Genomic DNA, 89,642 nt, shown 5'->3' with positions numbered 1-89,642 from the left:
GCTTCCTGCTCCCGTAGGATGCCGATGATCTGTTCCTCAGTGAACTTCAATCTCTTCATGGTCCGGTCCTCTTCGTGGGCCAGACTCTAGCATCAGATGGAGGAGTTATCGGGGGTCAGAGCACGACCGATAGGCCAAAAAAAAACCCGCCGAAGCGGGGTCAGATACCTTAGGTTGTCGCGTCTCAGGCAATCAACAGTTCTTCCTTTGTCTTGCCTGCTTCCAACGCCTCTTTGAACCAGTTCGGCGCGCGTCCCTTGCCCGTCCAAGTGTTCATGGGATCGTTCGGATCGATGTATTTCGGCGCGCTCTTTGTGCCGGTGTCGCGGCGCTTCTTCGTCGTCGAAACGGTGCCAACGAGTTCGTCGACCGTAAGTCCCGCTTCCTTAGCGAGTTCGTGAATACGCTTCATCGCCTCGGCGCGCTTTTCCTCTTTGAGTTCCGTCATGCGTTTTTGAACATCGTTTGCGAGTGCGCCAAGTTCATCCATGTTCAGTTTGCTCAGATCGATCTTTGCCATTTCAGTCTCCATTGTTTCTGTGAGACCGAATGTAAAAAGTCTGGCCCATTAAGCAACCACAAAAGAGCCGTCATTCTTCGTCTTCTTCGCTTTTTTCTCTTTTCTTCGTTCGATACTCGTCCATCGAATGTATCTGTAAGTTCTCAATCAGGTCGTCCGAAAGTTCCATGTTCTTGAGATAGAACCGCTGCAACATCGCCACAGACGTTCCCGCGTTCTTTGCCAGACTGTGTATGTTTACCAGACCTTTAGACGAACGAAGACGCGCTTGGAGTGCGTAGTGTCTGAACGAGTAGGGGGTTCTAGGCTGACCATACTGATCCAACTTTAAGCCACATGTCTCTGCGGTGTGATTGAACACATGGCCCGTTCGTTTGACCAAATTCGATCTGTCTTTGATCTGCGGAAAGAACACGAAATCTTCCGATGATGCGTCAGGATACAACAGTTGTTGTGAGGTGTAGAGAACGACCGCCAACGGCATCGACACCGCGACACGCGCCCCAGTCTTACCTTTGATATACAGTCGCAAGTGATTGTTCGGCGTCTCGTGTAGTTCCACGTTCTTGTGCCGCAACCCATAGAGTTCCGATTCAGTCGGTCGCAGAAACGTATGAACCATAAACTGTAACATGCGCACAAACTCAGGTGTAACCACCGTGCCTTCTGCGGTCTCTCTATCTCGTCCTTGTTGTTTGATCGTCGTGATAAACTTCTTGTATTCGGCGTCCGAGAACGAAGGTCGCGGTTTGTCTTTGAGTTCGAGTTTCGGCACGGCGGGCACAGACGTTATCAAACCGTCTTCCATCGCCAAGTGCAGCACCTGACGCGCCATCAAGATTTGCTTCTGTTTGGTGCCGTTCGCGAGAGGTTTGTCCCGTCGTTTGTCTAGATGAATGAGATATTCGCGAAAGTGGCCTGTGTTGATCGCTCGAACGTCCCAGTTGCCGAAATATGCAACCAGACCGTCTTCTGGACGGTGAAGGATCTTGTTCCGATCTTTGATCGTGTTTGCCTTACCTTCCAAGACCGCTTGGTCATACAACATCTTGGCATAGTGTTCGAACGAATGTTCTTTCTTGAGTTCTGGCTGCGCGATGGCACCAGATTTCAACTCAGTTAGAAACTCCCACGCCTCTTGTTCCGCCTTGACGCGAGACGTCTCCTCGGTTGATCGGAAGTGATACTTTTTCGTCTTCGTATCGTAGGCACGGGCATACCAGAACGGCGAACGCCCGCGTTTGAAGATGCTCAGACCGCGCTTCAGACGACGCAAGTCTGTGTAAGATTCTTTGCTCGTAACAGTCACACCGGACCTCTTCCGAAGTGTAAAACTGTGTAAAGGTTTCGAACATGGTTTGGGAAAGTCAACCAGCGTTGAGAAAACCGTTTGTTTTCAGGTGGTTGAGTGGTGGGCGACCCTGGAATCGAACCAGGCGTGCGTCTCCGCGAGGGAGTTACAGTCCCCTGCCACACCTTGCGGCCTGTCGCCCACCGGACCGGATAGACCCGGCGTGAGCGCGGGATTACCGCCGCCCGAAACCGGCGTCAACAGGAAATTCCCTTGCATGCGGGCGGTCGTGCGGGCAAGCAACCGGGCATCGGAACGGGGGATGCGGCATGGCGATGAAACCGAAATGGGTGGTCGAGAAGGAACAGGCGAAAAAGGCCGCGGCCAGCGAGACCGTCTGGCTGTTCGGCCTGCACGCGGTGCGCGATGCGCTGCTCAATCCCCGGCGCGACCGCGTGCGCCTGGTCCTGACGCCCAACGCCGCCGACAAGCTGGCCGATGCCGTCGCCACCAGCGGCATGACCCCGGAGATCAGCGATCCGCGCAAGTTCGCCGCCCCCCTCGATCCGCAATCGGTGCACCAGGGCGCCGCGCTGGAGGTCAGGCCGCTGGATTGGGGCTCGCTCGAGGATGTGGCGATGGCCGAGGGCACGGGCCCCGCGCGGCTCGTCCTGCTGGACCGGGTCAGCGATCCGCATAACGTGGGCGCGATCCTGCGCTCGGCCGAGGTCTTCGGCGCGCGGGCGGTGATCGGCACCCGCCACCATTCCGCGCCCGAAACCGGCGCGCTGGCCAAGACCGCCTCGGGCGCGCTGGAACGCCAGCCGTATCTGCGTGTGACGAATCTCGCCGAGGCGATCCGTGACCTGCAGGAGATGGGGGTCCTGGTGCTGGGTCTCGACGGCGAGGCCGAGCACACCGTCGAACAGGCGCTGGAGGGCCGCCGCGACCACGCGGTGGCGCTGGTGCTGGGGGCCGAGGGGCCGGGCCTGCGCAAAAAGACGCGCGAGACGGTGGACGCGCTGGTGCGCATCCCCTTCGCCGGCGGGTTCGGGTCGCTGAACGTGTCCAACGCGGCGGCGGTCGCGCTTTACGCCAGCCTGCCACGTTGACCCGGGCGGGCCGGGTGCCTACCTGCCCCAGACAGGAGAGACCCATGCCCCAGCCCAAGATCGCCACATGCAGCTATTGTGGCACCCGCGCCGCGCTGATCCTCGACCGGGGGCGGCATGAACTGGCCTGCGCCAGTTGCGGCGCGCCGCTGCACGACCTCAAGATGCTGAAGACCGAGGCGGTCGACCATGCGCCGCACCGCCCGAAACCGGGCCGCGGCCCCCGGCCCGGCGGGCCCGAAGCAGCGATGGCGCCCTGGATGGCGAGCCCCGAGGGCCGCAAGGTGAAGAAGAAAAAGAAGCGCAAGGGACTGGCCGCGCGCTTTTTCGACGAAGCCTTCGACGCCATCGAGGACCTGTTCGACTGACGCCCATGCCCTTGCGGCGCAACGCGGGAAGCCTCTGGCCTTCGCGCGGGGCTTGGCGTATCTGCGACGCAAGCGAAGGAGGCCCCATGACGGATTTCGAGACCCCCGGCCCGGTCGAGGAAAACTGGCGCGACGCGATCTCTTCGGTCGAGGAGATCATCGAGGACGCGCGCAACGGTCGGATGTTCGTCCTGGTCGACCACGAGGACCGTGAGAACGAGGGCGACCTGGTGATTCCCGCGCAATGGGCGACGCCGGACGCGGTGAACTTCATGGCGCTCTACGGGCGCGGGTTGATCTGCCTGGCGATGACGTCCCGCCGGATCGACGCGTTGGGCCTGCAATTGATGTCGACCAACAATTCCTCGCGGCACGAGACGGCGTTTACCGTCTCGATCGAGGCGCGCGAAGGTGTGACCACCGGCATTTCGGCGGCCGACCGGGCGCGCACGATCCAGGTGGCGATCGACTCGGGCAAGGGCGCGCAGGACATCGCGACGCCGGGGCACGTGTTCCCGCTGCGGGCTCGGGATGGCGGCGTGCTGGTGCGCGCCGGTCACACCGAGGCCGCGGTCGACGTGGCGCGGCTGGCTGGGCTGAACCCCGCCGGCGTGATCTGCGAGATCATGAACGAGGACGGCACGATGGCGCGCCTGCCCGAGTTGGTGGGTTTCGCCCAGCGTCATGGTCTCAAGATCGGCACGATCAGCGACCTGATCGCCTATCGCCGCCGCAACGACAACCTGGTGCGCGTCCGCAAGGAAGAGACGATCCGCAGCGAGTTCGGCGGCGACTGGACGATGCGGATCTACACCGACCAGACCCATGGCGACGAGCATATCGCGCTGGTCAAGGGCGACGTGTCCGGCCCCGAGCCGGTACTGGTGCGGATGCATGCGCTGGACCCGATGCTGGACATCGTCGGCACCGGCCCAAAGGGCCGCGCGCATGAATTCCAGCACGCGATGCAGGCGGTGGCCGCCGAGGGGCGTGGCGTGGTCGTTCTGTTGCGCGACACGTCGATGAAGCTGGACGTGCATGACGAGGTTTCGCCCAAGACGCTGCGGCAATATGGGCTTGGGGCGCAGATCCTGTCCTCGCTGGGCCTGTCGCGGCTTGTCCTGCTGACCAACTCTCCCACGCCCAAGGTGGTCGGTCTCGACGCCTACGGGCTCGAGATCGTCGGAACCCGCAAGATATCGGAGCTTGGCTGATGGCATCGAACACCGAACACTACACGCTGGCACATGCGCAGTTCGACAAGCCGGTGAAGATCCTGATCGTGGTCGCACCCTATTACAAGGACATCGCCGACCAACTGGTGGCCGGCGCCAAGGACGAGATCGAGGCCTGTGGCGGCACCTGGGAGATCGTCGAGGTGCCGGGCGCGCTTGAGGTGCCCACCGCGATCGGCATCGCCGGGCGGATGAGCAATTACGACGGCTACGTGGCGCTTGGTTGCGTGATCCGGGGCGAGACCACGCATTACGAGACGGTCTGCAACGACAGTTCGCGCGGGCTGACGCTGCTGGGGCTCCAGGGGCTGTGCATCGGTAACGGCATCCTGACAGTGGAAAACCATGAACAGGCGCGGGTGCGGGCCGAGATGACCGGCCAGAACAAGGGCGGTGGTGCCGCGGCGGCCGCGCTGCACCTGGTGGCGCTGTCGCGCAGATGGGGCGGCGGCCGCAAGGGCGTCGGCTTTGTCCCCGCGCGTGACGAATACCGCGTGGCCAGCAAGACGGATACCGCATGATGCGCAAGCGTGAACCCAGCGCGGCGACGCTCAAGGCCCGCCAGATGAAAAGCGCGGCACGGCTATACGCCGTGCAGGCACTGTTCCAGATGGAGGCCTCGGGCCAGCCGCTGGACAAGGTGCGGCGGGAATTCCTCGACCACCGTTTCGGCGCCGAGATCGACGAGGGCGAGGCGATGGTCGATGGCGATATCGACCATTTCTCGGCCGTGATGGAGCAGGCGGTCAGCTGGCAGGCAAGGATCGACCAGATGACCGACCGCGCGCTGGTCGAGAAATGGCCGATCGCGCGCATCGATCCGGTGCTGCGCGCGCTGTTCCGTGCCGCCGGCGCCGAACTGGTGGCGATGGATACGCCGCCCAAGGTGGTGATCGTGGAATTCTGCGACGTGGCCCGCGCCTTCTTTCCTGAAGGCAAGGAGGCCTCCTTCGTCAACGCGGTGCTCGATCACATGGCGCGCGAGGCGAAACCCGAGGCGTTCTGACGCGGCGGCGGGGTTCAACCTGCCCAACCCCTTGCATCGCGGGGTCAACGTCATATTTCCTGCATGGAATGTCAGGAGTTGCGCCATGCCCAGGTTGATCCGTCTCTACATCGTCCAGGTGATGGTGGGCTTCGGCCTGTCGGCAATCTTCGTCGCGGCGCTGCTGTGGTTCGACGTGGCGCGGCTGTGGTCGCTTGTCATCAACAACGATGCGGGGCCGCTGGCGGTCTTCCTGCTGTGGCTGTTTAACGGGATCGTCTTTGCCGGCGTGCAGTTCGGCATCGCGATCATGCGGATGGGGCGGGACGAGGACGGTTCAGGCGGCAAGCGTGATGCGCTGCCGCTGGTGCCCGCGCCGGCGGCGGCCGAGGCCGGAGTGCCGAGGGACGCGCTGCGCCGCCGCTGATCCGGGCGCTGGACGCAATGCCGCGGGATGCTCCCTGAAACGGGGCCAGTTTCCGCGCGGCCGCGCCATGCCCCGATTGATCCGCCTCGACATCCATCAAGGCTGCATCGGGTTCGTCGTGCCGGCGGTCTTCGTTGGGCCGCTCTTGTGGCTGCACTATATCCAGCTGTGGCAAATGGTGAGGCATACTGCGGCTGGACGCTTTACGGCTATCCTGCTCTAGCGCATTTCGGGGTCATCCTGTCCGGGGCCCAGTTCTGGCCGAGGAATGTGCCCGCGTGACACGAGTCTATCCGCGCCGATTTCGGATGATCGCGATTCCGGGGGAATGGGCGGCGGGAACCACCAGACAACCGTATGGGTGAACGCATTCCCGAGGACCTGTTCATACAGGTGGGCGCCAGGTAGTCAGGCCACGGCCAGACCAGAGCCAGCTCCCTCGGATTTGCTTAAGGCCACCGGAATGTACCCGTCTTACGAGAAGGGCAGAACCCGCCTGCGGTGGAGATATGCCTGTGGCGGGGGCGCGGCAAGGGGGCGTCGGGGTTTCTTTTTCGGGCGGGGGGGGCTCCCGTGCCATGAGACCCCCAAGGAATTTTTCGGTCCAAGAAAACCGGTGTCAGCCCTCGGGGAGAAAGCCGTAGCGGCGCAGTTCCTCCGGCAGAAGGATATAGATCTCGTCGGCGGGGGTGGAGAGGGCGTGGGACATGACCATCGGGTCGATACCCATGTCGTCGAGATAGACCATCACCTCGCCCTGGCCGCGCTGGATGTCCTCCACGGCGAGGAAGGCAGGCAGGAAGGTGTTTTCGCCGAAACTATGCTGGTGCACACCAATGGCGGCGTCGGAGTCGATCTGGCGGGGCGTGCCGCCGGCGAGGATGTAGGGGCAGGCCGACAGGCAGATCTCGCCCGCCAGGACGGTCGTGCCGATGCCGCGGTCGCGCAGGAAGCGGCCAAGGATCAGCGCCTCGTGCACCGCGCCGCCGGGGGATTGCAGGATCAGGGTCTCGGGGGCCTGTCCGCCGATCTGCGTAATGATGCGTCCGGCATCGCCGGGGGCGATCGTCCCCTCCAGCCGCCATTGGCCGTCTTCCTGCGTCAGGGTCAGGCGGTCGGGCAACTCTCCGGCGTCACGCAGGGGCTGGACGGCGGGACGGTCGCGCTCTGGCGTGTAGAGGCGGCGCTGGTCGCCGGGGCGCACCGGTTCTGTCAGGCGCGGCGCGTCCGGTGCCGAGAAGGGCAGGCGCGGGGCCGCAAGGTTGATGTCGGCGATGACGAGGAATGCGCCGATCCCCAGCTGGAAGATCAGCACCGCGGCCATGACCCGGGCGATGCTGCCGGCCTTCATGCGGACTTGCCCTTGAAGCCAGTGACCGAGGCCGCGTCGGCCTGTGGCGACTCGGGCGGTTTCGGCTGCATCGGGCGGGCGCGCTCGATCTCATCGAAGGCGGCCATCGCGGCGCGCAGCTCGGCCAGGGTCAGCGTATCCTCGACGCCCGCACCCTCGCGGCCCTGGCGGATGGCGGATTGCGTCACGGCGAGGATGAAGACCAGCACGCCGGGCAGCAGGTCGATGGCGATGGCACCGGCCCAACTGGGCACGAAGTTGCGGGCATAGAGGATGACCGCGTCGGCGGAGGAGAGCGGCGTGTAATTGACCTCGGGGGCCGGGGCCATGTCCTGCACCGCCTGGGCGGCGCGTTCCAGCGTGGTGGCGCGGGTGGCCAGCACCGCCAGCACCGAGTCGATGGTGATGGACTGGTTGGCGCGGCTTTCCTCGGTGCTGGCATCGAGTTCCGGCAGCACGACCGAGGCAGACAGGTCTTGCGCGGCGCGTTCGACCAGCGTGCCGACCGAGAGTTGCCGCAGCCGGGTGATAAGGCCCTGGAGGCGGACGGCGGCCTCGGAGAACTCGACCGAGCGGGCCTCGACATTGCCGGGCTCGACCGTCAGCGCGCGCATCCGCGACAGGATGGCGTTGCCCTCGGCAAAGGCCTGTTCGACCAGCGGGGTCTGGGTTGCGATCTGGGATTCGAGCGCCGTCAGCTCCTCGGATTTCTGCCGCAGCACGCGGAACACCGCGCCCCGGCCCGCCAGGCCCGACAGGCCGCCCTCGGCTTCCTGCGCGGCGAGATCCTCGAAGCTCTGGCGGACGCGGGCCACGTCGCGTTCCAGCGCCTGGCCCGACAGCGCGACCTCGTGGGCGCGTTCCAGGCTGGTCTGGTAGCGTTGCACGGTCTCGGCCAGGTGCTGTTCCACCGCCGCCGAGCCAGCCAGCGCGGCGGCGTTCAGCCACGACGACATGGCAACGATGGCGAGGCTGCCCAGCCCCATCGCCGCCAGCAGCCCGGTGCGGGCGCGGGCGGTGCGCACGGCGGGAAACAGCCGCATCATGTAGGACCAGAAGACGAAAATGCCCACCGACACGGCGACCGAATAGGCGATGGCGGCAAACACCGACATGGCGCCATTTTCATCCAGAAGCGAGGAGACACCCAGATAGGTGTAGATGCCCGAGGCCACCGCGAGAACGCCCAGCGCCGTGCCGGAGAAGGTTTCCAGCCAGTGCACATGGGCTTCGAGTTCGCGGGCGGCGCGAACACCGCGGGCTTCGGCCCGGGTCAGGTGGGAGTCGGTCATGGATGCGCGTCCTTTGTCACTTGGTCCAAGGTAGGGGCTGAACCCAGCGCCGAGAAGGTGGCTTGCGCTTTGTTTACGTTTCGTTCACAATTTGGTCTATGCGAGACGAGATGCAACCCGGTCAGCTTCTGGCGCGTGGCGTTTGCCGCCACCTGGCGGCGCATGGGTTCGCCGTGGTCGAGGAATTCGTGCCCGAACGCGGCAAGCGGGTCGATGTCATGGCGCTGGGGCCCAAGGGTGCGCTTTGGGTGGTCGAGTGCAAGTCGAGCCGCGCCGATTTCCGCTCGGATGGCAAGTGGCCGGGATATCTGGAATGGTGCGACCGCTATTTCTGGGCTGTGGATCAGGATTTCCCGACCGCGCTCTTGCCCGACGAGACCGGGCTGATCGTGGCCGATGCCTATGACGCGGAAATCCTGCGCATGGGGCCGGAGGTGAAACTGGCGGGCGCGCGGCGCAACGCGGTGATCCGCAAGTTCGCCTTGCACGCGGCGCGGCGTCTGCACGGGTTGCGCGACCCCGAGGCGCGGCTGGGCTGAGGGACGGCCGCCGGCGCCAATGCACCGGCGGCACGCAGGGCGGCCTAGAGTTCGGCCAGGTCCCGTTCCAGATCCTTGATCTCGGCGCCGCCGGCCATCAGGCGGCGGATATCCTCGCCCTCGAGTTCCTTGTGGGTGCCCGCACCGATCACCTGCCCCAGCGCGAGGAAGGTGAAGCGGTCGGCGACCAGCTTGGAGTGGATCTCGTTGTGGGTGATGAAGATGATCGCGATGTCGCCGCGGGCGCGGACGCGCATCATCGTCTTCAGCACTTCCATCTGCTGCTTCTGACCCAGGGCCGAGGTGGGTTCGTCCAGGATCAGCACCTTGGCGCCGAAATAGATCGCCCGCGCAATGGCCAGCGTCTGCCGCTGGCCGCCCGACATGGTGCCCACCGCCTGCTGCGGATCGGAGATATCGATCCCGATCTTCAGCATCTCGTCATGGGTGATGCGGTCCATCTCGTCCATCTTGAGCAGGCCGAAGGGGCGCGGCCCCGACGTCAGTTCCCGGCCCATGAAGAAGTTGCGCGTGACGCTCATCAGCGGGTTCACGGCGAGGTCCTGGTAGACCGTGCCGATGCCTGCGTTCGACGCGTCGCGGGGCGAGCGGAAGTTGACCGGCTTGCCCTCGATATGGATCTGCCCCGAGGTCGGGGCGTGAACGCCCGACAGGACCTTGATCAGCGTCGACTTGCCCGCGCCGTTGTCGCCCAGCAGCGCGTGCACCTCTCCCGGGTAGACATCCAGGCTGACCCCGTTCAGCGCCGTGAACGGGCCGAACTTCTTCACGATGCTCTCGACCTTGAGATACGGTTGCTTGGCCATGGCTCAGATCCCCCCGGTGATGCGCTTGCGGATGCGTTCGTTGGCAAAGACGGCGGCCAGAAGCACCACGCCGACGAAGACACGATACCACGACCCGTCGATCCACGGGATGTAGAACACCGCGTTGGCCACGAGCCCGAATGTGACGGCGCCGAACACCACCCCGATGACCGAACCGAAGCCCCCCGTCATCAGCGTGCCGCCTACGACCGCGATGGCGATGGCCTCGAGTTCCTTGAGGTTGCCCTTGGCGGCGTCGGCGGTGTTGGTGTCGAAGACCTGGCAGGCGGCAAAGATCGTGGCGCAGAAGGCGGTGAACATGAACAGGCCGATCTTGACCTTGTTCACCGGCACGCCGTTCGCGCGGGCGCTTTCCTTGTTGTCGCCGGTGGCGAAGATCCAGTTGCCCATCTGCGTGCGGTTCAGCACGATATAGGCCAGCAGGACGATCAGGATCCACCAGACAACGCGGACATCGAGGCCCGTCACCCATTGTTCGTCGCGACGGTTCAGGTTGCCGCCCAGCGCGAACCACAGGTCGTAGAACCAGCCGAAACTCTCGCCGCCGAAGATGCGGGCGAAGAAGTATTCCTGCTTGAAATCCGGCAGGCCGGAAATCTGTGTCGACTGGTTGATCAGGCGGAATGCCACCTCTGTCGTGCCGCGCAGTCCGAAGAGGAAGGCCAGCGTGACGATGAAGCTGGACAGGCCCGACCGCACCACGATGGTGCCGATCAGCCAGCCGAGGGACAGCGTCATCGCCAGCGTGATGAAGAAGGCCGAGGCGGGCGTCGCCTCACCGAGGCCAAAGGGCAGGCCCCATTTCAGCATCATCGCCATCGACATGCCCGCAAAGCCGATCATCGAGCCGATGGACAGGTCGAATTCGCCCGCGATCATCAACAGCGCCGCGCCCGTGGCGATGATGCCAAACTGCGCGATGATGGCGAGGTTGTTTTTAATTCCCAACGGATTGATGGCATTTCCGTTCGAGGCGATGGTGACCAGAACGATCACGACCACCATGACAAAGAACGCGCCGGCCTCGGGCCGGCGGACCAGCCGCATCAGCAAGCTTTCCTGCTTCAGGCGATCGGATTCGGATCGTCCGCTCATACCTGTCCCTCCCTGTCGCTTTGCTAGAATAAAGGGCCGGCCCCGTCTTGGCCGACCCCCCGTTCATGTGCCGCTGGTCAGCGGTTGACGCCCGCCTGCGCCTCGACCGACTCGGCGTTCGAGGCATCGACAAAGCCCGGGCCCGACGGAATGTTCGCGCCCGGCAGCATGCCAGCATAGCTGTTGTAGAGGTGCAGCGTGATGACCGGGATATAGCCCTGGAGATACTGCTGCTGGTCGATGGTGAAGGCCGCGTCGCCCGCCTTGATCATGTTGATCACGCCGGGGCTCATGTCGAAGCAGGCCAGGTGCACGTCGGCGCCCACTTCCTTGATGGCCTCGTTACCGGCTTCGCAGACATGCGGGCCGACGGCGAGGATCCCGTCGATCTCGGGATCGGCCTGAAGCGCGGCGGCGGTGCGGGTCTTGATCTGCGTCACGTCGTTCGACACGTCGATCTGGTTCAGGGGCACGCCGAACGCGTCGAAATACCCGGTGCAACGGTCGACCAGGGCGGTGTTGAACGCTTCCTGGTTCAGGCAGAGGCCCTTGGTCACGCCTTCGGCCTTGGCGCGTTCGCCGGCGGCCTTGCCCGCGTCGTATTCCGGCTGGCCGACATGCATCAGCGCACCAACGCCCTTGGACGCCTCGAGGCCCGAGTTGATGGTGATGACGGGAATGCCGGCATCGGACGCGGCCTTGATTGCCCCGCCCAGCGCGTCGGCGTCGGGCAGCGAGACGATGATGCCGTCAGGCTGGGTCGCGGCGGCGGATTCGATCAGCTTCGCCATGCCGGCCATGTCGCCGGAAGGGTCGAAGTTGTATTCGATATCCGCGCCCACGGCAGCGCCGGCGTCCTTGGCGCCTTTCTCGACCACCGGCCAGAACGGGTCGGTGCCCTGGCTGTGAGTGATGACGACATAGCGCTCCGCAAAAGCGGAGCCTGCGAGCATGGCAAGACCTGCTGCCAGCGTCAAAGCTCTTTTCATTTGGTTCTCCTCCCAGAGAGCTGTTGGCGGTAACAGGGGGGAGTCAAACTGTATGCGCGACTGTTTGGCAAGCTTCTTTCATGATTGCCTGCTTTCAGGAAAGAAATGAAAAGATGGAGCGATGGCGAAAATGATGGTTTTTCGTCATGGCGGGCGGGCGGAGTTGCGTTTTTCCCTCTCGCGGCGCCGGTCTGGGCGGTCTCTTGGACCCGTGCGTGGCGCAACATCCGGCTCTGGAAGGCGTCTTGCATACCCGTTCCAGAATCGGGGCAAGGGTCTGCGGGCCGACCGGATTTCCCAGAATCGTTGACAGGTCGACCTGTTTGGCCCGATCGTCTGGGCTTTGCTGACAAGTCTATCGTGCAAGTGCTTTCAGGTTCGCGCCTCCTGCCATGAAGGAGAGGTTGCCATGATTGAAAGACGCGGTGAAGCGGTTTCATCAGGGGCTGAAGACGCCTCTCAGGTATCCTATGCCATCCTCGACCAATCGCTGTGGGTCCGCTTCCAGCAGGCGGAAACGATTACCGCCTTTCTGGACTCCTGGCTGGGCCTGGTCGCGCGGCAGGTCGACGGCATGGCCACCGCCCTTCTGGTGACCGGAGAGACGCCCGATGCCGGGCCTTTCGCCGCCGCTGCGCGCTGGCCCGCAGGGACCGAGGCCGCCCCCGACCTGGCCGAGGCCGCGGCGCAGGCGGTGTCCGACCGCCAGAGCGTCGTCTTCGGCGAGGGCACCGAGCGGCGGGTGCTGGCCTTTCCGCTGATCGTCTTCGGCGGGCTGTTCGGCGCGGTCGCGGTCAGTGCGCCGGCCTCGGCCCCGCCCACGCCGGCGCTGTTCCGGCGCCTGCACTGGGGTGCGGCCTGGATCGAGTTGCTGCTGCGCCGCGAGCAGGAGGAAAAGGACGGCGAACTGCGCGAACGCGTGACCGTATCCTTCGACATGCTGGCCTGCCTGCTGGAACACGACCGGCTGCGTGACGCGGCGAACGCGCTGGTCACCGAACTGGCCCGGCGGATGGATTGCGAGACGGTCAGCCTCGGGCTGCGGCGTGGCGGTCGGGTGCGGGTGCAGGCGGTGTCCTCGGCCGCCAGCTTTGGCCGCCGCGCCAGCCTGATCCGCGAGGTGGGCCTGGCCATGGACGAGGCGGTGGACCAGGAGGCGGTGATCCTGTGGCCCGCGCCCGAGAACTGGGATTTCCGCGTCAGCCGCGCGGCGGCGGACCTTGCCGCCTCGCACGGGGTGGGATCGGTGCTCAGCATCCCGCTGATGGCGGGTGACGAGATCATCGGCGCGCTGACGGCCGAGCGCCGGGCCGACCGTCCCTTTACCCCGCTCGATGTCGAGGTGCTGGACGCCGTCGCCGCCATCGCCGGGCCGATTGTCGAGGACCGGCGCAAGGACAGCCGATGGCTTCCGGTCAAGATCGGCGTCAGCCTGCGCCGTGGGCTGGCGGCGCTGGTCGGGCCGCGGCATTTCGCGGCCAAGCTGGCGACGCTGGCCGTCGCCGCGTTGGCCGCCTGGCTGTGGTATACGCCCGCGCAATACGCCGTCTCGGCCCCGGCCCGGCTGGAGGGCGAGGTGCAGCGCAGCGTGATCGCGCCCTTCAACGGCTATCTCGCCTCGCAAAGCGCCCGCGCGGGCGATCTGGTCACGGAGGGCGACATCCTTGCCGTCCTCGATGAAAAGGACCTCACGCTGGAACAGTTGCGGCTGGCGACCGCGCGGCAGCAACGCACGCGCGAACTGGACCGCGCCATCGCCCAGCGCGAGGTGGCTGAGGCCAGCATCATCCGCGCCCAGCTGGAACAGACCGACGCGCAACTGCGCCTCGTCGAGGAACAGCTGGCCCGCACACGCATCCGCGCGCCTTTCTCCGGCTACGTGGTCGAGGGCGATCTCAGCCAGCAGGTCGGCGGCGCGCTGGAGCGCGGGCAGACCCTGTTCCGCATCGCGCCGCTTGACGGCTTCCGCGTCATGCTCGAGATCGACGAACGCGACATCGCCGAGATCACCCCCGGACAGGAGGGGTCGCTGCGCCTGTCGGCCTTTCCCGAGACGCCCTATACCTACCGCGTGACCCGGATCACGCCGCTGGCACGGCAGGCCGAGGGGCGCAACTTCTTCCTGGTCGAGGCCGCGCTGACAGGCAAGACCGGCCGCGCCCGGCCCGGCATGGAGGGCGTCTCGCGTACCGAGATCGGCGAACGGCGGATGGCCTGGGTCGTGTTCCACGACATGGTCGACTGGCTGCGCCTGACCGCTTGGCGATGGCAGCCATGAAGACCCGCAGCTGGAGCAGCGCGTCCTGGTATCGCGTCTCGGAAATGCGGCCGCGCCTGCGCGCCCATGTGCGAATCCACCGCCATCTTTACCGTGGCAAGGTCTGGTTCGTGCTCCAGGACCGCGCCTCCGGGCGGTTCCACCGCTTCACGCCGGAAACCTACCGGCTGATCGCGATGATGGACGGCCACCGCACGATGGAACAGATCTGGACCGAGGCCGTCGCCTCGATGGAGATCGACGCCGTCACGCAGGACGAACTCGTGCGCCTCGTGGGGCAGCTCTATTCCGCCGACGTGCTGGCCGGCGACGTGCCGTCAGACATCGTGGAAATCTCGGACCGTGGCCGCCAGCGGGCGCGCCAGACCCTGGTCCGCAGCGTGCTGAATCCGCTGGCGCTGCGCCTGCCACTGTTCGACCCGGACGATTTCCTGGCGGCGACGATGCCGCTGGTGCGGCCCTTGCTGTCGTGGTTCGGCGTTCTGATGTTCGTCCTGGTCGTGGCCTATGGCGGATTTCTTGCCGTGTCGCACTGGGGCCCGCTGACGGAAAACTTGCTGGACCGGACGCTGACGCGGGACAACCTGATGCTGCTGCTGGTCGCCTATCCGGTCATCAAGGCGTTTCACGAACTGGGCCACGCCTATTTCATCAAGCGTTGGGGCGGCGCGGTGCACGAGATCGGCGTCATGTTCCTGGTCTTCATGCCCGTTCCTTATGTCGACGCCTCCGACAGCATCGCCTTTCCGGACAAGTGGCGGCGGGCGCTGGTCGGTGCGGCCGGCATCCTGACCGAGGTCTTTCTCGCCGCCATCGCGATGATCGTCTGGGTCGGCGCCGAAGAAGGGATCGTCCGCGCCTTCGCCTTCAACGTCATGCTGATCGGCGGCGTCTCGACGCTGCTGTTCAACGGCAACCCGCTGTTGCGTTTCGATGGCTATTACGTGCTGTGCGACCTGCTGGAAATCCCGAACCTGGGCCAGCGGGCCAACCGCTATCTTGGCTACCTGGTGCAGCGCCGCGCCTTTGGCATGGACTGGGTCGAGAATCCCGTGACCGCCCCGCACGAACCCTTCTGGTTCGTGACATACGCAGTCGCGGCCTATGTCTACCGGCTGTTCATCATGCTGGCGATCCTGGGGTTGGTGGCGACGCGGTTCTTCGTGATCGGCGTGGTGCTGGCGGTCTGGGCGCTGTTCCTGATGCTGATCCTGCCGCTGCTCAAGGGCGTCTGGTGGCTGTTCACCGCGCCGGTGCTGCGTCGTCACCGGGGCCGCGCCTTTGCGGTGACGGGCGGGTTGGTCGCGGCGGTCCTGGCCGTGCTGCTGTTCGTGCCGGTGCCGCACAACACCATGGCCGAGGGCATCGTCATCCCGCGCCCCGAGGCCTTTGCCAACGCCACCTGGGAAGGCAAGGTCAGCGAGGTCTTCGTCGAGACCGGGTCAGAGGTTCAGGCTGGCGCGGCCCTGCTGCGGATCGAGGATCCGCTGACCGAGGCGCGGCGCGTGGTGCTGGCTGCCCGCATCGCCGAGATCCAGCGGCGCATGGCCGCCGAGACGCCCTTCGACCAGATCGCCCTGCGCATCCTCGAAGAGGAACTGGCCGCGGCGAAGGGCGACCTCGCCCTGACCGAAGACCGCATCGCCGGGCAGACCCTGCTGGCGGCGACCTCGGGCCGGGTGATCCTGCCCAAGGGCCAGGACCTGCGCGACAGCTTTGCCCGGCGTGGCGACATGCTGGCCGTGGTCGAGGATTTCTCCGATCCCACGATCCGCGTCGTCGTCTCCGAGGATCAGTCGAGCCTTGTCCGCAACGAGACCCGCACGACCGAAATCCGTTTTGCCTATGATGCGGACACGGTGCATCCCGCGCAACTGGTCCGGGCGGCGCCGGGACTCAGCCGGACGCTGCCCTCGCTGGCGCTGGCCACGCAGGGCGGTGGCGAGCAGGTGCTGGACCCGTCGCAACCGATGGAGCGGCTGCAAAGCTTCGACCCGGTCTATCAGCTTGACCTGAGGTTGCAGGACGGTGTCGCGGTTCCGGTCTATGGCGCGCGGGTGCATGTGCGCTTTGCCCACGACCCCGCTCCGCTGGCCGGACGTATCTGGCGAGCGGGCACCCGCGTGTTCCTCAAGTACTTCGTATCCAAGGATAATTCTGCCTGACCGGAAACCGGAAATGGCAACCACAAAGGGAAGGAAGACCACGATGGCGACGCAACTGCTGATCTACGAGAACGCCCAGCCGGTGACGGCCAAGGCGCATGGCACCCTCTCGGTTCGGGGCGACGGCACCTTCGGTTTTGCCCGCAAGGTCAACTCGGTGCCACTGACCGCGATCGAGTTCGCCGCCGCCGCCGGTCATTACCCGATCGTCTTTGCCGGGACAAAGGACCGGGTCATGCCCGCCGTGATCCTGGGCGTCACCGAGAACCAGAACCTGTTCGTGGCCGAGGACGGCAAGTGGCGCGCGGGTGCCTATGTGCCGGCCTTCGTGCGGCGCTATCCCTTCGTCTTTTCGACCGACCGGGAGGGCAAGAACTTCATCCTGAACATCGACGAAAGCTATGCCGGCTGCAACCGCGACGGACGCGGCGAGCGGCTGTTCGACGCCGACGGCAACCGCACCGTCTACCTGCAGAACATCCTGCGCTTCCTGCAGGAATACCAGGGCCAGTTCCGCCGCACCGAGGCCTATTGCGACCGGCTGAAGAAGCTCGACCTGCTCAAGCCGATGCAGGCGCAGTTCAGCCTGCCGGGCGGCGCACAGCGGTCGCTATCGGGCTTCATGGCGGTGGACCGGGACGCGCTCAAGGCGATCCCTGACGCAGAGCTGCGGCAGATGTTCGACACGGATGAGCTGGAATGCACCTTCCTGCATCTCTTCTCGATGCGGCATTTCCAGACCATGCTGAACACCTTCGGCGGCGACCTGGACGGCGGCACCGCGCCCGAATCGCCGCCGCAACCCGCCACTGAAGACGCCTGAGGGGCGGGCGCGTGACCGCGGCCCCCGACTTTCCGGCCCCGTCCGTCCGCTTCTATCCCGAGCGGGCGGACCACGACCCGGGCTGGCTGGACGAAACCGGGGCCGCCGTGCTTGGCGCGCTGGCCAACGGCGCGGCGCGTCTGGCCGGGCCACTGGGGGACCGCGCGTTGCTGTGGCGGATCGAACGGGCGTCGCGCCGGCTGGCCTTGCTGGATGACGCCGCCTTCGACGCCGAGGCGTTGCGGCTGCGCCAGCAGGTGCGCCGCGCGGGGCTTTGCCGCCGCAGCTTTGTTCCCGGCGTGGCGCTGGCCCGCGAGGCCAGCTTTCGCGAGTTGGGAATGCGGCAGTATCGGGTGCAGGTGCGCGGCGCGCTGGCCATGCTGCGCGGCCGCCTGATCGAGATGGACACCGGCGAGGGCAAGACGATCACCGCGGGCCTTGCCGCCGCGACTGCCGCGATGGCCGGGGTGCCGGTGCATGTGATCACCGTCAACACCTACCTGGCCGAGCGCGACGCGGCCACGCTGGAACCGGTCTATCGCCGGCTTGGCCTGCGCACGGGCGTGATCCTGCCCGACATGAAGCCGGACGACCGGCGCGAGGCCTATCGCGCCGACATCGTCTATGGCTCGAATTCCGAGATGGCCTTCGACTACCTGCGCGACCGGATCGGCTTTGGCGGCGAGGGCCCGCGCGGCGTGCGTCAGCGCCTGCGCCGTATTGCCAGCGATCCTGGCGCCACGTCGGAACCGGTGATGCGGGGGCTGCATTTCGCCATCGTCGACGAGGCCGACAGCGTTCTGGTGGACGAGGCGCGCACCCCGCTCATCATCTCGCGCATGACCGACCCCGAGGAAGAGGCCGCATGGGCCGGTCGCGCGCTCGACTTGGCGGGGCGGTTGGAAAAGGGGCGCGATTACAAGGTCATCAGCGACGAGCGGCGCGTCACCCTGACCGAGGCGGGGCGCAGGCGCATCGGCACCCTGGTCGTCGGCGACGACGGCATCTGGCAAAGCGCCATCCGCCGCGAAGAGGTGGTGACTCAGGCGCTGAGCGTGCTGCACATCTTCCGCAGGGGCGACCAATACCTGGTGCGCGAGGGCAAGGTTCAGATCGTCGACGAGTACACCGGCCACCTGCAACCGGACCGGTCCTGGTCGGACGGTCTGCACCAGCTGGTCGAGGCGCGCGAGGGCGTCGCCGTCACCGGCCAGAACCTCGCCGTGGCGCGGATGACCTACCAGCGGCTCTATCGCCGTTACGTGCACCTGTCCGGAATGACGGGCACGGCACGCGAAGTGGCGGGCGAATTGCGGGCCGTCTATTGCCTCGTGACCGAACGCATCCCGCCGCGCAAACGCTCGCGCCTGCGGTTCCGGCGCCCGCGTGTCTTTGTGCGGGCCGATGCCCGCTGGCAGGCGGTGGCCGATACCGCCGCGGCCGAGATCGCCCGCGGTCGCGCCGTGCTGATCGGCACGCGCTCGGTCGCCGCCTCGCTGACCGTGTCCGAGGCGCTGACGCGGGCCGGGCTGGAGCATCGGGTGCTGAACGCCGAGAACGATTTCGAGGCCGCCGAGGTCATCGCCGAGGCCGGCCAGCCCCGCCGCATCACGGTGGCGACGAACATGGCGGGGCGTGGCGTCGACATCGCCCTTGCCCCCGAGGTCGTGGCGGCGGGCGGCCTGCATGTCATCCTGACCGAACGGCACGACGCCGGCCGGATCGACCGCCAGCTGGCGGGCCGCGCCGGGCGGCGGGGCGAGCCGGGCAGCGTCTCGGTGCTGCTGTCGCTGGACGATCACCTGCTCAAGGTGCTGGATGCGCCCGTGCTCAAGGCGCTTGCGCGGCTTCCCCTGCTGGGGCTCGGGCCGCGCTTGCGGCTGTTCGATCGTGCCCAGCGCCGGGCCGAGCGCAGCCATGCCCGCGCCCGCCGCGACCTGGTCCGCCAGGACCGCCGCCTGAACAAGCTTTTGTCCTTTACCGGAGGTGTCGAATGATGCGCCCCGCCCTTGTCCTTTCCCTACTGCTGGCCGCCCCGCCTGTCTTTGCGCAGGGCTATGATTGCCTCATGGACCCGTTCGAGACGGTCGAACTGGCCAGCCCCGTGGCCGGTCTTCTGGACGAGGTGCTGGTCGAACGCGGCGATGTCGTGACGGAGGGTCAGCTGATCGCGCGGCTGTCCTCCGAGATCGAGGAAAGCACCGTCGACCTGCTGGCCATCCGGGCGAACTCGACTGCGGTGATCGACGCGCAGGCCCAGCAGGTCGAGATGATCCGCAAGCGGCACGACCGCATCGTGCAGTTGCAGGATCGCGGCATCGCCACGCAGGAAACGCTCGACCAGGTGGAAACCGAACTGATCGCGGCGCAGAGCCTGCTGCTTCAGGCCGAACTGAACCGCGACCTGGCGCTCAAGGAACTGGCCCGCGCCAAGATCGCGCTGGGCCAGCGGACGATCCTCAGCCCGGTGGACGGGATCGTCCGCGCCCGCGTCATGGGCGCTGGCGAATACGTCGATGCCGACGATCACATCGTGGAAATCGTCCAGCTCGATCCTCTGCGGGTCGAGGCCTTCGTGCCCGTTTCCCTGTTCGGAAAGCTGAATGTCGGCCAGAGCGGCACGGTCCGCCCGGCAGAGCCCATCGCAGGCGCCTACGAGGCGCGGATCGTTGCGATCGACCCGGTCTTCGACGCGGCCAGCGCGACTTTCGTCGTTGTGCTGGAACTGCCCAACCCCGAACGCAGCCTGCCCGCGGGCCATCGCTGCACGCTGGACATTGGCGGCAGCTGACGGGCTGGCCTCGGATTTTCTTGAGTCCAAGAATCAAGTTTACGCAGGGTAAACAATTCTCACGAAAAGGCGAGGAGAGTGCTACACTGTGTCTTGTAGGGTTCGTTCCTGTGCCCGCTCATCTGCCTTTGCAATTTGCTGCCCATTCTTGCCAGTTTTTCGGTCACAGGGCTGGATTCATGCTCAAATTTTGAACCATGGGGGGGTGAGATGGCTTTTCCATTCTCTCCGAAGGCGTTTCGAATCGGTGCTCGCAAGGTGGAGGGCGCGCCGCCCCGCCTGCAGGACAACCCCAGGCAATGGTTCGCCGGCGAGACCCGGCACCGCTTTCTCGAACGCTTCCGTGCCATGCAGGGCGGGCGGCTTCCGGTCAGCGTTTCGGCGATCAGGGTCGAGGCGCTCGAACCGCGCTACCTTCTGTCCGCCGACCTCATCCCGATGGCCGACCTGCACGGTGACGGGGCGAGCTATACGCTGGAATTCGACAGCGTGGCGCAGGCCTTCAAGGTGTTCGACGACGAGACGGGCGAACTGGTCGACCAGAAGGCGCTGGCCGACACGACCGAACTGACGATCCAGGGCACCGGGCAGGGCGACCGGCTGACGCTGAACGTGACGGGCGCGTTCCCGGCGGGCGTGTCGATCCTGTTCGATGGCGGCGCGGGCGACGACACCATTCAGGGCCCGGCCGAGGATACCGACTGGCGCATCGACGGGCAGGACGCGGGTTCGGTCAAGGGGCTGCGTTTTGTCTCGGTCGAGACGCTGCAAGGGGCGGCGGACAACCAGGACGCGTTTACCGTCACGGCGACCGGGGGGCTGGGCGGCGGCGTCCAGGGCGGCGCGGGCGGCTACGATTCCCTGCATTTCGACGGCGGCAGCTTTGACGCGGTGACATTTGCCGCGGCGGATGCGCATTCCGGCGCCGTCACGCGCGACGGCCAGACCATCGCCTATGCCGGGCTGGAGCCCGTGACCAGCAACATGGCCGTGGCCGACCTGACCATCGACCTGGCGGTGCCGGGCCTTGGCGACGAGGTCGACGACCGCGCGACGCTGTCGGCCGGCGGCAACGGCCTGCGACTGACCAGCGACATCCTGATCCCCACATTCGAAGAGCACGATGTCGCCCTTCCGACGAACAGCCTGACGATCAACCTTCAGGGCGATCTGGGCATTCCGATTCTGTCGAAGGACGTGTTGACGATCCAGACCATCAACCTGGGCGGCGCGAACCTGATCGTCGATGGCGGCGACGGCAAGGACGAGGTGCTGATCACCGGCACGCTGACCGCGGGCAACGTGACCATCACCGCCGAGAAGATCGACATCACCGGCGGTATCGACGCCAATGCCGATGGTGATTCCACGGGCACCGTGACGCTGACGGCAGCGGATTCCGACGATGGCCAGATCCTTGATCCCGGCACGCTGGGCGGCACCTTCGACGGGCTGTTCGTGGCGGTTCCCGAGGCCACGATCGACGTGACCGGCAGCATCGACGCCGAGGGCGACCTGTCGATGACGGCGACGGCCACGGTGAACAATACCGCAATCACCCGGTCCGAGTTCGGCGGCGTCATCGCCGCGAACCTCGTGGGCGTCATGCCGACCGCGCGCATCGGCCTGGACGGCGCGTCGATCACCGCGGCCAGCATCACCGGCACCAGCACGATCGACGTGGACGTGGCCTTTGTCGACGCGGCGACGGGTGGCGAGGATTCCACCACCGACGCGGCGATTTCCGCCGTGATCGTGGGCGATCTCTTTGGCGCGGGCCTGGGCCAGGGGGCGAGTGCGACCATGTCGGGCGGCTCGATCACCACCGCCGGCACGGTCACGCTGAGTGCTGCGACCGACCTGAGCGTGACCGCCAGTGCCGACGGTTCTGGCGGCGATGCGGGCGCCTCGCTGGCCGTGACCGAGGTCAACAGCGAGACCCGCGCCGAGGTGGACGGCAATGCCACCATCAACGCCACCGGCGCAGTGACGCTTCAGGCCACGCTGACCTCGGCGATCACCACGCAATCCACCTCGACCGCGGGCGGCGCCGAGGACAGCGGCGGCGGCACCGGCCGCGAATCCGAGGAGGAACTGGCCGAGAACGACGCAAGCACCGCCGAGGGCGCGGTGTCCTTCGCGGCAGCCATCGTCGTGTCCGACTACCGGCCGCAGACCTCGGCCGCGCTGAACGGCGGGTCGGTCACGTCAGGCGCGGCCTTCCTCATCAGCGCGTCGTCGACGGATTCCGTGACCGCCAATGCCGACGGCACCAATACCGGCGGCGGCAGCACCGGGGTCGGCGTCGCCGTGTCGATCGGCATCGTCAATGCCTCGACCAACGCTGCCATCGGTGGCACCTCGGTCATCGCGGCGGGTGGCGGGACGAGTCTGTCCGCCAACATGGACGCGGATTCGACCTTTGCCATCACCGCGACCTCGGGGGTGGGCGATTCCACCAAGACGGCCATTGCCGGATCGCTTGCGATCCACGTGGTCGAAACCAGCGTCACCGCGGGGGTTTCCTCGGGCGCGGTGCTGGACCTGTCGGGCGGCAGCCTGACCATCACCGCCACCTCGGCGACGAAATCGACCACCACGGCGCAGCCGCTGGAGGATGGCGTCACCGCCGAGAGCCTCGGCATCGGGGCCTCCGTGGCCTTCGCGCTGGTCGATCACCAGACCGTGGCCGAGATCGGCGACGCGGCGTCGGTCAGCAATGGCGACGACCTGACCCTGACCGCAACGGCGACCGCCGCGAACGAGACGAAGGCCGTGGGCGGCGCGAAGGCCGCCGAGGGCTCTGAATCGGCCACGGTCATCACGCCGGTCGTGGCGATCACGCTGCTGTTCTCCGACACCAGCGCTGCCATCGGCACGGGTTCCATCCTGACGCTGTCGGGCGATCTGTCGATGACTTCGGCGCATGACTCCTCGTCCGACACCGCGGCCGAGGGCGATGCCGAGGGCGGCTCGACCGCCGTGGGCGCGTCCTTTGCGCTGGCCATCGACGAGCAGGGCTCGACCGTGCGCCTGTTGCGCGACGTGGCGGCCTCGGGCGGCGCGGTCGCGATGCTGGCCACGGGGGCGATGCGCAGCAAGTCCTCCGCGACGGCGGCCGCCTCGGGCGCCGAGGAAGACGACAGCGGTTCGACCGCCGACGATGACGCGGTCAACCAGCAGGCGCAGGACCAGACCGGTTTCGCCAACGACCAGGCGACCGAACGCACCGGGTCTGGCTCCGGCACACCTGCCGCGCCTGACGCCTCGACCAGCGACGGGTCGATGTCGGTCGCGGCGGCGATCAGCATCAATGTGCAGACCGCGACGGTCGAGACCGACCTTGGGTCCGCGATCACGGTGACGGCGGACGGCCCGGCCAGCTTCCGCGCGCTTTCGAACGTGGATTCGCAGGCCGTGGCGGACGGGTCCGCCAGCAAGGGCCAGAGCGCGACCATCGGCGCGGCGGCGGCGATCAACGTCTCTGACGTCACGACGCGCGCGTTGACGAACGGGGCCGACATCACCGCCGACGGGATCACCGTCGAGGCCGGGATGCTGGAGAAGACGCTGAACCTGTCGGTCGAGACCAACGGCATCGTCGACCTGGACGATAACACGATCTTCCTGGGCGAGGACGCGGCGAAATTCTCGACCGGCGACGAGGTGACCTATTCCGCCGCGGGCGGCACCGCCATCGGCGCCGTCACCGAAGGGTCGGTCTGGGTCATCAGGAAGGACGATGGCAAGATCCAGCTGGCCGCCTCCGAGGTCGACGCGAACGCGGGCACCGCCATCGACTTCACCACGGCACCGGCGGGCAATGCCCACACGCTGACGAAAACCGGCGAGGATGCCGTCACCTTCGATTCCGAGGGCTCGCATTTCACGCTGGCCTCGACCGACAAGGACCGCCTGCGCACGGGTGATGCGCTGCGCTACAGCGATGGCGGCGGGACCGCGATTCCGGGTCTGACCGACGACACCACCTATTTCGCGATCCTCGAGGAGGATGGCGATTTCCGCCTTGCGGCCAGCTACGACGATGCGCGCGACGGCAAGGCAGTCACCGTTACCGGCACCGGTGACGGGTCGCTGATCGACGCGGTCGGACGGTCGGCCGCGGATGCGACCTCGGGCGCCTCGGATGGCGATATCGGAGTCGCAGGCGCACTGGCGATCAACGCGCATACCGCCGACACCGATGCCGGGGTCACCACCGGCTCCGTGCTGGGCGTGGTCGAGGGTTCGGACGGCGACAGCGACAAGGGCGCGGTCACGGTTCGCGCCGAGACGGCCACCTTTGCCGCCGCAGACGCGGGCGCGCAGCAGGCCGGGGCCGGGAATGTCGGCGTCGGGGCCAGCTTTGTGCTCAACCTCGCCAATCACGATACGGCGGCGACGCTGGACGCGGGCGCAAGCCTGTCCACCGTGGCAGGAGAGGAACTCGACGACCTGACGCTTGAGGCGGAGTCCGAGTATGGCCTGCACAGCAAGGCCGAAGGCGGCGCCGAGGGCGGCACGGCGGTCGCGCCGGTGGTTGCGATCTCGGTCGCCAACAACGACACCAATGCGCGGGTCGACGGGCCGGCGGCATCGGGGCTGGATATCGGCGGCGATCTGAAGATCCACGCCCGTCACGTCGCCGACACCGTCACGGTGGCCAAGGGCGACGCCGAGGGCAGCGATGCAGCTGTCGGAATCGGCATCGGCTTTACCTGGGCGGATGACGATGTCAGTGCGACGCTGACCCGCGACGTGACCTCGGGCGGCGGTGTGACCGTCCTTGCCGAGGGCGCCGCCGCCAGCACGACCAAGGCCGCCGCCTCGGCTGCCGGGTCCGAAGAGGCGGATGGCGGCGGCAACGCCGCCTCCGGCGAAAGCGTGGACGAACAGGCCGACCGCCAGGCCGAACACGCCAATTCCGAGGCCGCCAGCCGCACCGGCGAAGGCACCGGAGCGGACGAGGCACCGGATGATGCGGCCAGTTCCGACGGCTCGGTGACGGTCGCGGCGGCACTGGCCATCAATGCCGGTTTCCTTGACGTCTCGGCCACCATCGACGGGGATGCGACACTCGACGCACAGGGCGCGGTCGCCGTCTCGGCGCTGGGCAACATGGACGCGCTGGGCGAGGCGGATGGTTCTGCCTCCAAGGGCGAAAGCGCCACGGTCGGCGCGGCGGTCGTGCTGAATTTTGCCACCGGCTCCATCGTTTCGTCCATCGGTGATGCTGACGTGACGGGCGACGGCATCGCCGTCACCGCCGGCATGTTCGACAATGACGGCGACAAGACCCACAAGATCGAGTCGAAGGCCAAGTCGGGCGCCTCGGGCGGTAGCGTCTCCATCGCGGGCAGCTTTGTCCTGAGCCTGCCGCGGATCGAGACCCATGCCTTCCTGTCCGACAACGCCGTGCTGACCGCGCGTGACGGCAGCGATGGCGGCACCGATATCGGCGCGGTCGAGGTGATCGCGCTGTCCGATATCCAGAGCAAGGTTTCCGCCATCGCCGACCAGGAAGAGGGCGAAGCGGCCGCGGCCGAGGAAGGTGAGGAGGGCGGCAACGACGACAGCGACACCGTGGGCGTCGGCGCCTCCATCGCGGTCCATTATGCCGACATGGACACCATCGCCGAGATCCTCGGCGGCGCGACGATCGGCTCGACCGGCGTTCCCGGCGCGGGAGATGTCACGGTCAAGGCCGACAGCAAGCACAGGATGGACACAAAGGTCACGGGCGGCACCGAGGGCGGCACCGCCGTCGCGCCGATCGTGGCCGTCGTCGTGGCCGAAAACGACGTGCACGCCCGGATTCCGTTCGGGGTCAACGCGCTGGAAATCGCGGGCGACCTTTCGGTCGAGGCGAAACTCGACGCCTCCACCGTCACGCTGACCAAGGGCGCGGCCAAGGGCACGAACATCGGTGTCGGCGCGGCCATCGGCGTGACCGTCGCCTTTGACACCGTCCGTGCCGACATCGCGCGCGACCTCGTGACGGGCGGGGCCGTGTCCGCACTGGCCACGGGTCTCGTGCTGGCGCGCACCGATGCGCGCGCCTCGTCGGCGGGCGCCAAGAAAGAGGGCGATTCCGGCACCGGCGAGGGCGAGGACGAGAACGCCCAGACCCAGGTTGACAGCCGCGTGGGCGAGGCCAACGACCGATCCGGCCGCACCGGCACCGGTGACGAGGCCGAAAGCCCCGATGCGGCGACCTCGGACGACAGTTCCGGCAATGTCTCGGTCGCGGCGGCCATCGCGGTGAACATTTCGATCACCGATATTGCCGCCACGCTTTTGGCGTCTGGCGTCAATCCCAACCTGGCCATCGAGGCGGGCGAAGGCGTGTCGGTTGCCACAAAGGCCAATGACGACGCAAACGCCTTTGCCGACGGCTCTGCCGTGACCTTCGACGACGGCACTGCCGTGGGAGCGGCTCTGGCGATCAACGTCTCGACGCTGGACAATCTCGCCACGCTGGACCGCGCGCAAGTCACCGCCGATGGCGTCAAGGTCGAGGCGGGCCGGGCCGAGCGCAAGACCGGCCTTGAAGTCACCGAGCTCAAGACCGTCGACAAGGAAGCCAACACGATCTTCACCGGCGCGCCCGAGGATGCCTTCGAGGACGGCGAGGAGATCACCTATTCCAATGGCGGCGGCACCGATATCGAAGGGCTGACCAACGGCGATACCTACAAGGTCGTCCTGAAGGACAATGGCCTGATCCAGCTGAAGAACGGCTCGGACGAGATCGTCGATTTCGGCGACGACCAGGACCTGTCGACCATCGGCGGCGCGCATGTGCTGCAGCGCACCGGCAAGGAGAACGTGACCTTCGATCCGAACCTCTCGCGCTTCGAGGTGGCGTTCGAGGAAAGCGGCAGCCTGCTGACCGGCATGGCGGTCCAGTATTCCAAGGGCGACGCGGGCAACACCGCCATCGGCGGGCTGACCGATGGCGAGACCTATTTCGTCGTGGTCGATGGCGACGGCAAGCTGGCGCTGGCCGAGACCCGTGAAAAGGCGCTGAAGGGCGAGACCATCACGCTGACCTCCAAGGGCACGGGCGACGAGCACAAGTTGCTCGACACCACGCATGGCGCAGGGGCCGTGGCGCGCTCGGGCGCGGGTGGCGGCGACGTGGGCGTGGCCGGGTCGGTCGCGCTGAACTTCGCCTTCGAGGATACGTTTGCCACGGTTGGCTCCGACGTCGACATTACTGTGCCCGGCACCGGGGCCTCCGCCGTGACCGCCGACAGCGGCAGCTATGCGCTGGCCCGCGCGATCCCCAATGCCGACACCAGCGGCAAGAGCACGGGCGTGGGCCTGTCGGTCGCGCTGAACGTGGTCGACCGCGACGCCTTTGCGACCTTCTCGGGCGAAGCGGGCCTGACCGGGGCCGAGGACCTTGCGATCACCGCCAACGGCGATCACGCGACCGCCACGCTGGCCAAGGCCGGTGTCACCGGCAGCGGCACCAACGTGGGCGGCGTCGTGGCGCTGGCCGTCACGCTGAACGAGACAAGGGCCGAGGCCGGCGCGGGAGGTGCGGGCGCGCTGGACGTGGCGGGCGACCTGACGGTGACGGCAAGCTCGGTGCAGGACGCGATCACGCTGGGCGACGCCGACACCAAGGGCGGCGAGACCGGCGTGGGCATCGCCGTGGCGATGGGCTGGTACTATGACGACGCCGACGCGCTGCTGGGGCGTGACGTCTCGACCGGTGCCGCGACGGCGGGTGGCGTGACCGTCTCTGCCGACCTGGGCGTGACGGCGAAAACCGTGGCCTCGGCCTCGGCCACCGGCGCCAAGCAGGAAGACGAGGGCGGCAACACCGCCGACGGGGAAAGCCAGAACCAGACCGATTTCGCTTCGTCGCAATCGGGCCAGTCACTGGAAACGCCGCAACCCGGCAGCGCCGTGGGTGGCGCCAACGACACCGCCGCCGACCAGACGTCCAATCCCGGCGAGCAGGGTGGCTCGGGCCAGGCGGCGTCGCAGGAAACCAGCAGCGCCACGGTGCGCGTGGCCGCGTCCATCGGTGCCACGATCAATGTCAGCGACGTCTCGGCCACCATCGCCGATGGCGTCACGGTTGACGCTTCGGGCGATGTCGCGGTCGAGGCGACCTCGGCGGCCACGGTCGACACGCAGGCCATCGGGCTTGCCCTGACCGAGGCCGGCAGCGAGGGCGACAGCGGCAAAGGCTCGACCAATGTGGGCGCGGCCGTGGCGGTCAACGTTGCGGTAATGGATGCCGACGCGCGGATCGGTGCGGGGGCGGATGTCACCGGCGGGTCGGTGCGCGTGGCGGCGGGCACCGGCGCAAGTGACGCCGAGTCCAGCTTCCGGGCCACCGCGCTTGCGGGCGCGGGGTCGACCCAGACGGGCAGCGGCGACACGACCTCGGTCGCGGGCGCGGCGGCGGTCAACGTGATCCTGTCGGATGCCAGCGCCGAGATCGGCGACGATGCCACCGCAGAGGCGCTGTCGGGCGACGTCACCGTCGAGGCGCGCCATGTCTTCGGCGTGCAGACGCTGGCCGGCGGGGCCGCGGCCTCGATCACCTCGGGTTCCGGCTCCAAGAGCGTCGGTGCGGCGGTGGGCGTGAACGTCACCGAGACCTCGGCGCTGGCGCGGATCGGCGACGATGTGACCGTTACCGCCTCGGACGACGTCACGGTGATGGCGGAAAGCGAACTCAAGACGCTGGAAATCATCCTGCCCGAGCTGAATTCCAACATCGACAGCGAAACCGGGCTGAAGGCCACGGCACTGGTGATCGGCGCGGGCATCTCGTCGGGCGGCGATGGCGGCGCCGGGTCGGGCGTGGTCAACGTCATGCTCTCCGACACGGTGGCCGAGGTGGGCCGCGGCGCGGCCGTGACCGCGACCTTGGGCGACGTGGCGATCCTTGCGCAAGACGACACGGCGATCCGCACCTATGCTGGCGCGCTGGGCCTGTCGCTGGACGGCAAGGGCATCGGCGTCGGTCTGGACGTGACGGTGCTGATCAAGAACACCGAGGCGCGGGTGCTGGCCTCGGACGATGCGCTGAACCCGACGACGATCGTCTCGGGGGGATCGACGCGGGTCGAAGCCTCGTCGGTAGAGGATCTGGGGACGCTGGTCGTCAATATCGGCGCGGGCGATTCCACCGCCGTTGCGGGCGGCCTGGCCGTTACCGTGCTGATCACCGACACGTTGGCCTATGTCGGCGAGGATGCCGATCTGCTGGGTGACGGCGAGACCCCGGCCGCGGGCACCGCGACGGTGGATGCGGGCGGCAGCCTGCTGGTCTCCGCCGACAGCGTCACGCGGATGGACGCGCGGTCCGGTTCCGGCGCGCTGTCGCTGAACGAGGAAAGCATCGGTGCGTCGGTCGTCGTGGTGGTCGATATCGACAACACGCTGGCCTTCCTGGGCGAGGACGTGACGGCAACCGCCGATGCAGCGGGCGCTGCACTGGACGTGAATGACGGCGTCTATGTCGAGAATGCGGGCAAGCTGGAACAGGGCACGGAGGCGCGTCGCGGCGTGCTGCTGTCGGCGACCTCGCTGGCCGAGCATTTCCACCTCGCCATCGGCGCCTCGGCCTCGCTGGGGACCGTCAGCGTGGCGCTGTCGGCGGCGGTCGGCGTGCACAAGGGCAAGACGCGCGCCTACCTGGACAGCGGCGTGGACGTGAACCCGCTGAACGGCGGCGCGAATGCCGGTCAGGACCTGCTGCTGCGGGCGGTCGACCGGACCGAGGTCGAGAACATCGTCGGCGGAGTCGCGGTGAACGCAGGCGATGGCACGGCCATCGGCGGCGCCGTCTCGGTCGAGGTGGTCGACCGTGTGGTCCATGCCGAGGGTGAGGGTGGCCATGTCATCAACATCGCCGACGACATCCAGCTTGACGCACGCGCGGCCAGCAATGTCGACACCGTGACCATCGGCGTCGCTGTCGGCGTCTCGACCGGAACGGGCGAGGGTGGCAGCGACGAACAGGACGCAGGTGGCGGTATCGGCGGCAGTGGCGGCGGTGGCGGCGTGCCCGGCGGCGCACTGGATTACGGCGGCATCCTTTCGCAAGAAAGCGCGACGGAGAGCGCTGGCGGCGTCGATCAGCCTTCGGCTGGCGGTGGTGCGCGTGGCGCGTCGGGCGGCACGTCCTCGGTTTCGGGTGAATCCGACAGTTCGTCCTCCTCGGCTCTGTCCGGCGCAGGTTCGGGCATCGGCAACACGATCAAGACCAACGTTCGCGCGGTGCTGACCGACGCGGTCACGACGGCGGGCGGCGACGTGTCGCTTGCGGCCCGCGACGACAGCCACATCGAGGCGGATTCCGGCGGCGTTGCCATCGCCATCGCGGCGGGTGACGACAGCGACGCCATCGCCATCGGCGTCTCGGTGGCCGTGACGGTGATCGAGAACTCGGTTGTCGCGGGCATCCACGGGGGAAGTCTGTCCGGCGACAGCCTGACGGTGACAGCCAACAATGCCGCCGAAAGCGATGCGCTGGCCTTTGCCGGGGCGGTCGGGTTCTCGACCGACGGATACGCCCTGTCGGGCGCAGGTGCGGTGACGGTCAACCTCGTCACGTCCGAGGCGCGGGCGACGGCAGAGGACGCGACGCTGACCATCGGCGGCGCGACCAGCTTCGACGCGCGCGACAGTTCGCGCATCAACGCCGATGCCGGCGGCGTCGCGATCGCCATCTCACTGGACAGCGGCGCGGGCGCGATGGGCGCGGCGGTCGCGGTGAACGAGATCGGCTCGACCACCACGGCGGGCGTGATCGGCGGATCGCTGACGATGACCGCGCCGGGCAACCTGGATGTATTCGCAGGCTCCAGCACCGACATCGACGCGCTGACCGTGGGCCTTGCCGGCGCCGTGTCGGCCGGATCGGGCAGCAACCTGGCCGTGGGGGTAGCGGGCAGCTTCTCGTTCAACGAGATCGAGAACACGACGCTGGCGACCTTGCAGGACACCACCGTCGACGCAACGGGCGACATTTCGGTCGTGGCCGAGGACGGCGCGCATATCAGCGCGCTGTCGGGTGCGGTGGCCCTGTCGATCTCTGCCGGCGGCACGTCCGGTCTGGGCCTCGGCCTTGGCCTGTCGCTGACGCGCAACGACGTGCAGAACGTCACCCAGGCGCTGATCCAGGACAGCACCGTCGACGGAACCGGCGGCCTTCTTCTCGAGGCGACGGCGCTGCCGCAGGCGGGCCAATACGCGCTGACCGACAAGCTGGTGGTCGACCAGGTCGAGGATCGGATCTATGTCGGCACGCCCGAGACGCCGTTCCGTGACGGTGACCAGGTGATCTACGACAATGGCGGCGGCACCAGCATCGGCGGGCTGACCCAGGGCGCGATCTACACAGTCGCACAGGGCCCGACCGGCTCGATCCAACTGAAGGACGACTTGGGCGACATCATCGACTTCGCCGACGCGCAGGACCTGTCGACCCTCGGCAATGCTCACCAGTTGAAGCGCGCGCCGGTCAACCAGGCGGCCAACACGATCTTCGTCGGCAACAAGGTCGCCGATCTCGTCGCGGGCGAGGAGGTCGTCTACAACAATGGCGGCGGCACCAGCATCGCCGGCCTGGTGGATGGCGAGACCTATACCATCGCCAACATCAACCTGGCCGCCGGCACCTTCCAGCTGAACAAGGGCGGCATCGTCGATATCGGCAATGGCCAGGATCTGAGCGCGGTTGGCGCCAACCACCAGTTCAAGCGCGAGGAAGACGGCGGCATCAACTTCAACCCGACCGCGACCAATTATGCCTTCGACCCGGACGGCGCCCCGGAAAGCTCCGACGCCGCCGCCATCGAGGCGGTGACCTTCGCGGTCAGCGTGGCCTTCTCGCAGGGTTCGGGCCTGAACGGCGCGGTGGGCGTCGCGGGTGCAATCGCGCTCAACAACATCGACAACACGGTCGAGGCGGTGGTGCGCGACACCGACGCGAATGACAGCGTTGCGACCACGGTCGACGTGGCCGACACGGTCGACATCGTCGCCGTCAGCGACACCGACATCTCGGCCATCGGCGTGGCGGGCGCGGTCTCGGTGGGCATTTCCAGCGGTGGCAGCTCCATTTCCGCCTCGATCGGCGCGACGATCGCGCTGAACCGGATCGGCACGGATGACGGCGACACGCGCGACGCCAACACGGTCCTTGCCGGGATCGAGGGCGGGTCTGTCCTGACCGACGGCCACCTGAACATCACGGCGGATTCGAATTCCGCAATCGACGCGATCATCGTCACGGTCAGTGCCAGCGTCTCTGTCAGCAGCGGACTGGGCGGCGCCATCGGCGTCGGCGTGAGCTATGCGCAGAACGAGATCGCCACGGATGTCTCCAGCATCATCACCGGCTCGGCCCTGACCGAGGCCGACGACCTGACCATGACCGCGACCGACGACAGCAGCATCGACGCGGTGACGCTTGCCGTCTCGGTGGGCGTCTCGGCCGGTGGCACGGTCAACGTCGCGATGTCCATCGCCGCCGCGATCAACACGAACACGATCCGCAACCACACCGAGGCGGTGATCGAGGACTCGACCGTCATCCTCGACGGCGACCTCGTCCAGAGCGCCACGTCCAATTCCGCGATCTTCGCGCTGGGCATCGCTTTCTCTGCCTCGGTCTCGGCAGGCAGCGGTTTCAGCGTCAGCGGCGCCGGGGCGGGCGCGGATGTCGACAACATCATCGACAACCGCATCACGGCCGGCATCGTCGATGGGTCCGACGTGACCACCGGCGGCGCCACCAGCATCACCGCGCTGGACAATGCCGGGATCACCGCCATCGTTATCGCGGCCTCGGTGGGCATCGCGGTCGGCTCGACCGGCAGCTTTGCCGCGTCGATCGCCGTCTCGCTTGTCGACAACACGATCCTGACGCAGACTGCGGCGCTGATCGACGCTTCCGAACTCGACTCGGGCGGCGCGATCACGATGGACGCCCAATCCACCGCCGACATCCTCGCCGTTGGTATCGCCGCGGCGGTTTCCGTGGCTGCGGGCGGCACGCTGGCCATCTCGGCCAGCGGCGCGGGCGCGGATGCGAAGAACACCGTCGGCGGCTCGGTCGAGGCGGTGATCCGCGATGTCGACAGTGTCGGCTCGGGCGCCGCCGTGCGCGCGGGTGGTCCGGTCACGATTTCCGCCGAGCAGTCGGGCGAGATCACCGCCGTCGCGGTTGCCGCTGCGATCTCGGTCAGCGCGGGTTCGCTTGCGGGCGCGATCTCGGTCGCGGCCTCGTTGATCGACAACGACGTGTCGACCGCAGTGACCGCGGGCGTCAGCGCATCCGACATCCTGTTCGACCCGCTCGGCGCGGGCGGCATCGACATCGACGCCAAGGCCAGCGCAGACGTCCTTGCCGTCTCGGTCGCCGTGGCGATCTCGGTCGCGGCCGGTTCACTGGCCGTCGCCGTGTCGGGCGCGGGCGCCGAGGCAGAGAACAGCATCAGCGGCGTCACCACCGCGCAGCTGGACGGCGCCACGATCCGCAACGCGGACGGCACGGACATGAGCGGCGCGATCACCGTCGATGCCCAGTCGGACATGGAGATCCAGGCTGTCGTGGTCGCGGCCTCGCTGGCCATCGCCGCCGGATCGCTGGGCGCGAGCCTCGCCTTCTCGGTTACCCTGGCAGAGAACGAAATGTCCGGCGCGACGCTGGCTTCGATCGACGGCTCTGACATCGATGCAACAGGACAGGTGCGCGTCAAGGCGCTTGCGACCAACGAAATCGACTCCGTTTCCGTCGCCTTCGCAGGGGCGGTAGGCGTCGGGGCCGCGGGTCTTTCGTTGTCCTTCTCGCTGTCGAGCACGGACAACGTGCTGACCAACGCGGTCACCGCGCAGATCGTGGACTCGACCGTCGATGCGGGCGGGCCAGTGAACGTACTGGCAGAGGACAAATCCAGCATCGATTCCATAGCGGTCGCCGCCGCGGTGTCTGTCGCAGTCGGGACATTCGGTTTGTCCATCAGCGGGGCCGCTGCGCTGAGCGACAACCAGTTCGCCACCGCTGTCAGCGCGCTGGTGACGGACTCCGATGTAACGGCCGCCATCGGTGACGTGACCGTGCAGGCCCTGTCGGATGCCGAGGTGTCCTCGCTGTCCATCGGCGCAGCCATCGCCGTCTCTGGCGGTGTGGTCGCGGTCTTCGTCTCCGGGGCAGGCGCCGATGCCCTGACCACGCATGCAACCTCGGCTTCGGCCGTCGTCACGGGATCCTCTCTGACCGCCGAGAATGGCGCGGTGACGGTGCGCGCCGCCGAAGAGACAACAGTCGATACCAACGTGGTTGCCGTGTCGCTGGCCGCCGGGGGCGGGGCCGTGAGCATCGGCCTGACCATTTCCGTGGCACTGGCCGAAAACACCGTCAACGCGGCGACGCTGGCGCAGGTCGACAGTTCCAAGATCGACGCCGACACCACCGCGTCGGTTATTGCGGAGTCGCTCAACACCGGCCTTACGCCGTCGCGCGTCACCGCGTCCGGAACGGGCGTTGCGATCAAGGGTGGCGGCGGGGCCGTCGATATCGGCGGTGCCGGCGCTGGCGCCACGGCCAAGAACGTCGTCAACAGTTCGGTTCAGGCGTTTGTCACCGACTCTCCCAACAACGACACGCCCGCGCCTTCGAGCCCCGATCTGGGGATCGATGCCGCGTCGATCACCGTCCGGGCGACTGACGCCATGAAGGCCGAGGCCAAGACCACGGCGGCGGCTGTCTCGGCGGGCGGCGGAGTGGTTTCTTTCAACGCCGCGGCCGCGGTCGCACTGGCGGAAAACCAGTACAACGCCACCACGCGGGCCGGAGTGTCCAACGCCACGCTTGATGCGTCGGCGGGCAATATCCTGATCGAGGCCACATCCGCTGCGATCAGCGAAGTGAATCCCGAGGCCTTCGCCCTGGCGGTCTCCGCTGGTGTCATTTCGATGGCCGTGGCGGGCGCGGGCGGCTTCGGCGACAATACCATGAACACGACGACCGAGGCCTATGTCCGGACGGGCAGCGTCCTCGACGCATCGGGCGCGATCAGCGTCAAGGCGCTGGACATCTCCGACGCCGTGACCGAGGTCCTGGCGCTGGCCTTCGCCGGTGGCGTGTCGGGCGCGGCCTTCTCGGGTAGTGTCGCCGACAGCGTTGTGACCAACACCACGACGGCCTCGATCGAGAATTCGAGCGCAACCACCGGGTCGGGCCAGATCCGCATCGACGCGGACGGCACGCAGGATGTGCAGGCCTCGGCGACCTCGGTCTCGTCGACTGCCGGGCTGATCAGCGTCGCCGGGGCCGGGGCCTCGGGCAGTTCCGACATCGAGGCAACGGTCCAGGCCTTTGCCCGCAATGCGACTCTGCAAGCGGGCAGCGGCGTGTTCGTCGATGCCGACAGCGACCACACGGCACGCGGCGTCGCCCGCGCCGCGGCCCTGGGGACCATCGCCGTCGCCTTCTCGCTGGCCAAGGCCGAGATCGGCGGCGCGACCCGCGCCTTTGTCGATGGCACATCGACCGTGCGGGGCGGTGACTTCGACGTGACGGCGGACAGCAAGGCGCTTGCGACGCAGGTTCCCGAAGGCGGCGTGGTGGTTCCGACCATCGCCATCGGTTTCGCCGGCGGCGCGGGGTCCGAATACAAGACCCTCGTCGACCGCACGACCGAGGCCTATATCGGCGCGCGCACCGGCACGGCACCCGCGGCCAGCACCGTGGATTTCCACGCCATCGGCAACCCGGCCGCCAAGGGCGACATACTGGTCAAGGCCTTCTCCGACTTCGACGCTGTCAGCACCCCGGTCAGCATCGGCATCGGGGCTGTCGGCATCGCCGTCGCCCTGGCCAATGCCCGCGTCACCGGCCAGACACTCGCCTATGTCGGCGAGAACACGACGCTGACCGCGCGCAACCTGACCATCGACGCCTCGGCCAACGAGCGCGCGACCGCCTTCATGGCGGCGACGGGCGTCGGGGCGGGGGCCGGTGTGGCAGCCGCCGACGGCACCGCCCGGATCACCAGCTCGGTCGAGGCCTTTGTCGGCGCGCGCTACAACGACACCGGCACGGCGACGCCGACGACGATCACCCTCACCGGCGGTGGTGTCCTCGACATCGACGCGACCTCCGACCGGATCGCCAGCGCCGAGGCCGGCGGGCTAAGCGCCTCGTTCGGGCTGGCCATCACCGTGCTGCTGCCCAAGGCCGACAATTTCGGCTCGACCCGCGCCTATGTGGGATCGGGCGTCACGATGACCGGCGCCGACCTCGACATCCTCGCCGACGCGATCCAGCACAAGGCCCTGGCCTCGGCGCTGGGCGGCGGGTTCAGCTTTGCCGCCAGTGCGCAGGTGCTGACCGCAGAGGCGGATGCCGGCGGCACCGTCGAGGCCTTCATCGGCATCGGGTCGGATCATGCGCAGATCCTGCCGGCGCCCTCGATCAATGTCGGCGGTGCGGCCGTCACCGTCGAGGCCGACGCCCTGGTCGAGGCCGAGGCGGATATCAATGCGGTCGGCGCGTCGGCGGGTCTCGATCTGTCGGCCATGCTGCCCTCGGCCCGGGTCACCGCGGAAACGCGGGCCTTCGTGCGCGACGGCGTCTCGCTGGATGCGGGGGGGCTGCAGGTCAAGGCAGGCGAAAGCGACGCCGACCGCGTGGTCTACAAGGCCACGGCCGAGACCTTCTTCCTGGGCTTCGGCGGCATCGCCTCGATGGGCGTGCTCAAGGCCGATTCCGAGGTTCAGGGCGTTGTCGAGGCCTTTGTGGGCGCTCCGGTCGGGATCGCCGCGATTTCCGCCGGGCCGGTGGGCAACCGCAACGACATCAACGTGGGCGGCGGCGTGGTCGACGTGCAGGCGCTGTCCGACATGGAGGCGCAGGCGCATCTGCTGCGCGGCGCGGGCGGCGGCGTCCTGGCCGCGACCGGCATGTTCACCGATGCCGAAGTGTCGGGCACGACCCGGGCCCATGTCGGGCAGGGCGGCCGGATCACGGCGGGCAGCCTCGATGTGGATGCGGACGGCGATTACGAGGTCGCGGTTTCCAACGAGTCGATCAACATCTCGACCCTCGCGGCGATCTCGCTGATCAAGGCCAATACCGAGATTTCCGGCGTGGTCGACGCGCATCTCGGCTCTGGCGTCAAGGATGACGGCAGTTTCGAAAGCCCCGACGCCGACCGCGCCGTGGTGAACGTGGGCGGCGGGGCCGTGACCATCGACGCCACCGCACGCATGGCCTCGACCCCCGAGATCACCAGTGTCGAGGTCTCGGCGGGCCTGTCGCTGGGCCTTTCCGAGGTCATCAACACCCTGTCGGGCGCCGTGCGCGCCTATGTGGGCGAGGCAGCGGTAGTGAATGCCGGCTCGCTGGACATCAAGGCGTCGACTCCCGAAGGCCTCAGCGCCGTGACCACCGGTGTGGGCGTCTCGGTCGGTGCGATCTCCGTCTCCGGGGTCCAGTCGACGGCCATCGTCAGCGCGACGGTCGAGTCCTTCATCGGCGCGCAGGCCGCGGCGGGGGCCACTGGCCTTGCGTCGCGCTCGGCCGACGTGGCGGTGACCGGGGCCACCAACGTGACCATCGACACCACGATGACGGCCACGGCCGAAATCAACTCGCTGTCGGTGGGTCTTGGCACCGTCCAGATCCTGCTGCCCACGGCCGAGGTGACCGGCACCGCCCGCGCCTATGTGCGCGACGGGGTCGATCTGTCGTCGAACACGCTGACCGTGGCGGCCGGAACCGATGCCAAGCCGGTGCGGATCTCGGCCAACGCGATCAGCGCCTCTGGCAGCTTCTCGGCCTTTGGCGGATCGGGTCTGGTCTCGACCGCCAATGCCAACGGCACGGTCGAGTCCTTCATCGGCGCGCCGGTGGGCGTGGCGGGTGTCGCCGCCAACGGGCGCATAGTGGACATCGCCGGTGCGGTCGACCTTGACGCGGTGGGCGATTTCACCGCCGATGCCTCGCTGCTCAGCGCCGGGCTCAACCTGATCTCGATCGAGTTCTCCAAGCCGACCGCAACGGTGGGCGGAACCGTGCGCGCCTTTGTCGGCGCGGGCGGCACAGTCGAGGCGGGCTCTGTCTCGCTGCGGGCGGATGCCAAGCGGTTCCTCGCGACGGCGGAATCGCAATCCTTCAAGGCGTCGCTCGCCAATGCCGGCGGTGTGCTGCCCACGGCGCGCGTCACCGGCACGGTGGAAAGCTTCATCGGGGCGCGCTCGACCCAGGCGGCCAGCGGCGCGGTGACCACGGTCAACACCGGAACCGGCGCTGTGACGCTGTCGGCGGACGGCGATTTCGACGCGGTGGCGAACGTGATCCGGGGCGGCCTGTCGGGCATCTCGATCTCGATCATCCTGGCCGATGCCGACACCGGTGGCGTGATCCGGTCCTACGTGGGCGAAAATGCCGATATCGACGCGGGGTCGCTGTCGGTCACGGTGGACGGCAATGCGACGATGGACGCCACGACCTCGCTCGACTTCTTCGAGGTGGGCGGCATCACCGGCAACTTCTCCGAGGGCAAGTCCGTCGTCTCGGGCAAGCTCGAGGCCTTCATCGGCACCGGCACGGGTCGGGCGGCGGATGGCGCGAGGCCCTCTGATATCAATGTGGGCAGCGGCGACGTGATCGTGCAGGCGGACGGCGCGCTGACGGCCACGACGACCATCGACAGCGTCGGGGCCAGCGCCTTTGACGTGCGCGGCCTGAAACCCACCTCGATCGTCAACGGCGAGGCCCGCGCCTATGTGCGCGAGAATATCGGCATCACCGCCGGCAACCTCGACGTGCGCGTGGGCCAGGACGCCTCGAACCGGGTCAAGATGACGGCCCGGGCCGAGGCCAGTGTGCTGGCCTTCGCCGCGATCAGCGGCGCGGGCCTGATCTCGAACGCGCAGGTCAACGGCCTGTCCGAGGCCTTCATCGGTCCGGCGCTGGGCAAGGCGCCTTCGCGCGCCGCTGGCAAGTCGATAACCGTCTCGGGCGGCATCGATGTCGAGGCCTTCTCGGAATATGAGGTCGAGGCGACCTCGACGGGCGGCGCGGCGGGCCTAGTCAACGTGGCCCTGCTGACCGTGACGGCGACGGTCAACGGCACCACGCGCGCCTATATCGGCGACGGGGCGCTGGTGTCGGGCGGCTCTGTCGGCGTTCTGGCCGATGGCCTGACCGACGCGGATGCGGCGATTTCCAACACGTCCTTCGGCCTGATCGGTGGCGCGGCCGCCTCTGCCAAGGTGACGGACAACCACACGGTCGAGGCCTTCATCGGCGCACAGACCGGCCAGAGCACCGACCCGGGCGAAGAGCCCGCCGAGGTGACCGCCACCAACGGCGACATCACGGTGGACGCGAAACTCGGCAGCGACCTCTATTCCGACGGCGAAATCCTGGGCATCGCGCTGGGTGGCGCGTTCGGGATCGCGCTGACGCAGATCGACTCGGACACGACGACGCGGGCCTATCTTGGCGACGGCGCGACCGTGGTGGCGCAGGGCAATGGCGACGTGGCGGTGACGGCCTTCTCGGACGTCAAGATTAACGCGGACGGCACGGGCACCAACTTTGCCCTCGGCATCGGCTTTTCGGGTGCGTTCACGCGGGTGAACGCCGATCCCAACACAGAGGCCTTCACCGAAGGAACGGTGTCGGTGGTGGCTGACGACTTCTCGCTACTGGCGGATGCGCACACGCTGGTCGACAGCGATGTCAAGGTTGCCGCGGGCGCGCTGCTGGCGGGCATTTCCGGTGGCGTGGCGCGTTCGACCGCGACGCCGCGGGTCAAGGCGATCATGGACAGCGGCACGACGCTGGATCTGGGCGGCACCGTCACGATCCAGGGCCTGTCGTCAAACCGCGCCATCGCCACCACCTCTGCGGTGGGCGGCGGCCTGATTGGCGTGGGCGCGGCCTATGCCAATGCGGGCGCGGCCAGCGATGTCGATGTGCGGCTTGACGGCAATGTGGGCACGCAGACCGAGTCCGGCGCGGATTCCGTCCTGGTCGAGGCCAAGGCGACCGACGATGCCATCGCCAATGCCCGCGCGGTTGCTGGCGGCCTTGCGGCGCTGACCGACAACAAATCCTACGCGACGGCCGGTTCGACCGTGGCCGAGAACGGCGTCGAGACGCTGGATTATGCCGTGACGGCCGAAATCGGCTCGGCCGCTGTGGTGCACAGCGCGGGCGACATCACGGTCCGCGCCCAGATGGATCCCGAGGCCGATGCCGAAACCAAGGGCGTGACCGGTGGCCTGATCGGTGTGGGCGCGTCTCTTTCGGACAGCTACGTCAAGACCAACGTGCAGGCGCTGGTCGGCGCGGGTGCCTTCCTCAAGGCGGGCACGGGCGCGAATGACGACATCCGCATCGAGGCGATCAACAAGCCGGTCGCCGCCCAAGACGTGGTGATCCCCGATTTCGCGATCATCGGCACGAATGCCGCCAACGACAGCCTCACCGTCACGGCCCACAACCTGAACGACGGCGACTCGGTCGAATACGAGAACAACGGCAACTCGGCGATCGGTGCGCTTCAGGGAAGCAGCGTGGACGGCACAACCGGCGAGATCATCCGCCGCGAATACGATGTCATCGTGGTCGATGCGAACAACTTCCAGTTCGGATCGACGTTCTCCGGCACCGCCGTCACCCCGACGCAGGAATACGGCATCGACGATGCCGCCAACCTGCTGACCTTCGCCAACGGGCACAAGTTCGAGGATGGCGACCGGGTGATCTACGACCCGAACGGCAATACCTCGATCATCGATGACGCCAAGCCGAACCCCTATTACGTGGTGGTCGTCGACGATTACACGATCCGGCTGGTCGAGGAAGCGTCCGACGTCAATTTCCAGCGTGACTTTGACGCGGGCGACGTGGACGCCACCGCCGACACGATCACGCTGCTGAACGGCCATGACCTGGTGACCGGCGACAGCGTGGTCTACGATGCGCCCAAGCCCATCGAATTCAACATCGGGCAGGTAGACGCGACACGCGGCACCGCGAACTTCACCCAGAACGGCCAGGCGCAGAGCCAGGTGGTGTTCACCGATGTGGACGCCAACAACAACATCGTCTTTATCAACGAGGATGGCGATCCGCTGTCGCACGGCTTCTCGAACGGCGACCAGGTGGTCTATACCGCGACGAGCACGCAGGAAACGCCCGCCGTGCCGATTGCCGGGCTGCAATTCGGCGAGACCTATCGCGTCGTGGTGGGCGACAGCGACGAGATCTCGCTCAAGTTCAACGACGAGCTGGAAACCAGTGTCGATTTCGTCCGCAACGCGGGCGGTGACCGGATCTATGCCGGCATCGACTGGCTCGACAAGGGCTTCCGCCCCGGCCAGACCCTGTTCATCGAAACGCCCGGCGGCGGCGGGTCGTCGCTGAACAACGGCACCAACTACGTCATCGCGAATGTCATCAGCGACGGCGGCACCAACAACGTGCTGGTGCTGACCGCGGCGAACGCCCTGACCGCGACCCGTGTCAACAACCAGACCGCGACCTGGGCCAGCACCGCCACGCCGGACCGCTACACCGTGACGGCCACCGGCGCCTGGGCCAGCCTTCAGGCCGGATCGCCGCTGACCATCACCGGGCAGAACGCCGGAACCTACAACGTCGTGGCCAAGACAGACAACGTCCTGACGCTCGACCGTCTCAGCGGCGCGGTCACAACCGGTTCGCGTACCGGCACCTTCGACTTCGCCTCTGTCTTCAAGGCCTTCGACGGCCCGGTGATCGAGCTTGACCCGTCGAAATCGGCGGTCACCGCGGCCGTGTCGATCACCGATCCGGCCGGTCTTTACCATCACGTCACCCGGACGGATGGCGGCAACTGGGACAATTCGGTCTTCGTGGCGGGCGGGACCCTGTCCATCTCGGGGCTGGCCACCGGCATTTCCGGCAACACCGACAGTTTCGAGATCCATTCGGTCAGCGGCACCCTGATCCAGCTGGTCAAGGAAGCGGGCAAGACCATCGACACGGGTTCGGGCCTGGCGCGGCTGAACATGTCGCAACCGGTCGACGTGGTCGTGACGGTCGGCACCGACGATGACGGGCTGGGCAGCGACATCGCGGGCGACATCAATGGCAAGGTCCGGTTCGAGCGCGACGCGCTGGGCGACAAGCTGGTCCTGACCTCGGGCACCTGGGCCGGGCAGGGCCTGGCCGAGGGTTTTGCCATCCAGGTCGCCGGATCGGGCGAGAACGACGGCACCTACGAGATCAAGTCGATCTCGGGCGCGACGCTGCGGATCACCGACACGTTCACCGTCAAGGATACCCGCATCGCCGATGCCATCACCTTCACCGCGGCGCCGAACGCCAGCGAGACCGACCGCATCACGCGGGCCGGCGGCTGGTCGGACACGGCCTTCGGAACGGGCTCGACCATCGTCATCAGCGGCACGGGCGGCGTCTTTGACGGCACCTATTCCGTGGTCGAAGTGGACGGCAACGACCTGGTCCTGGCGACGGCGACCTTTGCGGGCAACGGGTTCGACGCGACGACCACCATTGCCAAGCCTGTCTTCGACGAGATCATCCTGACCCAGAAGGGCCACAACACCGGCGCCGACATCCACCAGCTGATCCTGGCCGAGGACGCGCCGATCAAGACGGCGGGCGGCGGCAGCCTGGAGATCGGGCGCAGCTATTACGTCGAGGTCAGCGGCAACGACGTCACCCTGTTCACCGACAAGGCACGGACGAACAAGGTTGACCTCGTCGCGCAAACAGGGCTGGGCAACGCCACCCACAGCTTTGAACGCGTGGTCGACCTGAACGACGTGGGCGGCGAAGAGCATGTCCTGCGCATCGACATCACCCAGAACGGCGCCCCCGCCGGCAACCACAAGATCCTCGGACCGGGCGGTTCTGACCTGGCGACCGAGCTGGCGATTTCCGGCGACGGGCGCTCGCTGGCCAAGGCCAAGGGATCGGGCGGCGGTTTCGTCGGCGTGAACACCAATGACGCGCAGGCCGACCAGATCACCGTCACCCGCGCCATTCTGGATGCCGCGGTGGTCGAGGCGGGCGGCTCCGTGTTCGTCACGGTCGACCTTGAAACCGACGGCATGGCCAACGTGCGCAACGGCACCGGCGGCTTCGTCGGTATCGGCGACGCTGACGCGCGGTCCAACCAGACCACCACCGCCGAGGCGACGATCGGCGACAACGTGCGTCTGCGCGCGGGCAAGAACCTGACCGTAGAGGCCGACACCTTCCACCGCTCCGACATCTTCTCGCAGTCGAGCGCGGGCGGGTTCGTGGGCCTGGCCGACGCCACGGCGCGGACCAACATGGATTACGACATCGATATCGGCGTCGGCGCGTCCAGCAACATCCTGGTGGGCGGCGACGTGCGCATCGCGGCCGATTTCTCGGCTGACGTGGACAGCCAGGCCAAGGCCAGCGGCCTGGGCTTTGGCGGCGACGGCCGGTCGCTGAACGACGTGAACCTGGACGGCGGCACCGCCGACGCGATCATCGGCACGACCACGATCATCGAGGGCACGACCGTCGCCATCGACATCGGCACCGGCAGCGTCAACATCAACGCCGACGGCTCGGCCAAGGGCGCGGGCTTCTACTCCGAGGGTGAGGACGACACGGACGTGTCCTACACCGCCCTGCACCGGGTGGACGTGGGCAACCTGGCGAAGATCACCGGCTTCGAGGGTGTCGATTTCGTCGCTGCCTTCGGCGATCCGCAGACCCCCGCAGAGGAAGTCTACCTGCGGGCCCGCAGCTTTGCCCGCTCGACCGGCCTGTTCGGCTGGGTCAGCGCGGACGCCAACGTGCACCGGCAGCTCGACTCCTCGGTCATCTCCGGGTCGGATGCGCTGATTACTGCGGGACCGCGCGACAACCTGGATACGCCGCTGCGCACGGATGGCGCCTCCAGCCAGATGGCCTTCCTGATCCTTGCGGGTGGCGAGGACGCGAACATCGTCCGCGATCCCCAGACCTCCAAACGGTCGCTGGCCTCTGGCGGAAGTCATGGCAGCACCACAGGTGGCCGGACCGAGACCGTCGATATCGAGAGCGACGTGCTGATCCTGTCGGGCAAGATCCCGCTGCTGGAAGTCTCGGCCGTGATCGACACGCAGGGCAACATCCTCGAGGCGACGAATATCGACATTATTGACGACGAAGGCCTGAAGAATACCGCCGGCCAGCAGATCAAGTCGGCCACCAGCACGATCAACGTTCAGGACATCGTCAACCCCGGCTCAGGCGACGTGGTGATCCGCGCCAAGGACGCCATCACCGGCACCGAGGCCAAGACCTGGGAATGGCGGGACAGCCTGCCGCAGGTGCGCATCCTGAACCAGTCCGACCTGGACCTCGTGCTTCAGGACATCAACGTGCTGGGCGACCGCGCGCCGGTGGCCTATCTCGACCCGACCACCGCGCTGCGCAACCTCGTCTTCACGATCAAGCGCGACGTGGCCCCGAGCCTCGTCACCATCGAGAACACCGGCAAGGGCGACGTGATCCTGACCGGCATCATCGAGAACCCGATCGGCACGACCTCGATCTATAACCATAACGGCGACATCCTGTCGACGGGCACCCGGGCGACCTCGCTCATCCGCACCAACATCCTGCGGCTGGAAACCGACGACCTGGCCGACGGCATCGCGCCGCTGGATCAGGGGGTGGGTACGATCGGCACCTCCTCGAACCGGATCAACGTGGATATCGTGGATGCCGCCGACCTGCCGCGCGCCACGGAATTCGAAAGCCGCCAGGTCTTTGTCGGCGACAATTCCATCGGCCTGTCCTACGAGAACACGTTCTACACCGGGCAAATGGTGACCTATCTTGCCGGGTCCGCCACCCTGGGCGGGCTGACCAGCGGCGAGAACTATTTCGTCATTGTCTCGCAAGACGGCCTGTCGGTGCAGCTGGCGCTGACACGGGCGGATGCGCTGGCGGGCAACGAGATCGACATCACCAGCGCGGGGGCGGATACAAACAGCCACAGCCTGACGCCGATCACCCGCTTCAACGTCGACTCGGCCGACAACATCTTCCTCGACGTGCTGGGTCGCCAGCGTGTGCCGGGCGGTGTGGTGCCGACCCCGCCGAACTACATGGTGACCATCGACGCCGTCGACGCGGTGGGCGACGTCGACATGATCCTGCAAACCTCGGTCCGCGAGACGAATGTCGGCCTGCGCGGCGGCGTAACCGTCAAGCACCCGGCACAGGCGGGTGGCGGCACCTATGTCGTCTATTTCGAGCCCGAACAAAATCCGATCCCGAACAAGTATATCGGCGCCTATGCCAACAACCCGTCCAAGATCGCCAGCGTCTACAGCTTCCGCGAGGCGGACCAGGCCACCGACCAGCTGACCCAGCCCGGCGTCAGCGCCGGCGGCAACATCGTCATCAAGGCGGCCGCCGCCACCGTGCAGGCCGAACCGCGCACCGACATCATCGGCATCACCGAGATCCTGTCGGGCGGCGATATCGACATCTGGACCAACGGCTATGTGACCGTCACCGAAAAGACCGGCGACCTGCGGGTGCAGCGTATCCGGTCGGAATTCGACGACGTGCTGCTCTATTCGCCGCAGGCCATCATCGACGCGCGCAGCGCGACCGAGGAACTGGGCAATGCCAACCCCGAGGCGGATGTCTCGGGCACCAACATCACGCTGGTGGCGGGCGCCGACCTGGTGGTGGGCACCGGTCCCTACTTCCTGCTGCCCGACGCGACGGCCGTGACCGCCGGGACGACGGTGGAACAGGGCCTTGGCGGCGTCGGCAAGCGCGACGCCTGGCTCGAGATCAACACCGATCTCAAGAATAGCGACGGCGTGCTGAGGGTCTTCGACACTACGTCGACCAATTCGGGCGGCGTGTGGCTGGACGAGACCGTCGGCGACATGCGCATCCATACCATCGACATGAAGGACGCCAACCCGTTCGACGGCCTGACCCGCAACGCCGCGGACAGTGACGACGTGGGCCTGCGCAGCCAGGCGGGGAGCATCATCGACGCCCGGAATGACGAGGTCTGGAACGTGCGCGCGCAGTCGATCTTCATCGACGCACATGGCGGCTCGATTGGCCAGGTCGGTAACGACCTCGATATCGACAGCCGTTACAACATCTTCGGTCTGTCGGTGGACGACGTCATGCTGGAGGCATCGGACAGCATCTACCTGACCGAGACCGCGAACCAGCTCTACCTGACCTTCGCCCACACCTATACCGGCGACATCCGCCTGACGGTGCGCGAGGATGGCATCGTCGCGGGGCAGGAGGGCACCGCCGACTTCATCCTGACCGATGTGGACGCGACCGATCCGGGTCTTGCGCAATTCGCGCAGGACGGCACGGCGGCGCCGACCCGGCATGCGGACGCGCCGCGCACCATCACCAATGCCACGATCTTTGCCGAGGCCGGCTGGATCGAGGTCCGCGCGGGCGACGACATCGACCTTGACAGCAACGCCCGCGTCCTGGCCGCCGAGGGTATCGAGTTCTACGGCGACGCGCGCGTGGTGAACGACGGGCCGTTCCTGGCCGATACCGACGCGGGCTTTGGCGCCACCATCGAGATCCGGGGCCAGCTGATCGCCGGGGCCGTCGTGGTGCCTGGCACCGATGCGGCGGGCGGCGCGCCCGTCGGCACGGCCCAACGCTCGACCCTCGCGCCCATCCATCTGCTGGAAATCTTCGGCAACGCCGACGAGGACAATATCGACTTCGGCGACATGGGCGGGATCGCAGGCACGACCCTGCTCGGCACAGCGGGCTATGTCTTCCTCGGCTCCAAGACGCGGGCCTATGGCAGCCAGTCGCGGCCCGTCTATGACGGCTTGGAAGGCCGCTTTGTCAGCGCGGGCGACGATGGCGAGGACACGTTCCGCGTCTTCTACCTGCAAGACACGCTGACCCGCACCGGGCCGCTGACCGGCTCTGTCGTGGCGGAACACACTCTGACGCTGGACGGCCAGGCCGATACCGACACGGTCGAGGTCTACACGCTGGGCTCGCAGGGGCCAGATACGCGCAACTACGTGATCAACGTGCTGGATACCGGCGCCGAGGATGACGGCGTGGACGACATGACGATCTTCGGCCGCGACTATCAGCCCCTGCCGGGCGATCCGAACGCGGGCGCCGTGGACGACATCTTCCTGACGCGCGCGGCGGCCTATCTGCCCAGCGACGAGGTGGGCGGCATCAAGGTCGAGGACACTGCCGACCGGCCCGGCTATGTGGCCATCCTGCATGGCACGCTCGACCCCTACCAGGACGTGATACCCGGCAACGAGGACAGCATCGAGGTCCAGCGGATCAACTACGACACCGCGCTGAACGGGCGGCTGACCATCGAGGGCAGGGGCGGAAACGACGCCTTCTTCTCGGACGACATGACGGTGATCGCCACCTATGACGGCGGCGCCGGCGACGACACGTTCCAGATCGGCCAGATCTTCGGCTCGAACCGCAGCGAGGCGGATGGCAACCTGCTGCCACAGGACGAATTCGTCGATCTCGTCGCCACCACGCGCGGCTGGCTGTCGCGCGGCTCGTCCGCGCCGGTCCTGGCGCAGGGCGGCACCGGCAACGACACGTTCCGCGTCTATTCCAACCAGTCCGAACTGCGGCTTGAAGGCGACGACAACAATGACCTGTTCATCGTCCGCGCCTTCGCCATCGCGGCCACGACCGACTGGAACTGGGATTTCTCGGTCGATGGCACGACGACAGGAGGCGACCCGCTTACCACGGTTCCGAATGTCGACGATCTGGATGCGGGCCGGGCGGTGCTGACCTTCCTCTACGACTGGGTCGAGGGGGATGACTTCATCTTCGGCACGGGCGACGACCAGACGCCCGCCAGCGCAATCGCGCAGCTGACGCTGTCGACGCTGATGGACCTTGGCGTGCAGGTCACGACCGAGGCGGAGGCCACCGCCTATCGCACCGCGCTGGCTGCGGCGCTGCCCAAGGATGGCGGCCCGGCCGATTACGTCTTCGACATCAACGGCGACGGCGGGATCAACTTCCTCGATCTCTACATCACCCTGGGCAACAGCACCGACGACACGATCGTGCTGGACGAGGACGGCGTGGCCAGCCCGCAGATCGGGCTCGGGTTCTCTGTCGCGCAGGCGCCGGACATTCGCGCCGGCGGCGGCCAGGACGAGGTGCGCTACAACATCAACGCGCCAGTCAGCGTCGATGGCGGTACCGGTTTCGACAAGCTGGTGATCCTCGGCACCGAATTCGCCGACGACATCGCGATCACCGACAAGGGTATCTTCGGCGCGGGCCTGAACGTGCGTTACACCACGGTCGAGGTTGTCGAGGTCGACGGCCTTGAAGGCGACGACAAGTTCTATGTCCGCTCCACCGCCTTCGGCGTGGCCTATCGCGTCATCGGCGGCTTGGGGTCGGACATCATCAACGTCGCGGGCGACGTGCAGGAAGACATCATCACCCGCGAACTCGAGGGCATCTCGGGCGCGGCCGATCACCTGGTCCAGTCCGGCGACATCTTCTATGACGGGCTGGTGGTCGACGGTCTCGATTACAACGTGACCACCGACGGCGAGGGCCTGGTGGTCATCGACGAGGGCGCCGACGGCTTTACCGCCGTGCGCGAGGGCGCGACGGACGGCCTGTCGATCGACAGCTACACCGTGCGTCTTGCCCGCAAGCTGACCGGCGACGAGGTGGTCTATGTCACCGTCTCGGCGGCCCGGTCGCCCGAGGAGGAACGCAACGACAGCTTCGCCAACCCGTCGCCGCTGCCCAATGGCGCGGGCGACACGATGTGGGTCTCGACGGCCTATCCGGCGGGCACTGCGCAGGGCAACGGCACGATCTACGGCGTCGACTACCTTGAATCCGGCACGCTGGCCGACGAGGCCTTCCTTCGGCCGGTGACCTATGAGGGCGTCGATGGCTACGTCGAGAACCGTGCTGTCACGCTGGTCTTCGACGCCAGCAACTGGGATCAGGCACAGGATGTCTATCTCTGGGCCGTGGACGATGCCCGCGCCGAGGGCGACCGCGTGGTCGTGGTGCAGCATTCGGTGATCTCGGGCACGTCGGCGGATTACGACGCCATCGACGTTCGCAACGTCGAGGTACAACTGCGCGACAACGACACGCCCGGCGTGCTGGTGACAGAGGTCGACCCGGACAGCGTCAGCATCCTGGGCGACGGCACCGTGGCCGCGGGCTTTGTCGAGGATGGCCGCAGCCTGATCGTCGAGGGCGACGCCACCGCGGGCCTGTCCGACGTGATCCTCGTCCAGCTCTCGCGCGAGATCGAGGCGGGCGACCAGGTGGTCGTCAAGGTGAATTTCGGCGACCTGACCGGCAATCTCGACCTGGCGGAACTGACCGACCAGGCCATGGTGCTGGAGAATGTCGGCGGCAGCACCCGCTTCGACGCGCTTAACCGCACGATCACCTTCGACAGCACCAACTGGGACAAACCGGTGGCCGTGCGCGTCGTGCAACTGAACGACGCGATCGAGGAGGATCCGCAGACTGCCGTCCTCAGCTTTGGCCAGAACCTCGAGACGGTTTCGGACCTGACGCTGGGCAGCTGGACCGACGCCGATGACGGCGACACCGAAAAGCTGGCGCTGACGCTGAACGGTGCGGGCTGGGTGGCCAGCGGTTTTGCCCGCGAAGGCGTGACGATCACCGGCATTCCCGGCCTGGCCGCGGCGACCATCGCAGGCTTCGCCGATGCGGGCCAGACGGCGCTGCTGGATGTGCTCGCGGCGGGCTTCACCCCTGGCGACTACGCCGCCGCCACCGCGACGCGCGTGCTGACCGCGGGTGAACAGGTCAGCGACGACAGCAACGGGATCGCGGGCGACTATGTCTTCCCGAACCTGCGCTCGGGCACCGGCCTGCTGGATGTCTCGGTGATCGACGATGACACGCCCGGATCGGTCGTGCTGGAATCGGGCCGCGACACCGTGCTGGTTCCGGCCACGGCGACGGCGGGCATCTTCGACGTCACCGGCGGCAATACGATCAAGGCGCTTGAAGACGGGTTCGACTGGCGGGCCGAGGGCTTTGACCTTGGCGACACGATCGAATTCGGCGGCTCGGGCATCTTTGCGGGCACTCGGACCATCGCGACGATTTCCGGCGACACGATCACCGTCGTGGGCGGCGGGCTGTCGAACGGAACGGGCCAGTATGCCCGCATCGTCTCGCAATCCGGCGCGCCGCAATCGGACACCTACAAGCTGCGCCTGACGCAGCAGCCGGGTGCCGACGTGACCGTATCGGTCCTGACCGACGGTCTGGCCGACGTGACCTGGATCGACGCCAATGGCGACGGCATCCGCGACGCCGGCGAAGAGATCACCGCGACCGATTACCAGACCATCGGCGGAGAGCGCCCGGTGCAGCTGTTTGCGGGCACGCTGGATTTCGGCACCGATGGCGGCCTGACCACGATCACCCGCGGCGCGGGTTCGGACCTTGGCAGCTTCCTGTCGGAAGGCTGGCAGGCGGGCGACCTGATCCAGGTCGGCAACAGCGGGCTGATCGACGGCGTCACCTACGAGGTGGCCGCGGTCACGGCGACGACGATCGCCCTGACCGTGAACACCGGCGCCGGCACGGTGGCGGGCGTCGACGACGTGCTGCTGTCGAAGATGATCGAGACCGAGGTTTGGACCGGCGAGGTGCGTTACGAAACCGCCGGGGACGGCTCTGACCAACTGATCCGCACCGAGGCCTTCGTAGACGCCACCGGCATCGACGTGAACGATCCCGACGCGCTGGCGGTGCTGGAGGGCGATCCGAACTTCACCGTGCAGGGCTTCCTTGGCGAGGGCTTTGTCGAGGGGATGCGCGTGCGCATCACCAATCTCGGCAACCCGGCCCAGTATGTCGACGCCAAGATCGCGATCATCCGCGGCTTCAATGGGTCCAAGGACCACACGCTGCAATTCACCTTCGAAACCAACGACTCCTTCGCCTCGGCCGCATGGCTGACCAGCGGTAGCCCGGTGCAGGTCGACGTCAATCGCCTTGCCGTGCAGGCGGTCTTCACCGACGCGAACTACTACGTCGCGCAGACGGTCGAACTGACCGCGGACCCCTATTACGACGTGCCGACCACCCGCGAAGGGGTCAAGATCTTCCCGGTGCAGGCGCATCTGCTGGCCAATATCCGCGGCCCACTGGCCGTCGAGGGCGGACCCTCGGGCGCCGACAGGTCGCTTCAGAACGGCGTCAAGCTGCCGGGCGAGACGGATGAATTCCTGATCGCCATCGGCACCCAGGCGCCGGAAAGCCAGCAGATCGACGTGCTGAACATCTTCAACGACGGCAGCCAGGCGGACGGTTCCGGCATCCTGACCGAGACGACGCTGAAGGGCTTCGGCATGGGGCCGGACCTGGTCTTCCCGTTCGTCGAGGGGCCGCTCTTTGGCGAAGGCAATGCCGATGCCGGGCCGGTGACGCTGACCTATCCGGGAGGCATCAGCTTCGGCAAGGTGAACTTCGGTTCGTCCGGCGTCAGCAACGACAGCCAGGTGTCCACCGTCGAGGTCGTGAACGTTATGCTTGGCGTGGGCAACGACCGGCTGGAAGTGCAGGGCACGCTGAACCCGGCGCCCTTCGTGCAGGCGACCAACGACTTCACCTTCGTTGCGAACTGGAACACCAGCACCGTCGGCGGTTTCGACGGCACCGATTACGGCTTCCTCGTGACGCAGCAGCCCGACCTTGGCGGCAAGGTGCTGATCACCCGCGACGGCTATGACTGGAAGGCGCAGGGCTTCCTCGTCGGCCAGGACGTGTTCCTTGTCGATGATGACGGCACCGAGGTCTTCCTTGGCCGCGTGCTGGCGATCGAGGATGCCATCGCCTATTTCGACGAATTCGGCGCCCCGGTCATCGACCCCGAAACCGGCACGCCCTATCGCGACCCGAACGACAACTCTCTCCTGATCCTGGACAGCACGGTTCTGCAGCCGCTGGACCTGAGCGGCGACGACACGCTGATAGCGGTCGACAAGGAGGTGTTGCAGGTTCTCGACGCCACCGTGGCCGTGTCCAATGCCGGCGCGATCACGCTGCGGCGCGACGATGGCGGTGTGTGGGCGGATGACGGCTTTCTTGCCGGGCACCTGATGCAGATCGGCATCGGCGAGGCGCGGCAGCAGGTGCGCATCGTCGAGATTCTCGCCGACGACACGCTGCTGGTCGAAGGCGCGGGCCTGAGCGATGGCCAGACCTTCACTGACACCGCCTTCTGGGTGCAGGGCAACCATGGCAGCCTGACCGTGCTGCATGGCGGCGGCAACGACTATATCGACAGCCTCGGCCAGTTCGACTTCACCAATGGTCAGACCTGGACGAACGGCGCGGGCGATCCCGTGGCGGTCGATCACCTGACCCGTCTCGACGGGCGGGGCTTTGACGAGGCCGGCTTTGCGGTCGGGCAGATCATCCTGCTGGAAGGCGAGGATTACACCCGCGAGATCCTGGCGATCCTCGATGCCGACCAACAGGCCTACTTCCCGAACCCGCTGAACCCGCCGCCCTTCGCCAACTGGGGCGAGGGTTCGATCCTTGTCCTGAGCGAGCCGCTGGGCAGCGGCACAGAGCTGGGCAACCTGAGCGACACCGAGCTGCTGATCACCGTGCCCGAGGCGCTGGAGACCTCGCATGTCCTCGATGTCCGCATCGAGGTGATCGAGCGCGGCGCGACGATCGAGACCTACCTGACCCTTGTCGGCGCCAATGCCGGCCAGACCTGGGCGGGCCTCGGCTACAACGCCGATGACGTGCTGTTCATCGAAGGCTATGCGGGCGGCTTCCGCATTGCGGCAATCGACGGGGCCGAGATGCAGCTGCTCGAGGCCGCGCTGGGCGATTGCGCCGACCCCGTAACGGGCATGGCCACCCTGCGCCTGACCACCTACGACGAGACCCGCGGCGGCGGCGCGCGCGTCGGCGGCGATACGTTCATCGTAACCGGAGGCGCCGGGCCGAACAGCCCGTTGGTCATCTACGGCGACACCAGCCAGGACGGCGTCTGGTATTCCGGCCATTCCTGGGATCGCCTGGGCCTCGAATTCGGCGAAAAGCCCTTCGACCCGTTCCCGAAACTCTCCGACCAGGAGAACGAGGACGACGAGTGGGTCTTTGCCCTGGCCAACCCGTTCGACCTGCACGGCAACGACGTGATCGACGCCTCGGCACTGTTCGCGGACGACCCCGATGCGTCGCTGACGATTTCGGTCGGCATCACCGCCTATGGCGGCATGGGCAACGACCTGATCATCGGCTCGCAGACCGGCGACCACCTGGCAGGCGGTTCCGGCAACGACACGATCATCGGCCAGCGCGGCACCGACCACATCTATGGCGACAGCGGGTTCAACGTGAACATCCTGACGCGCGCCCTGACGGTGGCGACGGTGAACGCCAGCCCGCTGCCCTCGGTCGACCCGAGTCTGCCGCGTGGCGACGGTTCCATCGATCCGGCGGCCAGCCCGGTTGCGGACCTGATGGGTAAGCAATCGACCAACCCGGCAACCCGTGCGGCGCAACTGGCGCTGTATGGTGCCGTTCCGGGCACCGGCGCCGACGTAATCGAGGGCAACGGCTCTGGCATCGCGGACGGCACGCCGGACATCGTATTTGGCGATCATGGTCAGGTCATCCAGTTCGTGCTGGATCCGAACCTGCCCGATCCGGTGGGCCAGGACTGGTTGGGCGAGACCGTCTTTGCGGGCATCCCGCAAAAGATCCAGACCACCTTCCTGTCGACGATCCTCGAGATCAACTCGGCCGAGCCGCAGACCGGCGGCGACGACATCCTGTTCGGCTCCGAGATCGACGACATCCTGATCGGCGGCGCGGGCAACGACATGATCGACGGCCGCGAGGGCGACGACCTGATCTTTGGCGACAATGTCGACCTGACGCGCCGCAACGGCATCGACGGCGGCGACATCACCAGCCTGCGCTTCCAGACGCTTGCCGGCGTGCTGATGTATTCGCGTTCCGACCGGGCGCTGTCCGACGGCTATGCCGAGGCCGGCACCACGGGCCCGAACAGCGGTGTGCTGATGGTGACGCTGGACGCGTTCGGCAACCCGGTGGCGCGCGACTACCGCGATCCGAACGGGCCGGGCTGGTGGACGGAATACGCCATCGACTACGCCCGTTACCACACGTTCGACATCAATGACGGACTGGTGGGGCAGGGCTCTTTCGGCAACGACTACATCGCTGGCGGCGCCGGGAATGACCAGATCTTCGGTCAGCTGGGTCGCGACACGATACAGGGCGATGGCGCCATCGACGACGCGGTGGCCACCCGTGGCGACGGAACCTCGGCCGGGGTGCAGTCTGACAACCCGTTGTTCGGAGGCCTGATCGTGCCGACGCGCTATGTCAGCGCGGCGCGCGAATTGCCCAGCTTCGAGAATGGCGTGGCCGACCCGATCGGCGCGCTCAAGATCGTCGCGGCGATCGAGGGCAACCCGGCGACGGACGGCAACGACTATATCGAGGGCGGCGGCGGCTGCGACGTGATCTTCGGCGGTCTTGGCCAGGACGACATCGTGGGCGGTTCGTCCGACTTCTTCGGGCTGATCCTTGCCGACCTGCGCCCGGATGGCGAGGACATGTTGTTCGGCGGCAATGGCACGGAATCGGCGCGGCTGAACGCGGCGGCTCTGACTGACGGCACGCTCGGCTTCGAGACCGGGATCGTCACCGACCCGACCGGTACCGAGAATTACGGCGACGATACGGTGATCGGTTCGGGCCGCAATGCCCGCGACGCCGACGTGATCCTGGGCGACAACGGCCGCATCATCCGGCTGGTGGGCGTGAACGACCTCGACCTGCTGGACGCGGATGGCAATGCCGCGACCCTGGGCAACATCGCCAACCCGGATTACGCCGCTCTCTACCTGGCGCGGAACGGCCTCTACCTGTCCTACACCTATGACACCAATCTCGACGGGTTCCAGACGCTGACGGGCACCACGGTCAACCCGTTTGTCCGCGACACCGGCTACAACGACGAGGGCGGCGAGCGGATCATCGTGCGTGGCGTGACCACGCTGGATTACCTGGCGGGCGGCCCGGATTACTCGGCCAATGCCGGCGCCTCCGACCTCGACACGCCTGTGACTCTGGACAAGAACGCAGCGGTGCCGGTGGGCGGCGACAAATGGCGCAAGACCTATGGCTTCTGGTCGCTGACCGATATCGGCGGCGCGGACGAGGTGCATGGCGGCGCGGGTGACGACATCGTCTATGCCGGCGGCGGCGACGACATCGTTTATGGCGATGCCGATCATGACGACATCATCGGGGGCTGGGGCAACGACTGGATCTCGGGCGGCACTGGCAATGACGGTGTGATCGGCGACGACGGCCGCATCTTCACCAGCCGCAACACCGGCCTGTCGGATGACGGCGCGGTCAGCCTAAAGGGCAACACCCGCAGCTTTGGCAATTACGGCACCGAGTTCGCAGAGGAGCTGTTCGGCGTCTGGTCGCTGCTCAACGCGGATCCCGACAGCCGCACCAGCCAGGGCGTCGTCCTGAACGAGGAAATCTACACGCCCGGCCAGGTGCAGCGCGCGCTGATCAACCGCGCGGGCGAACTGATCAAGTCGGTCGATCTCAGCCCGTTCGACGTGATCGACAGCACCATCGAGCCGGTCTCTTCGGCCAACCCGAACGCGCATGATCCGAAATTCGCCGATGACATCATCTTTGGCGGTCTCGGCGACGACTTCCTGCATGGCGGATCGGGCGACGACGCGATCGGCGGACAGGAGGCGCTGCGCGACAGCTACATGGTCTGGTTCGAGGGCGACCTGCCCGCGGGTATCGGCAATGCGCCGGACATGCCGCTGGACAGCGTGGACAACCCTGACAACCCCTATGCCAACGGCGACGGGATGGTGCTGGTGCGCACCGACTTCACCCGGCCCTGGAACCCCGGCGACATCCTGCTGTTCGGCACGGGCGAGGCGCACTGGAACGAGCCGAACCCGGTGCAGCAACGCACGGGCGAGTTCTATCTCTACGACGAATACGACCCGCGCCGCGTGATCCTGTTCCAGGACGACGGCAGTGTCTGGGAGGGCGGTGTCGATCCCGAGGACGCCAGCGATCCGCTGAACGATCCGGCGAACTTCCGGCAGTATTTCCTCAACGCCTATGACAACGAGGGCCTGCGGCTGGAAGGGATCACCGACTTTGCCCCGAACGGAACGCCGATCCTCGGCTCCGAGCGGGTGGTCGAAAGCGATGGCGACGACCGGATCTTCGGTGACATGGGCAATGACTGGATTGTCGGCGGCACCGGGCGCGACCATATCTACGGCGGCTTCGGCAACGACCTGATGAATGCCGACGACGTGCAGGGCGGTCCGGGAACCTCTTACGACAACGGCGATTTCGGCACCGATGACGACGGCGACGCCGGTCTGAACGATACGCCCGAGACGCATTACACCTGGGAGGACCGCGTCTTTGGCGGCGCCGGCCTCGACATCCTGATCGGCAATACCGGCGGCGACCGGCTGATCGACCACCTGGGCGAGTTCAACAGCTACATCGTGCCCTTCGCCCCCTTCGGCATTGCCACGGTCAGCCGCCAGGTGCCGCCGCAGCTGTGGGATTTCCTGACCGCGCAGGCGGCCAGCGACGGTGTCGACATGACGCGCACCGCCGATACCGGCAGCCTCACGGCGACGCAGGACAGCCGCTATTCGGCGGTGATCCAGCAGCAGGGCAACCCGCATGGCGAGATCGGCCTTGTCACCCAGCGCGATCACGGCTTCTGGCAGGACCAGTCCGGCCCGCCGACCGATCCGCAGGCGGGCAACATCCCCGGCGGACGGCGCGACATCCTGCGCACGGCGGACTTCAACGACCGCTCGGGCGACGGGTTTGCGGTGGATCGCGGCAAGTTCGATGCCACGGGCGGCGTGCTGAACATCGCCTCGGCCACCCAGTCGACGACGGCAGCGGCGGTCTTCCTGCTGGACGACTACAAGCCCAGCTATTTCGAGGTCCTGGCCACCTTCAACCTCGACAAGCCCATGGGCGGGTGGAAGTCGAACGGCTACGTGATCTTCGACTACTACAGCGACACCGACTTCAAGTTCGCAGGCATCAACATCTCGACCAACAAGATCGAGATGGGCTACGTCGATGACACCGGCTGGCACTATGTCCAGCAGTCGAACAAGCCGGTGCAGATCAAGCCGAACAAGAGCTATGACGTGACAGTGGCCGTGAACGGCAACAACGTCACCGTGGCGGTGGCAGGCGTGAACTGGTTCAGCTACGACTACACGCCGCGGCTGGACGTCTACGGCGCTCCGATCCCGCTGGCGCGCGGCATGGTCGGCGTCGGCATGGACGGCTCGAAGGGCCGGATCGATAACTTCAAGGTGCAGATCCTGCCGCCCGACTGGACACTGGAGGAAACCGACGACTTCGCGCCGCCGATTACCGAGTTGCCGCGCGAGATCCAGTCCAGCACCTGGGTCGAGACATCCGGCACGCTGACAGGCACGGCGAACGGCCCCGCGCCAGCGGTGCAGACGGTGAACCTGAATGTTGGCCTTCTGGCCAACTCGATCCTCGAACTCGAGGCCGATATCGCGACACAGGGCGTCGCGGGCTTCGTCTTCGACCGCTACGACGCGCTGAGCTACAAGTTTGTCGCGCTGGACACGGCGAATGACCGGATCGTAGTGGGCCACGCCACCGCCGAGGACGGGCAGGTTATCGACGCCTCCTATGCGGTGTCGCTGAACGGCTCTGCGGTGCGGCTGAAGGTCGGGATGCAAGGCGCGGGGCTGGACATCACCCTGAACGGCACGCCGGTCGCAAGCTTCGGCTTCAACTCGGCGCTGGTCGACGGCGATTTCGGTCTTGCGGTCCTGTCGGGCGAGGCGCGCTTTGCCAACTTCCGGCTGGCGACCAACGACGCCCAGTTCGCCGCGGCGCTGAAACTGTCGCAGGAGAGCCTTGGCGCCTTGCCCGCGGCGGGCACGATCAGCGCCGATGCCCTCGACCCCGCGATCGTGCAGGGCATCTACGACGCGGCCCTCCAGGACTGGATCGACGCGGGCTATGTCGATGCCCATGAGGCCGCCGCGCTGGCCGAAGTGACCATCGTGCTGGCCGACCTCGAAGGCGCGACGCTCGCCCGCGCGGTCGAACCCGACACGATCCTCATCGACATGACCGCGGCCGGGGCGGGCTGGAACCTGTCCGGCGCCACGCAAACGGAAAGCGGCGGCCTGATCGCCTCGGGCGTCGATCTGCTGACCGTGCTGCGGCACGAGATCGGGCATCTGCTGGGCCTCGAGCACGAGGACCTGCTGATCATGTCCGAAGAGCTGGACGCCGGCACCCGAGTCTCGGTGACGGCCGAGTCCAGCGCAGGCGGGGGCACGACCACCGGCGACACGTCCGGAGGCACCACCGGCGGGACGATCGATGGCGGAACGACCGGTGGCGGCAAGGGCAAGAAGTCTGCGGCACTGGTCTTCGATCCGGTCAGCGGTGCGCTGATCGACGGGGCCGAGGCACGGCAGCTCTTTGCGGCGCGCGAGGCCGAGGCCGCCGCGGCGGTGGGTGCCATCTCGCTCGCCGGGCACCAGCTGAAGGGGCGCACTCCGGAACCCGGCCAGCCCGCGCGTCCGATCGCCGCCGCGGGCAAGTCCGGCAGCCGCCTGCGTGGCCTGCGCCGCTGGTTCAGCAAGTCGGCGTAAGTCCCGACGCCGCGCGGGGCACCCTTGCGCGGCGTCTTCATGCCTGGACTGGCGCGGAATCGGCGCGTGCACGCCGCGATCCGGCGCGTTCATCCGGTCTGAATGGTCTGTGTGGGGGTGGTACCGCCTCCCCGGCTTGAACGGGGGACCTCTGGATCCACAATCCAGCGCTCTAACCAACTGAGCTAAGGCGGCTCTGGCGCGCGGGATAAATCGTCGCCCGACCGATTGCAAGACCGAATCCGTTTAGCGCGCCGGATCATGTCCGCAGATCGATGTCCCATTCCTGTTCGATCAGGTCGACGCCGAAATTGTGCACCGGTTTCGACCGCACCAGCCGCCAGCCCGCGCTGGCATAAAGCACGCAGGCGGCGCGGTGGCTTTCATGCGTCCACAGTGTCATGCGCCGGTAGCCCGCATCGCGCGCGAACCCCATGCACTCGGCCAGCAGGCGCTTGCCCAGCCCCTTGCCGCGCGCCTCAGGCGTCAGGAAGAACAACCGCAGCTTTGCGGTCTCGTCGTCCAGCCGCACGCAGAAGATGCTGCCCAGCCGCTGCCCGCCGTCCCAGGCGATGAAGGCGCGCTCGCAGGTGGGATCGTGGTCGGCGTCAAAGGCCAGCAGGATGTCGTGCACCAGTGCGCCAAAGCTGGGATCAAAGCCCTCTTCACGCGCGTAGTGGGTGCCATGCTGTTCGACCAGCCAGTCGATGTCGCCCGGGGCGAGGTGCCTGATCTCGATGCTCATGGTGGCAGGAAACCCCGCCCGCGCTTGCATTGCAAGCGGCGTGGCGGTATGCGCGGGAAGACCGTCACAGGGACTGCGGCCATGGGCATCAACGACGAAAGCGACTTCGAGGCGAACCTCCAGATCGGACCGACCGACAAGGGCATGGTGCGCCTGTTCATCTTTGCCGATGGCCTTGAGATCCCAATGGATTTCGAGCCCGAGGAGGCCGAGGAGATCGCCGACGAGTTGCGCGCAGCCGCAGCCTCGGCCCGCCAGGTCAAGCCGAAGAAGCCGCAAAAACCGCGCCGCTGAGGCCCGCCTTACTCGGCCTTCAGGTCGATGGTCCGGCGCAGCTTGCCTGTCGCCCGGTCGAAGATCAGGATTTCATCCGCCGCCGTCACCACGGCATACCAGTCAGTGCCCTGGGTATAGGCCATGGCCCGCGTGCCGTCGGGCAGGGCGATCACCTCTGGCAGCGGGGCTTGTGCGTTGCTATAGCGATGCCAGATCAAGCCCAGGATGCCCAGGATCCCGGCAATCATCACCGCGGTCAGCACCGTCACCAGCACCTGCAACAGCCGCAGCCCGGGGGGCTGGGGTACATGGTCGGGGTCCGGAGAAGCCATGAGCCAGATCCTTTACGTCATCATCGCGGCCAATCCGCCGCCGCGCCTTGATAAGGCCTTGGCCCGCGACGTGCCAGAGGAGGCGGCGCTGTCACGCACCCGTCTTGCCCGGCTGATCGCCGAGGGCGCGGTCAGCCGCGACGGCGCGGCGCTGACCGACCCCAAGGCGAAGGTCTCGGAGGGCGACGAGATCGCCATCGTCGTGCCAGAGGCCGAGGACTATGACGTCGTCGCGCAGGATATCCCGCTGGCGATCCTCTTCGAGGATGACGACCTGATCGTGATCGACAAGCCCGCCGGCATGGTGGTGCATCCCGCTCCCGGCAGCCCGGACGGTACGCTGGTCAACGCGCTGCTGCACCATTTCGGCGGCAACCTGTCCGGGGTCGGCGGCGAGAAACGTCCCGGTATCGTGCATCGTATCGACAAGGACACCTCGGGCCTGCTGGTGGTGGCCAAGTCCGATCGCGCGCATCACGGCCTTGCCGCCCAGTTCGAGAAACACACCGCCCGCCGTGCCTACCTTGCGGTCTGCTTTGGCGTGCCCGATCCGGGCGATCCGCGCCTGATGGGCACCCGCGGCGTCAGCGCCGAGCCCGGCGGCGGCATCGTGATCACCAGCGGCCTGGCCCGGCACAAGACCGACCGGCAGCGGCAGGCGGTCTATTTCGACGGCCACGGCCGGCACGCGATCACCCGCGCCAAGGTGCTGGAGCGCTTCGGCACCCCGCCCTGCGCCGCGCTGCTGGAATGCCGGCTGGAGACCGGGCGCACGCACCAGATCCGGGTGCACCTGGCCCATGCGGGCCACGCACTGATCGGCGATCCGGTCTATGGCGGGCGGCGGAAACTGGCGCCTTCAGCGCTGAGCACGCAGGGGCTGGCGGTGGCGCAGGCTTTCGACCGGCAGGCGCTGCACGCGGCGGAACTGGGCTTCGACCACCCGGTGACGGGCGAGGCGCTGCTGTTCGCGTCGCCCCTGCCGCAGGACATGGCCGAGTTGATCGCCGCGCTGCGCGGCTGACCTGCGCTCATGCGCAAGGTTCCGTGAAATGCGGATCACCTGTGCGTGAGCGCGCAGTCACAAATCTTCATGCGACGGAAAGAAGTGCTAACCTCGTTTTAACAATTAGACGTTAAACGCGCTTGAAAGGCGCTAACATCGAGACTATCTGGATGTTAATCCGAGTAACATCGGGCCCTGCAAGGAGGGACACCATGAGCAACATGAGCCGTTACGCCAATCTGCCGGCCCCCACGCCGGAAGCCGGCCTCAGCCGCTACCTGTCCGAGATCCGCAAGTTTCCGCTGCTGGAGCCGGAAGAGGAATACATGCTGGCCAAGCGCTGGGTCGAGGATGGCGATACCGAGGCGGCGCACAAGATGGTCACGTCGCACCTGCGGCTCGCCGCCAAGATCGCCATGGGCTATCGCGGCTACGGCCTGCCGCAGGCCGAGGTGATTTCCGAGGCGAATGTCGGCCTGATGCAGGCGGTCAAGCGCTTCGATCCCGAAAAGGGCTTCCGCCTGGCGACCTACGCCATGTGGTGGATCCGCGCCTCGATCCAGGAATACATCCTGCGGTCCTGGAGCCTGGTGAAGCTGGGCACGACCAGCGCGCAGAAGAAACTGTTCTTCAACCTGCGCAAGGCAAAGTCGCGTATCGGCGCGCTCGAGGATGGCGACCTGCGCCCCGAGCACGTGCAGAAGATCGCGCACGACCTGGGCGTATCCGAGGACGAGGTCATCAGCATGAACCGCCGCCTGTCGGGGGGCGATGCCTCGCTGAATGCGACGGTGGGCAGCGACGATGATGGGTCGATGCAGTGGCAGGACTGGCTGGAGGATGAGGATGCCGACCAGGCCGAGGCCTATGCCGAGAAGGACGAACTCCAGGCGCGGCGCGCCCTGCTGGTGCAGGCGATGGACGTGCTGAACGACCGCGAGAAGGACATCCTGACCCAGCGCCGCCTGTCGGAAGAAACGGTGACGCTGGAGGACCTGTCCTCGCAATACGATGTCAGCCGGGAACGCATCCGCCAGATCGAGGTGCGCGCCTTCGAGAAGTTGCAGAAGCGCATGCGCGACCTGGCCCGCGAACAGGGGATGAGCGTGGGCGCGCCCGCCTGATCCCTTCTCATCCGACGACTGGACGCCCGCCCTGCAAGGCGGGCGTCTTTCGTTTGTGGAGGACGATTGCGTCCTTGTCCCCGTGCGCTAGGATGGTGGCGCTATCGCGAGGGAGGGGAGCATGGCCGAACACGTTCGCTGGGGCATCCTGGGGGCCGCGAAATTCGCCCGCGAGCACATGGGGCCCGCGATTCACATGGCACGGCGCGGGCGCCTTGCGGCGCTAGCGACCTCGGACGCTGCTCGCGCGGCACCCTTTGTCGCGCTGACGCCCGGCCTGAGGATTCACGCGGGCTATGACGCGCTTCTGGCCGATCCCGAGATCGACGCTGTCTACATTCCGCTGCCCAACCACCTGCACGTGGATTGGGCTCTGAGGGCGCTGGATTCGGGCAAGCACGTGCTGGTGGAAAAGCCGCTGGCCATGGCGGCGACGGAATTCGACGCGGTGATCGCAAAGCGCGACGAGACCGGGCTGCTTGCCTCGGAGGCCTACATGATCGTGCATCACCCGCAATGGCACAAGGCCCACGCGCTGCTGGCCGAAGGGGCGATCGGGCGGCTGGTGCGCGTGTCGGGCGCGTTTTCCTATGACAATCGCAAGGATGCCGCGAACATCCGCAACCGGGCCGATACCGGCGGCGGCGCGATCCCGGATATCGGCGTCTACATCTACGGCGCGACCCGTTTCGTGACGGGTGAGGAACCCGAGGCGATCCTCTCGGCAGAGATCCGGCGCGAGAACGGTGTGGATGTCTGGAGCCACATAACCGCTCGGTTCCCGACCTTTCATTATACCGGCGTCGTCTCGATGCGGATGGCGCCCTGGCAAGACATGACCTTTCACGGCAATGCCGGGCTGATGCGGTTGACGGCGCCGTTCAACCCGCAGGTCTACGGCCCGGCGCGGATCGAACTGCACAAGCCCGACATGACTGTGACGGAATTCCGCTTTCCGGCCGACAATCACTATGTGCGGCAGGTCGAGGCGTTCAACGCGTCGGTCCTCGACGGCACGCATTGGCCATGCCCGCTGGAGTTCAGCCGCGGCACGCAGGCGATGATCGACATGGTCTGGGACAGGGAGCGCGCCTCCGGCCGCCCCGGCTGAGGCCTTGCGGCCTCAGCGGCCCACCCTCCAGCCCGCTCCCGTCAGTCGATGGTGATCACGACCTTGCCGGTGGACTTGCGCGTGCGCATCAGTTCCATCCCCTCGGTCGCACGATCCAGTGGCAGGACGTGGCTGACATGGGGCTTGAGCAAGCCCTCGGCATGCCAGTCGAGCAGCGTCCGGAGCGAGCCTGTCAGCACCTCGGGGCGGAAGGCCAGGTAGCCGCCCCAGTAGAGGCCCAGGACCGACAGGTTCTTGACCAGCAGGTGGTTGGCCTTGATTTGCGGCACGGCGCCGCTGGCAAAGCCGATGGTCAGGATGCGCCCCTCGGGGCGGCAGGAGCGGAAGGCCGCCTCGAACTGCTCGCCGCCCACAGGGTCATAGACGACGTCGGCGCCGCCCAGCGTCTTCATCTCGGTCCGGATGTCCTGTGTGGCGGCGTCGATCAGGTGATCGGCGCCGGCGGCGCGCGCGGCCTCAAGCTTGTCGGCGCCGCGGGCGCAGGCGACGACGCGCGCGCCCATCCGCTTGCCGATCTCGACCGCGGTCAGGCCGACGCCGCCCGCTGCGCCCAGCACCAGCAGCGTCTCGCCCGGTTGCAGGCGTGCGCGGTGGTCCAGCGCCACGTGGCTGGTGCCGTAGGCGATCTGGAAAGCGGCGGCAGTGACGAAATCCATGCCATCGGGCAGGGCCACCGCACGATCGGCCGCAAAGCAGCCGTTTTGCGCCAGCCCGCCACGCCCGCCGAACACCGCGACGCGCTGGCCCGGTTCGAAGCCCGAGACGCCCGCGCCGACCGCATCGACGGTGCCCGCGACCTCCATGCCCAGCACGAAGGGCGGCTCTGGCGTGTCCTGGTACTGCCCCTTGAGCATCAGCAGATCGGCAAAGTTCAACCCGCAGGCGGCAATGCGCAGACGAATCTCCCCTGCGCCGGGATCGGGCACGGGCAAGTCGCTCAGGGTGGGCGGCGACTGGAAGTCGGTCAGGACAAGAGCGCGCATTTCTGCCTCCGGATGGTTCGGGCGCACTGTGCTCAAATCACGCACAGACTGTCAAACGCTTGCCGGCTGCCCCTAAACCGTTTCCGCAACATGAACATTTCTTCCCGAAAGGCATTTTTGCCCTCAACTTTTGGGCGAATTGTCCTTATCTTTGCCCGCGTTAATGGTTTCTTTTTCTTGATTTTATCAACCGGTCTAAGCTAGTTAGAGATGCGTAGTAAGCGCCTGCGGCCCAGATCGCATCGACACCGCCAGAGCAGCGAGCGCCAGAGAACAGGAAACAAGAATGGCACATCCCGTTGACGTCCATGTGGGCAAGCGTATCCGCCATCGCCGCTGGCTGGTGGGCATGACCCAGCAGCAGCTGGCTGAGAAGGTCGGCATCAAGTTCCAGCAGATCCAGAAATACGAGACGGGCGCAAACCGTGTCAGTGCCTCGCGCCTCTGGGACATCGCAGATTCTCTCGAGGTGCCGGTCAGCTTCTTCTTCGAGGGTATCGAGGCAGAGAGCGCCGAAACCACCAAGTCTGAGAACGTCCCTGCCGACATCATGGGCGACAAGGAAGCACTGGACCTTGTCCGGTCCTACTACGCGATCCCGGAAAATCAGCGCCGCCGTCTGTTCGAACTGGCCCGCGTCCTGTCCGACGTGGCTTGAGCCGGGCGCGTCCCTGCGCTAGCCCGGTGCCAGCACAGGAGACGCGATGACCCGAACCGATCCCGACTTGGCGCAGGATCTGCGCGCGACCGCCGATGCGTTGGCCGATGCGGCCAGTTCGGCGATTCTTCCCCATTTCCGCATGGTCGGACTCACCGCGGACAACAAGAAGACCGACGGGTTCGACCCGGTCACCGTCGCCGACCGTGCCGCCGAAAAGGCGATGCGTGCCGTGCTGGCGCAGCGCCGGCCCGACGATGCGATTCTCGGCGAGGAATTCGGTGTGACCGAGGGGCGCTCGGGCCTGACCTGGGTGCTCGACCCGATCGACGGAACGCGCGGCTTTCTGGCGGGAACGCCCACTTGGGGCGTGCTGATCGCGGTGTCGGATGCGCAGGGGCCGATCCTGGGCGTCATCGACCAGCCCTATACCGGCGAGCGGTTCACCGGTGGTCTCGGCCTTGCGGAATGGTCGGGGCCGATGGGGCGGCGGGCCTTGGGTGTGCGTGGCACCACCAGCCTGTCCGACGCCATCCTGTTCACCACCTTTCCCGAGGTCGGTACACCCGCGGAAAAGGCCGGTTTCGACCGGGTCTCTGCCGCCGCTATGCTGACGCGCTACGGGATGGATTGCTACGCCTATGCGCTGGTCGCGGCGGGGCAGGTCGACCTGGTGATCGAAGCGGGACTGAACGCCTATGACATCCAGGCGCCCATCGCGGTGATCGAGGCCGCGGGCGGGATCGTCACCGACTGGCAGGGGCGGCCCGTGCACGACGGCGGGCAGGTGCTGGCCGCGGCCAACCGCGCCATTCACGCCGCCGCGCTGGACCTGCTGAACGCCGGCAGCTAGGCTCGGGCGGCGGCGCGACTTTCCCTTTTCCGGCGCCCGATTTCGCACAGAAAAGCGCCGATGTGAGGGGCCGATGCATCGAACCGAGATCCTGATCCGCAACGCCCGGACCATCCTGACGATGGACGATGCGGGCAGCGAACAGGTCGGCCATGACATCCTGATCCGCGACGGGGTAATCGCGGCGATGGGTCCGGGCCTGGCCACCACGGGCGAGATCGTCGATGCCGCGACCTGCGTCGTGACACCCGGCCTCGTGAACACCCATCATCATCTCTACCAGACGTTGACCCGCGCGGTGCCCGGCGGCCAGGACGCGCTGCTGTTCGGCTGGCTCAAGACGCTTTACCCGATCTGGGCACGCTTCGGCCCCGAGGAAATGGTGGTTTCGGCCCGGATCGGCCTGGCCGAACTGGCGCTGTCGGGCTGCACGCTGTCTTCGGACCATCTCTATCTCTACCCCAATGGCGCGCGGCTCGACGACACGATCCATGCCGCGGCCGAGGTGGGCCTGCGCTTTCACCCTACCCGCGGCGCGATGAGCATCGGCGAAAGCGCGGGCGGCCTGCCGCCGGACAGCCTGGTGGAACGCGAAGAGACGATTCTGAACGACTGCATCCGCGTGATCGACGCCTTCCACGACCCGCGCCCCGGCGCCATGGTGCGGGTGGGCATCGCGCCCTGTTCGCCCTTTTCCGTCAGCCGGGACCTCATGCGCGACGCGGCGCTGCTGGCGCGCGACAAGGGCGTGATGCTGCACACCCACCTGGCCGAGAATGACGAGGACATCGCCTATTCCCTGGCGCAGTTCGGGTGCCGCCCGGGCCAGTATGCCGAGGATCTGGGCTGGACCGGCGCCGATGTCTGGCATGCCCATTGCGTCAAGCTCGACACGGCCGAGATCGGGCTGTTCGCGCGGTCGGGCACTGGCGTCGCCCATTGCCCCTGCTCCAATTGCCGGCTGGGCAGCGGCATCGCGCCAGTGCGCGCGATGCGCGATGCGGGCGTCAAGGTGGGGCTGGGCGTGGACGGCTCTGCAAGCAACGACGCGGGCAACCTGGTGGCCGAGGCGCGCCAGGCGATGCTGTTGCAGCGCGTGTCTCGGGGCGCCGACGCTATGAGCGCGCGCGAGGCGCTGCGCCTTGCCACCCGCGGAGGGGCTGAGGTGCTGGGCCGCGATGACCTGGGGCAGGTCGCCGTGGGCCTGCGCGCCGACCTGGCGCTGTGGGACGTGTCTGGCATCGAAAGCGCGGGCAGCTGGGATCCCGCCGCCATGCTGCTTGCCGGGCCAACCCGGGTGCGGCATCTTCTGGTCGAGGGGCGGCAGATCGTGCGGGATTGGCGGGTTGTCTCTTTCGATCTCGAGAAGGCTATCGTTAACCAGAATCGGTTAGCCCGGCGTCTTGCAGAACGCTTTTGACGCCGGGGGACACCGACCTTGACCCGTATCCTGCCGCTTCTCATGCTGCTTGTGCTGCCCGTCCTGCCGCAAGGCGCGGCGGCGCAACAGGCGCGCCAGTTGCTGAACGGTTTGCGGGCAGAACAGGGACTGGGGCCGGTCGCGCCCTCGGACCGCCTGGAGGAGGCCGCGATGGTCCATGCGATGGACATGGCCGAGTCGCGCTTCTTCGGGCACGAGGGGAGCGACGGCAGCGATGTGGGCGCGCGGGTGACGCGCACCGGCTATGGCTGGTGCGCCGTGGCCGAGAACATCGCCCAGGGCCAGGGCAGCGTGGCCGAGGTGCTGGGCGCCTGGGCGCGGTCCGAACCGCACCGGCGCAACCTGCTGAATGCCGAAATCGTGGAATACGGCCTCGTGCGCGCGCCGGGCGATATCTGGGTGCTGGTGCTGGGTCGCGACGGCTGCTGAGCCTGCCGGCCCGCCGGGGTCATGCCCCGGGCGTCTTCATCGCCTTGCCCGCCACGTAGGTCGCCGCCACCGCGCGGTCGTCGCCCATCATGATCGTCGGGAACAGCGCCTCCCAAAGGTCGTGCGCCCGCGCCGCGCGCTGCGCGATGGCGGGGGTCGAGGCCAGATCGATCACGATGAAATCGGCCTCGCGTCCCACCTCCAGCCCACCCACCCGGTCCGCCATGCGCATCGCGCGGGCCGAGCCCTCGGTCGCCAGCCACCACAACTGTGCCGGGTGCAGCGGTATGCCCCGAAGCTGTCCGATCTCGTAGGCCGCCGCCATCGTGCGCAGCATCGAAAAGGATGACCCACCCCCCGTATCGGTCGCCAGCCCGACGCGCGCTCCGGACGTCGCCAGCCCCATGTCGAACAGGCCCGACCCGATAAAGGTGTTCGAAGTCGGGCAATGGATCAACGAGGCGCCGACCTCTGCCAGCCGGTCGCGCTCGCGCGGTTCCAGGTGGATCGCGTGGCCGTAGAGGCCGCGTTCGCCCAGCAGGCCATACGCCTCGTAGGTGTCCAGATAGTCCCGCGCCTGCGGGAACAGCGACCGGACCCAGGCGATCTCGTCCAGCTGTTCCGACAGGTGTGTCTGCATCAGGCAGCCGGAGTTCTCGGCCCAGAGCGCCCCCAGCGCCTCCAGCTGTTCGGGCGTCGAGGTGGGCGAGAAGCGCGGCGTGATGACATATTCGGCCCGGCCCCGCCCATGCCAGCGCTCGAGCAGCGCCTTCGACTGGTCATGGGCGGTCTGTGCGGTGTCCCGCAGCCCCTCGGGCGCGTTGCGGTCCATGCAGGTCTTGCCCGCCGCGACGCGCATCCCCCGCGCCTCTGCCGCCGCAAAGAACGCATCGACCGAAGCCGGGTGGATCGTGCAGTAGGAACAGACGGTCGTGGTGCCGTTGGCCAGCAGCAGGTCAAGGTAGCGTCCGGCCACCTCGGCCGCGTAAGCCGGGTCATCGAAGCGCATTTCCTCGGGGAAGGTATAGGTGTTCAGCCAGTCGATCAGCCGCTTGCCCCAGCTGGCGATGATGCCGGTCTGCGGGTAATGCGCATGCGCGTCCACGAACCCGGCAGAGATCAGCCGCGCGCCGTGGTCGACGATCCCGGCTCCCGGATGCGCCGCGCGCAGATCGTCCGCCGTGCCGATCGCCGCGATGCGGCGGTCCTGCACCAGGACCCCGCCCCGGCTGTCGTGCCGCGCGGCTTCGGGCCCGTCGACAAGGGGATCGCCATAAAATCGGATCGTCTGTCCAAGATGCAGTTGCGCCATGATCCCTCCTGTCGTCGGGCGCAGCCTATGCGCGGCGCGGGCGCAGGACAATCCGGCCTTGCCCCCCGGTATGGGGAATGGCATCCCAAGTGGAGCGACAGGAGGGCGCCCATGCTGGACGAAACCGAACTGACGACCGCCGAGGCCGACGACTCCTACGCGCTGGATCGCAAGGCTGTCGCGCGCATCCTGCATGCCGTGGACATCGGCGACCGTGATCAGCTGGTCGACCTGATGGAGCCGCTGCACGCCGCCGACATCGCCGACCTGCTGGAACAGATCAACGCCTTCGACCGGATCCGGCTGATCAAGCTCTACGACAAGGAATTCGACGGCGAGATCCTGTCGGAACTCGACGAGACGATCCGCGAGGAAGTCATCGGTATCCTCACGCCGCAGGTTCTCGCCGACGCCGTGCGCGAGATGGAAAGCGACGATGTCGTCGACCTGCTCGAGGATCTCGAGGACGAGCAGAAGGAGGCGATTCTCGGCGCGCTCGAAGACAGCGACCGTGTCGCCGTCCAGCAATCGCTGACCTATCCGGAATACTCCGCCGGCCGCCTGATGCAGCGCGAGGTGGTGATGGCCCCCGAGCACTGGAACGTCGGCGAGGCCATCGACTACCTGCGCAACACCGAGGACCTGCCGGCGCAGTTCTACCACGTCACGCTGGTCGACCCGAAACTGCGCCCGGTGGGCAACGTGACGCTGGGCCGGCTGATGGCGTCGCGGCGCGAGGTGCTGTTGAAATCGCTGGTCGAGGACACGTTCCACATCATCAACGTCCTGCAATACGAAGGCGATGTGGCCTATGCCTTCAACCAGTATCACCTGATCTCGGCCCCGGTGGTGGACGAGAACGACCGGCTGGTGGGCGTCATCACCATCGACGACGCCATGGCCGTGCTGGACGAGGAACACGAGGAGGACATCCTGCGCCTCGCCGGCGTGGACGAGGAAAGCCGCATCTCGGACAGTGTGTTCGAGACGACCAAGCGGCGTTTCCCGTGGCTGGCGGTGAACCTGCTGACGGCGGTGCTGGCCAGCCTCGTGATCGCCCAGTTCGAGGCCGCGATCACGCAGGTCGTGGCGCTGGCGGTGCTGATGCCCATCGTCGCCTCGATGGGTGGCAATGCCGGCACGCAAAGTCTGACCGTGGCGGTGCGCGCGCTGGCGACCAAGGATCTGACCGGGTCGAACCTGTGGCGCGTCATCCGCCGCGAGGTGCTGGTTGGCGCGGTTAACGGCATCGCCTTTGCCGTCATCATGGGGATCGTGGGGCTGGTCTGGTTCGGTTCGCCGGCGCTGGGCGGGGTGATTGCCACGGCGATGGTGGTCAACCTGGTCGTTGCGGGCCTGGCGGGCATCGTGATTCCGGTCGTGCTGGAAAAGGCCGGGGTCGACCCGGCGCTGGCCTCGGGCGCCTTCGTGACCACGGTGACGGACGTGGTGGGCTTCTTCGCGTTCCTCGGCCTCGCGGTGGTGGTCCTGCTGTGAGCGATCTGGCAGCGCGCAAGAAAGCCGCCCGCGAGGCAGCGTTCCAGCGCCGAAAGGCGGCGTATGAAGCACGACGCGGTGGCGAGGCAGGGTATTTGAGCACGATACTCGCCGGGTATCGCGGTGTGCCGCTGTCGGGCTTCCTGCCGATCCGGACAGAGATCGACCCGCGCCCGGCGATGGTCGAGGCCGCAGCCCACGGCCCCGTGGCCGTGCCGGTGATCGACGGCCCCGGCCTGCCGCTGCGCTTTGCCCGGTGGGAGCCGGACATGCCGCTGGTGCCCGGCCCCTTCGGTGCGGCCATCCCTGCCGCGCCCGAGTTCCTCGAGCCCGAGATCCTCATCGTGCCGCTGCTGGCCTTCAATCGGGCAGGCGGGCGGCTGGGTTATGGTGGCGGGTTCTATGACCGGACGCTGGAGCGGTTGCGCGCGGCGCGGCCAACGCTGGCGCTGGGCTTTGCCTTTGCCGCGCAGGAGGATCCGAACCTGCCGCTGGAGCCGACCGACCAGCCGCTGGACCTGATCGTGACCGAACAGGGCATCATCGAGCCACTACGCCGCAGTTGACGGCGGACAGTGTCGGGCTCAGGCTGAAAGCTCTCGGAGAGGAGCCGCCGATATGCCCAGACTCGCCCTTGCCTGCCTGTTCCTGCCGCTGGCCCTTGCCGCCTGCGCGACCCTGAACCAGGATCAATGCGTCTCGGGCGACTGGCGCGAGATCGGCCAGCGAGACGGGCAAAACGGTCGCACGGCCGACTACATCGCCCAGCACGTCAAGGCCTGCGCCGAATATGGCGTCACCCCGGACCGCACCGCATGGGAACAGGGCCGCAAGACCGGCCTGACCGCCTATTGCACCCCCGCCCGCGCCTATGACGAGGGCCGCGATGGCCGTTCGCTGTCGCCGGTCTGTCCGGCCTCCAGCCTGCCCGCGCTGACGGCGGCACATGCCAAGGGGCGCGAATACCTGTCCCTGACGAACCAGATCCGCGAGTTGCGGGACGAAATTTCCGACCTCAACCGCGAGATGGCCACGGCCGATCCGGCGCAGCGCGCGCGGATCTTCGCCCGGATCAACATGCTGAACGCGCGGCTGATGACCGTCGAAGCACGGCGTCAGGCCTATACCTGGCCCTGACCAGCTACAGCGCCCGCCAGCCGATATCGCGGCGGAAGAACCCCTGCGGCCAGTCCACCGCCTCGGCCAGCGCATAGGCGCGGTCGCGGGCCTCTTGCAGCGTCGCGCCGCGCGCCGTGGCGTTCAGCACACGACCGCCCGTCGCCACCACCGCGCCGTCGCGTTCTGCGGTGCCAGCGTGGAACATCTGGTGAGAGCTGTCCTCGGGCAGCCCGTCCAGGCCACCGATCACGGTACCCTTTTCGTAGCTGCCCGGATAGCCCTGCGCCGCCAGCACCACCGTCATCGCGTGGTCGTCGGCCCAGTTCACCGAGCACCCGGCCAGCCGACCGTCGGCGCAGGCATGGATCAGGTCGAAGGCCTGCGCGCCAAGACGCATCATCAGCACCTGGCATTCCGGGTCGCCGAAGCGGACATTGTATTCCACCAGCCGGGGCTGGCCGTCCAGAATCATCAGCCCGACATAAAGAACGCCTTGGTAAGGCATGCCGCGCCGGGCCATTTCCGCCATGGTGGGCTTCACGATCTCGTCCAGCGCCTTGCGCGTGACCTCGTCATCCATGATCGGCGCGGGCGAATAGGCGCCCATGCCGCCGGTATTGGGGCCTGTGTCGCCGTCGCCCACGCGCTTGTGGTCCTGCGCGGTGCCGATGGGCAGCACCGTCTCTCCATCGACGAGGACGAAAAAGGACGCTTCTTCGCCCTGCATGAACTCCTCGATCACCACCTCGGCGCCCGCACCGCCAAAGGCGCCGCCGAACATGTCGTCGATGGCGGAGCAGGCCTCGTCGACCGTCTGGGCGATGATGACTCCCTTGCCGGCGGCCAGACCGTCGGCCTTGACCACGATCGGCACGCCCTGCGCCCTGACATGGGCCTTGGCGGCCTCGGCGTCGGAAAAATGGCCGTAGGCGGCGGTTGGCGCGCCCGCCGCGTCGCAGATTGCCTTGGTGAAGGCCTTGGACGCCTCGAGCTGCGCCGCTGCCTTGCTGGGACCGAAGACCAGGAACCCGGCCTCGCGCAGGCGGTCGCTGACGCCCGCCGCCAGCGGCGCCTCGGGGCCGACGATCACCAGGTCGATGGCGTTCTCGTTCGCGAACTCGGCCACCACGCCGCCATCCTCGATATCGAGCGCCGCGCATTCGGCGATCAGGGCGATGCCGGCGTTGCCGGGGGCGACGATCAGCTTGTCGCATTTCGGGTTCTGCATGGTGGCCCAGGCCAGCGCATGTTCGCGTCCGCCGCCGCCCAGGATGAGGATGTTCATGGAGCGCCCTTCTCAAGATGACTCGGCGCACTTCTAGACGTGGATGCGGCGAAGGGGAACCTTGCCCTGCGCGCTTGCCCGCGACAGGCTGGCGCAAACGGGGAGGATCGGGCATGCATCACGGCGACACTCTGCGCGAGGGCGAGACTGCACTGGTGGAATTGCCGCCCGAGGATGTCGGCCTGCGCTTCATCGGGGTGATCCGCACGCCCTTCCTGACGCGGGACGACTGTCCTCGGCAGGGGTGCGACGACGGGCCCGAATGCCGGCTGGAACTGGACCCGCGATTCGCCCCGGCGCTGGACGGGATCGAGACCTTTCCCCGGATCGAGGTGCTGTATTGGCTGCACGAGGCGCGGCGCGACCTGCTGACGCAAAGCCCGAAATCGGACGGCGCGGTCCGCGGCACGTTTTCCCTGCGCTCGCCGCTGCGGCCCAATCCCATCGGCACCTCCAGCGTGCGGCTGATCCGGCGCGAGGGGCCGGTGCTGGTGGTGCGAGGGCTCGACTGCCTGGACGGCACGCCCTTGCTGGACATCAAACCCGACCGCTGCGCCTGGACGCCCGAAGCGCCGCCAAAGCCCGCAGGGTGATTTCCGAAATGCCTGAAAATTGGGCGAAAACCGATTGATCGCTCACCGTTTGTGCGGAATGCCCGGTTTGCGGGCAGTCTTTGCCTGCTGCCGGAGGGCAGCCTTGCGACTCTGACGCCGCTGCCCCGTGATTGGATCAAAAGACGGCGGAGGACGGACCCATTCCCTACGACACGGCACAGACGGCGCGGCCCGCCATCGCCCCCCAGCGGGCGAAGGGCAAGGCGTACCTGGCCGTCAAGCGGCGCGGGGACAAGTCGGTCATCCGGGATCTCGCGATGGCGGGCAGCGCCAAGCTGCTGTTCCCGCGCGGGGCCGGTCCGATGCTTGACGCGGTCTTTCTGAATTCGGCCGGGGGCGTGACCGGGGGCGACGACTTCTCCCTGTCGGCGTCCGTGGATGACGGGGCCTCCCTCCGCCTGAGCACGCAGGCGGCGGAGCGTATCTATCGCGCTCCACCCGACAGCGCCCCCGGCCGGATCGACACACGCCTGACGGCGGGGCAGGGCGCCGCCCTGCACTGGCTACCACAGGAGACCATCCTTTTCGACGGCGCCGCCCTGGACCGCCGCCTGCGGATCGAGATGGCGGCGGATGCCCGCGTCATCGCCTGCGAGACGCTGATCTTCGGCCGCGCTGCGATGGGCGAGAGTGTGCACGACCTGCGGCTGAGCGACCGGATTGACCTGATCCGCGACGGTCGGTTGGTGCTGGCCGACCGGTTGCGCCTTGTGGGCAATGCGGCGGCGCAATTGGGTCGCCTGACGGGCGGCGCGCTGGCCGTGGCCTCGGTCGCGGTGGCGGCGCCGGGCGTCGCGGCGATGCTGGATGCCCTGCGCGCCCAACTGCCTGCGACCGCCGGGGCCAGCGCGCTGGACGACGGCCTGATCTTCGTGCGCCTGGTGGCCGAGGACGGCTACGTCCTGCGGCAAAGCCTTGTTCCCTTGCTGCGCCTGCTGGCGCAGGACGATCTTCCCCGACCCTGGATGCTGTAGACGATGAACCTGACGCCAAGAGAAAAAGACAAGCTGCTGATTGCCATGGCCGCCGAGGTGGCGCGCAGGCGCCTCGCCCGCGGGGTCAAGCTGAACCACCCCGAGGCGATCGCCCTGATCACCGACGCGGTGGTCGAGGGGGCCCGCGACGGGCGCAGCGTGGCCGAGATGATGCAGGCCGGCGCGCAGGTCATTACACGAGAGCAATGCATGGAGGGCGTGCCCGAGATGATCCACGAGGTTCAGGTCGAGGCAACCTTTCCCGACGGCACAAAGCTGGTGACCGTGCACAACCCGATCCGGTGAGGCAGGCGGGGTGAAACCCCGCCCTACGATCCGTTCCGACGACATCCAAGCAGACCCAAGGAGACCCCAGATGCGCTATGTTCCCCTCTTCGTCCTGATGGCCGGCCCGGCCCTGGCCCATCCCGGCGTGCATGTCCATCCGCATGACGGTGCAAGCTGGCTGACCGTGGCCGCCGCGCTGGCAGTTCTGGCGGTTGCGGGCGGCGTCGCGCTGGCCCGCGTGAAGGGCCGCTGATGATCCCCGGAGAGCTGTTCCCGGCCGAGGGCACGCTGACGCTCAACGCCGGGCGCGAGGCGACCACGCTGATGGTCGCCAACACCGGCGACAGGCCGGTGCAGGTGGGCAGCCACTATCATTTCGCCGAGGCCAACAGCGCGCTGGATTTCGACCGCGACGCGGCACGCGGCATGCGGCTGGACATTGCCGCCGGCACCGCCGTGCGGTTCGAGCCGGGACAGCGGCGCGAGGTTCAACTGATCCCGTTGTCGGGCGCGCGCAAGGTCTACGGCTTCAACCAGCAGGTGATGGGCGCGCTCTGACGCGCCGGCAACAGGGAGGACAAGCGATGCCGATCATGTCTCCGTTCGCGGTGAGCGCCGCGATGATGCGGATGCAGGGCGATCTCTGGGTTCGGAATGTCCGCATGTGGCAGGTGCTTTGCACCGCCGGCATGCGCCAGCAGGTCGCGCTGGCCGGGATGGGCCGAATCAGCCGCCCCGCGCCGCAACCCGCGCGTACCGGCGCGCTGCGTTCCGTCAAGCGAGCCGATACCGCACGCCGCAAACCCGCGAAATCGGCCGACATCGAGGCCGCCGATCCGGCCGAAAACCCGCACCTGCCGGTCTGAGCCCGCCAATGCCCGCCACGATCCTCTACACCGATCTTGCCGCGCGGGCACCCGTCACGGTGGCATCGTGACCGCCGGGGCGGAGGTGCGGCCGGTCCGGACCGAGGCGGATATCGCCGCGGTCAGGACCCTGGTCTGGGCCTTCTTCGACTTCCTGAGAGAGCGCTATCCCGACATGCTGGCCGAGATCGACGCGTATATCGAAGCCCAGGACGTGCAGGGCCAGCTGGAGCGATTTGCCGAGACCTTTCTGCCGCCCGCCGGTGACTGTTTTGTCGGCCGGCTCGACGACCTGCCCCTGGGATGCGTCATGCTGAAATCCAAGGGCGACGGCACATCCGAGATGAACCGGATGTATGTCGCCCCCGAGGCGCGGGGCCACGGACTGGGCCGCAAGCTTGGCGAGGCTCTGATCGCGGCCGCCCGCGACCGGGGCGACCGGACGCTCTTTCTCGACGCGCTCTACCGTCATGTCGAGGCGCTGCCGCTCTATGAGTCCCTTGGCTTTGAACGCTATACCGATCCGGATGCCGTCGGCGGCGACGATGGCCGGTTCATCCACATGAAACTCGATCTGACCTGAGGACGCGAGATGCCCGCCACGATTTCCCGCCGCGACTATGCCGCCATGTTCGGACCCACCACGGGCGACCGGCTGCGCCTGGCCGATACCGACCTGATCATCGAGGTCGAGCGCGACCTGACCGCCGAGGCGGTGGGCGCCGCGATGACCGGTGGCTCGGGCGGCAACAGCGCCGTCTACGGTGAAGAGGTCAAGTTCGGTGGCGGCAAGGTGATCCGCGACGGCATGGGCCAGGCTCAGACGACGCGGGCCGAGGGCGCTGTGGATACCGTCATCACCAACGCGCTGATCGTTGATCATACCGGCATCTACAAGGCCGATGTCGGCCTCAGGGACGGGCGCATCGCTGCCATCGGCAAGGCAGGCAACCCCGATACCCAGCCGGGCGTGACCATCATCGTGGGCCCGGGAACCGAGGCCATCGCAGGCGAGGGGCGCATCCTGACGGCGGGCGGCTTTGACAGCCATATCCATTTCATCTGCCCGCAACAGATCGACGACGCGCTGCATTCCGGCCTGACCACCATGCTGGGTGGCGGCACCGGCCCCGCGCATGGCACGCTGGCCACCACCTGCACCCCCGGCCCCTGGCATATCGGGCGGATGTTGCAGGCGGCTGACGCCTTTCCGATGAACCTGGCCTTTGCCGGTAAGGGCAACGCTTCGCTCCCCGCCGCGCTGATCGAGCAGATCAAGGGCGGCGCCTGCGCGCTGAAACTGCATGAAGACTGGGGCACCACGCCGGGCGCCATCGATTGCTGCCTGTCGGTGGCGGACGACTGGGACGTGCAGGTGATGATCCACACCGACACGCTGAACGAATCCGGTTTTGTCGAGAACACCGTGAAGGCGATGAAGGGCCGCACGATCCACGCCTTCCACACAGAGGGGGCGGGGGGTGGCCACGCGCCGGATATCATCCGGATCTGCGGCGAGGAGTTCGTGCTGCCAAGCTCGACCAACCCGACGCGGCCCTACACGGTCAACACGCTCGAGGAACATCTCGACATGCTGATGGTCTGCCACCATCTCGACAAGTCGATCCCCGAGGACGTGGCATTCGCCGAAAGCCGCATACGGCGCGAGACCATCGCCGCGGAGGACATCCTGCACGACATGGGCGCGTTTTCGATCATCGCGTCGGACAGCCAGGCGATGGGCCGTGTGGGCGAGGTCATCATCCGCACCTGGCAGACCGCCGACAAGATGAAGAAGCAACGCGGACGGCTCTCGGATGAAACCGGCGACAACGACAATTTCCGCGTCCGCCGCTATATCGCGAAATACACGATCAACCCGGCTATCGCCCACGGCATCGCGCATGAGATCGGCAGTATCGAAGTGGGCAAGCGCGCCGACCTCTGCCTCTGGTCGCCGGCCTTCTTTGGGGTCAAGCCCGAGATGGTGCTGCTGGGCGGCACCATCGTCATGGCGCAGATGGGCGACCCCAACGCCTCTATCCCGACGCCGCAGCCGGTCTATTCGCGGCCGATGTGGGGCGCCTATGGCCGGTCCGTCGAGAACTCGGCCGTCACCTTCGTGTCCGAGGCGGCGCAGGCCGAAGGCATCGGCAAGGCGCTGGGCCTCGCCAAGCAGACGCTTGCGGTGAAGAACACGCGCGGCATCGGCAAGAAGGACCTCAAGCTGAATACCGCGACCCCGCGTGTCGAGGTGAACCCCGAAACATACGAGGTGCGCGCCGATGGCGAGTTGCTGACCTGCGAACCGGCCAGTGTCCTGCCCATGGCGCAGCGCTATTTCCTGTTCTGAAACGGCCGGGCAAGGTAAGTTCCGACGACGGAACTTGCAGCACTCCTGCAAGCCTTCTGCCCGTACCGCTCCCCCTCCGAGACGAGGTCGACGATGCTCACCGCCCATATCTATCACCCGCACGCCCATGCAGCGCTGTCCGACCGGCTGATCCTGACCTACGAGGACCGTTTCCTGCGGCGCAAGGTGCTGGTCCTGGCCTCGGGCGGGACGATCCTGGTGGACCTGCCCAAGACGACCTCGCTGGATCACGGCGGGGTCCTGGTGACAACCGACGGGCGCGAGATCGCCATCGAGGCGGCAGTGGAGCCGCTCTTGCAGGTCACTGGCCCCGACCTGCCGCGTCTCGCCTGGCACGTCGGCAACCGCCACACGCCCTGCCAGATCGAGACGGCGCGCCTGCTGATCCAGCCTGACCACGTCATCGCCGACATGCTGGTGCGTCTTGGCGCACGGGTGGACGAGGTGGCAGAACCCTTCACCCCCGAGGGCGGCGCATACGGCCACGGGCGTACGCATGGGCATGACCATTCCCACGGCCACGGCCCGCATGACCAGACGCATGATCACGGCCATGACCACTGACCCGCACCTGACCCTGCACCAGCTGTTCTCGCCGGCCTTTCCGGTGGGGGCATTCGCCTGGTCGCACGGGCTGGAAACCGCGATCCAGGAGGGGACGGTGCACGACGCCGCCACGCTGCGTGTCTGGCTGGAGACTGTCCTGAGTCACGGCGCGGGATGGTCCGACGCGGTGCTTTGCGCGCAGGCGGCGACAGGTCGCGACTCGGCGGAACTGTCTGAACTCGCCTCTGCCCTGACCCCGTCGAAAGAGCGCCGTGCCGAGACGATGGAACAGGGCCGCGCCTTTGCCGCCACGGTCCGGGCGGTCTGGGGCGCGGATGTTCCCGACGCGGCCTATCCTGTCGCCGTGGGCTGCGCGCTGCGGGCGCTGGACCTGCCGGTGGCGGACGGGCTACGCCTGATCCTTCAGGCCTTTGCCGCCAACCTGACCAGCGCGGGCGTTCGGCTGGTGCCGCTGGGCCAGACCGACGGGCAGCGTATCACGCTGGCCTTGGCGCCGCTTTGCGCGGCTCTGGCAGAGCGCGCCTTGACGGCGGACCTCGATGAGATCGGCGGTTTTGCGCCGCTGATCGACGTGGCGTCGATGCGTCACGAGACCCTTTATTCCCGCATCTTCCGTTCCTGAGGTGATCCCATGACCAGCCCCAACGGCCCTCTCCGCGTTGGCATCGGCGGCCCTGTCGGTGCCGGCAAGACCACGCTGACCGCCGCGCTTTGTTCCGCGCTGCGCGACCGCGTCAGCATGGCGGTGGTGACGAACGACATCTACACGTCCGAGGACGCCGAGGAGCTGATGCGGCGGCAGGTCCTGCCGCTGGACCGGATCAAGGGGGTCGAGACCGGGGGCTGCCCGCATACCGCGATCCGCGAGGACGCCTCAATCAACCTTGCCGCCATCGCCGAGCTGAACGCGCTGCATCCCGACCTTGACCTGATCCTGATCGAGTCTGGCGGCGACAACCTGTCGGCGACCTTCTCACCGGAACTGGCGGACGTGACACTCTATGTCATCGACACCGCGGCGGGAGAGGAGATCCCGCGCAAGGGCGGGCCGGCGATCACCAAATCCGACCTGCTCATCATCAACAAGACCGACCTTGCCCCGCATGTGGGGGTGTCGCTGGAGGTGATGGAGCGTGACGCGCGGCGGATGCGCGCGGGCCGACCCTTTGTCTTCACGCAGATGCGGCACGGAAAGGGCGTGGACGAGGTCATTGCCCATCTCTGCGCGATCGGCGGGCTGGCGCTGCGCGAACCCGCCGACTAGCGCGTGTCGTGCAATACGGGAGTCAGTCAACCATGCGAACGGCGAATACATGGCAAGCCCTGCCGTGCACGGTAGACTGAAGGCCTGTTTCGAATTGAATGCGCCCCGCCCCGATCAGGCGGCGACCGTGTCGGCCTCGCCGTCGCTTTGCGCGGCGCGCAGGCCCGGAGCCCGCGCGGTGACGCAAAGCGAGGCCACGTCCTGGCCGCGATCCTGCCGCAGCACGCAGGGCACCATGGCGGTTTCGACAAAGCCCGCCTCGGCCAGCAGCCCCGCGACGTAATCGCGAGAATGGGCAAAGCGGCGGCTGTCGCGCAGGGTGATGGGATCTTGGCCTTCCTCGACGGTAAAGGCCAGCCAGCCGCCGGGTGCCAGCGATCCCGCGCACCAGCCGATGACCCGCTCCAGCGCGCCGAGATAGATGAAGACGTCGGCCGCCACGATCAGATCATGGAGCGCGCCGTCCAGTTCCAGCGTTCCGATGTCGCGCTTGTCCAGTTGGTCGTAGACGCGCTTGGCTTCGGCCTTGGCCAGCATGGCGCGGGACAGGTCCATCCCGTCGAGCCGGTCGCAGAATGGGCGCAACGCGACCCCCATCAGGCCGGTGCCGCAGCCCAGGTCCATCGCATGGGCCGCGTGGCGGAACCCGGCAGCGCGCAGCGCGTCCAGCAGCAGGTCGGGACCGCGATAGGACAGCTTTTCCACCAAGGCGTGCTCGAAGCGCGGCGCGTACTGGTCGAACAGGGTTTCGACAAAGGCGGGCGGCAGGCTTTCGACCACGGGCACCTTGCGCACCAGGTCGCGTTTCACCCCGGCGCCCAGCGGGTCGGCAGGGTCGGAGTGCACGGCGCGGTCCCAGGCGGCCGCCGCATCTGCGGTGCGGCCGGCGGCCTCGAGGTAGGTGCCCAGCACGAACCAGCCCGCGGCCCAGCCCGGGGTGAGCGCGAGCGCGCCCTCCATGACCTCGATGGCGGCGGCGTGGTCGCCCATCTGGGCGAGCGTTTCGGCAAAGGCGGCGCGGCGGTCGGCGGCCGGGTCGCCGGACGGAAACAGGGTGGCGGTCATCGCAAGGTCTGTCCAAGAGGCCCGCTCATTGACCGAAGGAGGCCAAGCGGCGGGACACGCTGCGGCGCCATCGGCCCGCATCGGAGCGGCAGGTATTCGCGTCGCAGGCGGCTGTCAACGGGGCTGTGGAAGACGCCTCAGTCGATGCCGTTCGCCCGTTGCAGCGCCCGCACATAGGCGACGATCCCGGCCACGTCGGCGCGGGTCAGGCCGTCGACCGGGGGCATGTCGCCGAAGGTCCAGTGATGTGCCCGGACGCCGCGCAGGACGGCCAGCTGAAAGGATTCGTCGCCGTGATGCGACGGCTCGTAGATGCGATGCACCAGCGGCGGTGCAATGCCGTCCCGCCCGGCGGCGTTCTGGCCATGACAGGTTGCGCATTTCGCGGCAAAGGCCGACTCTCCGATCCGTGCCTCGGGCAGCAGGCTGTCGGGCAGGGAGACCTGCACGAGGGCGCCTCCGGCCGTCGCGGCGGCGCCCTGTGGCGCGGGCCCGGCCTGCGGGCGCAGCAGGATCACGGCGAGGGCCGCAAGGGCGGCGGCGCCGGCAATCGGCAGAATGCGGTTCATCATGTCCTTGTCCCCAGTTCAGAACCATCACCTAGGCGTTCCAGCGGGGGGAAGGTCAACCCCTTGGAATCGTTGGGTGTCGGGGTGCAACGAAAAAAGGGCGGGGTGAAATGCCCCGCCCTTCGTCATTTCCTTGGCTCTTGGTTTCAGGCGGCCCGCGGCACCTCGGCGTCCTCGGCGCGCCCCATGAAGGTGTCGTGAAGCGCCTTCACGCTGCGGTCGAAATCATCGCGCCCGATGACGAATTGCGCATCCACCGTGCGTGTCGTCTGGTGCGCGCTGATGACATCGACGCCAGCCTCGCGCAGCGCGCCAAGGCCCCGTTCCAGCACGTGCAACCCGCGCAGGTCGCGGCCGATGACCGAGACAATGGCGGTCTGCCGCGTCGAGATATCGGCGCTGGGAAATGCCTCGCCCAGGTCGCGCTGGACCTTGCGCAGCTTGGACAGCGGCGCGTCCACGTAATGCGTGATCGTGTTGGCGTTCGATGTCTTGGAGACGATGCGCACCTTGTGGCGGGTCAGTGCCTCGAGCACGGCGGCGTCATAGCCCTTGACCCCCACCATGTCCTGTTCGAACAGTTCCAGCCCCCAGGTCTCCAGCCCGGTGACGATCTCGGCCACGCCGCGTTCGGCCTCGGCCTCGTCGATCAGCGTGCCAGGGTCGTCAGGCTCGAAGGCGTTGGTCACGCGCAGCGGCACCTCGGCCTGGCGCAGCGCCTTGGCGGCGGTGGGGTGGATCGCCTCCATCCCCATGTTGGCCAGCTGGTCGGCCACGTCGTAGTTGGTGTGCCCCAGCTTGCGCACGTTCTCGGCACCCACCAGCTTTGGATCCGCCGAGGACAGGTGGAATTCCTTGTGGATGATTGCCTCGGCCGCGCGGGTCTGCGCCGCGATTTCCGAGAATGTAACCTCGGAATAGCCGCGGTCATACTTGTTCATCAGCCCCTCGCGGCATTGCGCATAGCCGGTGACGATGGGCATCTCGGTCGACAGGTCGATATCGGCCAGCCCGTCCGCGATCCGGTCGGACAGCGACATCTCGCGCTCGTCCCGCCAGCCCGACAGGTCGACGAACCGGGCATTCACGCCTGCCCGCCGCAGCCGCAGCACGGTGACGAAGGCCGATTGCGCCTCGCCCAGGCCGGACAGCAACTCGCGTGTCAGGGCCATGTGCTCGGACAGGCGGAAATGGCCATAGGAGCACAGGCGTTGCAGGTCGATCAGGCAGGACCGCGCGCCCTCGATCCGCTCGCGCAGGAAATCCCGCGCCTCGGCCCGGTCGCCGGGATGGTCGAGCACGGCCTCCTGCGCCTCGCGCATCGCCTCTTCGGCGCGGCTGAGCGCGCCGTGCCAGCCGTGATCGGCCGTTTCGTCCGAGAAATGGGCGTAGACGCCCGGTTCGCCGGTCTTCTTGTGTTCCAGCAGCAGGTTCGTGATCCCGCCAAAGGCGGAGACCACGAAGATGCGGTTATACTCGGGGTTTTCGACCCTGAAGAGCGGCTCAAGCAACTCGTTCAGGCGCGACATCGACGTGCCGCCGATCTTTTCGACCGTGTGTTTTCGGCTGTCCATGTCGGGCCTCACGCCAGTTCCTCGGCCGGGGCATAGCTGCCGTCGGCGCGGTGCACCTCGGTCCCCGTGACCGGCGGGTTGAAGCAGCAGGCCATGAACAGTTCCTCGTCCGCCTTCAGCGTGTGGCGGTCGTGCTGGTCCAGCGCATACATCGTGCCGGGCTTGATGCGGTGCGTCTGGCCGGTCTTGAGATCGGTTATGCTGCCCGAGCCCTTCATGCAATAGACGCTCTCGAAGTGGTTCTTGTATTCGAACGTGTGTTCCGAGCCGGCCTCGAGCACGGTGATGTGGAACGAGAAGCCCATCCCGTCATTCGCCAGCAGCAGCCGCGTGCTGGACCATTTCGCGTCCGATACCACGCGGTCGGTGTCGTTCTTCTGGATGTCGTGAAAATCGCGTACGATCATTGTGTCACTCCGCTGCAATCAGTGTCTGTTGCGTCGCCTCGCGCGTAGCCTCGAGCAGGATGCCAAGGCCTTCGCGCAGGATCGTCTCGGGGGTGGTGAGCGGGGCAAGCACCTTGACGACCTCGTCCTCGGCGCCCGACGTCTCAATCACCAGGCCCTTGTCGAAGCAGCGCGCGCAGATGTCGCCCGCCAGGTCGCCAGAGCCCACGTCGACGCCCTGCATCAGGCCACGTCCCTTGAGGCGCGCGCCGGGGATCTCGTCGGCCACGGCCTGCAAACCGCTGGTAAGCAGCATCGCCTTTTCGGCCAGCGTCTTCTGGAAACTGTCGTCCTTCCAGAACTTCTCCAGCGCGACGCGGGCGGTCACGAAGGCATGGCTGTTGCCACGGAAGGTGCCGTTGTGCTCGGCCGGCTTCCAGATGTCGTGCTCGGGCTTGATCAGCAGGGCGGCAAAGGGCAGGCCCATGCCGCTGAACGACTTGGCCTGCGTGATCATGTCCGGCTCGATCCCCATGCCTTCGAACGAGAAATAGGTGCCGGTCCGGCCGCAGCCCGATTGGATGTCGTCGATGATCAGCAGCGCGCCATGTTCTTTCGCCAGCCGGGCGAGGCCGCGCAGGAAGTCCGCGCTGGCGGCGTTCAGACCGCCTTCGCCCTGCACCGGCTCGATGATGAAGGCGGCGGGGGCGTCGACGCCCGAGGACGGGTTGCCCAGCATCTGTTCGATGATGGTCAGGCTGTCCATGTCGTCGCCAAAAGCGCCCTCAAAGGGCATCCGCGCGACGCCGTTCAGCGCGGTGCCGGCACCGGCGCGCTTGCCCTCGTTGCCGGTCAGCGCCAGCGCGCCCATGGTCATGCCATGAAAGCCGTTGGTGAAGGAAATCACCGTGTCGCGGCCCGTCACCTTGCGCGCCAGCTTGATCGCGGCCTCGACGGCGTTGGTTCCGGTGGGGCCGGTCATCATCACCTTGTAGTCCATGCCGCGGGGACGCAGGATGATGTCTTCGAAAGCGTTCAGGAAGGCGGCCTTGGCGTCGGTGTGCATGTCCAGCGCATGGGTGATGCCGTCGCTGGCGATATAGTCGACCAGCGCCGCCTGCATGTCCGGGTCGTTGTGCCCGTAGTTCAGAGACGAGCAGCCCGCGAGGAAGTCGACGTAGCGGCGCCCCTTGTCGTCCCAGAGCTCGGAGCCCTTGGCTTTGGTGAACCGGGTGGGGAAGCTGCGGCAATAGCTGCGTGCTTCCGACTCGCGTCGGGTGAAGATGTCGTTGGTCATGTGAAGTCCTTTCGGAAAGGGGTCAGGCCGCGCGGCGGGCTGCGGCGGGGAAGGTGATCGTGACCATGTGCTCGGTCGCGTGCTTCCCCTGGAAATGGGTGTCGCGGGTGAAGTGCGCCTCTGCGTCAAGCAGGCCGCCCTGGCGGCGCGCCAGCTTTTTGAACAGGCCCCATGAGGCATCATTGTCGCGGGTGATCGTGGTCTTGAGGCGGCGCACGTCGCGGCATTCGCCGCGCGTCAGCAGCGCATCCAGCATGCGCCCGCCCAGACCAGCGCCCCGCGCCGTTTCGGACACGGCCACCTGCCAGACGAACAGCGTGTCGGCGTCCTGCGGCAGGACATAGGCGGAAATCCAGCCGACGATCTCGCCCCCGCGTTCCGCCACCACGCAGGTGTCGCGGAAGTGGTCGGCCTGAAGCAAGTTGCAATACATCGAATTCTCGTCGAGCGGCTTGCAGGCGCGGATCAGGTCCCAGATCGCGGCGCCATCCTCGCGCACGGGCTTGCGAAAGGTGATCGCGGCGGGCTTGTGGCTGGTCAGGTCTTTCACGCTGTCCTCGTCTGTTGCTTCGTTGTACTAAGTATGTTCCCGGGGTGGCATAGTTCAATAGGCAAAGCAAAATCAAGCCAGTTTGGTTTCCGTGATCTGATAAATTCCCTATAAGTATCTGAATATAAACGATTCAAAAATTACCCCTAGAAAGAAATGATTTGTCATGCTAAATAAATGCCATGCAAGCATTCGCAGAAAAGCAAAGTTTCCAACGTGGTTGTGATCGGGGCCCCTCGCGGCGTAGTCTGGCTTGGCCAAGACCGGACGACCCGATGGACCGCACCGACGACAGCCTGATCGCCATCCGCCGCATCCTGCGCGCGACCGAACTCTACGGCCGCAGGCTGGCCCGCGAGGCCGGGCTGACCGCCGTTCAGCTGCGTGTCCTGCAGATCGTCGATGAAAAGGGCCACGCCACGCCGACCGAGATCGCGACGCGGATGGGGGTGACGCAGGCCACCGTCTCGGCGCTGATCAAGAAACTTGAAGGCTTCGGGATGCTGGACCGCCAGCGCTCGGAAACCGACCGGCGACAGACCAACCTGATCATCACCGCGCAGGGACGCGACAAGGTGCACGGCGCGCCCGATGCGCTGCAACAGCGGTTCGTTCAGCGATTCGAGGCGCTGCCCGACTGGGAACAGGCGATGCTGGTCGCGGCGCTGGAACGGGTGGCAACGATGCTGGATGCCGAGGACATCGACGCCGCGCCGGTGCTGTCAGTGGGCGAAATCGTCCCGTCGCAGGGCGGCTGACACCGCCGCAGTTGCAATCGCGGCGCACCTCGGCAATCTGCGCCCATGAGCATGCAATGCCCCAATTGCGGTGACGCCGTGCCTCAGCAGATCGGACAGGTCGCCATGCTGACCTGCCCGTCCTGCGCCACGACGTTGTATCTGGACGGAGCGCGGCTGCGCGACGCCGGGCAGGCGGGCATTGTGCATGACGCTCCGCAACTGTTCCGCATCGGCCAGACCGTGCGGCTGGGCCGGGTGAAGTTCACGGCGCGCGGGCAGGCGCAGTTCTCTTACGGCCGCGGCTGGTGGGACGAGTTCTGGGGCACCACCGCCGGCGGCGAGGCCCGCTGGGTCTCGGTCGACGAGGGCGACATCGTGATGCAACAGCCGCTCGATGCCCGCCCGCCCGTCCGCCGCAGCAGCCGCGTCGGCACCGCCTTCGAGTTCGACGGGGCCGAGTGGCGCGTGACAGAGACCGGCGAGGGCGAATGCATCGCCCTGCGCGGCTCCTTCGGCGACCGCCTGCTGGTGGGCGACCGCTATGCCTATGTCAACGCTGAAAGCGGCGGGCGACTGTTGTCCGGCGAGTTCCGGGGCAGCGAACAGTCGTGGTTCCTGGGGCAGTGGTTCGATCCGTTCGAGATCGCCATCGAGGCCGATCCATGACCCGCGCGCCACAGTTGAAGTCCATCGACTGCACCGCCTGCGGCGCAGGCCTCGACATCCTGGGCGGCGGGCGCGTCACAACCCATGTCTGCCCCTATTGCGGGACAGAGCTGGACGCGCTGGACGGTTACAAGGCGCTGCGCCGCTTCGGCGACATGCCGCGCCCCGACTCGCCCTTTGCCATCGGCCAGGCAGGCACGATCAAGGGGGTTTCCTGGACGATCATCGGCACGTTGGGCCTGACCGAAACCTATAAGGGGCGGCGCTGGGACTGGGCCGAACACCAGCTGTATTCGCCCACGCACGGCTATGCCTGGCTGACTGTCGAGGACGGGCATCTTGGCTTTTCCCGTCGCCAGCGCCGCGCCCCGCGCCCCGACTGGATGGGCGTGCAATGGGTCGAGACCTCGGAAAACCGTCCCACCGTCCTGCTGGATGGCGCGCGCTACGTCTACTACCAGACCACCGAGGCGACGCTTGCCTTTGCCGAGGGCGAATTCACCTGGGCGCCGAACGTGGGCGACGTGACTGTGACTGTCTCGGCCCTGGCCGACCACGCGATGCTGGATTTCTCCGAAACCGCCGAAGAGCGCGAGATTTACCGGTCCGAGTGGCTGGATCCGAGAGAGACGCTGACCGCCTTCGGGCTGGATGTGGGCGCGCTGAGGCCGGTGGGCAAAAGCCCACTGCAACCCTACCGAAGCGGGCCTAACGAGGAATTCCTGAAACTGGCCGCGCCCCTGATGGCGGTCATCGCGGCTGTGCTGGGCCTGGCGCTGGCCCTCCTGCCGGGCAAGACCGTGCTGTCGGAAACCACGCTGCGCCTGTCCGACCTGCCGCAGGAGGTGAGTTTCACCATCACGCAGCCAAGCCGCCTGGCCGGCATCTACCTGCGCAGCGATGCCTCCAACAGCTGGGCCTATGTCGATCTCGACCTGACCGATCCCGAGGACGAGACCCTGTTCGAGGCTGGCCGCACGATGGAATACTACACCGGCAGCGACAGCGAGGGCAGCTGGTCCGAGGGTAGCAACAGCGCGTCGCTGTATTTCCTGCCGACCGAGGCGGGCACCTACACGCTGACCCTGGACGGCCCGGAAACCGGGGTCTGGACAAGCCCCGGATTTGCCTCGCGCCAGCCCGCCCTGGTGGCGGTCACCGCGAAACAGGGCCTGTCCTCGGGGTTTTACCTGTTGCTGCTCGCCGCCGGCTTCCTCGCGGTTGCGGTGCTGACCTGGGGCCGCCGGCTCCTGCATGACAAGGCCCGCTGGGTGCAAAGCGACTGGGACGACGACTGATGATCCTCCGCGTGGCCTTCATCGTGCTCGCGCTCGCCGCCATCGGCGGGGCCGCCTATACCGGCTATTACGGGCGCGGCGGCGAAAGCTCGGATCTCGACAAATCCATCCGCGCCGGAAGCGGCGGGGCGGTCCTGACGGGCCGCGTGAAATAGACAGGAGACAGACATGGACGCCTACATCACCATCCAGGTATCCGAGATCGTATCGACCGTGTTCTACACCTTGCTCGGCGTGACGCTGATGGGCCTGTGCTGGTGGCTGATCAACCGGCTGACCCATTTCAGCGTCGTGAAGGAGATAGAGGAGGATCAGAACATCGCCCTTGCCGTGCTGATCGGGTCGGTCTTCATCGCGCTGTCGATCATCATCGCCGCCGTCATCACGTCGTGACGCGGCCCTCAAGCAGCGACGCGGTCGGGCAACAGCACTCCCGCCTGCGCGAGGTCTGGCTGCTGGCGGCGACGTTTCTGATCGCCGTCGCGGGCCTGATCTACGAGCTGATCGCCGCCACCGTGTCCAGCTACCTGCTGGGCGACAGCGTGCGCCAGTTCAGCCTGGTGATCGGCGTCTTCCTGTCCGCGATGGGGCTGGGGGCCTACCTGTCGCGCTACGTGGGTCACGCGCTGCGCGGTTTCGCCTGGGCGCAGATCGGGCTGGGGATCGTGGGCGGTTTTCTCGCCCCGGCGCTGTTCTTCGTCTATGCCTGGACGGGCTCTGTCGCAGGCGTGCTCTATGGTGGGCTGATCGCCGTGGGCGTCCTGTCGGGCATGGAAATCCCGCTGATCGCCCGCGTCCTGAAAGAGATCGGCGCCCCCGAGTTCCGCTTCGAGAACGTGCTGAGCGTGGATTACGTCGGCGCGCTGGCCGCCAGCCTCGCCTTTCCGCTGCTGGTGATCCCCTTCCTCGGGCTGATGTCGGCCAGCCTCGCCTTCGGTGTGCTGAACCTGCTGGTGGCGGGCCTGTCGCTGTGGCTGTTCCGGGCCGAGGCCAGCCGCACGCAATGGATGGTCTGGGCCCTGGCGCTGGGCCTGTCCGGCGCGGCGCTGGCGCAATCGGAACGGCTGGTCTCGGTGACCGAGGCGGCGCTGTTCGAGGATGACGTGATCCTGTCCGAGGCGACGCCCTACCAGCAGATCACCGTCACCCGCTTTCGCGACCGGGTGCGGCTGTTCCTCGACCATTCGATCCAGTTCGACAGTCTCGACGAGCACCGATACCACGAGGCGCTGGTGCATCCCGCGATGGGCCTGCATCCGCGCCCGCGATCCGTGCTGATCCTCGGCGGCGGCGACGGCATGGCCGCGCGCGAGGTGCTGCGCCACAAGGTCGAGCGCGTCACGCTGGTCGATCTCGATCCTCGCGTAACGGCGCTGTTCCGCGACCATCCTCAACTGGCGCCGCTGAACGACGGGTCGCTGTCCGA

59 protein-coding genes and 2 tRNA genes (1 of these 61 only partly in view) are annotated in these 89,642 nt (G+C 67.1%); 41 read left to right on the top strand and 20 right to left on the bottom strand.

All coding sequences use genetic code 11. The features are described from left to right. Nucleotides 1–184: 184 nt before the first annotated feature. The 3 genes from KB874_RS21455 to KB874_RS21445 all read right to left on the bottom strand — a co-directional run bounded on the left by KB874_RS21455 (nt 185) and on the right by KB874_RS21445 (nt 2,013). A complete protein-coding gene (locus KB874_RS21455; RefSeq protein WP_212538609.1) occupies nt 185–520 on the bottom strand; it encodes an H-NS histone family protein in 336 nt (111 codons plus the stop codon). Nucleotides 521–590: 70 nt separating this feature from the next. Next, nucleotides 591–1,829: a site-specific integrase gene (locus tag KB874_RS21450; RefSeq protein ID WP_212538608.1), complete on the bottom strand. Its 1,239-nt coding sequence runs from the start codon at nt 1,827–1,829 to the stop codon at nt 591–593. Nucleotides 1,830–1,929: 100 nt separating this feature from the next. After that, a tRNA-Tyr gene (locus tag KB874_RS21445) sits at nt 1,930–2,013 on the bottom strand. A gap of 127 nt (nt 2,014–2,140) precedes the next feature. On the opposite strand from KB874_RS21445, the gene rlmB reads away from it, so the two are divergent. The 6 genes from rlmB (at nt 2,141) to KB874_RS21415 (ending at nt 5,938) form a co-directional block, all read left to right on the top strand. Continuing rightward, on the top strand, nt 2,141–2,923 hold the full coding sequence (gene rlmB / locus KB874_RS21440; RefSeq protein ID WP_212538607.1) for a 23S rRNA (guanosine(2251)-2'-O)-methyltransferase RlmB: 783 nt from the start codon (nt 2,141–2,143) through the stop codon (nt 2,921–2,923). 44 nt (nt 2,924–2,967) lie between these two features. After that, nucleotides 2,968–3,291, top strand: coding sequence for a hypothetical protein (locus KB874_RS21435; RefSeq protein WP_212538606.1), 324 nt, complete (start codon nt 2,968–2,970; stop codon nt 3,289–3,291). An 86-nt stretch (nt 3,292–3,377) separates the two neighbouring features. Next, complete coding sequence (gene ribB / locus KB874_RS21430) at nt 3,378–4,505, top strand: 3,4-dihydroxy-2-butanone-4-phosphate synthase (RefSeq protein ID WP_212538605.1); 1,128 nt, start codon at nt 3,378–3,380, stop codon at nt 4,503–4,505. Continuing rightward, nucleotides 4,505–5,047, top strand: a complete 543-nt coding sequence (locus KB874_RS21425; RefSeq protein ID WP_212538604.1) for a 6,7-dimethyl-8-ribityllumazine synthase — start codon at nt 4,505–4,507, stop codon at nt 5,045–5,047. The genes ribB and KB874_RS21425 overlap by 1 nt, the downstream gene beginning before the upstream one ends. Next, nucleotides 5,047–5,532, top strand: coding sequence for a transcription antitermination factor NusB (nusB, locus tag KB874_RS21420; protein WP_428849255.1), 486 nt, complete (start codon nt 5,047–5,049; stop codon nt 5,530–5,532). The genes KB874_RS21425 and nusB overlap by 1 nt, the downstream gene beginning before the upstream one ends. Before the next feature lie 85 nt (nt 5,533–5,617). Beyond that, nucleotides 5,618–5,938 carry a hypothetical protein gene (locus tag KB874_RS21415; protein ID WP_212538602.1) on the top strand — a complete coding sequence of 107 codons (321 nt, stop codon included), beginning with the start codon at nt 5,618–5,620 and terminating at the stop codon, nt 5,936–5,938. Nucleotides 5,939–6,557: 619 nt separating this feature from the next. Here KB874_RS21415 and KB874_RS21410 read toward each other — a convergent pair. Both KB874_RS21410 and KB874_RS21405 read right to left on the bottom strand, forming a co-directional pair. After that, nucleotides 6,558–7,289, bottom strand: coding sequence for a COG3904 family protein (locus tag KB874_RS21410; RefSeq protein ID WP_212538601.1), 732 nt, complete (start codon nt 7,287–7,289; stop codon nt 6,558–6,560). After that, the gene (locus tag KB874_RS21405; protein WP_212538600.1) at nt 7,286–8,581 is read right to left on the bottom strand and encodes an AAA family ATPase; all 1,296 of its coding nucleotides are present in this window, start codon (nt 8,579–8,581) and stop codon (nt 7,286–7,288) included. Before KB874_RS21405 ends, KB874_RS21410 begins: the two co-directional genes overlap by 4 nt. Nucleotides 8,582–8,691: 110 nt before the next feature. On the opposite strand from KB874_RS21405, the gene KB874_RS21400 reads away from it, so the two are divergent. Beyond that, nucleotides 8,692–9,120 (top strand): MmcB family DNA repair protein, encoded by a 429-nt coding sequence (locus KB874_RS21400; RefSeq protein WP_212538599.1) that lies wholly within the window; start codon nt 8,692–8,694, stop codon nt 9,118–9,120. Between the two features lie 44 nt (nt 9,121–9,164). Here the strand turns inward: KB874_RS21400 and KB874_RS21395 are convergent, their stop codons facing one another. From KB874_RS21395 to KB874_RS21385, 3 genes are all read right to left on the bottom strand, one after another. Further along, nucleotides 9,165–9,947, bottom strand: a complete 783-nt coding sequence (locus tag KB874_RS21395) for an ATP-binding cassette domain-containing protein (protein ID WP_212538598.1) — start codon at nt 9,945–9,947, stop codon at nt 9,165–9,167. Nucleotides 9,948–9,950: 3 nt separating this feature from the next. Further along, entirely contained in the window at nt 9,951–11,063 is a 1,113-nt protein-coding gene (locus tag KB874_RS21390) for an ABC transporter permease (RefSeq protein WP_212538597.1), read from the bottom strand. A gap of 77 nt (nt 11,064–11,140) precedes the next feature. Further along, nucleotides 11,141–12,052, bottom strand: coding sequence for a sugar ABC transporter substrate-binding protein (locus tag KB874_RS21385; protein WP_212538596.1), 912 nt, complete (start codon nt 12,050–12,052; stop codon nt 11,141–11,143). 409 nt (nt 12,053–12,461) lie between these two features. Between KB874_RS21385 and KB874_RS21380 the strand changes: the two genes are divergently transcribed. The 6 genes from KB874_RS21380 to KB874_RS21355 all read left to right on the top strand — a co-directional run bounded on the left by KB874_RS21380 (nt 12,462) and on the right by KB874_RS21355 (nt 58,932). Beyond that, entirely contained in the window at nt 12,462–14,330 is a 1,869-nt protein-coding gene (locus tag KB874_RS21380; protein WP_212538595.1) for a GAF domain-containing protein, read from the top strand. After that, nucleotides 14,327–16,495 carry a peptidase M50 gene (locus KB874_RS21375; RefSeq protein ID WP_249200715.1) on the top strand — a complete coding sequence of 723 codons (2,169 nt, stop codon included), beginning with the start codon at nt 14,327–14,329 and terminating at the stop codon, nt 16,493–16,495. The genes KB874_RS21380 and KB874_RS21375 overlap by 4 nt, the downstream gene beginning before the upstream one ends. A gap of 43 nt (nt 16,496–16,538) precedes the next feature. Further along, nucleotides 16,539–17,318, top strand: coding sequence for a SapC family protein (locus KB874_RS21370; RefSeq protein ID WP_212538593.1), 780 nt, complete (start codon nt 16,539–16,541; stop codon nt 17,316–17,318). An 11-nt stretch (nt 17,319–17,329) separates the two neighbouring features. Beyond that, the gene (locus tag KB874_RS21365; protein WP_212538592.1) at nt 17,330–19,315 is read left to right on the top strand and encodes a preprotein translocase subunit SecA; all 1,986 of its coding nucleotides are present in this window, start codon (nt 17,330–17,332) and stop codon (nt 19,313–19,315) included. Further along, nucleotides 19,312–20,109 (top strand): efflux RND transporter periplasmic adaptor subunit, encoded by a 798-nt coding sequence (locus KB874_RS21360; RefSeq protein ID WP_212538591.1) that lies wholly within the window; start codon nt 19,312–19,314, stop codon nt 20,107–20,109. The genes KB874_RS21365 and KB874_RS21360 overlap by 4 nt, the downstream gene beginning before the upstream one ends. Before the next feature lie 210 nt (nt 20,110–20,319). Then, nucleotides 20,320–58,932, top strand: coding sequence for an LEPR-XLL domain-containing protein (locus tag KB874_RS21355; RefSeq protein ID WP_212538590.1), 38,613 nt, complete (start codon nt 20,320–20,322; stop codon nt 58,930–58,932). A gap of 118 nt (nt 58,933–59,050) precedes the next feature. Here KB874_RS21355 and KB874_RS21350 read toward each other — a convergent pair. Then, nucleotides 59,051–59,127 (bottom strand) — tRNA-His (locus KB874_RS21350). Between the two features lie 64 nt (nt 59,128–59,191). Next, entirely contained in the window at nt 59,192–59,677 is a 486-nt protein-coding gene (locus KB874_RS21345; protein WP_249200712.1) for a GNAT family N-acetyltransferase, read from the bottom strand. An 81-nt stretch (nt 59,678–59,758) separates the two neighbouring features. Between KB874_RS21345 and KB874_RS21340 the strand changes: the two genes are divergently transcribed. Then, entirely contained in the window at nt 59,759–59,971 is a 213-nt protein-coding gene (locus KB874_RS21340) for a DUF6324 family protein (RefSeq protein WP_212538588.1), read from the top strand. Nucleotides 59,972–59,979: 8 nt separating this feature from the next. Here the strand turns inward: KB874_RS21340 and KB874_RS21335 are convergent, their stop codons facing one another. After that, complete coding sequence (locus tag KB874_RS21335) at nt 59,980–60,285, bottom strand: DUF6476 family protein (RefSeq protein ID WP_212538587.1); 306 nt, start codon at nt 60,283–60,285, stop codon at nt 59,980–59,982. Between KB874_RS21335 and KB874_RS21330 the strand changes: the two genes are divergently transcribed. The 3 genes from KB874_RS21330 (at nt 60,284) to KB874_RS21320 (ending at nt 63,526) form a co-directional block, all read left to right on the top strand. Continuing rightward, nucleotides 60,284–61,309, top strand: coding sequence for an RluA family pseudouridine synthase (locus KB874_RS21330; protein ID WP_212538586.1), 1,026 nt, complete (start codon nt 60,284–60,286; stop codon nt 61,307–61,309). The two genes, KB874_RS21335 and KB874_RS21330, sit on opposite strands and share 2 nt — an antisense overlap. Nucleotides 61,310–61,512: 203 nt before the next feature. Continuing rightward, nucleotides 61,513–62,415 (top strand): RNA polymerase sigma factor RpoH, encoded by a 903-nt coding sequence (gene rpoH, locus KB874_RS21325; protein ID WP_212538619.1) that lies wholly within the window; start codon nt 61,513–61,515, stop codon nt 62,413–62,415. 121 nt (nt 62,416–62,536) lie between these two features. After that, nucleotides 62,537–63,526, top strand: a complete 990-nt coding sequence (locus tag KB874_RS21320; RefSeq protein ID WP_212538585.1) for a Gfo/Idh/MocA family protein — start codon at nt 62,537–62,539, stop codon at nt 63,524–63,526. Between the two features lie 41 nt (nt 63,527–63,567). Here the strand turns inward: KB874_RS21320 and KB874_RS21315 are convergent, their stop codons facing one another. Then, complete coding sequence (locus KB874_RS21315) at nt 63,568–64,530, bottom strand: NADPH:quinone oxidoreductase family protein (protein WP_212538584.1); 963 nt, start codon at nt 64,528–64,530, stop codon at nt 63,568–63,570. 286 nt (nt 64,531–64,816) lie between these two features. Between KB874_RS21315 and KB874_RS21310 the strand changes: the two genes are divergently transcribed. The 4 genes from KB874_RS21310 (at nt 64,817) to KB874_RS21295 (ending at nt 67,911) form a co-directional block, all read left to right on the top strand. Further along, on the top strand, nt 64,817–65,188 hold the full coding sequence (locus KB874_RS21310; RefSeq protein WP_212538583.1) for a helix-turn-helix domain-containing protein: 372 nt from the start codon (nt 64,817–64,819) through the stop codon (nt 65,186–65,188). A gap of 46 nt (nt 65,189–65,234) precedes the next feature. After that, nucleotides 65,235–66,041: a histidinol-phosphatase gene (hisN, locus tag KB874_RS21305; RefSeq protein WP_212538582.1), complete on the top strand. Its 807-nt coding sequence runs from the start codon at nt 65,235–65,237 to the stop codon at nt 66,039–66,041. A gap of 73 nt (nt 66,042–66,114) precedes the next feature. Beyond that, nucleotides 66,115–67,461 (top strand): 8-oxoguanine deaminase, encoded by a 1,347-nt coding sequence (locus KB874_RS21300; protein ID WP_212538581.1) that lies wholly within the window; start codon nt 66,115–66,117, stop codon nt 67,459–67,461. Between the two features lie 18 nt (nt 67,462–67,479). Then, nucleotides 67,480–67,911 carry a CAP domain-containing protein gene (locus KB874_RS21295; protein ID WP_249200711.1) on the top strand — a complete coding sequence of 144 codons (432 nt, stop codon included), beginning with the start codon at nt 67,480–67,482 and terminating at the stop codon, nt 67,909–67,911. 19 nt (nt 67,912–67,930) lie between these two features. On the opposite strand, the gene guaD is transcribed toward KB874_RS21295, so the two are convergent. After that, entirely contained in the window at nt 67,931–69,223 is a 1,293-nt protein-coding gene (guaD, locus tag KB874_RS21290) for a guanine deaminase (protein WP_212538580.1), read from the bottom strand. 111 nt (nt 69,224–69,334) lie between these two features. Here guaD and mgtE point away from each other — a divergent pair, with 111 nt between their 5' ends. From mgtE to KB874_RS21275, 3 genes are read left to right on the top strand one after another with little or no spacing between them, the layout of a single operon-like run. After that, complete coding sequence (gene mgtE / locus KB874_RS21285) at nt 69,335–70,720, top strand: magnesium transporter (protein WP_212538579.1); 1,386 nt, start codon at nt 69,335–69,337, stop codon at nt 70,718–70,720. Next, complete coding sequence (locus KB874_RS21280) at nt 70,717–71,286, top strand: 5-formyltetrahydrofolate cyclo-ligase (protein WP_212538578.1); 570 nt, start codon at nt 70,717–70,719, stop codon at nt 71,284–71,286. The genes mgtE and KB874_RS21280 overlap by 4 nt, the downstream gene beginning before the upstream one ends. A 52-nt stretch (nt 71,287–71,338) precedes the next feature. Continuing rightward, nucleotides 71,339–71,857 (top strand): DUF2799 domain-containing protein, encoded by a 519-nt coding sequence (locus KB874_RS21275; protein ID WP_212538577.1) that lies wholly within the window; start codon nt 71,339–71,341, stop codon nt 71,855–71,857. A gap of 4 nt (nt 71,858–71,861) precedes the next feature. Here KB874_RS21275 and purD read toward each other — a convergent pair whose 3' ends face one another. Beyond that, entirely contained in the window at nt 71,862–73,124 is a 1,263-nt protein-coding gene (gene purD, locus KB874_RS21270; protein ID WP_212538576.1) for a phosphoribosylamine--glycine ligase, read from the bottom strand. 113 nt (nt 73,125–73,237) lie between these two features. Between purD and tsaA the strand changes: the two genes are divergently transcribed. The 11 genes from tsaA to ureG all read left to right on the top strand — a co-directional run bounded on the left by tsaA (nt 73,238) and on the right by ureG (nt 80,071). Continuing rightward, nucleotides 73,238–73,717, top strand: coding sequence for a tRNA (N6-threonylcarbamoyladenosine(37)-N6)-methyltransferase TrmO (gene tsaA / locus KB874_RS21265; RefSeq protein WP_212538575.1), 480 nt, complete (start codon nt 73,238–73,240; stop codon nt 73,715–73,717). Nucleotides 73,718–73,848: 131 nt separating this feature from the next. Next, nucleotides 73,849–74,712: an urease accessory protein UreD gene (locus tag KB874_RS21260; protein ID WP_249200710.1), complete on the top strand. Its 864-nt coding sequence runs from the start codon at nt 73,849–73,851 to the stop codon at nt 74,710–74,712. 3 nt (nt 74,713–74,715) lie between these two features. Then, nucleotides 74,716–75,018, top strand: a complete 303-nt coding sequence (locus tag KB874_RS21255) for an urease subunit gamma (RefSeq protein WP_212538574.1) — start codon at nt 74,716–74,718, stop codon at nt 75,016–75,018. 70 nt (nt 75,019–75,088) lie between these two features. Then, nucleotides 75,089–75,253 carry a hypothetical protein gene (locus tag KB874_RS21250; protein WP_212538573.1) on the top strand — a complete coding sequence of 55 codons (165 nt, stop codon included), beginning with the start codon at nt 75,089–75,091 and terminating at the stop codon, nt 75,251–75,253. After that, entirely contained in the window at nt 75,253–75,558 is a 306-nt protein-coding gene (locus KB874_RS21245; protein WP_212538572.1) for an urease subunit beta, read from the top strand. The genes KB874_RS21250 and KB874_RS21245 overlap by 1 nt, the downstream gene beginning before the upstream one ends. A 26-nt stretch (nt 75,559–75,584) precedes the next feature. Further along, entirely contained in the window at nt 75,585–75,866 is a 282-nt protein-coding gene (locus KB874_RS21240) for a hypothetical protein (RefSeq protein WP_212538571.1), read from the top strand. A gap of 67 nt (nt 75,867–75,933) precedes the next feature. Then, nucleotides 75,934–76,449, top strand: a complete 516-nt coding sequence (locus KB874_RS21235; protein ID WP_212538570.1) for a GNAT family N-acetyltransferase — start codon at nt 75,934–75,936, stop codon at nt 76,447–76,449. Nucleotides 76,450–76,458: 9 nt separating this feature from the next. Then, a complete protein-coding gene (gene ureC / locus KB874_RS21230) occupies nt 76,459–78,219 on the top strand; it encodes an urease subunit alpha (protein WP_212538569.1) in 1,761 nt (586 codons plus the stop codon). A gap of 93 nt (nt 78,220–78,312) precedes the next feature. After that, nucleotides 78,313–78,804 (top strand): urease accessory protein UreE, encoded by a 492-nt coding sequence (locus tag KB874_RS21225; protein ID WP_212538568.1) that lies wholly within the window; start codon nt 78,313–78,315, stop codon nt 78,802–78,804. Further along, nucleotides 78,794–79,429 carry an urease accessory protein UreF gene (locus KB874_RS21220; RefSeq protein WP_212538567.1) on the top strand — a complete coding sequence of 212 codons (636 nt, stop codon included), beginning with the start codon at nt 78,794–78,796 and terminating at the stop codon, nt 79,427–79,429. The genes KB874_RS21225 and KB874_RS21220 overlap by 11 nt, the downstream gene beginning before the upstream one ends. Before the next feature lie 9 nt (nt 79,430–79,438). Next, the gene (ureG, locus tag KB874_RS21215; protein ID WP_212538566.1) at nt 79,439–80,071 is read left to right on the top strand and encodes an urease accessory protein UreG; all 633 of its coding nucleotides are present in this window, start codon (nt 79,439–79,441) and stop codon (nt 80,069–80,071) included. A gap of 114 nt (nt 80,072–80,185) precedes the next feature. Here ureG and KB874_RS21210 read toward each other — a convergent pair whose 3' ends face one another. The 6 genes from KB874_RS21210 to ectA all read right to left on the bottom strand — a co-directional run bounded on the left by KB874_RS21210 (nt 80,186) and on the right by ectA (nt 85,503). Further along, the gene (locus tag KB874_RS21210) at nt 80,186–81,136 is read right to left on the bottom strand and encodes a class I SAM-dependent DNA methyltransferase (RefSeq protein WP_212538565.1); all 951 of its coding nucleotides are present in this window, start codon (nt 81,134–81,136) and stop codon (nt 80,186–80,188) included. A 137-nt stretch (nt 81,137–81,273) separates the two neighbouring features. Further along, the gene (locus tag KB874_RS21205; RefSeq protein ID WP_212538616.1) at nt 81,274–81,705 is read right to left on the bottom strand and encodes a c-type cytochrome; all 432 of its coding nucleotides are present in this window, start codon (nt 81,703–81,705) and stop codon (nt 81,274–81,276) included. Nucleotides 81,706–81,851: 146 nt separating this feature from the next. Further along, entirely contained in the window at nt 81,852–83,279 is a 1,428-nt protein-coding gene (locus KB874_RS21200; RefSeq protein WP_212538564.1) for an aspartate kinase, read from the bottom strand. 8 nt (nt 83,280–83,287) lie between these two features. After that, nucleotides 83,288–83,686, bottom strand: coding sequence for an ectoine synthase (locus KB874_RS21195; protein ID WP_212538563.1), 399 nt, complete (start codon nt 83,684–83,686; stop codon nt 83,288–83,290). Between the two features lie 4 nt (nt 83,687–83,690). Continuing rightward, entirely contained in the window at nt 83,691–84,962 is a 1,272-nt protein-coding gene (gene ectB, locus KB874_RS21190) for a diaminobutyrate--2-oxoglutarate transaminase (RefSeq protein WP_212538562.1), read from the bottom strand. A gap of 22 nt (nt 84,963–84,984) precedes the next feature. Beyond that, nucleotides 84,985–85,503, bottom strand: coding sequence for a diaminobutyrate acetyltransferase (gene ectA, locus KB874_RS21185; RefSeq protein ID WP_212538615.1), 519 nt, complete (start codon nt 85,501–85,503; stop codon nt 84,985–84,987). A gap of 284 nt (nt 85,504–85,787) precedes the next feature. Here ectA and KB874_RS21180 point away from each other — a divergent pair, with 284 nt between their 5' ends. The 6 genes from KB874_RS21180 to KB874_RS21160 form a co-directional block, all read left to right on the top strand. Beyond that, a complete protein-coding gene (locus KB874_RS21180) occupies nt 85,788–86,270 on the top strand; it encodes a MarR family winged helix-turn-helix transcriptional regulator (RefSeq protein ID WP_212538561.1) in 483 nt (160 codons plus the stop codon). A gap of 78 nt (nt 86,271–86,348) precedes the next feature. Further along, a complete protein-coding gene (locus KB874_RS21175) occupies nt 86,349–86,918 on the top strand; it encodes a DUF4178 domain-containing protein (RefSeq protein ID WP_346346584.1) in 570 nt (189 codons plus the stop codon). After that, on the top strand, nt 86,915–88,216 hold the full coding sequence (locus tag KB874_RS21170) for a DUF4178 domain-containing protein (RefSeq protein WP_212538559.1): 1,302 nt from the start codon (nt 86,915–86,917) through the stop codon (nt 88,214–88,216). Before KB874_RS21175 ends, KB874_RS21170 begins: the two co-directional genes overlap by 4 nt. Further along, nucleotides 88,216–88,371 (top strand): hypothetical protein, encoded by a 156-nt coding sequence (locus tag KB874_RS21165; RefSeq protein WP_212538558.1) that lies wholly within the window; start codon nt 88,216–88,218, stop codon nt 88,369–88,371. Before KB874_RS21170 ends, KB874_RS21165 begins: the two co-directional genes overlap by 1 nt. A 13-nt stretch (nt 88,372–88,384) precedes the next feature. After that, entirely contained in the window at nt 88,385–88,609 is a 225-nt protein-coding gene (locus KB874_RS23050; RefSeq protein ID WP_249200709.1) for a DUF350 domain-containing protein, read from the top strand. Next, nucleotides 88,606–89,642: the 5' portion of a polyamine aminopropyltransferase gene (locus KB874_RS21160; protein ID WP_346346583.1), read on the top strand. The gene runs 526 nt beyond the window's last position; the window shows 1,037 of its 1,563 coding nt (coding positions 1–1,037); the start codon lies at nt 88,606–88,608; its stop codon lies beyond the right edge, outside the window. Before KB874_RS23050 ends, KB874_RS21160 begins: the two co-directional genes overlap by 4 nt.

Source organism: Thetidibacter halocola, assembly GCF_018224955.1.
Taxonomy (GTDB): domain Bacteria; phylum Pseudomonadota; class Alphaproteobacteria; order Rhodobacterales; family Rhodobacteraceae; genus Thetidibacter; species Thetidibacter halocola.
Note: the sequence above shows the minus strand (reverse complement) of the source record. Positions and strands in the feature narration are given on the sequence as shown.

Excerpts from the sequence above, each read along its gene's own strand:
- KB874_RS21455 (WP_212538609.1), bottom strand. The coding sequence starts at position 520 with ATGGCAAAGATCGATCTGAGCAAACTGAACATGGATGAACTTGGCGCA.
- rlmB (WP_212538607.1), top strand. The coding sequence starts at position 2,141 with ATGGCGATGAAACCGAAATGGGTGGTCGAGAAGGAACAGGCGAAAAAG.
- KB874_RS21435 (WP_212538606.1), top strand. The coding sequence starts at position 2,968 with ATGCCCCAGCCCAAGATCGCCACATGCAGCTATTGTGGCACCCGCGCC.
- ribB (WP_212538605.1), top strand. The coding sequence starts at position 3,378 with ATGACGGATTTCGAGACCCCCGGCCCGGTCGAGGAAAACTGGCGCGAC.
- KB874_RS21425 (WP_212538604.1), top strand. The coding sequence starts at position 4,505 with ATGGCATCGAACACCGAACACTACACGCTGGCACATGCGCAGTTCGAC.
- nusB (WP_428849255.1), top strand. The coding sequence starts at position 5,047 with ATGCGCAAGCGTGAACCCAGCGCGGCGACGCTCAAGGCCCGCCAGATG.
- KB874_RS21415 (WP_212538602.1), top strand. The coding sequence starts at position 5,618 with ATGCCCAGGTTGATCCGTCTCTACATCGTCCAGGTGATGGTGGGCTTC.
- KB874_RS21410 (WP_212538601.1), bottom strand. The coding sequence starts at position 7,289 with ATGAAGGCCGGCAGCATCGCCCGGGTCATGGCCGCGGTGCTGATCTTC.
- KB874_RS21405 (WP_212538600.1), bottom strand. The coding sequence starts at position 8,581 with ATGACCGACTCCCACCTGACCCGGGCCGAAGCCCGCGGTGTTCGCGCC.
- KB874_RS21400 (WP_212538599.1), top strand. The coding sequence starts at position 8,692 with ATGCAACCCGGTCAGCTTCTGGCGCGTGGCGTTTGCCGCCACCTGGCG.
- KB874_RS21395 (WP_212538598.1), bottom strand. The coding sequence starts at position 9,947 with ATGGCCAAGCAACCGTATCTCAAGGTCGAGAGCATCGTGAAGAAGTTC.
- KB874_RS21390 (WP_212538597.1), bottom strand. The coding sequence starts at position 11,063 with ATGAGCGGACGATCCGAATCCGATCGCCTGAAGCAGGAAAGCTTGCTG.
- KB874_RS21385 (WP_212538596.1), bottom strand. The coding sequence starts at position 12,052 with ATGAAAAGAGCTTTGACGCTGGCAGCAGGTCTTGCCATGCTCGCAGGC.
- KB874_RS21380 (WP_212538595.1), top strand. The coding sequence starts at position 12,462 with ATGATTGAAAGACGCGGTGAAGCGGTTTCATCAGGGGCTGAAGACGCC.
- KB874_RS21375 (WP_249200715.1), top strand. The coding sequence starts at position 14,327 with ATGAAGACCCGCAGCTGGAGCAGCGCGTCCTGGTATCGCGTCTCGGAA.
- KB874_RS21370 (WP_212538593.1), top strand. The coding sequence starts at position 16,539 with ATGGCGACGCAACTGCTGATCTACGAGAACGCCCAGCCGGTGACGGCC.
- KB874_RS21360 (WP_212538591.1), top strand. The coding sequence starts at position 19,312 with ATGATGCGCCCCGCCCTTGTCCTTTCCCTACTGCTGGCCGCCCCGCCT.
- KB874_RS21355 (WP_212538590.1), top strand. The coding sequence starts at position 20,320 with ATGGCTTTTCCATTCTCTCCGAAGGCGTTTCGAATCGGTGCTCGCAAG.
- KB874_RS21345 (WP_249200712.1), bottom strand. The coding sequence starts at position 59,677 with ATGAGCATCGAGATCAGGCACCTCGCCCCGGGCGACATCGACTGGCTG.
- KB874_RS21340 (WP_212538588.1), top strand. The coding sequence starts at position 59,759 with ATGGGCATCAACGACGAAAGCGACTTCGAGGCGAACCTCCAGATCGGA.
- KB874_RS21330 (WP_212538586.1), top strand. The coding sequence starts at position 60,284 with ATGAGCCAGATCCTTTACGTCATCATCGCGGCCAATCCGCCGCCGCGC.
- KB874_RS21335 (WP_212538587.1), bottom strand. The coding sequence starts at position 60,285 with ATGGCTTCTCCGGACCCCGACCATGTACCCCAGCCCCCCGGGCTGCGG.
- rpoH (WP_212538619.1), top strand. The coding sequence starts at position 61,513 with ATGAGCCGTTACGCCAATCTGCCGGCCCCCACGCCGGAAGCCGGCCTC.
- KB874_RS21320 (WP_212538585.1), top strand. The coding sequence starts at position 62,537 with ATGGCCGAACACGTTCGCTGGGGCATCCTGGGGGCCGCGAAATTCGCC.
- KB874_RS21315 (WP_212538584.1), bottom strand. The coding sequence starts at position 64,530 with ATGCGCGCTCTTGTCCTGACCGACTTCCAGTCGCCGCCCACCCTGAGC.
- KB874_RS21310 (WP_212538583.1), top strand. The coding sequence starts at position 64,817 with ATGGCACATCCCGTTGACGTCCATGTGGGCAAGCGTATCCGCCATCGC.
- hisN (WP_212538582.1), top strand. The coding sequence starts at position 65,235 with ATGACCCGAACCGATCCCGACTTGGCGCAGGATCTGCGCGCGACCGCC.
- KB874_RS21300 (WP_212538581.1), top strand. The coding sequence starts at position 66,115 with ATGCATCGAACCGAGATCCTGATCCGCAACGCCCGGACCATCCTGACG.
- guaD (WP_212538580.1), bottom strand. The coding sequence starts at position 69,223 with ATGGCGCAACTGCATCTTGGACAGACGATCCGATTTTATGGCGATCCC.
- mgtE (WP_212538579.1), top strand. The coding sequence starts at position 69,335 with ATGCTGGACGAAACCGAACTGACGACCGCCGAGGCCGACGACTCCTAC.
- KB874_RS21275 (WP_212538577.1), top strand. The coding sequence starts at position 71,339 with ATGCCCAGACTCGCCCTTGCCTGCCTGTTCCTGCCGCTGGCCCTTGCC.
- purD (WP_212538576.1), bottom strand. The coding sequence starts at position 73,124 with ATGAACATCCTCATCCTGGGCGGCGGCGGACGCGAACATGCGCTGGCC.
- tsaA (WP_212538575.1), top strand. The coding sequence starts at position 73,238 with ATGCATCACGGCGACACTCTGCGCGAGGGCGAGACTGCACTGGTGGAA.
- KB874_RS21255 (WP_212538574.1), top strand. The coding sequence starts at position 74,716 with ATGAACCTGACGCCAAGAGAAAAAGACAAGCTGCTGATTGCCATGGCC.
- KB874_RS21250 (WP_212538573.1), top strand. The coding sequence starts at position 75,089 with ATGCGCTATGTTCCCCTCTTCGTCCTGATGGCCGGCCCGGCCCTGGCC.
- KB874_RS21245 (WP_212538572.1), top strand. The coding sequence starts at position 75,253 with ATGATCCCCGGAGAGCTGTTCCCGGCCGAGGGCACGCTGACGCTCAAC.
- KB874_RS21240 (WP_212538571.1), top strand. The coding sequence starts at position 75,585 with ATGCCGATCATGTCTCCGTTCGCGGTGAGCGCCGCGATGATGCGGATG.
- ureC (WP_212538569.1), top strand. The coding sequence starts at position 76,459 with ATGCCCGCCACGATTTCCCGCCGCGACTATGCCGCCATGTTCGGACCC.
- KB874_RS21225 (WP_212538568.1), top strand. The coding sequence starts at position 78,313 with ATGCTCACCGCCCATATCTATCACCCGCACGCCCATGCAGCGCTGTCC.
- KB874_RS21220 (WP_212538567.1), top strand. The coding sequence starts at position 78,794 with ATGACCACTGACCCGCACCTGACCCTGCACCAGCTGTTCTCGCCGGCC.
- ureG (WP_212538566.1), top strand. The coding sequence starts at position 79,439 with ATGACCAGCCCCAACGGCCCTCTCCGCGTTGGCATCGGCGGCCCTGTC.
- KB874_RS21210 (WP_212538565.1), bottom strand. The coding sequence starts at position 81,136 with ATGACCGCCACCCTGTTTCCGTCCGGCGACCCGGCCGCCGACCGCCGC.
- KB874_RS21205 (WP_212538616.1), bottom strand. The coding sequence starts at position 81,705 with ATGAACCGCATTCTGCCGATTGCCGGCGCCGCCGCCCTTGCGGCCCTC.
- KB874_RS21200 (WP_212538564.1), bottom strand. The coding sequence starts at position 83,279 with ATGGACAGCCGAAAACACACGGTCGAAAAGATCGGCGGCACGTCGATG.
- KB874_RS21195 (WP_212538563.1), bottom strand. The coding sequence starts at position 83,686 with ATGATCGTACGCGATTTTCACGACATCCAGAAGAACGACACCGACCGC.
- ectB (WP_212538562.1), bottom strand. The coding sequence starts at position 84,962 with ATGACCAACGACATCTTCACCCGACGCGAGTCGGAAGCACGCAGCTAT.
- KB874_RS21180 (WP_212538561.1), top strand. The coding sequence starts at position 85,788 with ATGGACCGCACCGACGACAGCCTGATCGCCATCCGCCGCATCCTGCGC.
- KB874_RS21170 (WP_212538559.1), top strand. The coding sequence starts at position 86,915 with ATGACCCGCGCGCCACAGTTGAAGTCCATCGACTGCACCGCCTGCGGC.
- KB874_RS21165 (WP_212538558.1), top strand. The coding sequence starts at position 88,216 with ATGATCCTCCGCGTGGCCTTCATCGTGCTCGCGCTCGCCGCCATCGGC.
- KB874_RS23050 (WP_249200709.1), top strand. The coding sequence starts at position 88,385 with ATGGACGCCTACATCACCATCCAGGTATCCGAGATCGTATCGACCGTG.